The sequence below is a fragment of the Paenibacillus qinlingensis genome (genome assembly GCF_013204845.1).
Lineage (GTDB): Bacteria > Bacillota > Bacilli > Paenibacillales > NBRC-103111 > Paenibacillus_E > Paenibacillus_E qinlingensis.
In genome coordinates, this window is sequence record NZ_JABMKY010000008.1 from 230,687 (window position 1) to 317,501 (window position 86,815).

The 86,815-nt window shown below is 45.8% G+C and carries 79 protein-coding genes, 12 tRNA genes, 2 rRNA genes and 3 riboswitches (1 of these 96 only partly in view); of the genes, 22 read left to right on the forward strand and 71 right to left on the reverse strand.

Annotated features, from left to right (window positions below; genetic code table 11):
* The 6 genes from HQN88_RS17220 to hxlA all read right to left on the reverse strand — a co-directional run.
* Positions 1-709 carry the start of a spore germination protein gene (locus HQN88_RS17220; protein ID WP_246320288.1) on the reverse strand. 743 nt of this gene lie to the left of the window's left edge, so only the first 709 of its 1,452 coding nucleotides appear in the window; its start codon is at positions 707-709; the stop codon falls past the left edge of the window.
* Between the two features lie 142 nt (positions 710-851).
* Positions 852-1,613 (reverse strand): SDR family oxidoreductase, encoded by a 762-nt coding sequence (locus tag HQN88_RS17225; RefSeq protein ID WP_173114507.1) that lies wholly within the window; start codon positions 1,611-1,613, stop codon positions 852-854.
* 148 nt (positions 1,614-1,761) lie between these two features.
* Entirely contained in the window at positions 1,762-2,394 is a 633-nt protein-coding gene (locus HQN88_RS17230; RefSeq protein ID WP_173114510.1) for a succinate dehydrogenase cytochrome b558 subunit, read from the reverse strand.
* A gap of 159 nt (positions 2,395-2,553) precedes the next feature.
* On the reverse strand, positions 2,554-2,925 hold the full coding sequence (locus HQN88_RS17235; RefSeq protein WP_173114513.1) for a winged helix-turn-helix transcriptional regulator: 372 nt from the start codon (positions 2,923-2,925) through the stop codon (positions 2,554-2,556).
* Positions 2,926-2,993: 68 nt separating this feature from the next.
* Complete coding sequence (hxlB, locus tag HQN88_RS17240) at positions 2,994-3,554, reverse strand: 6-phospho-3-hexuloisomerase (RefSeq protein WP_173114516.1); 561 nt, start codon at positions 3,552-3,554, stop codon at positions 2,994-2,996.
* Positions 3,555-3,558: 4 nt separating this feature from the next.
* Entirely contained in the window at positions 3,559-4,194 is a 636-nt protein-coding gene (gene hxlA / locus HQN88_RS17245) for a 3-hexulose-6-phosphate synthase (RefSeq protein WP_173114519.1), read from the reverse strand.
* A gap of 260 nt (positions 4,195-4,454) precedes the next feature.
* Here hxlA and HQN88_RS17250 point away from each other — a divergent pair, with 260 nt between their 5' ends.
* Positions 4,455-6,029, forward strand: a complete 1,575-nt coding sequence (locus HQN88_RS17250) for a sensor domain-containing diguanylate cyclase (protein WP_173114522.1) — start codon at positions 4,455-4,457, stop codon at positions 6,027-6,029.
* 42 nt (positions 6,030-6,071) lie between these two features.
* Here the strand turns inward: HQN88_RS17250 and HQN88_RS17255 are convergent, their stop codons facing one another.
* Genes HQN88_RS17255 through HQN88_RS17265 form a run of 3 tightly spaced genes read right to left on the reverse strand, consistent with a single transcriptional unit; the run spans position 6,072 to position 7,323 of the window.
* On the reverse strand, positions 6,072-6,386 hold the full coding sequence (locus HQN88_RS17255; RefSeq protein ID WP_173114525.1) for a DMT family transporter: 315 nt from the start codon (positions 6,384-6,386) through the stop codon (positions 6,072-6,074).
* On the reverse strand, positions 6,386-6,721 hold the full coding sequence (locus HQN88_RS17260) for a DMT family transporter (protein WP_173114529.1): 336 nt from the start codon (positions 6,719-6,721) through the stop codon (positions 6,386-6,388). Before HQN88_RS17260 ends, HQN88_RS17255 begins: the two co-directional genes overlap by 1 nt.
* 23 nt (positions 6,722-6,744) lie before the next feature.
* Complete coding sequence (locus HQN88_RS17265; RefSeq protein WP_173114532.1) at positions 6,745-7,323, reverse strand: TetR/AcrR family transcriptional regulator; 579 nt, start codon at positions 7,321-7,323, stop codon at positions 6,745-6,747.
* Positions 7,324-7,499: 176 nt separating this feature from the next.
* Between HQN88_RS17265 and spoVB the strand changes: the two genes are divergently transcribed.
* The gene (gene spoVB / locus HQN88_RS17270) at positions 7,500-9,050 is read left to right on the forward strand and encodes a stage V sporulation protein B (protein ID WP_173114535.1); all 1,551 of its coding nucleotides are present in this window, start codon (positions 7,500-7,502) and stop codon (positions 9,048-9,050) included.
* Here the strand turns inward: spoVB and HQN88_RS17275 are convergent.
* On the reverse strand, positions 9,036-9,518 hold the full coding sequence (locus HQN88_RS17275; protein ID WP_173114538.1) for a DUF2798 domain-containing protein: 483 nt from the start codon (positions 9,516-9,518) through the stop codon (positions 9,036-9,038). The two genes, spoVB and HQN88_RS17275, sit on opposite strands and share 15 nt — an antisense overlap.
* Positions 9,519-9,740: 222 nt before the next feature.
* On the reverse strand, positions 9,741-10,412 hold the full coding sequence (locus tag HQN88_RS17280) for an HAD family hydrolase (protein WP_173114737.1): 672 nt from the start codon (positions 10,410-10,412) through the stop codon (positions 9,741-9,743).
* A 218-nt stretch (positions 10,413-10,630) separates the two neighbouring features.
* Between HQN88_RS17280 and HQN88_RS17285 the strand changes: the two genes are divergently transcribed.
* Complete coding sequence (locus HQN88_RS17285; protein WP_173114541.1) at positions 10,631-10,900, forward strand: hypothetical protein; 270 nt, start codon at positions 10,631-10,633, stop codon at positions 10,898-10,900.
* A gap of 83 nt (positions 10,901-10,983) precedes the next feature.
* Here the strand turns inward: HQN88_RS17285 and HQN88_RS17290 are convergent, their stop codons facing one another.
* Together HQN88_RS17290 and HQN88_RS17295 are read right to left on the reverse strand one after the other, a co-directional pair.
* Positions 10,984-11,400 (reverse strand): hypothetical protein, encoded by a 417-nt coding sequence (locus HQN88_RS17290; protein ID WP_173114544.1) that lies wholly within the window; start codon positions 11,398-11,400, stop codon positions 10,984-10,986.
* Between the two features lie 131 nt (positions 11,401-11,531).
* On the reverse strand, positions 11,532-13,085 hold the full coding sequence (locus tag HQN88_RS17295) for a malate:quinone oxidoreductase (RefSeq protein ID WP_274319535.1): 1,554 nt from the start codon (positions 13,083-13,085) through the stop codon (positions 11,532-11,534).
* Between the two features lie 581 nt (positions 13,086-13,666).
* Between HQN88_RS17295 and HQN88_RS17300 the strand changes: the two genes are divergently transcribed.
* Together HQN88_RS17300 and HQN88_RS17305 are read left to right on the forward strand one after the other, a co-directional pair.
* A complete protein-coding gene (locus tag HQN88_RS17300; protein WP_173114550.1) occupies positions 13,667-14,326 on the forward strand; it encodes a phosphatase PAP2 family protein in 660 nt (219 codons plus the stop codon).
* A gap of 4 nt (positions 14,327-14,330) precedes the next feature.
* Complete coding sequence (locus HQN88_RS17305; protein WP_173114553.1) at positions 14,331-15,185, forward strand: RCC1 domain-containing protein; 855 nt, start codon at positions 14,331-14,333, stop codon at positions 15,183-15,185.
* Positions 15,186-15,188: 3 nt separating this feature from the next.
* On the opposite strand, the gene HQN88_RS17310 is transcribed toward HQN88_RS17305, so the two are convergent.
* Entirely contained in the window at positions 15,189-15,938 is a 750-nt protein-coding gene (locus tag HQN88_RS17310; RefSeq protein WP_173114556.1) for an ABC transporter permease, read from the reverse strand.
* Positions 15,935-16,678, reverse strand: coding sequence for an ABC transporter ATP-binding protein (locus HQN88_RS17315; protein ID WP_173114558.1), 744 nt, complete (start codon positions 16,676-16,678; stop codon positions 15,935-15,937). The genes HQN88_RS17310 and HQN88_RS17315 overlap by 4 nt, the downstream gene beginning before the upstream one ends.
* A 163-nt stretch (positions 16,679-16,841) precedes the next feature.
* Here HQN88_RS17315 and HQN88_RS17320 point away from each other — a divergent pair, with 163 nt between their 5' ends.
* Genes HQN88_RS17320 through HQN88_RS17330 form a run of 3 tightly spaced genes read left to right on the forward strand, consistent with a single transcriptional unit; the run spans position 16,842 to position 20,374 of the window.
* Positions 16,842-18,185, forward strand: a complete 1,344-nt coding sequence (locus HQN88_RS17320) for a spore germination protein (protein ID WP_173114560.1) — start codon at positions 16,842-16,844, stop codon at positions 18,183-18,185.
* Between the two features lie 3 nt (positions 18,186-18,188).
* Complete coding sequence (locus tag HQN88_RS17325) at positions 18,189-19,298, forward strand: hypothetical protein (RefSeq protein ID WP_173114562.1); 1,110 nt, start codon at positions 18,189-18,191, stop codon at positions 19,296-19,298.
* On the forward strand, positions 19,295-20,374 hold the full coding sequence (locus HQN88_RS17330; RefSeq protein WP_173114564.1) for a Ger(x)C family spore germination protein: 1,080 nt from the start codon (positions 19,295-19,297) through the stop codon (positions 20,372-20,374). The genes HQN88_RS17325 and HQN88_RS17330 overlap by 4 nt, the downstream gene beginning before the upstream one ends.
* Before the next feature lie 397 nt (positions 20,375-20,771).
* Here HQN88_RS17330 and HQN88_RS17335 read toward each other — a convergent pair whose 3' ends face one another.
* The 10 genes from HQN88_RS17335 to HQN88_RS38420 form a co-directional block, all read right to left on the reverse strand.
* Complete coding sequence (locus HQN88_RS17335; RefSeq protein ID WP_173114566.1) at positions 20,772-21,479, reverse strand: FadR/GntR family transcriptional regulator; 708 nt, start codon at positions 21,477-21,479, stop codon at positions 20,772-20,774.
* A gap of 13 nt (positions 21,480-21,492) precedes the next feature.
* Positions 21,493-22,233: a LutC/YkgG family protein gene (locus HQN88_RS17340; protein WP_173114568.1), complete on the reverse strand. Its 741-nt coding sequence runs from the start codon at positions 22,231-22,233 to the stop codon at positions 21,493-21,495.
* On the reverse strand, positions 22,226-23,740 hold the full coding sequence (locus tag HQN88_RS17345) for a LutB/LldF family L-lactate oxidation iron-sulfur protein (protein ID WP_173114571.1): 1,515 nt from the start codon (positions 23,738-23,740) through the stop codon (positions 22,226-22,228). Before HQN88_RS17345 ends, HQN88_RS17340 begins: the two co-directional genes overlap by 8 nt.
* A complete protein-coding gene (locus HQN88_RS17350) occupies positions 23,737-24,465 on the reverse strand; it encodes a (Fe-S)-binding protein (RefSeq protein ID WP_173114574.1) in 729 nt (242 codons plus the stop codon). Before HQN88_RS17350 ends, HQN88_RS17345 begins: the two co-directional genes overlap by 4 nt.
* 108 nt (positions 24,466-24,573) lie before the next feature.
* Complete coding sequence (locus HQN88_RS17355; RefSeq protein ID WP_173114577.1) at positions 24,574-24,756, reverse strand: DUF4177 domain-containing protein; 183 nt, start codon at positions 24,754-24,756, stop codon at positions 24,574-24,576.
* Between the two features lie 26 nt (positions 24,757-24,782).
* Positions 24,783-25,607, reverse strand: a complete 825-nt coding sequence (locus tag HQN88_RS17360; RefSeq protein WP_173114580.1) for a GGDEF domain-containing protein — start codon at positions 25,605-25,607, stop codon at positions 24,783-24,785.
* 113 nt (positions 25,608-25,720) lie between these two features.
* Positions 25,721-26,350: a response regulator transcription factor gene (locus HQN88_RS17365; RefSeq protein ID WP_173114583.1), complete on the reverse strand. Its 630-nt coding sequence runs from the start codon at positions 26,348-26,350 to the stop codon at positions 25,721-25,723.
* Positions 26,351-26,353: 3 nt separating this feature from the next.
* A complete protein-coding gene (locus HQN88_RS17370) occupies positions 26,354-27,583 on the reverse strand; it encodes a sensor histidine kinase (RefSeq protein ID WP_173114586.1) in 1,230 nt (409 codons plus the stop codon).
* 214 nt (positions 27,584-27,797) lie between these two features.
* Complete coding sequence (locus tag HQN88_RS17375; RefSeq protein WP_173114589.1) at positions 27,798-32,444, reverse strand: RCC1 domain-containing protein; 4,647 nt, start codon at positions 32,442-32,444, stop codon at positions 27,798-27,800.
* Positions 32,445-32,983: 539 nt separating this feature from the next.
* Entirely contained in the window at positions 32,984-33,151 is a 168-nt protein-coding gene (locus tag HQN88_RS38420; RefSeq protein ID WP_337995198.1) for an ATP-binding protein, read from the reverse strand.
* Positions 33,152-33,552: 401 nt separating this feature from the next.
* On the opposite strand from HQN88_RS38420, the gene HQN88_RS17380 reads away from it, so the two are divergent.
* Positions 33,553-34,452 (forward strand): AraC family transcriptional regulator, encoded by a 900-nt coding sequence (locus HQN88_RS17380; protein WP_173114592.1) that lies wholly within the window; start codon positions 33,553-33,555, stop codon positions 34,450-34,452.
* Here the strand turns inward: HQN88_RS17380 and HQN88_RS17385 are convergent.
* The 7 genes from HQN88_RS17385 to HQN88_RS17415 form a co-directional block, all read right to left on the reverse strand.
* Positions 34,436-35,518, reverse strand: a complete 1,083-nt coding sequence (locus HQN88_RS17385) for a Gfo/Idh/MocA family protein (protein WP_173114738.1) — start codon at positions 35,516-35,518, stop codon at positions 34,436-34,438. The genes HQN88_RS17380 and HQN88_RS17385 overlap by 17 nt on opposite strands.
* 17 nt (positions 35,519-35,535) lie before the next feature.
* Positions 35,536-36,690: a Gfo/Idh/MocA family protein gene (locus HQN88_RS17390; protein WP_173114594.1), complete on the reverse strand. Its 1,155-nt coding sequence runs from the start codon at positions 36,688-36,690 to the stop codon at positions 35,536-35,538.
* Positions 36,691-36,936: 246 nt separating this feature from the next.
* Positions 36,937-37,425, reverse strand: coding sequence for an NUDIX domain-containing protein (locus tag HQN88_RS17395; RefSeq protein WP_173114597.1), 489 nt, complete (start codon positions 37,423-37,425; stop codon positions 36,937-36,939).
* Entirely contained in the window at positions 37,415-38,563 is a 1,149-nt protein-coding gene (gene pabB / locus HQN88_RS17400; RefSeq protein WP_173114599.1) for an aminodeoxychorismate synthase component I, read from the reverse strand. Before pabB ends, HQN88_RS17395 begins: the two co-directional genes overlap by 11 nt.
* Positions 38,564-38,678: 115 nt before the next feature.
* On the reverse strand, positions 38,679-39,926 hold the full coding sequence (gene glyA / locus HQN88_RS17405; protein WP_173114601.1) for a serine hydroxymethyltransferase: 1,248 nt from the start codon (positions 39,924-39,926) through the stop codon (positions 38,679-38,681).
* Between the two features lie 59 nt (positions 39,927-39,985).
* The gene (gene metE / locus HQN88_RS17410) at positions 39,986-42,274 is read right to left on the reverse strand and encodes a 5-methyltetrahydropteroyltriglutamate--homocysteine S-methyltransferase (protein ID WP_173114603.1); all 2,289 of its coding nucleotides are present in this window, start codon (positions 42,272-42,274) and stop codon (positions 39,986-39,988) included.
* 101 nt (positions 42,275-42,375) lie between these two features.
* Positions 42,376-43,287: a LysR family transcriptional regulator gene (locus HQN88_RS17415; RefSeq protein ID WP_173114606.1), complete on the reverse strand. Its 912-nt coding sequence runs from the start codon at positions 43,285-43,287 to the stop codon at positions 42,376-42,378.
* A gap of 150 nt (positions 43,288-43,437) precedes the next feature.
* Positions 43,438-43,634, forward strand: a riboswitch (cobalamin riboswitch).
* Between the two features lie 131 nt (positions 43,635-43,765).
* On the opposite strand from HQN88_RS17415, the gene HQN88_RS17420 reads away from it, so the two are divergent.
* From HQN88_RS17420 to HQN88_RS37345, 4 genes are read left to right on the forward strand one after another with little or no spacing between them, the layout of a single operon-like run.
* Positions 43,766-45,409, forward strand: a complete 1,644-nt coding sequence (locus HQN88_RS17420) for an S-layer homology domain-containing protein (RefSeq protein WP_173114608.1) — start codon at positions 43,766-43,768, stop codon at positions 45,407-45,409.
* The gene (locus HQN88_RS17425; protein ID WP_173114610.1) at positions 45,409-46,338 is read left to right on the forward strand and encodes a DUF4430 domain-containing protein; all 930 of its coding nucleotides are present in this window, start codon (positions 45,409-45,411) and stop codon (positions 46,336-46,338) included. The genes HQN88_RS17420 and HQN88_RS17425 overlap by 1 nt, the downstream gene beginning before the upstream one ends.
* The gene (locus tag HQN88_RS17430) at positions 46,335-47,225 is read left to right on the forward strand and encodes an energy-coupling factor transporter transmembrane component T (protein WP_173114613.1); all 891 of its coding nucleotides are present in this window, start codon (positions 46,335-46,337) and stop codon (positions 47,223-47,225) included. Before HQN88_RS17425 ends, HQN88_RS17430 begins: the two co-directional genes overlap by 4 nt.
* On the forward strand, positions 47,198-49,678 hold the full coding sequence (locus HQN88_RS37345) for an ATP-binding cassette domain-containing protein (protein WP_173114616.1): 2,481 nt from the start codon (positions 47,198-47,200) through the stop codon (positions 49,676-49,678). Before HQN88_RS17430 ends, HQN88_RS37345 begins: the two co-directional genes overlap by 28 nt.
* Positions 49,679-49,759: 81 nt before the next feature.
* Here HQN88_RS37345 and HQN88_RS17440 read toward each other — a convergent pair whose 3' ends face one another.
* From HQN88_RS17440 to HQN88_RS17465, 6 genes are all read right to left on the reverse strand, one after another.
* Complete coding sequence (locus tag HQN88_RS17440; RefSeq protein WP_173114619.1) at positions 49,760-53,299, reverse strand: S-layer homology domain-containing protein; 3,540 nt, start codon at positions 53,297-53,299, stop codon at positions 49,760-49,762.
* A 173-nt stretch (positions 53,300-53,472) separates the two neighbouring features.
* Positions 53,473-53,671: riboswitch (cobalamin riboswitch) on the reverse strand.
* A gap of 126 nt (positions 53,672-53,797) precedes the next feature.
* Positions 53,798-54,088 (reverse strand): hypothetical protein, encoded by a 291-nt coding sequence (locus HQN88_RS17445; protein ID WP_246320290.1) that lies wholly within the window; start codon positions 54,086-54,088, stop codon positions 53,798-53,800.
* A gap of 276 nt (positions 54,089-54,364) precedes the next feature.
* A complete protein-coding gene (locus tag HQN88_RS17450; protein WP_068663456.1) occupies positions 54,365-54,988 on the reverse strand; it encodes an MBL fold metallo-hydrolase in 624 nt (207 codons plus the stop codon).
* Between the two features lie 20 nt (positions 54,989-55,008).
* On the reverse strand, positions 55,009-55,575 hold the full coding sequence (locus HQN88_RS17455; RefSeq protein ID WP_056618420.1) for a thioredoxin family protein: 567 nt from the start codon (positions 55,573-55,575) through the stop codon (positions 55,009-55,011).
* A gap of 77 nt (positions 55,576-55,652) precedes the next feature.
* Positions 55,653-56,252, reverse strand: coding sequence for an undecaprenyl phosphate transporter UptA (gene uptA, locus HQN88_RS17460; protein WP_173114622.1), 600 nt, complete (start codon positions 56,250-56,252; stop codon positions 55,653-55,655).
* A gap of 347 nt (positions 56,253-56,599) precedes the next feature.
* The gene (locus HQN88_RS17465; RefSeq protein WP_173114625.1) at positions 56,600-57,511 is read right to left on the reverse strand and encodes a LysR family transcriptional regulator; all 912 of its coding nucleotides are present in this window, start codon (positions 57,509-57,511) and stop codon (positions 56,600-56,602) included.
* A gap of 113 nt (positions 57,512-57,624) precedes the next feature.
* Here HQN88_RS17465 and HQN88_RS17470 point away from each other — a divergent pair, with 113 nt between their 5' ends.
* The 6 genes from HQN88_RS17470 to HQN88_RS17495 all read left to right on the forward strand — a co-directional run bounded on the left by HQN88_RS17470 (position 57,625) and on the right by HQN88_RS17495 (position 63,563).
* A complete protein-coding gene (locus HQN88_RS17470) occupies positions 57,625-58,110 on the forward strand; it encodes an HPP family protein (protein ID WP_173114628.1) in 486 nt (161 codons plus the stop codon).
* Between the two features lie 107 nt (positions 58,111-58,217).
* Complete coding sequence (locus HQN88_RS17475; protein WP_173114631.1) at positions 58,218-58,664, forward strand: cupredoxin domain-containing protein; 447 nt, start codon at positions 58,218-58,220, stop codon at positions 58,662-58,664.
* A 171-nt stretch (positions 58,665-58,835) separates the two neighbouring features.
* Positions 58,836-59,516 (forward strand): response regulator transcription factor, encoded by a 681-nt coding sequence (locus HQN88_RS17480; RefSeq protein WP_173114634.1) that lies wholly within the window; start codon positions 58,836-58,838, stop codon positions 59,514-59,516.
* Positions 59,513-60,892, forward strand: a complete 1,380-nt coding sequence (locus HQN88_RS17485) for a sensor histidine kinase (protein ID WP_173114637.1) — start codon at positions 59,513-59,515, stop codon at positions 60,890-60,892. The genes HQN88_RS17480 and HQN88_RS17485 overlap by 4 nt, the downstream gene beginning before the upstream one ends.
* A gap of 74 nt (positions 60,893-60,966) precedes the next feature.
* A complete protein-coding gene (locus HQN88_RS17490; protein ID WP_173114640.1) occupies positions 60,967-63,174 on the forward strand; it encodes an MMPL family transporter in 2,208 nt (735 codons plus the stop codon).
* A 71-nt stretch (positions 63,175-63,245) separates the two neighbouring features.
* Positions 63,246-63,563 carry a hypothetical protein gene (locus tag HQN88_RS17495; RefSeq protein ID WP_056618386.1) on the forward strand — a complete coding sequence of 106 codons (318 nt, stop codon included), beginning with the start codon at positions 63,246-63,248 and terminating at the stop codon, positions 63,561-63,563.
* Positions 63,564-64,167: 604 nt separating this feature from the next.
* Here the strand turns inward: HQN88_RS17495 and melA are convergent.
* A complete protein-coding gene (gene melA, locus HQN88_RS17500; protein WP_173114643.1) occupies positions 64,168-65,466 on the reverse strand; it encodes an alpha-glucosidase/alpha-galactosidase in 1,299 nt (432 codons plus the stop codon).
* 146 nt (positions 65,467-65,612) lie between these two features.
* Here melA and HQN88_RS17505 point away from each other — a divergent pair, with 146 nt between their 5' ends.
* Positions 65,613-66,473 (forward strand): AraC family transcriptional regulator, encoded by an 861-nt coding sequence (locus tag HQN88_RS17505; protein WP_173114646.1) that lies wholly within the window; start codon positions 65,613-65,615, stop codon positions 66,471-66,473.
* Positions 66,474-66,732: 259 nt separating this feature from the next.
* On the opposite strand, the gene HQN88_RS17510 is transcribed toward HQN88_RS17505, so the two are convergent.
* From HQN88_RS17510 to HQN88_RS17520, 3 genes are all read right to left on the reverse strand, one after another.
* Positions 66,733-67,026: a Dabb family protein gene (locus tag HQN88_RS17510; protein ID WP_173114649.1), complete on the reverse strand. Its 294-nt coding sequence runs from the start codon at positions 67,024-67,026 to the stop codon at positions 66,733-66,735.
* 129 nt (positions 67,027-67,155) lie between these two features.
* A complete protein-coding gene (locus HQN88_RS17515; RefSeq protein ID WP_173114652.1) occupies positions 67,156-67,839 on the reverse strand; it encodes an NAD(P)H-binding protein in 684 nt (227 codons plus the stop codon).
* 20 nt (positions 67,840-67,859) lie between these two features.
* Complete coding sequence (locus tag HQN88_RS17520) at positions 67,860-69,482, reverse strand: sensor domain-containing diguanylate cyclase (RefSeq protein WP_173114655.1); 1,623 nt, start codon at positions 69,480-69,482, stop codon at positions 67,860-67,862.
* A 188-nt stretch (positions 69,483-69,670) separates the two neighbouring features.
* On the opposite strand from HQN88_RS17520, the gene HQN88_RS17525 reads away from it, so the two are divergent.
* Positions 69,671-71,821 (forward strand): DNA topoisomerase III, encoded by a 2,151-nt coding sequence (locus HQN88_RS17525; protein WP_173114658.1) that lies wholly within the window; start codon positions 69,671-69,673, stop codon positions 71,819-71,821.
* 107 nt (positions 71,822-71,928) lie between these two features.
* Here the strand turns inward: HQN88_RS17525 and HQN88_RS17530 are convergent, their stop codons facing one another.
* From HQN88_RS17530 to HQN88_RS17545, 4 genes are all read right to left on the reverse strand, one after another.
* Entirely contained in the window at positions 71,929-72,264 is a 336-nt protein-coding gene (locus HQN88_RS17530) for a hypothetical protein (protein ID WP_173114661.1), read from the reverse strand.
* Between the two features lie 93 nt (positions 72,265-72,357).
* Positions 72,358-72,834 (reverse strand): signal peptidase II, encoded by a 477-nt coding sequence (gene lspA, locus HQN88_RS17535; RefSeq protein WP_173114665.1) that lies wholly within the window; start codon positions 72,832-72,834, stop codon positions 72,358-72,360.
* A 158-nt stretch (positions 72,835-72,992) separates the two neighbouring features.
* Complete coding sequence (locus tag HQN88_RS17540; RefSeq protein ID WP_173114668.1) at positions 72,993-73,628, reverse strand: HAD-IA family hydrolase; 636 nt, start codon at positions 73,626-73,628, stop codon at positions 72,993-72,995.
* The gene (locus HQN88_RS17545; RefSeq protein WP_173114671.1) at positions 73,622-73,918 is read right to left on the reverse strand and encodes a hypothetical protein; all 297 of its coding nucleotides are present in this window, start codon (positions 73,916-73,918) and stop codon (positions 73,622-73,624) included. Before HQN88_RS17545 ends, HQN88_RS17540 begins: the two co-directional genes overlap by 7 nt.
* 164 nt (positions 73,919-74,082) lie before the next feature.
* Here HQN88_RS17545 and HQN88_RS17550 point away from each other — a divergent pair, with 164 nt between their 5' ends.
* Positions 74,083-74,685 (forward strand): CcdC protein domain-containing protein, encoded by a 603-nt coding sequence (locus HQN88_RS17550; protein WP_173114674.1) that lies wholly within the window; start codon positions 74,083-74,085, stop codon positions 74,683-74,685.
* 419 nt (positions 74,686-75,104) lie between these two features.
* Here the strand turns inward: HQN88_RS17550 and HQN88_RS37700 are convergent, their stop codons facing one another.
* From HQN88_RS37700 to HQN88_RS17675, 25 genes are all read right to left on the reverse strand, one after another.
* Entirely contained in the window at positions 75,105-77,147 is a 2,043-nt protein-coding gene (locus HQN88_RS37700) for an ABC transporter ATP-binding protein (RefSeq protein WP_246320291.1), read from the reverse strand.
* Positions 77,148-77,225: 78 nt separating this feature from the next.
* Positions 77,226-77,759, reverse strand: a complete 534-nt coding sequence (gene yyaC / locus HQN88_RS17560; RefSeq protein ID WP_246320292.1) for a spore protease YyaC — start codon at positions 77,757-77,759, stop codon at positions 77,226-77,228.
* 225 nt (positions 77,760-77,984) lie between these two features.
* Positions 77,985-78,644 (reverse strand): hypothetical protein, encoded by a 660-nt coding sequence (locus tag HQN88_RS17565; protein WP_173114677.1) that lies wholly within the window; start codon positions 78,642-78,644, stop codon positions 77,985-77,987.
* 181 nt (positions 78,645-78,825) lie between these two features.
* Positions 78,826-79,722: a C40 family peptidase gene (locus tag HQN88_RS17570; RefSeq protein ID WP_246320293.1), complete on the reverse strand. Its 897-nt coding sequence runs from the start codon at positions 79,720-79,722 to the stop codon at positions 78,826-78,828.
* Positions 79,723-79,725: 3 nt separating this feature from the next.
* A riboswitch (cyclic di-AMP (ydaO/yuaA leader) is annotated at positions 79,726-79,887 on the reverse strand.
* A 97-nt stretch (positions 79,888-79,984) separates the two neighbouring features.
* Complete coding sequence (locus HQN88_RS17575) at positions 79,985-80,500, reverse strand: GNAT family N-acetyltransferase (protein WP_337995199.1); 516 nt, start codon at positions 80,498-80,500, stop codon at positions 79,985-79,987.
* A 184-nt stretch (positions 80,501-80,684) separates the two neighbouring features.
* A complete protein-coding gene (locus tag HQN88_RS17580) occupies positions 80,685-81,632 on the reverse strand; it encodes an acetylxylan esterase (protein ID WP_173114680.1) in 948 nt (315 codons plus the stop codon).
* A 495-nt stretch (positions 81,633-82,127) separates the two neighbouring features.
* Positions 82,128-82,198, reverse strand: a tRNA-Gly gene (locus HQN88_RS17585).
* Positions 82,199-82,216: 18 nt separating this feature from the next.
* Positions 82,217-82,293, reverse strand: a tRNA-Pro gene (locus HQN88_RS17590).
* A 20-nt stretch (positions 82,294-82,313) separates the two neighbouring features.
* A tRNA-Arg gene (locus HQN88_RS17595) sits at positions 82,314-82,390 on the reverse strand.
* A 6-nt stretch (positions 82,391-82,396) separates the two neighbouring features.
* A tRNA-Gly gene (locus tag HQN88_RS17600) sits at positions 82,397-82,471 on the reverse strand.
* Positions 82,472-82,573: 102 nt separating this feature from the next.
* Positions 82,574-83,272: an AIM24 family protein gene (locus HQN88_RS17605; RefSeq protein ID WP_173114684.1), complete on the reverse strand. Its 699-nt coding sequence runs from the start codon at positions 83,270-83,272 to the stop codon at positions 82,574-82,576.
* 28 nt (positions 83,273-83,300) lie between these two features.
* Positions 83,301-83,756, reverse strand: coding sequence for an SH3 domain-containing protein (locus HQN88_RS17610; RefSeq protein ID WP_173114687.1), 456 nt, complete (start codon positions 83,754-83,756; stop codon positions 83,301-83,303).
* A gap of 57 nt (positions 83,757-83,813) precedes the next feature.
* Entirely contained in the window at positions 83,814-84,440 is a 627-nt protein-coding gene (locus HQN88_RS17615) for a GyrI-like domain-containing protein (RefSeq protein WP_173114690.1), read from the reverse strand.
* 132 nt (positions 84,441-84,572) lie between these two features.
* Positions 84,573-85,082 carry a ferritin gene (locus tag HQN88_RS17620; protein ID WP_056620645.1) on the reverse strand — a complete coding sequence of 170 codons (510 nt, stop codon included), beginning with the start codon at positions 85,080-85,082 and terminating at the stop codon, positions 84,573-84,575.
* A gap of 113 nt (positions 85,083-85,195) precedes the next feature.
* Positions 85,196-85,447, reverse strand: coding sequence for a DUF1450 domain-containing protein (locus tag HQN88_RS17625; RefSeq protein WP_173114693.1), 252 nt, complete (start codon positions 85,445-85,447; stop codon positions 85,196-85,198).
* 154 nt (positions 85,448-85,601) lie between these two features.
* A tRNA-Leu gene (locus HQN88_RS17630) sits at positions 85,602-85,681 on the reverse strand.
* 58 nt (positions 85,682-85,739) lie between these two features.
* Positions 85,740-85,815: transfer RNA gene (locus HQN88_RS17635), tRNA-Lys, on the reverse strand.
* Positions 85,816-85,835: 20 nt separating this feature from the next.
* Positions 85,836-85,912: transfer RNA gene (locus HQN88_RS17640), tRNA-Asp, on the reverse strand.
* Between the two features lie 31 nt (positions 85,913-85,943).
* A tRNA-Met gene (locus HQN88_RS17645) sits at positions 85,944-86,020 on the reverse strand.
* A 73-nt stretch (positions 86,021-86,093) separates the two neighbouring features.
* Positions 86,094-86,169: transfer RNA gene (locus tag HQN88_RS17650), tRNA-Val, on the reverse strand.
* A gap of 26 nt (positions 86,170-86,195) precedes the next feature.
* Positions 86,196-86,270, reverse strand: a tRNA-Glu gene (locus HQN88_RS17655).
* Between the two features lie 34 nt (positions 86,271-86,304).
* Positions 86,305-86,396 (reverse strand) — tRNA-Ser (locus tag HQN88_RS17660).
* 29 nt (positions 86,397-86,425) lie between these two features.
* Positions 86,426-86,501 (reverse strand) — tRNA-Asn (locus HQN88_RS17665).
* 5 nt (positions 86,502-86,506) lie between these two features.
* Positions 86,507-86,623, reverse strand: a 5S ribosomal RNA gene (gene rrf, locus HQN88_RS17670).
* A 70-nt stretch (positions 86,624-86,693) separates the two neighbouring features.
* Positions 86,694-86,815 (reverse strand): 23S ribosomal RNA (locus tag HQN88_RS17675); the annotation flags it as partial.

Genomic DNA, 86,815 nt, shown 5'->3' on the forward strand with positions numbered 1-86,815 from the left:
CCTTCAAAACGCATATTTGACCCGATGATACGGCCCAAGCAACATAATCAGGTCTTTCGGTCCCGATCGTCTGTGGAAAGATCGAGTTGGAATTATCTTCGATCATTTGTTGAAGCAAAGTAGTATCCGTAATTTGATCGAATTGTACATCCTCTATGCGCTGGATGCATGTATGCAAATATTGTTCGTTCGTTAATCCCTCTATGTAAACAATCGCAACTCTCGACTTGGAAATGCTCCCTGTAGTAAGCTCCTTAATACGTAACTCAGGATAGGGAACTCGCTTGCGAATCAGGTTAAGATTGACGTCCAATGATTCAACAAAGGATTCTTTCGGTCCCTCAACCGTGAATTCGGTTTCAGGTATCGATACGTTACGCCCCTTTAATGCAGCGGCATTGACCAACATACATGAATGGCTTTGCAGGCCATATTGAATAGCAACGTATCCCCGATAAATTTTATCTTGAATGAGGTCCCATTCGGTGGATATTTCTTTTTCCGGTACAGGGATCAATGGGTACAAATCCTCGAAGGATATGTCCGAATTACTGCTCAGACAACCGAGGATATGCCACTGAAGGACTTCTGGCTCTGTAAGAGATTTAAAATATCCGATGAACAAAGAATTAGCGTTCATTTTATGTTCGTAGCATACGAAATCGGCTGAATCACTAAGCTCCTTCCATAATGGAGGGACTGTATTCAATTCTAATCACCTTTTCTAATCATAATTTCTAATTCATTGTGTCACTTCAAGGGAATAATTATACAGAATCCAAGCATGTAAAAAAGGAGCCCCGTCGTGCTCGGTGCTCCTTCACTTCTCACATAGTTATTGTTTTAGTTGTTTACACATTGACTGTAGTACGGTTAAGCCAATCCTTTAAGTGCGTCGTGGTAATGCGCGCGTTGTTATCGTTTGGAACGAGGGATTGGTCATTCACCTCTACTGAGCCGTAGTAGGGCGCTTTGGCGTCTGTGACAACCTGGCGAGTGTCTTTCGTTGCGCTAAAAAATTGTCGGACCAGCTCGTCCATACGAATCTGATCGGGTCCAGCCACATCCACAATGCCATTCACTGGCGCCGCAAGTGTGAAATCAGCTAGCGCAGCTGCAACATCATCCGAAACGATAGGCTGCATGAGGGCGGAAGGCAACCGAACGGTATCCCCGACAGTAGCCACATCGGCTATGCCGCCAATGAATTCAAAGAACTGCGTCGCACGGACGATTGTATAAGGAACCTTGGAACGCTGGATTAGCTCTTCTTGAGCCATTTTCGCGCGGAAATAACCACTTTGTAGAAGGCGTTCAGTACCTACAACCGACAACGCAACATGATGACTTACGCCAGCTGTTGCTTCAGCAGCAAGAAGGTTCGTATTGGATGTAACGAAGAAATCCAAAACTGCCTGGTCTTCCCACGAAGGCGCATTTGACACGTCGACGACAACCTGTGCACCGCTAAGCGCTTCTGCCAGGCCCTCACCGGTAATCGTGTTGACACCTAAAGATGGTGATGCTGCCACTACCTCGTGACCAAGCTGACGAAGGTTGTTCACAAGTTTTTTCCCAATAAGTCCACTACCACCGATAACTACAATTTTCATGAGATTTCCTCCTAGTTTTTATATCGTTACTACATTGTGTCATAACGGTTAACTACCTTTGTTGTGTAACACTATAAAGACAAATGGCGATCTGAATCTGTGACATCATTTGATTTATATTTTCCCTCGCTCATATCCGATATCCATTTTATTTAAATTCCTCACCAGTAAAAGCAAGGAGCGAAAGAAAGAACAGCAAGGAAATAAGCACAAATACACCTATACATATATTTGAAGAAATTTTTTGTGAGCGCGGTGAGATCGTAATGCCCCAGCTTATCAGGAACGCCCAGAGGCCATTGCTGAAATGGAATACTGCCGACAATACGCCGATGATGTAAATGATAAAGAGCACGGGATTCGCGGCAATTTGATGCATCGTCGAACCAAGTTCCTCATGCGTAATATTCCCCAAGTAAATTTGAAAACGAGTATTAAAAAAATGCCAAAATACGAAGATAAATGTGATAACCCCAGTAATCCGTTGCAGAGTAAATGCCCAGTTGCGGACGTAGGTGTATTGTCCTGAGTTCAGATTGGACTGATAGGCCATGTATAACCCATAAATGCCATGAAACAAAATCGGTAGGTATATTCCAAAAATCTCAAGCAACGGCTTTAATGGCAGGCTATTAATGAAATGCACGTAGCTAGCGAAGCCTTCTGGTCCTCGTTCAAACGCTTGAAAGTTGATCGATGCATGCACTAGTATAAAACCCCCGAGAGGAATTACCCCTAGTAGCGAATGCAGTTTGCGCCAGTAATAGGAATCTCCTTTCATTTTCCACCTCTCTAAGTTGACTTATTTCCCTTTGACTTAACCTCTTTTTTTGGGGACACTACTAAGACAATTAGCAACTTCAATATGTGACATTCTCCTCCCTCCAATCTAAATTTTTTTACAAAAGAAAAAAAGAGAAGTCATGTAACTGACCTCTCTTTACTTTCTAACTGAATCGCCTTTTTGAATGACGTTCTCTCTATAGCCTTTGCCCCAATCATACATCATCTGCAGTAAAGGCATCAGACTTTGTCCATACCCTGTCAGGGAATATTCCACTTTAGGCGGATTCTCCGCGAATACTTCACGGCAAATAAGTAGATCCTCTTCCAGCTCGCGAAGTTGATTCGTTAACATTTTCTGTGTAATGCCAGGGATGAGCCGCTTTAATTCTCCGAAGCGCTTCGTTCCTTCTAGTCCCAGATGCCACATAATAATTAACTTCCACTTTCCTCCGATAACAGCCAGTGTTAGTTCTTTCTCGCAATTAATATCCTGCAAATTAATTCGTTCTTTGACTTCAAGTGCCACTCTGTTGCGGCCTCCTCTCTACATACCCATTATACAGTAGTTAGGAAGAAGCCTTCTACCTCATAACATCATTCTAGATTTGCATGATTAACATACATGCTGCTCGTATCCATCTCTAGCTTCTGCATGAGGCTTAAGACGACAACATCGTAAAACAAAAGCAGCGTTTGCTCATACAAACTCCCCATAGGCTGTAAGGAGACTGCTGCATCAAATTGATCTTTGCGAGCTCCTGTCAGCTTAACCGTATGATTCGCAATTCGACCAATGGTCGATTGCGCAGACAGCGTAATCAAGACGACCTCTACATGAAACGCAGCGGACTTTTGGGCAAAAGCGACAAGTAGGGGGGTCTCCCCAGAACCTGACCCAATAACGAGCAGATCGCCGGCCTTAATCGCGGGTGTAACAGTCTCTCCAACAACATAGACAGGAATACCCAACTGCATAAGGCGCATGGCAAAAGCACGCCCCATGAGTCCCGATCTTCCCGCTCCCGCTACAAAAACCCTGTTCGCTTTTATAATCCGCTCGGCAAGCTCAGCAACATCACCTTCATTAATTTGCTGAAATGCTTGATAAAGCTCGGCTGCTACTTGTGATGAACCTGCCGTTTTATAAGGAATCATGGTCTCACCCTGCCGCTTGAACCAGCCGCTTCATCTCCGCAGCAGCTGCTTGTCGATTCTCTTGTCCCGTAATACCTCCCCCGACAATGACCAAATCAGGTCTTGCTTCCAATACCTCGGGCAGCGTGTTCAGCTTAATTCCTCCGGCGATAGCCGTTTTAGCATGTTTAACCACTCTCTTAATTGTCGCTAAGTCTTCTAAGGAGTTTTTCCCAGCCGCTTGGTGATCGTAACCGGAATGAACGCAAATATAATCTACACCTAGTGCGTCAATTTCTTGTGCTCGTTTTGCGATATCAGGTACATTGATCATGTCGACCATAATCTTAGTTCCCTGCTTTCTAGCTTCAGCGACGGCACCGCTGATGGTCGTATCATCGGAGACGCCCAACACCGTAATGATGTCCGCTCCTGCTTCTGATGCCTTCATAACTTCATAACCGCCCGCATCCATAATTTTTAAATCTGCCAGTACTTTTACATGCGGATACGCGGCTTTCAATTCTTTGACAGCACGTAAACCTTCATTAATGATAACCGGTGTGCCAATTTCCACGACATCCACATAGGCTGCCACTTCATTTACAATCTCTTTCGCTCCTTGAATATCCACTAAATCTAAAGCCAGTTGTAGTTCCATCGTGAATCTCTCCTTCTATTTGCAATTCTGTTGAATGCCATAGACCCATTGTAGGGCCATGCCGCTCATCAGAAAAGTAGGCACTTCTATGTGCGTAGTTACTTGAAAGTAACTGGTTTCTGAAGAAATTCACGCTTCTGGTGTATGTTTTTTTTCATGTACTCTTAAAAGCCCAGTTAATATATGTGTCGAATATGGTAAAATAATCTGGAACTCATTCTAGACCTGTTCAGTAATCACAGGAGCATAAGGGGATAATTTTGATTAATTTTCTACTACCACTATGTCTTTTCTTACTCCCCGTCGCTTATTTAAGCGTTATTTCTTTTCTTATATACAGTAGAAATCCTAAAAAAATTGAGAATAAATTCGCTGCTTTTATTCTAATTACCATTGCAGGCATATTCTTTACGGAGTATGCAAAAACACAACTGTCCCTTGCATACACCATCCCGATTGCCAAATATATCGAGTATCCGTTGACATTCTTAAGCGCTGGTGTAAGTTTCTTATTCTACTTAAGAATTACGCATTACCACAAAAAAATGTCCACGGCTATGCAATACAGTATTGCTGGTCTTACGTTTACCTTGTATATGCTTACCCTCTTACTAGGTCGAGGCTACCGGTTATTTCATGGTGTTGACATGCACGGAATGTGGAAGGATGAAATAGCTGCGCCCTCGTTCTATTTTTTTGTCCTACTGCTCTTCTTACTCTCTTTTTCAGTTCTAGGTATCGCCATTCAAGCACTGCGGCAATCCCAGAATAACTTACAACGAAAAAAATACAGTCTTCTGCTTCAATGCAGCGTTGTCTACTTAAGTACCTATCTCTTTTTAACAATTCTAGTACCAGTTACTCAACCCTACCTATATATTTCAACATCCGTGTATATATTTCCAACGTTATCTTTTTCAATCTACATACATATTCTCATGCGTAAATACGATTTTCTCCCCTCATTACGAAGGAAATATGAAATTCTTTTTGAGATGTCACCAGTTATGATTGTGCTATTGGATGAAAATGCCGTCATTACAGAAGCGAATCCTGCTGCCTATGACTTGCTCAATTGGCCTGCCCATTCTACGTTGATTGGAGAGCCTTACATACAATTCATTCCTACCGCCAATCAGGATAAATTCCTTTCCAACTACAGAAATAATTTCGGGTATGAACGTATTAAAGATTTTGAATATACCATTATCAGTAAAGCCCTAACATCTAAAACAGTCATTGTGGATACCGACATCCTTCACATTGAAGGCAACAAACAAATTCTTGCCATTGTTCGTGACGTTTCTCAGAGGAAAAAAGAAGAACAGTATATGTCTCATTTGGCCCGTCATGATATGTTGACAGGACTCCCGAATCGTTTGTCCTTCGAAACCAAACTAGGCCAATTAACAGATGGTGACACCTTATTCGAAGGTACTTTTGGCCTTATGCTGATCGATTTAGACAAGTTTAAGCCTGTTAACGACGAGTTCGGGCATCATGTTGGGGATCAGCTTCTACATCAAGTTGGGCAAAGATTAACTTGTATAATGGAGCACCAAGATATGGTGGCACGGCTAGGCGGGGATGAGTTTGTTGCCATTATTAGAGGGAATAAGGAGCGCATTACGAGCGTTTCGAAGGCTATTCTTCAGCAAATCACAACGGAATTTCTTCTTGATGGGATTACAGCTCAGATCGGTGCCAGCATCGGAATTAGTATGTATCCAGCGCAAGGTGACCAAGCTACAGCATTAGTTCGTCAGGCAGACTCTGCCATGTATGTGGCGAAGAAAGCTGGCGGGAATCGGTTTATTTTTTTCACAGAATCATAATTAGGAAAAAGACCAAGCCCCCTCCTCGGAGTGCCTGGTCTTTTACGCTATTAATTTCAATCCTACTGCAGCACTTAATACCATCGCGATGAACACAATCCGCTTCCAATTCTTAGATTCCCCATAGAACAACATGCCTACGATTGCTCCTCCAACCGTCCCAATGCCTGTCCAGACCGCGTAAGAGGTGCCCATAGGCAAACTTTTCATGGCTTGACTTAGAAATGCAAAACTCATAATGATACCTACAATGAAAATAGCAAAGGCACGAATATTCTTCGCTTTATTGATTTGATTCATACCGACGACACCTACAACTTCGAACATCCCAGCAAATACGAGAAAAAACCAACCCATTAGGCTGCAGCTCCTTTCTCACCGTTTGTCACAAATTTCAATCCAAAGACACCGGATAATAGAAGTAGAATTAGGAATACTTTAAGAAGCTGGAATGGCTCTCCGAAAAATAGCATTTCCACAATGACTGTCCCAGCTGTCCCCATCCCTGTAAAGACGGCATATACGGTTCCCACTGGTAGTTTGGTAGACGCACTAATTACGAGATGAAATGAAATATATATGGCAACGGCCGTAGCGATCCACGTCCATGTCGAATCCGAATGTTTTAATCCTGTCACCCATACCACTTCAAAAATGACACCAACGAAAATATAAATCCAATAACGATTCATGTGTACAAACCTCCTGTTGCTATTTACTTTTTAATACCACGCCAAAAGACGAACCAAGAAGATTCAATCCTTTTCATCGACCGAGCAGAACCTCCAAATAGCAATTCTACAAACATACCATCTAATAACGCTGAGAAGGCAACCGTCGCCGTATTGCTGCTAACTTCTGGGCTAATCGTTCCATTGTGTAAAGCTTGATCAAATAGCGGTATTATCATGGTTTCAATCTTATCTAGATACCCGTAACCTTGCTTAACGATCTCATCATAGAGATGGGAAGGCGGGAAAAAGGCCACGCGCAAGAAAAACTTCGTGTTATCATCCTGTTCATAACGATCTTGATATTGGATAAGAAAGCCATACAGAAGCTGATCAATGGAAAGATGTTTATTGGTGTCGAGATACGTATGAACGAAATGCAATTCTTTCGCCAGCACCTCATCAAACAGAGCGAGAAATAGTTCATCTTTCCCTTTGAAATGCGTGTAAATGGATTGCTTTTTGATCCCTACATCCGTAGCAATATCAGCGAGCGATGCACCTTCATAGCCATTTTTAGCAAAATGAGTACGCGCTACTTCTTTGATCCGTGTCGCCGTCATATCATCATTCCTTCCGAACGTTCGTCAGGATAATGATAACACGTTACCTTCCTCAGGGCAACCCGCAATCGTCGTAAATAAATAGGTAAAAGAAGAGATCATCATCGGCTTGTTCGCATGCTTTTCCAATTATTGAATACATATGTAAGTATTCGATAATCAGGAGGACACAAGTCATGTCACAACATGGGCAATCGTTCATGAAAGGTACGTTCGTCTTGTCTGTCGCTGCTTTCATCAACCGTATTCTCGGTTTTATCAGCGGCATGTATATCGCTCGCGTCTTGGGTGCAGAGGGAATCGGCATCTTGATGATGGCTCATCCGCTCGTCCCACTCGTCATTACGATTACGGAGCTTGGATTGCCAGTGGCCATCTCCAAATTGGTTGCAGAGGCAAACGCTCGCGGCGAACGGATGAAAGTGCGGCGCATCCTGCATGTCTCACTCGCTGTTACGGGGTTCTTAAGCGTAGCGCTCACGACCATATCGCTATTCGGTTCGGAATGGATCGCCTCCATTCTACTTAGTGACCAACGCGCGTATTACGCGATGCTGGCCATTACGCCGATTGCGCCGATTGTCGCTGTTTCCGCCGTTTTAAAAGGATATTTCCGGGGCATGCAGCAGATGAAAACTATTGCTGCTTCCGATGTGCTGGAGCATACCGTGCAAATCGCCTGCGTCCTAGCGCTGGTTCACCTCTTGCTCCCTTATGGCGTCGCTTATGCGGCTGCAGGAGCAATGGCCGCCTCTGTCGTCAGTGAAGCGATCTCCCTCCTATTTCTGGTGGCAAGCTACAAGCTTTACGGCGAATCGAAGATGCCTGGCGAGACGTGGGCAAGCCACTTGAAACAAGGGAGAAGCACGCTCGGCGAGCTGCTGCAGATCGGACTGCCGACGACTGGGCACGGTGTCATTCATTCGTTGTACAGCACCTTCCAACCGCTGCTTATTACGACCAGCCTGGCGCTTGCCGGTATCGGCACGGCATTAGCCACGAAGCAATTCGGGATGCTGGCTGGCTATGCGTTTCCGCTGCTGTTCATGCCAAGCTTTATCACGCAGTCCTTGTCCACCGCTCTCATTCCTGCAATTGGTGAGGCCGCAGCAAACAAGAACAGTCTGCTCATACATGAGCGGATGAATCAAGCGATGATCTTGGGACTCCTAATCGGCGCACCGGCAACCGTTATCTTGTACGTGTGGGCGACTCCACTAACAACACTTGTCTATCATGCGCCGGAAGCAGGCGTGCTTCTACAAATACTGGCACCGATGTTTTTCCTGCATTATTTCGACGCGCCACTTCATGCGATTCTACTTGGGCTCGGCCGCGCGAAAGCTACGCTATGGAATTATGTAATAGCTACCTTATTCAAAAGCGTCTCCATCTTCGTGTTCGGCAGTCAGTATGGCATTATTGGCGTTGCGTATGGCATCGGCATCGGCATTGTGATACAAACACTGCTGAACTTTTTTTCCATCTCCAGCTCGATCGGATTTTATTGGAGTATCCGTCCGTATGTCAAAGTTGCGATCTCCATGATAATAATGATGCTTTGCGGAAATTGGAGCTATCACTATTTTGTCAACAATGGCATGCCACAGTTATGGTGCGTCATCACTTCCATCGTCTGCTCCTTGTTGCTCTATTTTGCCACGCTCGTATTTACGGGTACGCTGAATCGGAAAAGTACACGGCACCGCTTTTCAATCCCTTGGTAAAGAAGCAGGTTTAACTACCTTTACAAATACATACCGAACAAGTGGCCCCACAATAATAAGTTGAAGAGGAAAAGCGAAAATAAAATTTTGAAACACTAAAGTAAAGTAACTTCCAAGCAAGGATTCCCCCTGCAAGCTATTAGAGAAATAAGCATTTCCCAATCCGTACAAGGACATACAGAGAACCATGCCACTTACCATAAAAAATGCAAGGAAGAGTATCACAAACAGCTTTTTCGATTTGTTATAGGGTAACGAGAAAGCCATCTTTTTGGCTATAGGACCAACAATAAATAATTCCAATACGATTGCAATCAGATAAATTTGGAAAAGTTGAGCGACAATTCCCCTCCATGTTATGCTACCGATCAAGCCGTGTGTAAATAGATTATACACTGTCATGAATACAACCATGCCAAAGCACATCATCAATCCAAAATAAAATTCTTCTTTCTTCGTTGTTGGCAAGTGCTATCATCCTTTCTTTTTCCTTGTTAGTATAGCGGCAGTAGGACCCTCTTCATAAGTGAACAGTCTGTGAACCTTTTGAGGTACACTGCCTCGCCTTAGTAACATCGAAAAACCCGCAACCCCCTTCAAAGTTAAGGGATTTGCGGGTTTCTTTGTACACTGACGTTAGCAGACAACCAGTAGTGGAGCTCTTTGCAGACAGTACGCATGGTGGCATCCTTACGCCAACAAAGGTATCAATTCTTCTAACGACTTAACAATATAATCGGGGATAACGTTCTGTGGTAACACTTTATTTGACCGATTTATCCAAGCAACCTTAATTCCTGCCCTCTGGGCACCTGCAACATCACTAGTCAGAGAGTCACCAACATGAAGAACCTCTGAGGGATGAAGATTGTATGTCATAAGTGCTTTCTGAAACATCTCTGGTCTTGGCTTATATGATTTTACGTCTTCACTCGTAATCATGTTCTCGAAAGATAAACCATTATGATGAATTGCTGATTGAATGTCATGTCGGTCAATATTGGACAGAATTATTTTTGGAGTTCTGATACGTTCCAAGAATGTTTTTGCATCCTCAAATAATTGTGGGCATTGCCAGTGTTTAAATAAAATTTCACTAAGTTCTCTTGGATTTTCAGATGACTTGTAGAAAGCTATTGTATCCGCTAAGGAACAAATTTCGATCTCACGTTGGGTTTTAAAGTTATCACCGTAAGATGACTGAAAGTTTTGCGAGAAAGCATTCCACCAATAGTTCCCAATGTCTCTTATTGTAGTTTGCAATGATGTCGATGTCATAATCCTGTGGCATATCTCCTCAACAAAAACATCATCCTCGTGCACGAGCGTACCGTAGAAATCAAGAAATACCGCTTTATACATAGACAAAAGCATACCTCCTATTTTACTGCGTTAATAGTTTACCACTTTACCATAATAATGTAATTTAACTGATTTGTACATTACCTAATTGCCGAAAAGAGAGACGAATCTGCTCCTTTAATAATAAATTCGTAATCGGATGATTCAATTATATCTAGATGGTTTACTTATGTTGTATAAAGATAAAATACATATTACAGACTAGGAGAGTGGTACAAATGAAATTACTCAAAACAAAATTGGCCGTGCTTCTTGCAACATCGTGTTTAATGGTTCCGAGCGTCATTAGCGCCGCAACCGAGACTGATGCACCATACTACACTTATCAGAATGGCGTTGTTCACACCCTTGTCCATGGTGTTCTGGTTCCTGGCCGTTATACAAATGTTGATGAAGATACGGTAGCCGTTTATATCCCAGGAGGGGTAGGAATTATTGCAGTGGATAAAGATGCTGTTCTACCTTGGGGTTCCACAATCTTAGAATAGGATCATCATACGTTGCAAAAAAAGCATCGAGCCTTAGCTCGATGCTTTTTTCATTCAAGGGGATTCTGTACTTTGCATAATCGCTACTTACCTTCCCGACCTTTTTCCAGGTAGGCAACAGCACCTTTAATTCTCTCATCCACTTCGTCGCTTTGATTCTTTCCATAGACATAAAATATAAGCACATTATGAATAACGAAAGCTTTGTGTTTGACCAACTCAACAGGCCTATTGTAAAAATCTTCACGACCTTTTATCCGTTCTTTCTCTGAATGAAACATATAAAAATGAATTACGCCATCAGATAATTGGTACACGCCCGGAGTTACCCCGTTTATGCCTTGCTGGAATATATTCTCTTGATTTTCTTCTGTTTGATTGAGTTGCATACCCTCATTTTGAAAGGCTGCTACTACTTGCTCAAGGGTCAATGCGTTGGATGTGCTAGTACATCCTGCCATTACCATAAGGAAAAGAATGATCGGTACTAGAATTCGCATCTTTCACCCCTCTCTTTATGTAAACCCTATAAATACAGTACGCGATCCCGAACGATTTCCTTATGCGGGTGGGTAGAGCTTTGTACAACAAAAAGAGGAGTTCCGCCGCGAAGCCGACTCCCCACTATTTATTAACGTGACACCTCTAACGATTTCTTCCCACTTAGACCGAGAATCCGAGAAGTTGATGTATGAATTTCATCAATAAGCTCTGGATGTTTCAGAAGTGATACACCGTAACTCGGAATCATTTCTTTAATTTTCGGTTCCCATTCCTTGATATGTTCTGGGAAACATTTCGTTACTAGCTCGAGCATAACCGAAACCGCCGTAGAAGCTCCAGGTGAAGCACCAAGCAAAGCCGCTAATGAGCCGTCAGCTGAACTAATCACTTCCGTACCGAACTGAAGCGTTCCTTTGCCAGCAGCCGTGTCTTTAATAACTTGTACACGTTGACCCGCTACAACTAACTCCCAGTCCTCAATTTTGGCACTTGGGATAAACTCCCGCAGCTCTTCCATGCGCTTTTCTTTCGATAGCATCACTTGCTCGATCAGGTACTTGGTCAAAGACATGTTCTTGGCACCTGCCGACAACATCGTCACGAGATTATTCGGTTTAACCGAAGTTACCAAATCGAACATGGAGCCGGTTTTCAGAAACTTAGGTGAGAACCCTGCGAATGGTCCAAATAACAACGACTTTTTATTATCGATAAATCGTGTATCCAAATGTGGAACTGACATTGGCGGTGCGCCAAGCTTCGCTTTTCCATACACTTTGGCATGATGCTGTGCGACAACAGCTGGATTATTACATACCATGAATATGCCGCTTACCGGGAATCCTCCGATATTTCTACCTTCTGGAATACCGGATTTTTGCAACAGATGCAGGCTGCCGCCGCCACCGCCGATAAAGACGAATTTAGCTGTATGGCGCTCAACACTACCACTGTTGATATTGCGAATTTTCAATTCCCACGAGCCGTCGCCAGTACGTCTTAGATTATCAACACTGTGTTTGTATTTAATATCAACGTTTTTCTTCTTTAAGTGATCAAATAGTATACGCGTTAAAGCGCCAAAGTTTACATCCGTACCGGAGTCAATTTTGGTTGCCGCAATCGGTTCATTCGATGGACGATCTTTAATAATCAGGGGAATCCATTCCATTAGCTTTTTAGGGTCATCGGAAAATTCCATCCCTTGGAACAGAGAGTTATTCGACATCGCTTCATACCGTTTCTTCAAAAACGATACATTTTGTTTCCCAAGAACCATACTCATATGAGGCAATGGCATGATAAAGTCTTGTGGATTCCGAATTAACTTGCTGTTTACAAGATAAGACCAGAACTGCATGGAGTGTTGGAATTGTTCATTGATTTGGATTGCTTTACTAATATCTACAGATCCGTCTGGTTTCTCAGAAGTGTAATTAAGCTCGCACAGTGCCGCATGCCCTGTACCTGCATTATTCCATTCGTTAGAGCTTTCTTCTCCAGCATTTTCGAGCTTCTCAAAGACTTTAATTTCCCATTCTGGTACTAATTCCTTCAGCAGTGTCCCTAAGGTTGCACTCATGATTCCTGCACCAATTAAGATGACGTCTGTTTTCGTTTCTCTGTTGCTCATTTTAACCATCCTTATACCCTGAAATTTGCAGAAAAGATATAGACGCACCTGCTTAAGCGCTACAGCAATCCAGGTCGCAGCCTAGACACACACACCTTTTCTGTATCATTAATAAGCCAATCGATAAAATATTTATTTACTATTATATGATAGTTATAAGCACTACGACAAGAAGTGAGACGAAGAAGTCTTGTCGATAAAACGAATAACTACTAAGAAAGACCTGCAGCTTTGAGCTGTAGGTCCATAATGATTAATTGCAACACATATTTACGCAATTGAGTGATAAAGTCTGTTATTTTTCATGCTCCAAGGGTTCTCGAACCAAACTTCGCGCAATTCATTATAAACGAAACCGTGCCCTTCAGCAATACACTTCTCCCCATAACCATAAATTTACATCCTCCGCAATGCCAATCTGCATTTATATCCTGCTCCTCCTACCTGGAATCCATCCATCGTTTTCCGAGGGCAGTCACGGTTCTAGACATACCCAGTGATGAGGTATCTTTGCACCTTGGCAAACAATTGTTTAATATGATTATGTAGGTATTGTAAATAGTAATAACTTGTATTTGCAATGCTGCCCTTATCTTACTTAGATCAATCGAATTGGAGCTAACTTAACGATGCAAGCCAAATTAAAAGTAACTGTTTTCCTGGTACTAAGCATTCTTTTGGTGCTGTGCTTTAGCGTAGTTGCCTCCCTCATCAAAGGGCGATGGATCGCACAGTTCGACAGCAGTGTTATTTCTGCGATTCAAGGGTTGGAAACTCCATGGCTGACTTCCGTCATGCATGTTTTCACATTTATCGGTTCAACACCCGTTGTGATTGTTATTTCCTTATGTTGTCTATTCCTCTTCTTCAAATTCCTGCATCACCGACTTGAATTAGTTCTATTCATCGTCCTTGTTGCGGGTACAGCCATCTTAAATCAGATCTTAAAGCTCGTTTTTCAACGGGAGCGCCCTACTCTTCACAGACTGATTCAAGAAACCGGTTATAGTTTTCCGAGTGGTCATTCCATGGCGGCCTTCGCGCTGTATGCTGCGCTTTCTTTCCTGCTTTGGCGACATGTCCCCACGAAAAGCGGCAGAACGATAGTCATTTTAATCAGTATCCTCATGATACTTATGATTGGCAGTAGTCGGATCTATCTCGGTGTTCATTATCCAAGTGATGTTGTCGGCGCCTATTTGGCTAGCGGTTTCTGGTTCACGTTCTGCGTTTGGATCTTCCAGTGGTATATGGAAAATCGAAAACATCTATCCTCAACGAAGGAGTGAGATTATGAACGTTGTGAAACCTTCGCCTTCCTTAGCGGCGGGTTATCGTCATACTGTCGGGCTTAAATTCGATGGCACGGTAATAGCTGCCGGTGATAATAAATATGGACAATGTGATGTAAGCGACTGGCGTGATATGGTGGCGGTTGCGGCGGGAAATGCTCATACGGGTAATACGCATACAATTGGGCTTACATCGGATGGCACGGTGGCAGCAGTAGGTTGGAATAAGTATAACCAATGCGATGTGAGCGACTGGCGCGATATCGTGGCAATTGCGGCGGGTTGGCGTCGTACCGTCGGTCTAAAATCCGATGGCACAGTGATGGCTGTGGGACGAAATAACGAAGGCCAATGCGAGGTAGGTGGCTGGCATGATATGGTGGCGGTGGCAGCGGGGGATTGGCATACCGTCGGTCTTACATCGGACGGCACGGTGATGGCTGTGGGTAATAATCAGTATGGCCAACGCCAAGTAAGCGGCTGGCGCGACATCGTGGCGACAGCCGCGGGTTACCTTCATACCGTCGGGCTTAAATCCGATGGCACGGTGGTAGCGGCCGGTCGAAATCATGAAGACCAATGCCAGGTAAGCGATTGGCGCGATATGGTGGCGATAGCTGCGGGTAGTCATCATACCATCGGACTTAAATCGGACGGTACAGTTGCAGCCGTCGGTTGGAATAAGCATGGCGAATGCCATACAAGTGACTGGCGCGATATGGTGGCAGTTGCGGCGGGTTGCACGCACACCGTTGGGCTTAAATCCGACGGCACCGTGCTTGCTGTGGGTGATCATACATATGGCCAATGTGAGGTAAGCGGCTGGCACGGTATCCAACTGCCCAGCTATTACTAATTTCTAAAAAGTCTTTAGCTGTAAATCCTCTGTAAACACTAATTTATAGCTAAGTATGCTCAGCAGTATGCTGGTAATTGCCGCGGAACCCGTGAAGGAAAATACGATTAAAATTTGGTACCGCACGGCTTCAACTGGTGCGGCGCCTGCTACGATCATCCCTGTCATCATGCCTGGAAGCTGGACTAACCCCACTGTCTTCATACCATCAATCGTTGGGATCATACTGAACTTGACCGCTCGTTTGCGAACTTCTTGCAGGGCTTGTCCTGCAGTAGCACCTAGAGAGAGCAGCGCTTCAATCTCACCTTTCGATGAAAGGACTTCTCTCTTGAGTTGGCTGACGAACAAACCTGAAATGATCATGGCGTTCCCGATCGTCATCCCGCTCAGCGGTATAATGTACTGCGGAGTAGATTCAATAAGATGTAGTCCGAGAAGTAATCCCATCATACCGATTTCCACCGCTGCAATGGCGAGAGCGATTCGCCATAGGATCCCCGGCATTCCGTCTCCTCGCTTAGATGCATTCCACGAAGCCACTGAAATCATAAGAACAATGATGATCACTAAATACATCGCATGATCGGTTTGGAAAATATACTGGAGTACATAACCGATAAATAATAATTGCAACGATGATCGAATTGTGCCAATCGCAATCTCTTTCTCTAATCCAAGTTTCTGCCAAAATGATATCATCATCGTTGCCATAACGAATAGCAAAGTAAAGCTAAGTGACAGCATCGTCATGATTGAACCTCTTCTTTCTTAAAACCAATGAATGTCCTCGCCGCTTCTGTAGACGGTTCTCTGAAGAATTCCTTCGTTGGCGCATCTTCCAAAATCGTGTTGCCTGACATAAACCATACCCGCTCACTCATTCGTACGGCTTGTTCAAGCTCATGCGTGACCCAAATCATCGTTGTTCCTTCACGTGCATGCCATTCCTGAAGCAATTGCTCAACAGCCCTTGTATTCATCGTATCTAAGGATGATGTAACTTCGTCGAGCAGTAACACAGCTGGGCGCAGCAGCATGGACCGGATCAAGGCAACTCGCTGCATTTCCCCGCCAGACAATTCGCGGGCATTTTTGCTGAGGTCCAGCCCAGTAAGCCCTGAAGTATGTACAAGTTCTTCTGCAAGCTTGCGATCAAATGAATAGCCATGAAGCCGGCTTGCCGTGCTTAAATTTTCCTCTACACTGCCAGGTAGCATGACAGCCTGCTGAGCCACATAGCAGATATGTTTCCTCCATTGTCGCGGGCCCAGTTCGCTTGAAGAGGCTCCTTCAAACATCATTTTTCCCTCATCAGGCGTAGTTAGCAAGGCTAGTGTTCGCAGCAACGTGCTTTTACCTTGGCCAGAAGCGCCGATTAATGAGATTCGCTCAGCCTGCTGAATATGTACATCAATACCAGAGAATAGGTAAGGAGACCTCGAATTCTCTGGATCATGAGAGACCTTCGCTAATCGATTAACTTCAAACATAATTGATTTCCTTTCAAAGCTTTAGAGATATCTATTTATTGTAGCACTCACTTCCAATGGGTCAATAGACTTCATCGTGATTACATATCACTTTCTGATTATTCTCCTCCCTTTCAGGGCAAGCTAAGCCGAATGGTAATGAAAGGGAATTGGGGGGATTGGCATGATCGAACGTATCCGTGCTGAATTGAATAATCCAACTGACCTATTCTATGACACCCTAGACAATGGCTATATGCAAATGGAAGTGATTTACTTTCCCTCTCTTTGTGACCTTACTTTACTTAAAAATGGATTGACCGTTCCTTACTCATACTGCTTTAATCCAGAAGAATTCGATCGCATGCTTAACGCGAACCCTGCCTTCGGCAAAGCAGATCACGCAGAGCACTGGACGTCAATGCTACTCAAAGGCACCGTCTTGTTTCAAATTGAAGAGCAGGTCTACCGGTACGATGTACAGCGGAAGTTTCAAGACAAGCCTGATACCGTTCAGGTTGAAGTTGCCCTACAGGGACCGCAGAGTGCGCTTACTGAAGATTTGGATTTAAATATTAGCCTTGTTCGGATGCGTTATAATGCGCCCTCTCTTTGCGTAGAAACCCATACGATCGGACAAATTTCGAACACTCGAGTTACCGTTCTTTATGACAAAGATCTGGTCAATGAAGAGGTTCTTGGACTATTGAATGAGCGGATTTCCACCATACAAATAAAAATTCTTCAAGCTTCCGGCCAACTCATGCAGTCGCTCTCGGGACGGAGACATCGTTTTTTCCCCATCATTCTCCAAACAGAAAGGCCAGACCGTATCGCAGCCATGCTCGAACGAGGGAAAATTGCTCTTCTTCAAGATGGAAGCCGCTTTGGACTCGTTCTTCCTGTACGGCTCTTTGATTTCCTACATGCCATGGATGATGACTATGAATCCTATTGGATGAGCAAGTGCCTCGTCCTGCTTCGCTATTTCGCCATGCTTTTAACGATTACCCTACCTGCTCTTTATATTGCGATTGTCTCTTACAATCCTGAAGTGCTTCGTGTCCAATTGACCCTTTCGATAGCAGGAAGCCGTGTCGTCGTCCCCTATCCGTCCTTTGTCGAAGTCTTCATCATGTTATTCATGATCGAAGCCTTGAACGAGGCTAGCCTCAGGTTACCGCGATATGTAGGCTCGACAGCCACAACGGTTGGTGGGCTCATTCTGGGTCAAGCTATCCAACAAGCCGGGTTAGTAAGCTCCATTATGATTATTGTGACCTCCGTTGTGGCGATCTCCAATTTCGTAATTCCAAATAACGGCTTCGGCTACTCGGTCCGCTTCGTTAAATACATCTTTGTGATAGCTGCCATTTTCTTCGGGTTGCTTGGTGTCGTCGTCCTTGGCTTCATCTTAATCTCCTATTGGTGTAGTCTTCGAAGCTTTGGTCAACCCTATTTGGCCTTCTACATCCCCAAACTTGAGGCGAAAGCACACCACTACAACCTCAGAAAGGGGTCAAAGTAAATCATGTCGCGATATACCTACTATCATGTGCTCTATGTAGGCCTGATTAATATCATGATGTTTGTCCCCTCTCTGCTGATTCGAGATCGGTTCAATGGCGCCGTTTCTGGCATGCTGGTCGCAATGGTTATTGGCTCCATCCTCTCGCTTGGCACTATGGCTTGCTTCGAACGGTTTCCAGGACTTGGCTTCCCAGAAATATGTGATCGGTATACACCACGTTGGTTTAGTCAAATCAATATCTTATTTGCCGCACTGTGCCTTTGGTTACCAGCTGGAATTATCGTGATCTATGCTTATTCAGAAACGGTTCGTATGTTCTTTTACCCCGACATTAACCCCTTTCTGAACCTGCTTCTTATGACAACCGCGGCCGTATGGGCATGCAGCCGATCTACACGTACTGTCCAATTCATTCATGAAATTATGGTCATACTTAGTTCACCATTGCTCATTTTGTTTATCATGAAAGCCATTTTCAATAAAAACATTAACTGGGATGCGATTCGTTATGTAGCTGGTTACGTCAATAAACCTCCTTCTTTCATGACGGTTGCTGCGGCCACCTTTCTGTTCTCTGGCTATCTCAGCCTCCTTATTTTTAATCGACTGTATACTGTGGGTTTTAAATTCCATTTTCGCTGGATCGTGCCGCTGTTTGGCATATTATTCTTGCTGGTTACTTTTTTTGTGCCTATCGGTTTTCATGGTACGGTTGGGGTTGAAAATTATGTGTACCTATGGAGTATGACCGCTGATTCCATGGTGACGGAATACGGGTTTATTAACCGTGTCTTGTTCGTCTTCCTGCTCCTCTTCACAGGGTTATCGCTACTGTTCGTCATGAATACCTGGCATACAACCATCATGTTGCTTCGCTACTCCATCAATGGCGCAATTGAAGTTGAAGAAGACCCTGTTCCTTGGCTGAACGTCTGGCTTGGCGTGGGCATTGGCTTACTTGCACTCCTGTTCATGCGTATTGTCAATCTGGAGCGAAATCAATACTTTTCTGAAAGCTGGCTAGTCCTTCGATTTTTCATTGAAATCTATTTCCTTTTCTTGATGCTTTATTTCGTATGGAAGCAAAAAAAGGAACAGGTACGCCTATGAAAACATTTCTCAGATGTATTTCCCTTGTACTTATCTGTACATGTCTTGGCGGTTGCAGCTTTAAAGATATCGACAAGCGTTTCTTTGTCGTCGCCATGGGTGTTGATTGGACAGGCAAGGAGGATAAACCTTATCTCGTCACTTTGCGGCTTGCCATTCCTGCTTCTAAAGTTGGTGAGGGGCTGGCAGAGAGCCAGATCGAATATCAAGAAGCCAAGAGCATTGCGGAGGCCGTTAGAAATCTTAAAGCTCATGTCGATAAAGAGCTTGATTTTGGCCATTGCCGGATGTTCCTTTTTGGCGCTAGCTTAACAAAGGAATCCCTCGAAGAACCCTTGAATTGGCTTACGCGAAGACGTGACATTCAACTGATTTCTTATACAGCTGTTGCTGAACCTAGTGCACGCAAGCTTCTTGAAGCGAACCCAACAACTGAGAGACTTGCTGGAAACTCTTTTTTTCTCACCTTCGGTAAAGAGGGAACGGTTTCTCCTTATACAGTGACCGAGCTATTGTTTGACTGCTTCCGCCGTTTCAAGGAAAAGGGGCTAGATCCTTATTTTCCAATCATTAGCTTCGATGGTGATTCTTACGTCGTTGAGCACCTTGCTCTGCTTAATAAAAAGAATCAATGTATCGTTCTCGACCCGCATGAGACTCAAGTCTATAATTTGAGTGCGAATGAGTTCAGCAAGGCCGGAATTACGATCACCTATGATGGAGAGCCATTGAGCTTCTATGTAGCACGTGTCTCGAAGCAAATTTCGATAACCAAAGAGGCTGTACCCGTCGTCAAACTGAAACTCAACCTGACTGGTATGATTGAACAAGGCGTCTTGGGTTTGGACACTCACAAAGTACAACCGCAGCTTGAACAGCATGTCAACCAAACTGTAGAGGGTCTCCTCTACAAAATCCGAGATGCCAAGGTTGATCCCTATGGCTTCGGTCTTCATTATTTGGCTCAGTATTTTGGCAAAGAGAAGGATTGGGTCTATTGGCAGTCCGTTTATCCAAAGGTTAAATTCGAGGTCGAGACACATGTGAAAATTGAGGGGACGGGATTGGTGCATTAAAAAGAGTGGTTGGCGGCATTGGAGCCTCGCCTGGAATTAGTCGGTTTCATCGACTAATTCCACCTACAGGGCCTCTGATTCTCCCGAGTTAGTCGGTTTCATCGACTAACTCCTCCTGCAGGGCCTCTGGTTCTCCCGAGTTAGTCGGTTTCATCGACTAACTCCACCTGCAGGGCCTCTGATTCTTCCGAGTTAGTCGGTTTCATGGACTAACTCCTCCTGCAGGGCCTCTGCTTCTTCCGGGTTAGTCGGTTTCATCGACTAACTCGACCTACAGGGCCTCTGGTTCTCCCGAGTTAGTCGGTTTCATCGACTAATTCCACCTGCATGCCCACTCATATATGAAAAAAGAGGGCTTCCCATCACCTCATCGAGTTGTGGGAAGCCCTCTAGTTATTCATATATATTTGATTAAAATACTCTCCACATGCTCCAAATGCTCACGCATCGCCTCGGACGCCAGCACCGGATCTCCGCTGACGATTGCCTCATAGATGACTCTATGCTCCTTCAGAAGCTGGACCGCTACTTCCTGATTCGCATACAATTCCGCGCGTCGGATATCGCGAATCATCATTTCCATCGCGTTGCGGATGGAGTCAAAGGTTTGCTCCATTATGCTATTATGCGTCGCTTGAACGAGCAACTGATGAAATCCGAGGTCCGTTCTTTCCCCCTCTGAATCATTACCTACGGAGCTCCCCATGTCTTGCATGATGCGCTCCAGCTGCGCTAAATCCTCAACCGTTCGTTTCCGTGCAGCAATGGATGCGATCGAAATCTCCAGTGATTGCCGCACTTCCATGAGCTCCAGAAGCGTCGTGCGATTCATCCGCAGCGATGTCCACTCGGGCAAAGAAACCTCCGCCGGCGCCTGCCGGATAACACGGCAAGCACCGCCTTGCCGAATCTCAATGAGGCCCATCGCCTTCAAGGCGCTGAGGGCTTCCCGCATCGTGGAACGGCCGACGCCGAAGCGCTCGGAGAGCTCTTTGGTAGAAGGAAGCTTATCGCCCATCTTCAACTGACCCTGAATAATCATCTCTTTGATTTGCTGAGCGATCTCATCATAGTGATTCTGTTTCTGCAGCTTCGTAACTTCCATAGGAATACCTCTTCTATCCGATAAGTAGCACGTGCACAATCCCTGGACCGTGAACTCCGATTGTCAAATCGTTCTCAATATCCGCCGAACGGCTCGGACCTGAGATGAAGTGAATGCCGGCAGGTAGATCTTTCCTTGCTATCTGATCGAGTGGGGCGAGAATCTCGCCTAGTCTCGTTTTCAAACGCTCAATCGGCAACAGGACGATTAATGCTGTTGGGAGCAAGCTCACCGAGCGGCCCTTTTCTTTCGATGATAACACAGTTAGAGAGCCAGTGTAAGCCGCTGCATGATCCGCAAGGACAATTCCCATATCAGCGTTCGCTGCACTGGCCTTCCAGTTGGTGTCCTCATCGGTATTCCAGATCGAGAGGTCGACGTCTGGCAGAGCTTCGTCTAGTTCCAGCGCATATAATTCCGCTTGATCCTGATGGATAATTCGTTTGACACTTAACGTGCCCACGAGTTCTTGGATAGTTGCCTTCGCCGCTTCCATCGAAGGTACTCGGACGACGTGCCCGCCTGCGGCATGGAAGTTGGCCGTGAAGTTCTCAATGCGTTCTTCCGGGGACCAGTCGAACGCTTTCCAGCTATCCGAAGCGCCCTGGTAAGGATGCGCAGGCTTCTCCGTTACCCGGGCACGCCCCAACTTCTGGGCGATGCCTTGGATGAAACGCTCCTGCTCAGCCAGCGAGTGCTGGTCTAGCTTCGTTAATTTCTCCTGCCACTCTGGTGTTATGTCGCGTTTAGCCATGATGATGTCCTCCCTTTTTGCCTCGTGCAGCCAGTGCTTCCGCTAATCTTGCTTGAATAGCAGGATCGGCCTCTGTAAGCCCATGGCGAATTTCTTGCTCGAGTGTTTTCCAGCCATCTCGGAAGGATGCCTTCGGCAGACTTGGCGTCACGCGGTAGGAGTTCCACCCTTTGAGCGGTCCGACCTTGAGGCGAATGCCACCGTCGCGCACAACGAGCTTTTGGCCAATGCGGCCCAGCTTGAGCACGGCGTTCATACGCTTCGAATTCCCCATCAGCGCAGCAAAGCCCTTCATCCCCGCAGCCTCGATCTTATCCCCGTGGCCACTTTCGACCTTGCGGCGGCGCAGCGACACGAGCATGTCGTGCAGCGGAATCTTTACCGGGCATGCTTCATAGCAGGCACCGCAAAGACTTGAAGCATTGGCGATGTCATCCCATTCCGCCACGTTTTTCTTGAGCGCGGGCGTAAGCACCGCGCCGATTGGCCCACTATACGTGCCCCCGTAGGCATGACCGCCGATGTGGCGGTACACCGGGCACGCGTTCAAACAAGCACCGCAGCGGATGCAGTTAAGCAGCTCTTGGAACTCGGGATCGCCAAGTTGCTGCGAGCGCCCGTTATCGACGATGATGATATGCATCTCTTCCGGCCCATCCGCATCTGCGTCTCTTCTTGGACCTGTGATGCCGGACATGTATACGGTTAGCTTTTGCCCAGTTGCTGAACGTGGGAGCAAGGTCGCCATGACCTCAAGATCCGCCCACGTCGGGATAATACGCTCCATCCCCATGAGCGTGATTTGCGTCTTGGGCACCGTCGTGACCATGCGGGCGTTGCCTTCATTTTCGAACAAAACCATCGATCCGCTCTCCGCAATGGCAAAATTGCAGCCCGTCATTCCAATATCCGCTTCTAGGAATTTCTCTCTTAATTTCTTGCGAACATAGCCAGCCAGAATCGTCGTGTCGGGAGCCAACGTCTCCCCAGCATCTTTTGAAAGCAGGTCGGCAATTTGATATCTATTTTTATGAATCGCTGGAATGATAATATGGGACGGTGTTTCATCCGCCAACTGAATGATGTACTCACCTAGATCTGTCTCAATCGCTTCAACACCAATGGAGGCAAGCGCCTTGTTCAAATGCAGTTCCTCGGTCACCATCGACTTGGATTTGACGACCGTTTTGGCTTGTTTGGCAGCTGCGATTTCCAGGGAAATTTGAACAGCCTCGACATCCGTATCAGCAAAATGCACATGAACCCCATTCGCTCTCGCATTGTTCGCAAACGTCGTTAAGTAATAGTCCAAATGCGCGATCGTATGCAAGCGAATCTGTCTGCCGCGTTCGCGCCAATCGTCCCAATTGCCGTGATCAGCTGCTGCTTTCAATTTACCGCCGCGAAGGCGCTCCGTCGTAAACTTGACCGCTTTGCGCAGAAACTCGTCGTTCAATGCGAGGTCTGCCCGCTCCTTAACTGTTGACTTACTCGTCGTGTGACTCATGCTCGCTTCACCCCTTCATATAGCAGCTCAGCCAGATGCATCACCCTCACCGGCTCATTCCGATAGCGCAAATTGCCCGCAATATTCATCAAACAAGCCAAATCCAGACCGACCAGCACCTCAGCCTCGGTTTCCTTCACATGATCGACCTTCTCCTGCACCATCGCACCAGAGATATCGGCCATCTTCACTGCAAAAGTACCACCGAATCCACAGCAATCTTCTGCAAAAGGAAGCGGCACGAGCTCCAAATCTTTGACGCCTTGGAGTAGTGCAAGCGGCTCTGACTTCACGCCGAGCAGTCTGCTTCCGTGGCAGGACGGATGATACGTTACTTTATGTGGAAACACAGCGCCCAAGTCTTCGATGTTTAGCACATTGACAAGGAACTGTGTAAATTCATACGTTTTGTTCTGAAGCTGTGTAGCTTTCTCCAACCACTCCGGTTCATCCTTAAATAAATTCGGATAGTGATGAATCATATACGTGCATGAGCCCGATGGCGAAATCACAAAATCACTATCTTCAAATGCGGTAAGAATCGTCTTCGCAGTTGCGCGCGCCTCATCCCAGTAGCCGCTGTTGTAGGCAGGCTGACCGCAGCACGTTTGCACCGTCGGCAATTCTAATAGCACACCATAATGCCCGAGCAGACGTGCAATTGCCTCGCCAACCTTCGGATATAGTGCATCACTTAGACACGTAATAAATAAGGAAACCTTCATAAGGAGAAGCCCCACTTTCTTTCGTTAACTTATCAGGTTGTCAGACAAGTTGAGTGTATCATAAACCCCCTTGTCTTGAGAAGGGGGTTATTGCGGATAAGTGGCGCATTATTCAAGTTTCCGCTCAAAAATAATTTCATAAGCCATCGGTTTCCCATGACCGTTATAATTAGTTGGCAGCACCTGCACTAATCGCCATCCCTCTTGGGCGTGTTCATCAATGGTTTCGCGATGCTTCGCCGAACTGAAAAATCCACCGAGTGTCGTTTCGACATACTTGTATTCATACATGGTAATTCCTCCTCCCTGAGAAAGCCTCATACAGCGATTACAAGATTTCTGCCTTGTGATTTAGCAAGATATAAAGCTTTATCTGCCCGTTCTAGGAGATGCTCTAAAGGTTCGCTCTGTGAGTTGACAATTCCCATACTTACTGTGATATGAAATGAAGCAAAGTCGACATGAATTTCGCTCTCTTGAATTTGGACACGAATGTCGTTAGCCAATTCTACCCCCTCTTTAAGGGTCATATTAGGGAAAATAATAGCAAACTCTTCTCCGCCCAATCGAATGAGCACATCTGATGGCTTCAGATAGTTTTTAACGGTTCGAGTGACCTTTTGCAAAACAATATCACCCGTACTATGTCCATATGTATCATTTATCTTTTTAAAATAATCGATATCAAGTAGTGCCATGCAAAAAAAGAAATCCTCATCCTTGTGCGACTTTACCAATAATTCTTTGTGAAATGTCTCAAGATATCTACGGTTATATGTCTGTGTCAGATTATCTGTTACAGAAAGCATGCTTAGTTTACTTAAAGCTTCATTCAATCGAATATTATAATAGGTAAAAATAATGATGATTATCCATGCCACAATGGAAGTGGAAACTAGTCGTTGTAAAAAATCAATCGGAATGGCTCCATCAAATGCATAGTGTTGCGTTATGATTCGAATGACTGGCATGATCAGACTGCATGTATGACAGATTAACCATTGAGGGAATAACACCACGATGCCAAACATAGGCGGGAGAAATAGCATCCACAAACCAGAAAATGGGTACAAATAATTAATCATAAAAGCAATGAAGAAGGTCATAACTGTAAAAACATATATCCATTTACGTGTGAACATGCTCTCTCCTTGGGGGATACATGATGAATTAACGGCTATTATTTTATCATTTTGTTAATAAGTAAACTACTCCACTTTACAACTGAGTAGCCATATTCATCTATACAGGTACATCATCCCAATATCTTTAGTTCCGTAGCACGCTGTATCGCTTGTATCCGGCTATTAACATCTAGCTTTCTATACATATTCTTCATGTGTGACTTGACCGTTTCCGCCGTGATGTTCATCTGAGTGCCTATTTCCTTATTTGTCAGTCCTTCGGTCACTAATCGAAGAATTCTCATCTCTCGGTCCGTAAGCATCACATGTGGGTGTGGTGACACCTTCACCATTTTGGGTGTAGTAAAGCTCTCTATACTTGGCGTTGTGGATGAAACTTTTTGTCCCTTTCTAATTTTACCCCAAGTTTTGGATAACCTTTCCGCGGAAACGGGTTTCATCAAATAATCCAATGCATCCTTTTCAAAAGCTTGAACGGCGTAATGGTCGTATCCCGTTACGAAGACCACATGAATAGATGCGTGGAGATCAAATACTAGGTTTGCAAATCGCATACCATTGATACCCGGCATATTAATATCGAGAAAAATGATATCAATAGGGTTCATTTTTATAAACTCATACGCTTCCAACGGATTCATAAACACATGACAATCGTCTACTTCACCGCTCTCCATGAGTAACCCTTTCATACGTTTTAACGATAATTCTTCATCGTCCACGATAATAGCACGAAGCATGTTTTAACCTCCAATCGGCTTCAAAGGTTGTACGGGGATATCGAAGAAAACTTTGGTGCCTATACCTTCGGTGCTTTCAATGCGAATACGTTGCCCATAAAGAAGCTCAAGGCGCTGACTTAAGTTCCGTAACCCAATGCCAGCACCTTGTTTATCTACCTCCACATGCCATATTTGCTCCTGCGTGCTTGTCGACATACCACTCCCATTGTCTGTTACCGCAAAACGAACAACGTCATCCGCTTCTTTTTTAATCGATATCTTCACAGTTCCCCCTTGCAAGGTAGTCATTAAACCGTGCTTTATTGCATTTTCTACCAATGGTTGAAGACTAAGAGGCGGAATACACACATCTACTTGAGCATCCACGTCATATTCCACATCTAATCTAGTGCCAAAACGCGCCTTCTCAATATTTAAATAAGCTTTAATTAATTCCAGTTCACTTTCAATGGTTGTGAAGGTATCCATATGTTTAAAGTTAAAACTATTTTTTAGATATTGTGCAAGATCTAGCGTTAATGATTCCGCTTTCTGGGGCTCGTCGGTGCATAATGCGGCAATAGAATTCAAGGAGTTGTACAAGAAATGGGGGTTGATTTGGGAACGTAAAAAGGAGATTTCTGCGTCTTTTGCGGCTGTTTGCAGCTGCTGATTCTTTGAGAGTATTTCCTTAATCGTTTCGTTTAAAGAAGTGAATATCCAGACAGCCAATGTGGCGATACAGACATAGATAAGATTGATCAGGAGAATTTTAATGGATACACCTCTAATGATAGACCCCAAAGCTAAGCCTACAAGACAATAGGTGATGGAAAGAAGCAGCGCTAGCTGTATTCTTCTTTTTTTCTTACCAAGGAGGAAGGACTTCTGAGAGAAGAGAATAACTGGCATGCTAACAACAAGGGTTAAAATGGTCGTAAATAGGCCCAAATCCGTTCCTAAGTATAGTCGATATAAGATGATCGTAACGGATAAGAAAACCCCTGTCCGCCAACCCGCATACAGCGTCCCTAACAATAATGGAACAATTCGGATATCTAATCGAATATTATCCGTAATGTAAGCAGGAAAAGACATACATAGAACAATAGCAACCGCCAATAGCACAGCTTGAATCACTTTAATGTGCTGCCTATTACGCTCAGACTTCGCCGCAAAGAACGTTTGGAAAGTAAATACTAACGTTGCAATAAACGCGAATTGTAGTAGAAAGTCTTTAACTATGTTCATACTCGTTGGATCACCTTCTACCTCTAAGAGATACGTATTTTCTTCCGCCATTCGACAATGTTTTATTTAATTCGACATTTTATTCAAAATGCCTTCTCGTTTCGATTTGAGAACATAAGCGTCTCCTAATCGGCAAGAGGCTGCCATTCTAGTAAACGTTCTACTAGAATGGCAACCTCCCTTAATCTCATGCATAAAACTAGTATTACCTTTACTACACTGCATTCACGATCTCAATATCTGCTGATGGTGCCGATATGTTTCCTGCTGCATCGACTGCGTACACTACATAGGTGCCTGCAGACCCATTAAACATGTAAATATAGCCAGTTGCATTCGCTGCAGAAACAGCTCCTACCTTGTTTCCGGCGGCTGTTTTAATACTGTTCAGATCCGTTATGGTTTCTGACTTTAATACCATATACAGTTCAGCAATCTCATTGCTTGATGCCCTGACCTGTACAAAATTAGATAGAGCGATGCTAGTAGGTCCAACGATTGAAACGTTCGGAGCTGTTCGATCGATATTAAAGCGTATATATTGGTTTACATTTAAACTAGGGTTACTGAGCGATGTAGTGGTTATCTTCAACGTATAGCTGCCTTCTGCCGTTAAAGAAGTCCCCTTCGTATAGGCGATTTCACCCTGCCCGTTCGTATTTAATGTTGCTGTGCTGGATGTGTTCGGCGCATCTACCCAAATTGGGTTTAAAGATCCTGCATCTTTATAAAAGGCACCTTCCGTAACACCAGATACCGCTACTGCTAATGGTGTCATTGGATCATTAAATAGATTGAAGTTAGAAACCTTGCCTGGTGTATTACGACCGGAGACTTCCCCACTTCCGAGACGGCCATCCGAAGATGATCCCCATGTCCAAAGATCACCATTAGACTGTAACGCAACACCTGTGCTTCCTTCTCCACCAGTTATCGCGATCACATTGTTTAAGCTAGTTGTCATTAAGGTAGGTGTATTTCGGTTACCACCATCCGCATTTACACCTAAAGATGAATTTTCATTGTAACCCCAAGCATACATTCTGCCTTGGCCATCTATGGCAAAAGAATAGTAATTCCCAGCACCAATTTGCGTAATGTTAGATAAGTCTGTCACCTCATAAGGCACTAATTGGTTGTTTTGATCGGTTCCATTCCCAATTTGCCCCATCGTATTGAACCCCCACGTATAAACAGCGCCCGTTACACTTAACGCCACGGTATGTTGGTTCCCATTTTTGATATCAATGATCAAAGGTAGTCCTTCAACTTGAACTGGCACAGGTTTATCTACCCTAGTCCCATCACCAAGTTGTCCATTATCGTTAGTTCCCCAAGCCCAGACAGTTCCATCCGCTTTTAAGGCAATTCCTACGTCAGACCATTCACCTCGAACAGCAATTACATGATCTAAGCCCGGAACTTGAGCGGGAGTTCCATATGCAGGAAATTTCCACACAGTACCATCGCTTTTCAAAGCAAAAATATTGGTTCCTTCTGCAGAAATAGAAACGACATGGTCAATGCCAGCAATTATTTTAGGACTAGTTAAATCATAGTAGCCCCATTTCCAAATATGGCCGTCAGCTGTTACGACCGCCGTGTATCCTTCACCCGCTTGTACGCCAATGATGTTAGCAGGCAGGTTTGGCACTGCAAATATTTGTGTTCGAGGTTTCGTCGTACCGTCTCCAATTTGCCCACCATAGTTACCACCCCACGTATAGACTTGACCATTTGTCGCTAGCGTGGCGATATGTGCTTGGCTTTCCGAAATCCGATTTGTTGGCAAAATTGCAATCGGTTGGACGAGATAACTCGCTCCCGCCGAATAGACGCCCGAACTTCCAGATTGATTTGCGGATTTTACTTTTATCGTGTGCGTGCCCACTGTTAATGAATCAATTGCAAGCGTGAGCGTTGTTTGTGTAGCCTGACCGGAACCAATCTCAGTCGTGCCATCTGTATCGTAGACCGTGATTTGATTACCAACCACTACATTTGCAATCGTGATCATCGGCATATAGTTAGATAGACTGCCATCTAACGTAAACGTAGGAATGGGAACAATAATAGCACTTTGATAACTACTAGTTGCTATCGCTAGTGCTGAAATAGCGTTATCTACCTCTTCCTGTGTTGCACTAGATGCTGCGTGAACGGCTGATGCTCCAGCGATAGCAAGATTATAGGCATCGTACGCTTCTTGCGAAACGTTCCCTACTTGACTGCCAATTGAATGAGTACCCAGCAATGTGGTTGCCTCACCGATAGCTGAAGTTAAATCACTTTTATCAGCCGGCGGCACTTCATTCGCATCATTGACTTCATCAATCATCGACTCAATCTCTTCGGCTGTATCTAGATCACCTGTCGCCGCAGCGAGAATAGCATCACGATAAAAAGCTAAATTAATAGCAATAGCCGTATTTCTTCCAGTTGCCGTATTTAAAACATCAATCAAATTAATATCTTCCCCATGGTAAGCTTCAATTGTTGCAATAGCCTCTGCTTGTGCCACTGCATTATCAGCCAATCTCCGCACTTGAACAGAGTAAATATCATAATAAGACCGATCTGCATAATTCACATAAACTTGTACTTCATTTGATCCTACTTCTAACTGCTTCGTATCATTTTCATAATTTAAATGGATAGACGCACCAGGATTCATTGGTGTAGCAGTTATTGTTGTACTCGTTACGTTAAACGGTACAGTTGCCTTATAACCCGTAATATCTGGTGAAAATGCCACGCTAAAAGTTACATCACTTAAGTGTAGCGCAAGTAATCGCCCATCTTTCTCTGTTGTATCCTTTAGAACAGTTATATTGAAATCTTTCGTCTGCGGTGTTCCGCTAGATTTGGTGATCGTTGCAGTCAAATGAACGACACTGTTACCATCCGTATAAGCAGGACGTGTGACAACGCCAGTATTGGAAAGAACATCCGTGTTACTTGAACTCCAGGCAATCGTAGTACCATTTGCCCCCGATGTAGCTAAGGTTAGGTCTGTTATTACCATAGTTAACGCTGTGTTTGCATTGCGGATTGTATCTGCGTTAAGCAGCGTCACAGCTGAGGAAATGGCGTCATCTGCCGCTTGCTCTTGCTTTGTTACCGTGATTTCAAACAGTTTCGTTTGCGCCGTTCCGCCGGATTTGGTGATGTTCGCGGTCAAATGAACTAAGGCATCTACATCTGTAAAAGCAGGACGTGTAACAACGCCAGTATTGGAAAGAGCATCCGTGTTATCTGAACTCCAGGCAATCGTTGTGCCATTTGCTCCCGTTGTAGCTAAGGTTAGGTCTGTTATTACCGCAGTTAACACTGTGTTTGAATTTCGAATTGTATCTGCTGTAAGCAAAGTCTTAGCTGCCGAAATCGCCTCATCAGCAGTTAAACCTGGCGTTGGCGTTGGCGTTGGTGCTGGTGTTGATGTCGGTGCCGGTGTTGACGTTGGTGCTGGTGTTGATGTCGGTGCTGGTGTTGACGTCGGTGCCGGTGTTGACGTTGGTGCCGGTGTTGACGTTGGTGCCGGTGTTGACGTTGGTGCAGGCGTTGATGTATCGGTTTTGGTTGGAGGTGTCTCGAACGTAGAACCACCTATATTCATCGTTGCTACAACAATCGTACCTTTACCTAGCATCTTAATAACAGCATCTAGGACAAGGTCATTGATTTTCGCACCACTGTTAAGGTTAAGTACCATCCCTGTTGATGTCGATTTTGCATTCATTTTCTCAATCGAACCCTCGGGCATATCAATTTGTAGTTGCTGTGAGCTCACATTTACCGTATTAAAGGAACCAGCCAAAGTCACCTTGGAGCCAGCTGAAAGTGATGAGCTAATGTTGACATTGCCAAACCCACCGCCTGTTGAGTTGGTCTCTTTAAGAATAGCTGGGGAATTGACACTTACTAAAGCAATTGTTGTTGTTCCTTCGGAGACGATACGAACTGTACCTGTACCAGACTTCTTATCAATGATAATGTCTACAAGTACTGAGTTATCAAAGTGAATACTATTCTCGCCACCGCCTTGAACAGTAACTTTACCTGTAACCTTAACATTCTCAAGGAACGCATCGCCATTGCCAATACCTTCTGCCAATAGTAAATCACCATGAATGACCATATTCCGAAGTGTGACACCGGCTACATTCACGATTACATTTTTATTAATCGTTTCTACACCCGTTTCCGGACCGTACGTACCTGCTGATTGATAGGACACCGTTTGTGTTGCTTGAGCACGATCTAATGTAACAACCGCCTCTGCGCGAGTAATAGGTGCCTCTGGTTTAAAGCTATGATCCGCTTCATACCCCGTCATGATTTGTGAAGCGACAACCTTATCAATGGCGTCCTTGCTCCAGCTTGCGATCTGACTATTATCTAAAAAGGTAGCTGCAGAAGCGGTTACATCTAACTTTAATAATCGGCTTACAATTACCGCCACTTCTTGACGACTAATTGGTTTATTAATACCAACTGTTCCATCTGCATAACCACTGATATAGCCAGCTTTAACAGCTTTGGCTACTTCGGCATGCGCCCAATGATCTGATGGCACATCGCGGAATGCGATATCCGTTGTTTCTATAAGTCCAAATGAGCGATTGATTAATGTAATAAATTCGGCTCTAGTAATTTGGTTATCTGGCTTAAAGTTACCGTCATCATACCCTTTAATGAACCCTTTATCGATCCATGCAGAAATAGGACTTGCTGCCCAGTGCCCCTGAATATCTGATGATTTCCCCGTTGTAGTCGCCCCAAATGCAACACCAACTGACGAAAATAATAGGCATGCCATAACGAGTATGGACAGCACTTTTTTGACTAATATATTCCTCATCATTTTCCCCCTATACTTTGAATAGCTACTTACTATATGAGCAGCTACATTTCAACGACATAATTCGTATCGGAATAACTATATTCCTAATTTTTCGACAAAAAAATCCCCCATTCGGGGGAGAAATATGTATAAATTACGTCCGATTAGGACAAACAAAAACCCATAATTAAACCTAGGGGAACTGAGCTAAATTTCATTAAACCCACTCCTAATGCTATTCCCTTAATACAGGTAATGGAATTGTGAAAGTAGTCCCCCTGACAACCTTGCTAGCCAGCTGAATCATTCCTTCATGACTTTCAATGATTTGAAAGCAAACCATTAGACTGATACCATTTCTTGCAAGAACGATGCACCCACTATGATTCATCGTGTCAATTGCGTTTTTTCGCTTGTTGAAGCAACTCAATCAGCATCCCAGCTCAAGCTGCGGAGCAATGTTTCGAGCACCAGAGAAACGCCTAACCCCAAAGCCCAGAATATTTAAGTTCTGGAGCGCAACAAAAACAGCCGATCCACAAATCGGCTGTCCAACGCTAACCCCTCCGCTGCAGCACTGGGAAACGAAGCATCATCTTCGTTCCCTGCCCCAGCACGCTAGCCGGGGTAATCTCACCGCCGTGCCTCTCCACGATCCACTTCGCGATCGCGAGGTCGAGGCCCGTACGTCCCGCACGACAAAATAAGCCCATGACGGATGTCATGGACTTATTACGCGATATCTGAATACCACAATTCCCTCAGCCACCAGAGCTCAAAAGGGAACGTCAGTGCGCTATTTAGTCTCGAAAGCATGGTTTAACGCATGAAGAGGAACATCAGTGCACTATTTCTGCTTTTTGCGGGGGATTTCCTCCCCAAGTAGCAGAATAGCGGACCCTGGTTCCCTTCGCGATCCCAAACACCCTAAAATCACGAAATAGTGTATCCTGGTTCCCCTCCCTCACATTGTGCACATAAAAAAGCTCCCAAACCCAGCTACACTCATGGATTTGAGAGCTTTCTAATCATTGTTCGCCTTGCCGATTCAATCCTCATTCCTGTATACTTTGGCTGTAACGAACACCTGCAATTCATCCTACTTGTTGGAGAGGAAGTGACCCTGATGTCCTATGTTCAAAGTATCGGTTTGAACGTTATCCCGCTTTATTTTACCTATCGGCGACAAACCATTGGAACCGAACAGTATCAGGGTACATTCCACGCTCATCAAGGCATTGAAATCCTGATCATTCACGAAGGTCATGGCACGCTTATTGTTGATCAGAAGAGCTATGAAGTGACTTCAGGTATGCTATGTGTCTTTCAACCATATCAGTTGCACCATATTCAGATGGATCCAGAGAAGCCATTCGTGCGTTCTATCGTTCATTTTGAGCCGTTCCTATATGAGGACTACTTCAAGCATTGGCCGAAATTATTGGCTTTTTTCAAGCATATTCATACAAGCAAGCTGCATGCGCCCTGCATGTACGGGCTCAGTGAGAGCGAGCTGTTTCATTCGCTTTTCCAAAGCTTAGAGAGAAAGCTGCCTTCTATAGACAAACAAGATGAGCTCGAGGAGTACTCTCTCTTCCTCGTAGCTTTCTTCCGCAGCTTCATGCCACTGTGGGAGCAGCGCGATGGCCAGAGCCATGCCGGTTCAACACGCAAATCTCATCAAGCCGAGCGCATCCTTAGTTGGCTGGAGGAGCATTATACCGAGCCGCTGCGATTGGAGACGATGTCAGCAGACCTGCACCTGTCTCCCTACCACTTGTCCCATTTGTTCACCGAATGCACCGGTATCAGCATTTCCGACTATGTGACCGCTCGGCGGTTGCAGCAAGCCGTGAAGCTGCTGACGTCAACCGATCAGGCTGTCTCTCGTATTGGCGAGGCGATTGGTGTAACGAATTGCTCTTATTTTTGCAAAATGTTCAAAAGCCACATCGGCCTGACACCGCACCAATATCGCAAGCAACTCCAGAAGCGTCACGATGCATCGCTTACTCGGCAGTCGTAATAATCATCGCATCGCGCTGTGCAATAAGGCACAATTCTGCTGCTTTGAACGTATGCTCCTGCGTCATCGCCACTTCTGTGCGGTTTAAGCAATCCAGGATCAGCTGGCCGAAGTATGGGAAACCGACTTGACCACTAACAGCGAAATGCTGCTCCCCATCCTTGTTCACAAGGTACACATGATTACTCGTCTGCTCTCTGGCAATATCGACATATTTGCGAAGCTCAATATACCCCTCGCTCCCTAGAATCGTCATGCGGCCATCGCCCCATGTACTTAATCCATCTGGCGTCATCCAGTCGACCCGGAAATAACCGGTTGCTCCATTGTCCCCGACCAAAGTCGCATCGCCGAAATCCTCGAAATTCGGATACTGCGGATAATTGTAATTCGCTACTTTACTGTGTACAACCTTGGCATCTTTTGCCCCTGTAAAATATAGGAACTGCTCAATCTGATGGCTTCCGATATCGCACAGAATCCCGCCGAATTTCTCCTTCTCAAAAAACCAATCCGGTCGACTCGACAAACTAATGCGATGCGGCCCTAGTCCAATGACTTGATGGACACGACCGATTGCACCCTGCTCAATTAATTGCCCCGCGTAGATGGCACTTTCGACATGCAGACGCTCGCTGTAATAGACCGCATATTTCTGCCCTGTTTCAGCTACCTTCGCCTTCGCCGCTTCCAGCTGCTCTAATGTCGTAAACGGTGCTTTATCGGTGAAATAATCCTTACCGCTATCCATGACGCGCAGCCCTAGAGGACCGCGATCACTTGGAATCGCCGCAGCCGCAACAAGCTTTACTTCGGCATCTCCAAGAATCTCCTCCAACGAACTTGCCACGCGAACACCTGGGTATGTGCTCAGGAATTTATCTACTTTGGCTGGATCTGGGTCATATACCCATTTCAATTCTCCGCCCGCTTCCCGCAGCCCATTACACATCCCATAAATATGCCCATGATCCAGCGCCGCAGCTGCGAAAACAAATTCTCCCGGCTGACAAACCGTATTAAAACTGCCTTGAGGTGCGTAATTCATGCCATCGCTTTTCTGCATTTTCATCAAGTCTCCTCTTATTTAAATGAACTACCTGTTGTAATCGTTTGTGGTGCAAAATTTTCAATCGACGTATTCTTCTCATAAAAATGGGTCGCATTGGCTTGCACGCCGCTTCTCGTATAGAAGGCATCTTCCGCTCCTAGCGGGAATTTCACAAGCTCACCCGTGCTCGCTGATTTGTAAATACCCGTAATGAGCTCCAACGTTTGACGCCCGCTAATCCCATCAATCAGCACAGGTGTGCCGGTTTCAATCGCCGTTAACACATTGTCGATCTGACCGACATGCCCCTCATAGATCACCTCTGGCAACCCATCATACAAAGCTTGCAGCTCCTCCTCCAGCTCCGTATTCGGCTCTGGAAAACCATTCGACGTCGAGTTCGACGCCTTCACTTTCCATGGCGCAGACACACGTGCCTTCGCTCCTTGGAAAATCAACTGCTGCTCCTCGCCATGATGCACGACCGAGCTCGTGATCTGTCCTAACGATCCGTTCGCGAAGCGCAGCATCCCGATCGAGAGGTCTTCGACCTCCGCGTTATCATGCGACACATTGCTCATGAACGCTTGCACTTCCGTCGGGCTGCCCATCATCCAGAGCAGGGCGTCGATATGATGCACGGCATGATTCAGCGTTGGGCCGCCGCCTTCCTTCTCCCACGTGCCGCGCCACCACAGGTCATAGTAACAATGGCCGCGCCACCAGAAAGAATCCACCTGCGTGTGGACGATGTTGCCCATGAGGCCGCTTTCCAGCACCGATTTCATTTTCATCATCGGCGTTTTGAAGCGATTCTGAGCCACGACAGATAGTATCTTTCCTGTCCGTTGCGCAGCCTCATTCATCAGATCGCATTCCTCAAGCGAGGAAGCCATTGGCTTCTCCACCATCACATGCGAACCTGCTTCTAGAAACTCTACCGTCAATGAAGCGTGCGTATACGGTGGCGTACAGATGGACACGAGATCAATATCCGCTTCCAGCAACTCTTTATAATCCTTCACAGCCCTCGCATTTTTCAGCTCAAACTGATCAATGCGTTCCTGCGCTTTATCCTCATAAATATCGCTAATCGCGACAATCGTGCAACGCTCTGGAAATTGTAAATACGCTTCAATATGCGCCTTCGAAATCGCACCAGCACCAATGATTGCTACCTTCAGCATCCACTTCATCTCCTTGCTTTTTGTTGTTCCAAGCATACCAAGAATACGGTTACAAAAGTGACACTATCTTGTGAAAAAATACCGTTACTTTGCGGTTTACATCTCCAATTACCTTACAACGATTCCTTCAACTTTTAAACAAGGCTGCTCTTGAACGCCAAATCAATAACATGTAAAGGAGCAGTCCTCTGGACTGCTCCTTATTTGTCACATACCCGTAATTAGGAAGTCTAATCAGGTAAATGATTAGCAATGGGCAAAGCTATGCTCCTTAATCCATTCGGAAACAATCAAATAGACATTGTCTTTCAGTAAGGGACTAAATGTCGGATCATTCATAATCTCAAGCTGATTCGGAATTGTATCTACCAGCATGACACCATTCGTTTCAAATCCACCCGGCAACTCCCTAAGAATACTAACATTTGAAATATATACATTTTTCACAAACGCAAGACTGTCATTTTCAAAAATTAAATACTGTCCAATCCTTTCAATGGAAGCGAGTTCTCCCCCTGTCTCTTCATACATCTCCCTCATAACCGTTTGTATAACAGTCTCGCCTACCTCCCTAGTTCCTCCTGGTAATTCCCAACCGCGAGAATGATGTCTAGCAAGAACCAATTTACCTTGATAGAAGGCAAAAATCAGGACACAGTTGGCTTCTTCAATCAGACATTCTTTTGATAATACGATATGTTGATTTGGCAAAGCACCAGAGAACTCATAAGTCATTATGATCACCAACCCGCTTCTTATCAATCCGTTCATTCCGTTCATTCCGATAAGTCAACACACTAGATTTCGTTCTCATCTCTTCATACTCATCCTCAGCGGTAGAATCGGCGATAATCCCTCCTCCTACTCCATACTCGGCCAATTGCGTATACGTATCCACAAGAACTGTACGGATAGCTACGTTAAATGTAATGCCTTCACCAGGCACAGCAAGCCCAATAGCCCCACAATAAATGTGACGTGGCTCCTTTTCTAAAGATGATATAATTTCCATGGTGGACATTTTAGGGGCTCCGGTTATTGACCCACAGGGGAACATGGCTTGGAAAACATCGAATAGATTGACCCCGGGCTTTGTATTCGCTTCTACGGTAGAGGTCATTTGGAACAGGGTAGGATATTCCTCGATTTCAAATAGCTTTGGAACTTTAACGGTACCTGTCTTGGCGATCCGGCCTAAATCATTCCGAAGTAGATCCACAATCATTACGTTCTCAGTCCGGTTTTTTTCAGATTCGAACAAGGCTTCTTTGCTCTCCGATTTGGGTAAAGTACCTTTCATCGGCTTTGTACGAATAACATCCCCATCCCAGTGAAAGAACAGTTCGGGTGAAACAGACAGGATTCGATATCTCCCCAGATTTAAATAGGCAGAATAATTAGCTTGCTGGACTTCCCTCAAATCTTCGTAATAGCCAAAATCATCTCCGCTAAAATGTGCCTGCAGGCGCGTTGAATAATTGACCTGGTACGTCTCACCTCGAGCAATCGCTTCATGAATCCGTTCAATGTTGTCGTCATACTCTACACGGCCAGTGCCTGAACGCCAGTCAGATACAGAATAGTCCCCCTTCTCACTTATAACATCTTCTTCCACTGGTTTATCGTAGACACCGAACCACAATAAGGGAAATTCCGGGTTAGGCTTACAAACACTGAGTCGATTCTCGAAAGCAGGTGCACACTCATACGAGACATACCCAACCACATAGAACTGCTCAGCGATAGCCTCTTGTACGTTCTCGAATATTCCTTTAATGTCTTCCAATTTATGAGTCTGCCAAACTTGAAGAGGTTTCTCAAATTTCAATCTTTTCTGATTAAAATCAACGATAAGGTTGGGTGTTTGTTCCATAAGATACACTCCGCTTTCTGGGTTGTTGAGGAATCACGCCCCGAAATAAAAAAAGTATTTGATCCAAAGATCAAATACTGTGCCCATACGATAGGGCAATATTGTACGTGCAAATTTAATAGCTTAAGCCTGGATAAAGCGGGAATTGCGCAGTTAGATCTTTTACCATGCCTCGCACTTGTTCATGCACAGCTGTGTCCGATGGATTTTTCAATGTTAAAGCGACGATTCTAGCAATGGTTTTCATAGCTGCCTGATCCATACCTCTGGCGGTAACAGACGGTGTACCGATACGAACTCCGCTTGTAATCATCGGCTTAGCAGGGTCAAAAGGAATCGCATTTTTATTTACCGTTACACCTACTTCATCCAACAAGTGTTCGGCTTCCTTACCGCTGATATTCAGGCTGCGAAGGTCGATGAGCATCAGATGGTTATCCGTACCTCCGGACACAAGATCAACACCTTCAGCCAGAAGCGCTTCTGATAATGTTTTGGCGTTCGTTACAACATGTTGAGCATACGTTTTAAAAGCAGGTTCGAGCGCTTCGCCGAAAGCTACAGCTTTCGCAGCAATGATATGCATCAATGGTCCGCCCTGCGTACCAGGGAACACCGCTTTGTCAATCGCTGCCGCCCAAGGCTTGCGGCAAAGGATCATACCGCCGCGGGGGCCGCGAAGCGTTTTATGTGTAGTCGTCGTAACAAAATGCGCGTGTGGCACTGGGCTCGGATGTAAGCCTGCTGCAACAAGTCCGGCGATATGCGCCATGTCCACGAAGAACAACGCGCCCACATCATTCGCGATAGATGCCAAAGCTTCAAAATCGATCGTGCGCGGATATGCGCTGGCACCAGCCACGATCATACGTGGCTTATGCTTGAATGCTAACTTACGCACCTCGTTGTAATCAATATGCGAATCGCTTTCACTAACTCCATAAGGAACAAAGTTATATAATATGCCGGAAGCATTAACAGGGCTGCCATGCGTCAAGTGACCACCGTGCGCTAGGTTCATACCAAGAACTGTATCCCCTGGTTGAAGAGCAGCTAGATATACAGCCATGTTAGCCTGTGCGCCGGAATGTGGCTGCACATTAACGTGCTCAGCGCCAAATAGTTCTTTGGCACGATCACGCGCGATGTCTTCAACGATATCGACATGCTCGCAACCACCGTAATAACGTTTACCTGGGTAGCCTTCGGCATATTTATTCGTCAAAACCGTTCCCATCGCTTGCAACACAGCTTCACTTACGAAGTTTTCAGAAGCGATCAACTCGATTTTGTCGCGTTGACGGCCAAGCTCCAGATTCATCGCTTCAACAATTTTAGGATCTTGTTTACGTAATTGCTCCACTTTAGCTAACTCCTTAGAATCGATTTGTTGGTCATTGGTTCCAATACGTCTCAAACGATCTAGATGAGAGCAGCATGCTTGTCACGTGCGATTTTCGTTGCATCCACCATGTTGCGCAAGGAAGCAACCGTCTCTTCGAGTCCGCGCGTTTTCAGACCGCAATCCGGATTAATCCAGAATAGCTTAGGATCCAACACACGCAGGGCGCGTTCGATCATGCCCGTCATTTCCTCTACACTTGGCACGCGTGGACTGTGAATATCGTATACTCCCAAACCAATGCCTAGCTTGTAGGTATTCAACTCGAAGCTATGAATTAATTCACCGTGGCTGCGTGATGTTTCGATTGAAATAACGTCGGCGTCCATGGCCTCGATCGAATCAATCATGTCATGAAATTCGCAATAGCACATATGCGTATGAATTTGTGTTGTGTCTTGTACGGTGCATGTGGCGATGCGGAAAGCTTTAACTGCCCATGCCAAGTAACCGGCATGTTCCTCTTCTTTCAGCGGCAGTCCTTCACGAACAGCAGGCTCGTCAACTTGAATCATGCCAATGCCAGCACTCTCAAGTGCCTCTACTTCTTGTCTAAGCGCATAGGCAAGTTGGTAGGCGATATCCTCGCGTGGGATGTCGTCGCGGACAAATGACCAGTTCATAATCGTAATAGGTCCGGTCAGCATGCCTTTTACTGGGCGGCTAGTGCGTGACTGTGCATATTTGGTTTCTTCGACCGTCATTTCACCCGTGAAAGCTACATCCCCGAATATCACCGGCGGTTTCACGCAACGGGAACCGTACGATTGCACCCAACCGTTTTGCGTAAATGCAAAGCCTGCAAGTTTTTCACCAAAAAACTCGACCATATCCGTACGCTCAAATTCCCCGTGCACAAGCACGTCCAATTCGATTTCCTCTTGAAGCTTAATCCAGATATCGATTTGCTGACGGATAAATGCAGCATATTGCTCATTGTTCCACTCGCCTTTACGCCATAATTGGCGCGCCTTACGAACTTCTGCAGACTGTGGGAAACTCCCAATCGTCGTTGTAGGGAACAGTGGCAATTGCCATTTCGCTTGTTGTGCAACATGACGCTGGGCAAACGGACGGGAACGTTCAGGCTGCTGAACACGAAGGTCTACAACCTTCTGCCCAATATCGTCGCGACTGCGCGCCTCCGACTCTTGAAGTGCTTGCAGTGCACGATCACATGCTTCCAATTCCTCGGCAATCTCTGCACGGCCTGATAATACGGCTTTCGCAAGAAGAACAAGTTCAGTCAATTTTTCATCCGCGTAAGCAAGAGCCTCTTTTAATACCGGCTCCAGCTTCGTCTCCCGTTCTGTCGATACAGGAACGTGGAGCAAACTGCTCGACGATTGTACGATGAGTCGTTCCGCCGGTACAAGTGCAGTAATCTCTTCCAGCAATGCCAGCTTCTCACGAAGGGAGGCTTTCCAAATTCCGCGTCCATCGATGACACCTGCACCTAATACTTTGTCTGCCGGGAATCCGAAGGTTTTTAATGCTTCCAGGTTTCCTTGAAGGCCATGAACGAAGTCTAGACCAATTGCTTGTACTGGCAACGAAATAATGTCAGCGTAGCGATCAACCGACTCAAAATACGTTTGCAACACAATGTTCAAGCCAGGTACAGCTTCAGTAAACGTTTCATAGATGGTTTTCAGTCTAGCAACATCGGCATCGCTCAACTTCGTGACGAGAATTGGCTCATCAATTTGTACCCATTGAACGCCTTCTTCAGCAAGCTCTTTAAGAATTTGTACATATAACGGAAGCAATGTATGCAACCAAGTGTCGAACTCCGATGCGCTATAGCCTTTGGATAGCTTTAAGAACGTTAAAGGACCAACGATGACGGGCTTTCCTTCAATGCCTAGCTTTTCTTTAGCTTCTCGGTAAGCTATTAAAGGCTTGTTCTCCGTAATAACCGGGGATGCTCCAGACAGTTCAGGCACGATATAGTGATAGTTAGTGTTAAACCACTTCGTCATTTCACTTGCTGTAGCATTCTTCGTTCCTCGGGCAACTCCGTAATAAACGGACAAGGGCACTGCGCCCCCCTCAAAAGCAAAACGTTCAGGAATAATGCCAAACATAGCAGCTGTATCAAGGATATGATCATAATAGCTGAAATCGTTAACCGGAATAAGATCAATGCCTTTTTCCTTCTGCTTGCGCAAGTGATTTAAACGAATCTCTTGCAGTTGTAACTCAAACTCTGACTCTTCAAGCTTGCCTGCCCAGAAGGCTTCAAGCGCTTTCTTCCATTCCCTGTCAGCACCAATACGCGGATATCCCAAACTACTACTTCTTACCATCTGACAAAACCCCTCTGCAATTTGTTATACAAAAGATACCATGCAGAAGAAGTTATAGCGTAACTGGAATAATGTATATCTAGATATAGTTAAAAGCTATATTAGAATGCCATAGGGGCAATAGCTTGTTGGAGTGCTTCAACATAAGCTGTTCCAAGCTTGGATAGCGATATATGGCTATGTGAAATCCAACCCACATTAATGGTTTCATCACAATCCAGCGGTACAGGAATAATCTCATTGCCGTTCAAATCTGAGCTTAAGACTCCAGTCGATATGGTATAACCGTTCAAACCAATCAATAAATTAAAAAGCGTCGCCCGGTCATTCACGCGGATGCTCTTCTGATGCGACATCGTACTGAGGATTTCTTCGGCAAAATGAAAGGAATTGTACTCCCCTTGATCAAAAGACAAATATGGATAGTTTTGAAGTTGGTCAATCGTCACGATGGATTGCTTGGCGAGGGGGTTTTTAATGCTGATAAATATATGCGGTTTGGCGATAAATAAACTGTTGAACTGCAGATTCGCGCTTTTAAGCAGTTTATTTATAACCTTACTGTTAAACTCATTTAAGTATAAGATGCCAATCTCGCTGCGCAAATTTTTGACATCTTCTATAATTTCATACGTTTTGGTTTCACGTAATGCTAGCTCATATTCATCCTGACCATATTCCGAAACCAGACTTACGAACGCATTTACTGCAAAAGCATAATGCTGAGTCGACACAGAAAAATGCTGCGAAGAAGGCTTAGCATTGAGGTATCGACTTTCTAATAACTCTGCTTGCTCGACGACTTGGCGCGCATAACTTAGGAATTCAACACCTTCCTTCGAAAGTGATATCCCTTTATTGGATCTATCAAAGATGGAGATTTGGATTTCTTCTTCCAGATCTCGAATCGCATTTGAAAGGCTTGGTTGGGAAATAAACAGCCTTTTGGCAGCCTCATTAATTGATCCACGGTTCGCGACCTCGATCACATATTTTAATTGTTGTAACGTCATGGCTTTGTCCCTCCCACTGTAATCCGAATCAGTAGCTGTTTTAATTTTGAATATTGTAACACATATTGTGTGAATTGCCTTAGCTCGGAGGTCATTTGCTAGTAAACTTCCATAGACAAACAATTCAACTATATATATGATTAAACTAATTAAATAATTGAAAGTTAAGGTGCATGCTTACGATAAGTAGGTAATGCTTAATTGGGAAGTCTGGTGAAATTCCAGCACGGTCCCGCCACTGTAAATGACGAGCGACTCTATGATTTGCCACTGGTGAAGCTATACCGGGAAGGTTAGAGAAGCGTTGACGCATGAGTCAGGAGACCAGCCTTAATGTGTATTCACAAACTCTACGGACGATAGAGGGGGTGCTTTTTTCGTTGTCTACGACCCATATTGACATCACAGCCCTTGATTTTTCAATTCAAGGGCTTTTTTGTATGCTCACCATCCCTATCATTTTACTAGGAGGATAACAATGAAACTACATTATAGGATTTTCACCCTATTCTTGGCTCTATTCCTATTTGCAAGCAGTCTCAGCATCGTTCCTGTATCAGCCAACTCGAATGCAGTTGTAGACAATGCTGTACAGGATACAGCGCAGTATTTACTTAAAACTGTACAGAAACCAGAAGTTGGTTCTATCGGCGGTGAATGGGCCATACTTGGCCTTGCTCGCTCCTCCTATAACGTGCAGCAAAGCTATTACGACGATTATTATAGAGGCGTAGAGACCTATGTGAAAGCGTTGAATGGCAATCTTCATGATAAAAAGTATACGGAATACTCCCGCTTGGTTATAGCCTTAACGGCAATTGGAGCGGATCCCAGTAACGTCAGTGGCTATAATCTGCTCACGCCGCTCGGCGACTTCGATAAAACGATATGGCAAGGGATCAATGGGCCGATATTCGCGCTAATTGCGCTGGACAGCGGTAATTACCCTATACCTGTCAATCCAACAGCCAAAACGCAGGCTACCCGAGACATGTACATAGATGAAATCTTATCGAATCAGCTTCAGGATGGTGGATTTGCACTATCGGGCGTGTCGGCAGATCCTGATATTACGGGTATGGCCTTGCAGGCCCTATCCAAGTATCAGAGCCATCCAAAAGTGAAAGTAGCAATAGACAATGCCATTAAACTTCTATCTCGCATACAGGATAATGAGGGCGGCTATGCTAGCTTAGGTGTAAGTACTTCAGAGAGCACCGTGCAAGTACTGATGGCGCTTTGTGAGCTTGGAATTGACCTGCACGACAATCGTTTTGTTAAAAATGGCAACACAATTGTTGATGATTTACTATCCTTTTATTCAAAAGGACAGGGATTCCAGCATACCACTGATGGCAGCGGAGTATCCGGCATGTCAACAGAGCAGGCATTCTATGGACTTGTGAATGTGCAACGAATCTTATCGGGTCAGAGCAGCTTATACCGAATGAACGATGTAAAATTATCTACTTCCCTTACCCAAGTAAGCAGTAACGGTTTAGCTAACAAGAGCAAGGATATCAAAGTGATGCCAATCATCGCTGCGAATCCATCTTTCTCCGATATTACCAACCATGCGAACAAAGCAGCTATTGCCTCTCTAGCATCAAGAGGAATTATTAATGGTTTGACGGACAATGAATTTGCACCCGATCAAACAATGACTCGTGCCGAATTTGCGACCATTGTAACCAAGAGTCTCGGCCTTCCTATACAAGAGCGAGCCACATTCAACGATGTCACAGCTTCTGACTGGTATGCGGACTATGTTGGTACCGCGTATTATTATGGCATCGTAAGCGGAACGTCAGAGACTACTTTTACACCAAACAATACGATTACAAGGCAGGAAGCTGCCGTCATGATCACCAATGCGGCAAAGCTCTCTGGCATGGATACAGCTTTGAGCCCAGCTGAAACGAGAGATATGTTGGCTCAATTTGGGGATTACACACAAACATCCGAGTGGTCGAGGAATGCGCTAGCCTTTAGCTATCGAGAACATCTATTATCGCAGGATATGCTGAATATTGAGCCTTCTACATCTGTCACTCGAGCTGAAATAGCGGAGATGCTTTACCGTTTACTCACTGCAGCGAAACTTATTAAAGAGGCGAACTAATGCGATTAACCAAAAATAAAATCATTGCCGCGGCGATCATTATGACCGTTTTGATCATAGCCTTCTTCAGTAGTGGGATGCCGCGGCAGCAAGCCGATCAGACGTCTACCATCGCTCTAGAAACAAGCAATCCAGCAGTAGCATCACCCGCAGTGACTGAACCGAGCTCTGAACGATCGCCAGCTCCCACAGCATCACCCGATGCATCTTCAAGTACCGAGACACCGGTGGCAAGTCCGACTGAGGCGTTTCCGTCTGCACCTGCATCTGTATCCCCATCCCCAGCTCCAACTGCCTCGACTCAGGCGGTGGAGCCCCCTGCTAAGTCGGGTAAAGATGGGGACGGTAGCCAACCAGATCTACCCAAGGCAACCGAACCAAGCGCAAGCCCAGCTATGGGAATAGACCCTAAGACGGGTAAAGACCAATACCTTACCGAACCTGTTCCGGAAGGAAAGCCACTTCCCATTGAGCCGCAGAATGCGAAAATTTCTGACAAGCAAATGACAGTCACGCTTTCCGTAAGCTGTCTAACGATTCTCAATAATATGAAATTACTTGATCCCGAAAAGGTTGAGCTTGTGCCGAAAGACGGTATTATTTTCAAAGCCCAACAAGTTACTTTTTATGAAGGTGAATCGGTATTTAATGTGCTCCAAAGAGAAATGAAGAAAAACAAAATTCATATGGAATTTGTGAATACACCGATGTACAATTCCGCTTACATTGAAGGCATTCATAATTTATACGAATTTGATTGTGGAGAGCTTTCTGGATGGATGTATAAGGTAAATGGCTGGTTTCCTAATTATGGAAGCAGTCGCTATCAACTTAAACAAGGCGATGTCATTGAGTGGGTTTACTCTTGCGATTTAGGACGTGACGTAGGTGATACCTATAATTCAGCAGGCGGTGGTAAAAAGCAATGAAAGATTCTTTTTCCAGCTTCCACCCGATCGTTAATTTTCTGTATTTCACATTAGTTATCTTGTTCTCTATGGTTTTCATGCATCCGATATGTCTTGCTATTTCCATTACCTTTGCTTTCTCATACTCCATCTACCTCAACAGAAGCAAAGCCATCAAATTTAATTTTCTATATATGCTTCCTTTACTTGTAATGACAGCATTCATCAATCCTGCCTTTAACCATGAAGGAGTCACGATTATAACCTATTTACATAATGGTAATCCCCTTACTCTGGAATCCATTACATATGGTATTGCAGCAGCAGCCATGTTCGTAACAGTCATTTGTTGGTTCTCCTGCTATAACGCCATTATGACTTCTGATAAATTCATTTATTTATTCGGGAGAATCATTCCTGCAATGTCGTTAATTTTTTCAATGGTGCTACGATTTGTACCCAAATTCAAAGCACAACTTACCATCGTTTCCCATGCACAACGATGTATCGGCAGAGATGTGTCCAATGGCAGTGTGATCAGTAGAATCATGCATGGGATACGGATATTGTCTATCATGGTGACCTGGATGCTTGAAAATGCCATTGAAACGGCTGATTCGATGAAAAGCCGTGGGTATGGTTTGCAAGGAAGAACCGCGTTTTCAATATTTACATGGGATAGCCGCGATAAAGCTGCACTTATAGCTATTGTTTTAACCGGGGGTTATCTCATTATTGGAGCATGTACAAAAGCACTCTATTTCCGATATTTCCCATCCATGCGGAGTGTAGAACTCTCCGTGTTCAGTACGAGTGTTTTTGTTTCCTATGCCATTCTTTGTGCAATACCGCTATCCATTAACGTTTGGGAGGACTACAAGTGGAAATCTTTACAATCAAACATTTGACGTTCTCCTATCCTGGTTCTATGGAGAACGCGTTAACTAATGTATCGTTAGGCGTAAATCAAGGCGAGTTTATAACCATCTGCGGAAAATCGGGATGCGGAAAATCAACACTTTTGCGACATTTGAAAACAGATCTTACACCTCACGGATCACGGAGCGGTCAGATTTTATTTGATGGGACACCTCTAGAAGAGCTAGAAAGACGTATACAGGTCGCTCAAATCGGCTATGTCCTGCAATCTCCTGACAATCAAATTGTGACAGACAAGGTCTGGCATGAGCTTGCCTTTGGACTTGAAAGTCTTGGTTACAGTACGCTAGAAATTCGTCGACGTGTTGCTGAAATGGCAAGCTTTTTCGGCATACAAGAATGGTTTCATAAACAAGTGAGCGAACTGTCCGGCGGCCAGAAACAGCTTTTGAATCTTGCTTCGATTATGGTCATGCAACCTAAGGTATTAATTTTGGATGAACCCACAAGCCAGCTTGATCCTATCGCTGCATCCGAATTTCTAGCTGCTATTGGTAAAATCAACCGAGAACTTGGCGTCACTATTCTTATCTCCGAGCATCGGCTCGAGGAAGTTATGCCATTATCTGATCGCGTTATCGTGATGGATCAAGGGGAAATCCTCCATTCGGGTACACCGAAGGAAGTCGGTGAGCAACTTCGAGCTATACAGCACGACATGTTTTATGCGATGCCAACACCCACACGTGTATATGCAAGAATTAATAATCAGCTTTCTTGCCCCATTACGGTTCGTGAGGGAAGAGAATTCTTACATGTACTTGCACAACAGCAAGAATTCACGAAAGACCTACTTCCTACTGATGATCCAGTGCGAATTGATAATCCGGCGATTGAGTTGAACGAAGTATGGTTTAAGTATGACAAGAATTCCCCTGATGTTGTGAAAGGCCTTAGCTTTCGTGCCTATCCAGGTGAAATCTACGCGATTGTAGGTGGGAATGGAACAGGCAAAACAACCACCCTCTCCCTTATATCTGGACTTCGCAAACACTATCGTGGAACTGTTCATATGAACGGGAAACCAATTAACAAGTATTCAGACAGTGAGAAGTTCAATGGGCTTCTAGGCGTTCTCCCTCAGAATCCCCAAGCACTTTTTGTACAAAAAACAGTGAGGGCTGATCTCCTTGAGATGCTATCTGACAGCAAGCTGGGCAAGGATGCTGTGCAACAATCCATTGATGAGGTTTCTGAGTTGTGCATGTTAGAGGAACTTCTCGAACGCCACCCTTATGATCTGTCTGGAGGGGAGCAACAACGAGCGGCTCTTGCTAAAATATTGCTTCTTCAGCCATCCATTCTTCTTCTGGACGAGCCGACCAAAGGTTTAGATGCACATTACAAATTGATGTTTGCCGAGATTTTGAACAATTTAAAGCTACAAGGTACAACCATTGTTATGGTCAGTCATGATATCGAATTTTGCGCTAGCTTTGCCGACAGATGTGCTTTGTTCTTTGACGGAGCAATCGTATCCGAGGGCAATCCTCGGGAATTCTTTGCTGGGAATAGCTTTTATACGACGTCTGCTAGCCGAATGGCCAGAGATTTGATTCCAATGGCCGTAACGACCAATGACATCATAAAGGCCTTTAATGGCAGGGAAGAACCCATTCATTTCGAACCAAAGCCAAAATTAAGATTACCTCGTTCCATGGATAAACAGATTGCTCATACAAGCCTATCAGATCCTAAAGAGCAAACACCTGTCGAACACAGAAGCCTATCCAAGCGTACATGGACCGCCATGATGATGATACTTTTATTAATACCATTAACCATTTGGTTTGGCATTTACTATCTGGACGATAGAAAATATTACTTTATTAGCATGCTAGTTATTTTGGAAACGATGCTCCCTTTCACGTTGATTTTTGAAGGACGCAAGCCGCAGGCAAGAGAGCTTGTCGTCATTGCGGTCCTATGTGCGATAGGAGTCTTTGGCAGAATGGCCTTTTTCATGGTTCCTCAATTCAAACCCGTCGTAGCCATTGTGATTATTTCTGGCATCGCCTTTGGCGCTGAAACCGGCTTTCTAGTTGGTGCTGTCACAGGTTTTGTATCCAACTACTTTTTTGGACAAGGACCATGGACACCATGGCAGATGTTCGCCTTTGGGATCATAGGATTTCTGGCTGGAGCACTGTTTAAAAAAGGGATTTTACGAAGAAATCGCATTGCGCTTTGTATGTTTGGAGGCGTAGCAACGTTTATCATTTATGGGTTCATAATGAACTTTTCTTCCGTCATGATGACGCAGGCTAAACCTACAATTAGCGTACTGGTACTTGCATGCATCCGAGGTGTACCCTTTGATTTGATTCATGCGGCTGCAACTGTAATATTCTTGTATGTCCTTGCAAGACCGATGCTTAATAAATTAGATAGGATTAAAGAGAAATACGGGTTGGTATCTTAAAAATAGAAAAACAGCACCTCATTGGTTAATTGCTAACCTTCGGGGTGCTGTTTTTTATATAAGGATTAAGCAAAAGTTGAATTACTTCTTATTGTGGTAAGCTCTCATCGCAACAACCGTTGCCATTTCGCGCGTTACTTCATCACTCGGGTGGAACTGGTTGTCCCAACCTGACATCAAGCCACGTGCCATAATTGTTTGCACACTCGCTTTAGCCCACTCGGATACTTGATCCAAATCGTCGATCGCTAGTGTCTGTTCAGTTGCTTGAAGCTTAAGGGCATTAACCATAATGACTGCCATTTGCTCCCGCGTTAGCTTCTCATTTGGACTGAACTCGTCTGCACTCGTACCCGAGATCAACCCTGCCTTATACGCCGCGTTCACGTAAGGATAGAACCAGTCCGCTTGAGCAACGTCGTTAAAGTTAATGGCTTTAACAGCCTTCACATCTAGTCCAAGAACACCGACTAGCATCTTCATGAACTCCGCTCTGGTTACCGTTGCTTGAGGACTAAATTTCCCGTTGCTGCCCTCAACAAATGCTTTCTCCGTCGCTTCACGGATGGCGTCAAGAGCCCAAGTGGAGATCGATGTAACATCGCTGTACAGCTTATTTAAATCAACTGCCACAGCCGTCACTTGACTAGTCGTATAGGACACAAAGCTCGTAAAATGATTCGTTTTAATAATCAAATTGTTATCTTGTACAAAAGCGTAAGTAATCTTCTCTTTACCCTTCGTTGCCTCGATGCCTTCAGCCTCTGTTCCATAGATCTCGATTGGCGTAAACACATTGCCTTCGATGAATCCGACTTGTTGGCCTTTAGCGCCTTTCAACACGATGGTTACAGGCCGATCGAACAGAACGGATCCATTTGAGTTCCCCATGGCAAAAGCTTGACCAAGCTTGAGCTGTTTCGCAATCTCTTCACTCAAGCCGTTTTTCACTAACTCCTGAAGCGTTGAGTCCTTCGGATCTAAAGTAGTGAGTAGTTCGACATTTACATTCCCTGATTTTAGAACGGTTCCCTTATCGATGGAGAATGAAATGTCACCTTTCACAGCAGAAATCATAGGAATACTGTCTTTGACCTCTTCTAGATTAAGAATAACTTTTGATGTGATTTCAGGAATATTAATAGTAATTAATTCTTTGTCGTTCATATTTTTCGTGATGTTTACTGGATGATCTGCTTTACTATCAGATGGGATTTCAATGATTGACTTTTTATCGCCAGGAGAATTTCCACCTAGATAAGGTCCACTAGATTCATCTAGGTAATTTTCTGTATAGCGAAGAATTATACTTGCATTTTTAGTCAGAATGTAATCAGCAATACCCACATCAGGATCAATACCATCTACAGAATATAACCATCCACTATTAACTCCGCCATCAAACTCAGCTAATCCGCCAACACTTGAGATATAATTTCCTGAACTATTTACAAAAGGAATGCTAGCTTCGTTTAATACTTTTTCTATTACATAAGCTACCGTTTTACCTTCTTCAATATTTATTGTAGTTTTCGGTAAGGTTACATTTTTCCCAGCAACTCTACTGTAACCATTTAATTGCAATGATACAGAGATAGTCTGTGGAATAGGTTTCGTTTGTAAGTTTTGATACGCTGAATTAAGTTTCGATAGCGCAGTATCCGCATGATATTGAATAGCATAACTATTCGCTGCCACACCTTTAGCAAGCGTTAAGTTAACTCGAAGAGCTTGCCAGCTCACATCTGTATAATTACCTTGTTGAATGGCATCGATTTCTACTATTTTTGCATTCAATGCTATCTTATTTGCAATAGTAGTAATATCTTCTTCGTAATCATCTATATATACTAACGTAATGATATCTGAGCTCTTTAACACGTAGTCAGCAATACCTACATCAGCAAATTGACCATTGACTAGGTACATCCAGCCGCTTTTCGGCCCACCATCTCCAGTTGCCAAACCACCGATACTCGTAATGTAATTGCCACTTGCATTTATAACGTTCAAATGACTTGTTAATTTATTAATCGCATAGGCAGCGGTTTTACCTTCATCAACTTGCGTATCCGTCTTGGCTAAGGTAACTGATTTGCCTCCAATGGCGCTATACCCGCTGATGATAACGGAAACTGTTAGTTGTTGCGGTGTTTCTGGAGGAGCATTGATTTGTAAGCCTTGAACTGCTGCTAATAAGTCAGATAAGGCGACATCTACTTGATCTTGTAAGACAGTTGGACTCGCAGAGATCAATTTGGCGGCGGCCAAACTGTTTTGCAACGCTTGCCAGCTTGCGTCCGTATAGTTTCCTTTTTGCATGTTATCAACATTCGTGATGGCCGCATTTAGAGATGATTTATTAACTTCTTCGAGTCCTTTTCGGATGCTCAAATAGTATATTTTCGGCGTATTAAGCCCATCTTGCGCAATAACTCTAACGATTTTGGGCGTTGTCTCACTCAATGAGATTTCTTTATCAATTAGAGTACCTGTCGTACCACTTTTATTATTAATAAATATATTTGAAGCTGTTCCATTAGCCGTTAATTTAATCTTATCTGCGTTAATGAGAATATCGTTATACTCATACACACCTGCTGTTACGGTAATTTGCTTCGTTACTGATGAATCTACGTTTGTCCCTGATAAAACGATGCTTGAAAGATCTGCTGTTTCGCTAACTGATTGATTAGCTGTGACTCTTTGCAAGGATGTAATTTCAGCACTTACTTCTCCGAAAGGACCGCCATCCATTTGGACGGCAGTATATACTTTTACAAAACTTATGCTACTCAAATTCACAGGCTTTCCTATGCTGTCCACTGCCCAGCTTATATCAATAGGATCACCATTGGTAGCACCCGTTGTTAAATAAGGGTTTACAGGTACATCAGATGCGCTATTATTGAGATGAGTATCGGGATATCCAAAGGCATTCTGTTTTACGTTAATTTTTACACCAGAATAGATATGAGATTGATTATTAAAACCTAATGGGGCAGAGGGATAATTGGAAGGTATTGGATAATACGCATGCTTATGACTACCATTCGTTTTAACGAGTCCACTTCCACCTTTATTGTCTGTCCAAGGTATATTTACGCCATTAGCACTCGTGAAATCTAGATCTGGATTTGTATACGTAGCTTGATAATCCCATAACGTACTGTCCTCATAGTGCTCTGATCCAGCAATGTTAAACCAAGTCCCTGGATTTCCCGTCCCATCGTCCTGAGCAACGGCAACAGCTGCAGGCTCTTGAAAACCATTAAGAGCATTCCCGAACACTGTAAAATCAACCCCATATGGGTTCAGTGAACTATTTTGGATAGGTTCATCAAATTTAAATACGATGCTTCCACCGAATGCTCCCAAAGAAAGACCAGTAGAGCTAGGCGAATTCGTCCATTTGGCGTTTATATTGCCAGTGCCCCCCCAGCCGGCTTCATTCGTGAATTGGCCTGGTGCTGGGAGCCATTCTAGGATTGAACTAGGACCAGTACTTGCAGCTGCTACTACTTGTTTACTGGTTCCAAATAAGAAACCAAGTGAAGAAAATAGAAGCATAAAAGACATAATAAGTGCAATAACCCGTTTTGATACATAACGATAACTCATTTTCCCATTCCTCTTTCCCTTATTAAATTGCATAAAGGGGTACAAAAAAAGCCACCCTCAACTACTAGGGTGACTTCAACTTTAATCAGGAAATACATACTTCACACAACATAAATAAGCTTTATGTGAGCAGCATACTCTTAGTAACTAATCCCCACCCCCAAGGAATTAGAAACATCCAATAAATAAAGGCAGGTCTCCTGGCTTATGCGTCATCGCTTCTCTTCGCCTTCCCAATCTCGTAAACAAGACAGTGGCATATGAAAGAGTTACTCGGCAAGTACAGTGGTGGGACCGCGTCGGCTTCTACCGAACTTCCCTTTTAAGCAAGCATCTATATAGTATGCTTACACCCTTATTTAGAACATATGAAATTATCAAAGCAAACTTATGTTACCCCCTTTTGATTGTTTTGTCTACTGAAAACAAAAAAGGCACCCCACCAAGACCTCTGGGCCCGGCGGGATTACCTTTCTTTTTACCTATACGGTACGTGGATTAATATTTACAAATGCTGCGCGTAATAATAACTAGCAAAATGAAAAGTACGAGAATACTAGCGGCTGAATTGTTTTTCGGAGGACAAGCAACAGCTTGCGTGTGAACCGGTTTCGGGAATACAAATTCAGTTTGTTGGTAGGACGCATGCAGGTGGATATTATTGTGCATCGGTTGCTGCATGATTGGCGCTGGCGCTGGAAGCGGAGTAGGCGTCGGCATTGGCATTGGCATCGGGGTTGGCATTGGCATTGGTTGCATTGGGTAATTCGGAACTTTTACATATTCCATGAGAAGAGCACCTCCTTGGTATTTTCCCTATCGGGACTTGCACAAGCATACGGTTTAACTTAAAGGTTATTGTTTAAGTTGGGTGAATAGCTTACAACATCAGTCTATGGGGGAGCACCTACGTTGCACACGGTAAATACCCAGTTTCTAAATAAATTGGGTGGGTGTCATGGGCGAACGAGCATATTCAGTAGATAGTCGAATATTTCGACTTACTCCTCTTCCCCATCCATACACAAAAAGAACCGCCCCCATAAGGGAGCGGTTCTAATCGTCTTACACGTATGGATTATTCTCACGTTCGAAGCCAATCGTCGTCTTGGCGCCATGCCCCGAATAGACGATAACCTCGTCGTCCAGCAGGAACAGCTTATCCTGGATGGAATCCAGCAGGGTATTGTTGTCGCCGCCGAGCAGGTCGGTACGACCAACTGATAGTTTAAACAACACATCACCACTGAACAGGTGATTGTCATACAGGAAGCTCACGCTTCCTGGTGAGTGACCAGGGGTATGGAATACCTTGAGCTTAATGCCAAGGAACTCCAGTACCTGCCCCTCATCCAAAGCAAATTCAGCTGGATCTGTCACAATTGGAGCACCGAGATCAGGCCAGCGAGCGGAGCCGTTCTTCTTCGGATTCGTCAGCCAATCGGCTTCCAGGTCATGAATGTACACTGGGCAGCCCTTGAGCTTACGAATCTCGTCAACCCCACCGATGTGATCAAAATGCGCATGTGTCAGCAGGATCGCCACGATGTCCATGTCGGCAATTTTCTTAATCAGCGACTTGGGATTCATACCGGGATCGATAATAATACCTTGATTCGTCTCTGGATTCGACAGTAAGTAGGCGTTTGTCTGAACTGGACCCAGGACGAAAGATTGAATGTTGATCATCGTGATGCCACCTTCACTTTTTAGAACGACTCGATTAATGAACGAAGTTCCTTCACAATAACAGCATGATATCCGTTACCTTCGCCATATTGACGGCCCATTTCGGCTCTGGCTACTTGAATTTTTTCGTTATAATCTGCCGCATCGCGGTCTGGATTTTCTTTCTTGAACTGCGTCATAACTGCTTGCACGTTCTTCGGACGAGGTCCCCAGTGTCCAAGCGAGAAACCGCCAGTATCTGTGAATACGACGATTGGAATCCCACGTCCGCCGCCTGTCAGGAACTGATCAATCACATCATAGTTTTGTTCAATGATAAGAACTTCCGTTGGAATGCCGCTATCTTCCAAAGCCTTGAAAACCACAGGCACGTTGCGAACAACATCGCCACACCAGTCAGCAGCAATAATCAAGCAGCGAAGATCATCGCGATTATTCAACGATTCAAAATATTCTTTGTCCTCTTCATTATCCCAGGCAAAACCATCGTAATACGCCAAAAATTGCTCTTTATTTTTCTCCATACTCTCGATAAACTGTTTCGGCTTCAGGCCTGTACCTAACTTGCTAGCAAGATTTGCACCCATTGATTTCATCCTCCCAGAATCATCCTATTTCTCACTCATTGTAACAAAAGCAAACGAATCCGCCAAATCATACCTTGCTAAGCTTTCGTTTTTCTTTTGAGATAAAATTGATAGCCCGCATACAGAATCGTCAGCACGACTGCAGCGATAATTAATGGTTTAATATAAGGCCCTGCATATTCGCCAATCGTCTCCCAGTTGTCCTTCAATTTCATGCCCAAATAAATATACAAAAACGAGTAAGGAACTAAAGCTAACGCCGTGTACAGGGAGAATTTGCCCAAAGGCATCTTCGCCATACCGCCTGGTAGTGAGATCGCGTGACGCACAATCGGAATAAATCTCGCTGTAAAAATCATCCCTGTGCCGTACCGATTAAACCAGTTCTCCGCCACATCGATATGATGCTTCCTGATTAGCAAGTATTTACCATATCTCTCCAGAAAAGGCCTGCCACCATAACGCCCGATCCAATATAGCACGATTTGGGCCAAAGTTCCCCCGACGACCGCGCAAACCATGCCACCTACGAAGTTAATTTGACCTTTGGAAACGAGATACCCTGCGTAGGCTAAAAGCAATTCGTTTGGAATGACCTCCAGCATGAGTCCAAGGAAAATCCCCCAGTACCCCAAGCCTTCCAAATATACCAAAACACTTTGAATCAACTCATGCATACGTAACCCTCTCTTCGCTTCGCTTTCCATTACATTTGCTACATACTTCAAACTTAACTGGAAAAAGTACATCTAATTTCCCCAATAGGATCAAAATAAAGAGAATAACTGGATTTTATCCATCTAAAATCGCCCATTCTTCTCAAAATCACCTATAATCCACAAAATAGCTGGGTATTTTCCATGTATTCTAATCTTTCAGCGGAAACCCTCATAATTAGCTGCAGTTTTTCCTGTTAAATGTGCGATACTCCCCTAAGGTATGAGGTCGAACCTATCTTGTACATCTGCCTTATTCGAAACCCTGAATTTTCTAATCTCATCCACATTCTATCATAGACAGGCCGCTATCCTCTACTTGTATGCAACTCATCGTTAAAATACGCCAATATGTGCGATTTACAAGCTTCCACAGGTGCGCTGAGCTCTTTGCCAGCACGGTGAATCAGTCCGTGTTCCAGTGGGATCGCCGTCTCCGACTCAACTCGAAGCAGCTGACCCGCTTCAAGCTCTTTCTGAACGGCGGTGACAGGCAGCAAAGAAAGTCCCATGCCGCACATCATCGTTTGTTTGAGCATTTCCGTGCTGTCGAAGGCCATTTCGGTAAACGTGGCGAGCCCTTTGTCCGCTAGTACCTGAGAGGCCAAGGATTGATAAATGCAGCGGCTTCCGAAGCCGATGACCTGTGTCTGCGCAATTGCTTCCCAGCCCTCCAGCCCGATGCGCTTCACGAGTGACGGAGCCCCGACCCACACTAATTCATCCGCGAGCAGCGGGATAAAAGTGAGATTGCGCACCTTGGGATCGCGCGGCACAATGCCTAAATCCACGCGATACGCGGATACCTCCTGCATAATATCGCGTTGAAAGCCCGTTTCCAGCTGCAGCTGGATCTGCGGAAACCGCTCGAACAGCGTAGGCAACATCATCGGCAGATGCGGCACGCAGAACGATTCCAGCGCACGCAGGCGCACCACGCCTTTGGGCTCCTGCAAGCCCGTCAGTTTCTCCTGCAGAGATTCTCCCAACTGCAAGAAGCGATACGCAAATGGCGCTACCTCACGGCCTGCCGCTGTCAATTCAACCCCGCGCGGCAACCGTGTAAAGAGAGCTTGTCCTAAGGTTTGCTCCAGCTGCAGAATATGCATCGTGACCGTGGACTGCACATAACCAAGCTTAAGCGCTGCTTTGCTGAAGCTCTTTTCCTCCATCACCGTAACGAAGGTTTTCATACTTCGACCATCCAGTTGCTCCAACATAGGAGAAACACCACCCATCGAATTATCGAATATCACTCATTTGAATCATTCGTTATTCAAATACATGAACTCATGATACCATCAAGGATATTACGATGAAAAGAGGCCCCCTCATGATAACTCGTCTTCGATCACAACTCTCTCCCCTGTTCATCAAGCTCATTCCCGGCATCGGCGGCTTCCTCGCCATCCTGCTGTGCAGCTTGCTCGGCGACCTCGCAAGCGTCTCGCTGCTGATGGCGCCCTTCGGCGCTTCCTGCGTCATCGCCTTCGCGCTCCCGCAGAGCCCGCTCGCCCAGCCCCGCAGCCTCATCGGCGGCCACGTGCTGAGCACGCTCGTCGGGCTCTGCGCCCTCACCGCGTTCGGCGTGCACGCGTGGAGCCTCGCCCTCGCGGTCGGCGCGGCCATCACGCTCATGCAGCTGACGCGCACGCTGCATCCGCCGGCAGGCGCCGACCCGCTGCTCGTGATGCTCACGGGCGCGGGCTGGAGCTTCCTGCTCACGCCGGTGCTGCTCGGCGCAGCACTGATCGTCCTCGTTGCCTACGGGTATCACCGGGCAACTCGAGTCCACCACTACCCCACACAGTGGTGGTAAGCCATCACGCTTCACTCCTAACTCGTCATTACTCGCAAATCCAATTCATGCGCTGACAAGCCCCCGCATAAGATGTACAAGACCCTTGTACAGGAGGCGGACCCTATATGTCCCGAGTATGGATTATCAAACGCAAACATGTTGTTCAGCTTGCAGCCGCACTTCTTCTCCTTCTCATTGGATGGCTGTATGTCAATCGAGATACTATCCTGCCAACCTTAGCTGAGCCTACGTCTGAACGTACGATCCACATGGTTGTGGGGGAATTCAAATCCACTACCGCTGATGGCAAAACCATCGAAGCCTATCGATGGGACCCCGGCTCCGTCGACGTGAGGAAAGGCGAACGCATTAAGCTCAGCATCCTTGGCGTCAATGGCGAGAGCCACCCCTTTCTCATAGAGGGACTCAATATCTCCGGTGAAATCAAAAAAGGCAAAGAAACCATCGTACATTTTACCGCGAATCAAGCTGGCACCTATCGCCTTATCTGCATGACACATACAGACATGGCACATAGCGGACCAATGATTGGCTATATTGAGGTGCATTAGTTTCTTGACCGAATTTTCTTTACCAAACCCAAATCGAAACCTTAATGTCTTCTTCTGTCATTGCGAATCGTCATCTTCAGGCGGGTCGCTACCAAAAGTGGCATTAAGGTTTTTTTTCGTTTACACTGAGGCCAAGCTCAATTGATTCCCAATGAAGAAGGTGCTTCCCCTGTGAAAACCCATGTACTCGTCGTCGATGACGATGCCCATATCCGCGAACTAATGCGCTTCCTCTTTTCCAAAGAAGGCTATGCTGTCTTTGAAGCAAGTGACGGTGAACAAGCTTCGAGACTGCTGGAAACGGAACAGATCCATCTCGCTGTTGTTGATGTCATGATGCCGCTTCGTGACGGTTTGGAGCTATGCGCTGAAATCCGTGAACACTACGATATTCCTGTTCTTCTTGTGACAGCCAAAGGAGAGATTGAAGATAAAGAGCGAGGCTATGCCTCAGGCACCGATGATTACGTCGTAAAGCCATTCGAGCCCAAGGAACTACTCTTCCGTGCGCGAGCTTTATTGCGGCGATACCAGCTAGTTTCCTCGGAGATGATTACACTTGGCCACACGGTCATTAATCGCAGGAGCTATGAAGTCACGATCGCAGGTGAAACACTCCTGCTACCTCTCAAAGAATTTCAACTGCTCGCCCAATTGGCGAGTCATCCAGGGCGCATTTTCACGCGTGAGCAACTGATTCACATGCTGTGGGGCACGGATTATCAGGGGGACAGCCGAACCATTGATGTTCATATCAAGCGACTGCGGGAGCGTTTTTATGAGAAAACAAGTGACTTTATGATTACGACGGTGAGAGGACTTGGTTACAAACTTGAGGTGACGGAAGGGTGAAAACATTATATTTTCGCATCGTTGTTACGTTTATTCTCATCGCCATGGTCAGCTCCGTGCTCGCACTCTTTCTGTCAAATTGGTATTATCTAACGAAATTAAGGGATCAGAACGAGGAACAAATTTGGAAAATCACGACGGAAATTCGCGCACTATACGAGGAAATGCCGGGTGTAGAACCCGCAACCTATTTCACCCATATTGCCAATATGGGGTTCCAGCTCTATGTCGTTAACGAGCAGATGTCGGGGACCTTCTATGGAACGCCGTATAAACATACGCAGTTTGATCCAGAGCAAATTCAACGTGTTTTGGCGGGAGAAACGTACCGCGGGATGCTGCAGGAGCGTCATCTTCTGATGGTGATTGGCTATTTTGAAAATAGCCTGCGCAACAGTATCGGTGTTCCTGTTCAAGTGCAGGGGAAAACGTACGCCTTATTTGTTCGGCCTAATCTGGAACAGCAGATTGGCGGTGTGCGCGTCCTGATGGCTTTCCTGCTGGGACTTACCTTCCTATTCAGCATCGTTCTCATCATCATTTTCTCCCAATTCATCGTGAGGCCTGTCAAAAAATTGCGAGAAGCTACGAAACGGATTGTTGGCGGCAGCTACGAAATGAAGATGGACGTTTCCCGTCAGGATGAAATCGGGGAGCTTGCGCGAGATTTCACCTTCATGGCGCAATCGCTCAAACAGGTAGAAGCTATGCGGCAGGAATTCGTGGGCAATGTCTCACATGAAATCCAGTCTCCGTTAACTTCGATCCAGGGCTTCGCCCAATCCATACTGGATCAGACGACCTCCGAGGAGGAGAAGGAGCGCTATCTTCATATCATTTTAGACGAAAGCAAAAGATTGTCCTCTCTCAGTAAACAGCTCTTAACATTAGCCTCCTTAGATAAGGAGAGTCATGTAATTAAGCGCACCGTGTACCGGTTGGATGAACAAATCCGTCAAATTCTCATTCATACCGAGTGGCAATGGTCGGAGAAAGATTTATCGATTGAACTAGATCTTCCCGAAATAGAGGTCTCGGCCGACCACCAATTGATGCATCAAGTTTGGCTTAACCTCATTACGAATGGCATCAAATACGCGCGACAACAGGATTCGTTAACAATTGCGATTCAGCCTTCAGAGACTGCGATCACTGTCGTGGTAAGCGATACTGGGACTGGCTTGTCTGAGGCGGAGCTGCCTCATATTTTTACCCGCTTCTACAAAGCCGACAGGTCCCGAAACCGTACCAGTGCTGGCACGGGCCTTGGTTTATCGATTGTTCAGAAAATCATCCAGCTGCATGGTGGCAGCGTTCATGTGCAAAGTGAGCTCGGCAAAGGGACGTCTTTCACAGTTGGGCTACCGCGAATGTAATCTCTCATTCATCGTCCGTTCATATTCCTCTCCTACTATTTGAAGTAGATTTAGGAGAGGGGAATGAACCTGCTATGAAACATGCATTAACACGTCTTGCCCAGTTCGTTAGCAGTGCCAAAGGCGTCAAAATCGTACTCATTAGCTGGCTAGCTGCCATTATTTTATTAAGCGCTTTTGCGCCATCTTCCAAAGAGGTTGCTCAAAGCGGTGGTGAAGGCAGCTTAAGTAGCCATACATTGTCAGAAGAAGCAGAACAGCTGCAACAAAAGGCCTATCCATCGCAAGACGGCTTAACCGCCATCCTCGTCTTCCATTCCAAGCAACCCATCACGGATGCTGAACGTGGCGCCATATCCAGCATCAGTGCGTGGCTAGCTTCTGATCAGAAGCCAACATACCTCACGCGTTCTATACCTTTCCATGACATGCCCGAGGCGCAGCAAGAGCTCTTATTTTCAGCAGATCGAACAACGCTCTTGTTAACGCTCTCCCTCCAGAAAGATCTTGCTTCTGGTCCTGTCTACGATACACTCGAACAGATTCGTCATGCGTCGGAGCAGATCGGCTTGGGGACGATGAAGCTTGACATCACAGGTCCTGCGGGCATCTCATCTGATACTATTATGCTCTTCAAAAAGGCTGATTTTGTGCTAATGCTTGCCACACTTGGGATCATTCTCATCATTTTAATCATCATATACCGATCACCGCTGTTGGCTTTGTTACCTTTGGTTATCGCAGGCATGGTGTATGCAGTTGTCGATAGAGTCTTAGGCTTGGCAGGCAAAATGGGCTTGATATTCGTCGAGAAGCAATCCCTCTCCATCATGATGATCTTACTTTTCGCTGTGCTGACCGATTACTGCTTATTTATTATTGCTCGCTATCGTTCCGCCCTGCGGACAACGGATTCTAAGTACGATGCGATGTCACAAGCTTTCTCCAACGTGGCAGAACCGATTTTCTTCAGCGGCGGCACCGTGCTCATTGCCATGCTCACGTTATTCGCTGCTGTATTCAAGCCCTATCATAACTTTGCGCCTGTCTTCTCCATCGCGATGGTGGTCATTTTGCTCGGTGGACTGACGTTAATTCCTGCTATGTTTGCTTTGATTGGACGAAAAGCTTTTTGGCCGTTTATTCCACGTACTGATAACGCCGGATTTGTGAACGAAGAGCCTCGCGGCTTCTGGGCGTGGGTTAGTACGCGCGTTACCACCAAACCACGGATAACCGCTCTTGTGCTCATTATCGTTCTGGTGGCACCTGCGCTATCTACACTAAGCATGCGCTACTCGTTTAATCTCATGAAATCCTTCCCTAGCGATATTTCTTCCAGACAAGGCTTTGACATTCTGGAAACACAATTCCCACAGGGGGAATTAGCGCCAGTCACACTTATTTTGGAATCGAAGAAAGAAATCGTACGGGATGATGCGTTTAATAGCAAAATGAATGCACTAAGCGAGCATATCCGGGGGCACGAGGGAATCATCTCCCTTACACCGGCGCTCGATGCTGCTCAGTTAACTCCTGAGAATGCCGATTTACCTAAGCAAACTGTGAAACTTCAATTGATTCTGAAGATGAATCCTTATGATCAAGAGGCGCTTGAGGTGATTTCCAGCTTACGTAAGGATAGTACTGCCATGCTTGAGCAGAGTGGCTTTGAGCCTGGCCAGTTCACCCTGCATTACGCAGGCCAAACTGCGGAGCAGCTTGATGTCCGAACGATGAATAAGCGTGATACGTTAGTTATTTTCTCACTCATTACGTTATTCATTACCGTTATGCTAATCTGGCAAGCCCGTTCCATTCGATTGGCGCTTACCATGATGGCCACCATGCTGCTGTCCTACGCGGCTACTATGGGAATTGTATGGAGTGTGTTTCATTTCGGATTTGGATATGATGCATTCAGTTACCGTCTGCCTGTGTACACCTTTATCTTTCTCATCTCGTTAGGCGTGGACTATAACATCATTTTGGTTTCTAGGGTGCAAGAGGAAGCTCGGCGTCATCCTTGGAGAGTTGCCGTACAGCGTGGTGCCGCGTTAACAGGTGGAGTCATCTCTTCAGCTGGCATCGTGCTGGCGGCTACCTTCTGTGTCTTAATGACCCAACCTTTGCAGGAACTGCTGCTGTTTGGGTTTGCGATGGCGGCAGGTATCCTCATCGATACCTTTCTCGTTCGAGGTATGCTGCTTCCGGCATTGATGAGCACGATGGGGCCGCGTGAAACTAACTCGAAGCATGCTCCACGAACTTGGGCGCAATAGGTTCTTGTCCCTAGTCGCTCTCCGCCCTCTCTGTGCATACACATAACAGAGAGAGGAGCGTCGATCCCTGTATGGTGTATCAGAAACAAAGTGAACGACATAAACAGCAACTCCCCAACGCTCGTGCCATTCGGAGAGCATGTAACAAGGAGCTATATCGGACCATTAAGCGGTTAAAAATATGGCTCACACCCGAGCAAATCAAGTCTGCCGAGACCATTTACGTGAAAAAAGTCATGTTGAATCTACCCTTTATCGTCGAGAATGGCAGCAACCGTCGTTTGCTTGCCGACTGGTTCGGGGAACATGTTGCGCCCGAGGTCGCTCCTATATGGAACGTGGAGCTGGAAACCTTGAATGAGGCATTTCGCGACGCATTTGGCGGATAGCACGAACTAGTTGAGTGTGATAAGAGCGGATCATCCGCTCTTATTTGCGTTGCTGGCCCATTTCACTCACTTCCTACTAACCACGCACCAATCCACTTCTCTCTCTACTCCTCCTACCTCTATCACTCGACATTTCGACTTTCCCCTCTTAACTCAAGCTACTTTGGCTACTTGTACACACCTATCTCACTCCTCTCCCCTTCACCTACCTCCATCACTCGCTAATCCCACTTTTCTCCCAATTCTACTCCTCTCGCCACTCCCTCTCGGTCCCTCTGTAACACGCCCAGATTCCCCCCAATCAACAATTAGATGGAAAAAGTACAGCTATATCAGTTAATTTCCCCCCATTTTATAAATTAAATGGAAAATATGTAGTTAATTTTACTCATATTCATCACTTCAGCCGATATTTCAAAAATTAACTACCTGTTTTCCATCTATTTGCGATTTTCACCCGTAAAATGTGAATTTAGCTGTAGATTTTCCAGTTAATGCAGCTCAGCGCCCACCACGTGCTCATCAATCCCGTCGAGGTCATCCAGCTCCCCCCTCCACGACAAAAAAATAGGCCGCAGGGACCATCGTCCCTACGACCTCATTCTTATTTATACTCTGGCAACCACTTGCCATGAGCCTCAATCAACTCATCGCACATTGCGATGATATCGTCCATCGACAGCTCAGCTGATGTATGTGGATCCAGCATAGCTGCGTGATAAATATGCTCACGCTTACCTGTAATCGCCGCTTCAATCGTCAACAACTGCGTGTTGATATTTGTACGGTTTAGCGCCGCCAACTGCGGAGGCAGATCACCAACGTAAGTAGGTGTTACACCGTTACGGTCAACCAAACATGGCACTTCAACAACAGCTTCGCGTGGTAAGTTCGTGATCAAGCCGGTATTCATGACGTTACCGCCGATTTTGAACGGAACATCCGTCTCAATCGCTTCGAAAATGTACGAAGCATACTCATGTGAACGTACATGCGTCAAATTCGCATCGTTCACGAGATCCTCGCGCATTTGCTTCCAGCGGCTGATTTGATCAATACAACGACGCGGATACTCATCCAGCGGAATGTTGAAACGATCCACGAGTTCCGGGTAATTACGTTTGATGAAGTACGGGTGGTACTCAGCATTATGCTCGGAAGATTCCGTAATATAATGGCCAAATTTCAGCATCATTTCGTAGCGAACCATGTCTTTGTGTTTCTCTTTTTGCTTCTCAGCAGCGCGTTTCTTAATCTCCGGATAGAGGTCAACGCCATCCTTCGACACTTCGAGCAACCACGCCATATGATTAATGCCCGCGATTTTGGCTTTCACACCTGTTTGATCAATCTCCAAATGCTTAAACAGTTCCGGCACACAAGTTTGCACGCTATGGCACAAACCAACCGTACGCACACCGCCATACGTGTTCATTACATTAGTCAAAACAGCCATCGGATTTGTGTAGTTAAGGAACAGGGCATCCGGACATACCTCACGTACATCCGCAGCGAAATCCAACATAACCGGGATTGTTCTCAAGTTTCTGAAAATACCGCCAATCCCAACCGTATCTGCAATCGTTTGACGCAAACCGTACTTTTTCGGAATTTCAAAATCCGTAATCGTACATGGATCATAGCCACCTACTTGGATTGCATTTACCACAAATTTGGCACCGCTCAACGCTTCTTTACGGTCTGTATACGCTTTAATAATGGACGTACTTCCACTCGTTTTTTTAATATTATTCAGCATATTAGCAGAATCTTGCAGCCGCTGATGATCAATATCAAAGAGAGCGATTTCATAGCCTTGTAGCGCGGGGGTAAGCAAACAATCACCTAGTACATTTTTTGCAAAAACTGTGCTTCCTGCACCTAAAAAAGTAATTTTGGACATGTGAGATTCTCCTCCAATAGACAATCTATTATTATATCCTTACTATAGCGCAAGCTCGCTTTGAAAAATATGGATTGAAACAACTCCAATATGGACATTTGTAGTTTTTTAGTTTACGCTCAGAGTAAAAACAAAGCGAGGCTCATATGAATCAAGATCATTCTTACTTCAACATAAGCATTAATTCTTTGCACAGTAATCCAGACCTATCTGTCCTTTTCAGTGGCGAAGGCAAGCCGTACCCCCAGCACAGAATGGGTCCTGCCGTTCACGATTATTACTTGATCCATACCGTTCTTTCGGGGAAAGGTACCTTCGAAATGGGGCAGCGAACCTATGCTTGCTCCACCGGCGACACGTTTATCATTTATCCAGGTGAGTTATTCTCATATACGGCAGATATTACTACGCCTTGGCACTATGTATGGGTAGCTTTCACAGGTCGAGCCGTAGAATCGCTGCTTTCACAAATCGGTGTCTCCCCACAGCAAGCCGTCATATCGGGGAATGAACCGCGTACCATTCGTCATTTTTACCGCCATCTGCGCGCATGCTTCAGCCAGACCTCTTTCCCGCAGTTAGAGGAACTGGAAGCCGAGGGCTGGCTGCGCCTCCTTCTTCGTGAGCTTGGACGCGTGAACACACACCATATTTCTATCAAGCCAGTGGCTGAAACGGATATCCAACGCCAGATCGGACAAGCGATCCGCTATTTGGAACTGCAGTATACACAAGCGGTCTCTATCGAGCATCTCGCTCGCAGCTTAGGGTATCACCGAACCTATTTGTGCAAAATGTTCAAACAATCCACCGGATTATCCCCGATGCAATATTTATACAACATCCGCATGGAACGGGCCAAGCAGCTGCTGATGACAACCGCCATGACCATTGATCAAGTCGCCTCCTCCGTCGGCTTCAATGATGCACTCTATTTCTCGAAGCAGTTCCACAAGTGGAGCGGTTCAGCGCCATCTGTATATCGGAAGGAGCTCCGGAGTGTATAACTCTAAGGTGGCACGCCCCCAATCATGTTCACCAACGAAATAAATGGAAAAAATCCAGCTATTTCTTCCTAATTTCATCGAAATAGGAAGATAACTGGATTTTCTCCATTTATTTTTGGGTCTTTCCACGGAAACGCCAATAATCGCTTAGATTAGATGTACCTTTTCCATTTGTTTCACTTTTTCGGACAAATCGAGCGAGTCAACTTAACTCAACTACTGGCAGCACATGCCAGGCCGAATTTGCCGCAAGCAAATCCTAAATCTCGATATCCACAATCAAGCTGTCTACACGGCCAACTTCACGAATATACGCGGCTACCGCTTGATGCTCTGGGTTCGGACCGTAAGCTGCCAATGCAGCTTTATCTTCAAAACGTACGGAAAGTACAACTTGGAAGCCTTGGTTTTTCTCGGAGAAGTTAATACCCGCTTGGATATCAACGATACCAGTCAGATGAGCGCGCAGCGCTTTAAAACGGTCAACAACCTCTTGCAGTTGCTCTTGTGTCGTCGTTTCTGCAAATTTAACAAGGACGATATGATCAATCATGATGTGAACCTTCTTTCTATACTCATTTAGGACATAAATTATGAACGACACTAATCTTAACAAAAACACAAACCGAGTACCACTCCCATTTTCCAGGAGCTGAGGCAGGCACACGGCTATCCTAGCCGATTATCTACCCGCAATCGAGGCAATGCGATCGGAGCTCAACACCTGAACGCCCGTTTTCCCCGATTTCGCGGCTCTTATTAAGCCGGTAGCAATCGTATGTGCATGGATGGGACGATACTTGCGAAGGCGCCCCGTCATCAGCGGAGCAATCGCCCGTGATACGATACCTCCCAATTTCTCCCCTAATCGGAATTCCCCACGGTTACCGAGAATGAGAGAGGGCCGGAGCAAGTGAAGCGAACGAAGACGCATCCCCCTCAGCTTGTCTTCCACTTCTCCCTTTACCTGATTGTAAAAAAAGGAGGATGTGCGGTCTGCTCCCATCGCTGTTACAATAGCAAAGCTATCTGCTTGTCCCTTGCTCGCCACTTCAGCTAACAGGAGGGGATAGTCTCGATCTACTCTGCGGAATTGTTGTTTCGAACCAGCTTTTTTAATCGTTGTCCCTAAGGTACAGTAGACATGCGCATGCGCAAATTCGGAGGACTTCAGACTCTCACTAAGCTTAGCAAAATCAATTACTCGCTGCTCCAGTTTCCCCTGTCCATTCGGCAACTCTAGATCCATTTTCTTACGAACTAGCGCAATAATCTTATCATAGTCCGGATCGTTCACTAGCTGTTTGATCAGTTCCTTGCCGACTAAGCCCGATCCTCCCGCAACAATCGCCGTTCTCCCTTTCATAGCACACCTCCGCGTCATAGTTATACATGATCATCTTCATCATACAACCTTTTGGTATCAACTTCGACACGATTTCTTCCGCCTGACTTTGCGCGATACAGCGCATGGTCTGCCCTAGAAACCATATCTTCCAGGACCATCGTTCCGTATTCCAAAGTCGGTGAGTATTCTGCGACTCCAATACTTGTGGTTATTTTGACTGTTAAGGAATCTTTGATAAATGGTTCATGTATTAAAATATTGCGTAATTCCTCAGCTAAGGCAGCACTCTCTTGCGCATCCATCCTTAGTAGTAATAGAATGAACTCTTCGCCGCCATACCTGGCCACAATCGCATCACTTCCCGCATATCTTTTTAGGATACTTGCGACATGATGAAGAACACCATCACCAACCAAGTGGCCATACGTGTCATTAATTTTTTTAAAATGATCGATATCCATCATCAAGACGGAGCACGTCTGTCCCGAGTATATACACGACTGCAACTGCTTGTTGCCTTCTAACATCATATAGCGTCGATTATGAACATCTGTCAATTGATCCATCCATGCCGAATGCTCCAACAACGAAATGTTAGATTTCAAACGATCGGACATGAGATTAAATGTAGCCACCAATTGTCGCAGCTCCACCGGAGCTGTTCTAATTTTATCCACATTGATCTGGTAATCATAATTCCCCTTCTGAATCACCTTCGTGGCCCGCAGCAAGTAGCGAATCGGCCTCTCGATCTTGGAGGCAATCATCACGGCAGCCGCGACACTGAGCAGCAGAGCAATCAATGAAATGAAAATAATCGTTATACTTAATGCATTTAACTTACGAAAAATCTCCCTCTGCGTAATTTCCCCAACAACAAGCCAGCTTTTCCCCTGAGACCAACTGTATTGGCCATACACGCTTTCCCCTCGAAAGCCCATATACGCACTTTGGTCCGTGCTATTCGTCACTGCCCGCTGATACATTTCCGAGGTAACACGTTGTATAACGGTTCCATTCTCCGTACGATTTGAGGCTGTTACAATATTCCCTTGTGCATCCAGCACGTAGACCTCACCTGTATCTCCGAAGCTAAGCTGCGCCATTAGTTTATTCAACATTTCAAGGGTAATAACGCCAAGCACTATGCCCTTGAATTCACCATGATCGCCAAGTACCGGAGAAGAGAAAGTAATCACAGGTGCTCCGTTTTCTTTGGACATCACAACGCCCGAAACGAAACTCTTTTTTTCTTTTCCACGTTGGTAGTACAGACGGTCTCCTACATAAATCGAAGTATTATCTGTGCGAATGTTGCCATCAGGCTCAACGAAGGTAATCGAATAAAATTCCGAATTCACCTTGGCATAATCTTGAAACTCCCGTTTTAAATCACCAATTCGATGAAACTTGGCATTATCTGAAAGTGCGAAACGTTTAATCGCGTCCAACTTTTCCTGATTCCAGCGTTCAATATATAAGCTCTGTAGCGCAATCACTTGTTTGAGTTGAACTCTAGCCTCGTCTAACCGATTGCTCTTCTCTATAAAGTAAAAAGGAACGATGATTGAAAAAGCCAGAACCAAAATAATTGCGCTTATCCAGAGTTGAAGTCTTGTTTTAATGGTATGGTCGGAGAAAAGAGAAAACAGATGCCCCATTGAGGTTTCCCCCCTTTTTATTCTATATATCTCCATTATACCTTATTTTAGGTTGAAAATTGACAAATTCCGCTGATTTCCGGCATGAAAGTTCATAAAACTACGAATTTTTCGAAATATTGTCTGTTTGAAAAGTAAGACCCTTTCGCTTATGCTAATTGGTATGTAGAAAAGAGGTAAATGCCCCCATGAAAATTCTCGTACTGACTGAAAAACCAAGTGTAGCCAAAGAAATTGCCCGTGTACTAGGTTGTAATCAGAAGCAAAAACATCACTTTGAAGGTGCCAAATATGTCGTTACCTGGGCACTTGGCCATCTCGTCACGCTCGCTGAGCCCGATGATTACGATCCCAAGTTCAAGACATGGAACCTAGAAGATCTACCCATTATTCCTGGCAAAATGAAGCTCAAAGTCATGAAAGAAACTTCGCAGCAGTTTCGTGCTATTGAGCATCTCAGCCGCCGTGGTGACCTGTCGGAGCTGGTCATCGCAACCGATGCGGGGCGCGAAGGCGAACTCGTCGCGCGCTGGATTATGGAGCTGATCCGCTGGAAGAAGCCGTTCAAACGGCTTTGGATCTCGTCGCAGACGGATCAGGCGATTCGCGAAGGCTTCGCGCAGCTGAAGCCTGGCACCGACTACAATCGGCTGTATCAAGCAGCCGTCTGTCGTTCCGAGGCCGATTGGCTCATCGGCCTTAATGTAACCCGCGCGCTGACCAGCAAGTTCGGCGCGTCGTTATCCGCTGGGCGCGTGCAGACGCCCACGCTGGCCATGATGATCAACCGTGAGGCGGAAATCCGTGATTTCCGGTCTGTCGACTATTGGTTGATCGAAGCCGAGCTCGGGTCCTTCCGCGCCCAGTGGCGGGACCCGAAGACCGGCGACTCGCGTATATTTGACCGCGAGCGCGCCGATAGCTTGAAAGCCAAACTGCAAGGCCAGAGCGGCCGCATCGTGCAGGTGAATAAGACCGAGAAGCAGATTCCGCATCCGCTGGCATATGATTTGACGGAGCTGCAGCGCGACGCGAACCGCAAGTTCGGTTTCTCGGCTAAACAGACGTCGAATGTCCTGCAACGACTCTATGAGCAATACAAATTGGTCACTTACCCGCGAACAGATTCGCGCTATTTGACCTCTGACATGGTACCGACCTTGCTCGGTCGTTTGAAAGGAGCCGCTATTGGTCCTTATGCGGCGCTTGCCGCACCTTTTATCCGCAAGCCTCTGACGATAACGAAACGAATCGTCGACGACTCCAAAGTCAGTGATCACCATGCCATTATTCCGACAGGTGAAGCCATCTCACTTGCAACGCTAAGTGCAGATGAACGTCGACTCTATGATCTGATTCTTCGCCGTTTCTTAGCTTTATTCAGCGGTCCTTGCCGCTACGATGAAACGAAGTTAACGATTGAAATCGCTGGAGAGAAGCTCTATGCTTCAGGCAAAGTCGTAAAGCAAGCCGGCTGGAAAGAAGTCTACGGCGCCACCGATTTCACCGATCCCGATCGGGAAGACAATGAATCCGAGGAAGAGACAGGACAACTGCTGCCACAAGCAGCTGAGAAAGACGCAGTTACGGCTCGCAACGTTCGACAAGTTAGCCGCCAAACGAAGCCGCCTTCTCGCCATAATGAGGCCTCCCTGCTATCGCAGATGGAGAAATTCGGTCTTGGCACACCCGCAACTCGTGCAGATATCATCGAGAAGCTTGTGTCCTCCGACACCATTGAGCGCCAAGGTTCCTTGCTCATCCCTACCGGCAAAGGTACACAACTCATCGAGCTTGCTTCCGAGGAGCTTCGTTCACCCGAGCTTACAGCACGTTGGGAGCAGGAACTTGAACGCATATCCAAAGGCAAAGGAAGTATGGAAGCTTTCCTCAGTGGCATTCGCAAGAAAGCTGCCGAGCTAGTCGATGAAGTCAAACGGAGCTCTGCAGCGTATAAACCGCATAATCTAACCGGCAGTAAATGCCCCGATTGCGGCGAATTCCTTCAGGAAGTCAAGGGCAAGCGAGGACGTTATCTCGTTTGTTCCAGTCGTGAGTGTTCGTATAAACGTGAAGCCGATGGACAATTAACGAACCATAGATGCCCACAGTGCCATAAGAAGATGGAAATACACACGGGTAAAGCAGGCAAATATTTTCAATGCCGCCCCTGCAATGTCGTTGAGAAAATCGACGGAGATTCTAAGGGTGGAGGCGGTCGCAAGGCTACAGCCAAGGTCAACCGCCAGCTAATCGAGCAATTCTCCGATTCTGCCGGCGTGGGGAATTCACTCGCAGACAAGCTGCTTGCTGCCCTTCAGCAGAAGAAAGAAGACTAATATCACGAATAAAGCCCAAGCGACTCCCTTCATCGCTTGGGCTTTTACACTATGAGAACAACTTTTATACCGGCATCTGCCTATTTGTTACTATTCATGACGACTCTTTATGTTCTGGTTAATATCCTGCCCTTAACCGCTAATTCGAGATCTTCTAACGTTGTGATCCCCAAGCTAACCAGCGCATCTCCTGCTTCCATGTGAACGTTAGCTAAGATATGCATACTTGTATGAGGCACTAGTGATTTCCGAAACTCATGAAAAAGCACCGCATTATACGCTTTGAGAACCGTCATAAACTCAACAGTAGGCGGGATAAATCCGCGAATTTCAGACGATCGCCAGAAAAACTCCCTCACATGCATAATGTCGGATCCCGTTCGGTTCAGCTTTCGAATCATCGCAAAAAACTCATCAACAAGTACTTGTCGATCCGCTTTCATGTGACCATCCCTCCAATGACGTATTCCTACTTGAAGGATACCATAAATAGTCCTTTAGTTCTATAATGACATCTCATGTAAGGGCTTAAATACCTATGAAATTTGCGGATTCTTCCCATTTCCTTTCCATTTGCCTCTCTGCGATAGAAGCATGTCCACCACATACAGCACAACACCCATATTAATCGCTATATCCGCTAGATTCATAATTCCATTGCCAGAGTTAATAACAATGAAATCGGTGACCTTCCCGAATAGAAGCCGTTCAATTCCGTTCCCAATTGCCCCACCAACAAGGAGTGCTGCTGCACTTTGTTTCAATATTCCCGGAAAACCTCCCTTTTTACGGTACCACCAAATCCCTGCAACAATGAGAACAGCTAAAACACCGAGTATAGGAGCCCATCCCTGCAGCGAACTTCCTGCTGCCCCGCTATTTTGATAATACGTGAATGAAATAAAATCTTTATAAAAGGGCATGGATTCACCAACCGTCATCACCGAGCGAATCCAATACTTAGACAGCTGATCGATCGCCGTAATCACAACAATAATTGAATAAAATAGCATGCTACCACTCCCATCGACTCTCAAACTACAACTTCACTCTTATTTTACTTGAAATGGAGGACTACCTGTTAATTCTGCGAGTCTCGATTATCTTGCATGGTAAAAAGCCCCCTCAGTCCTCCCTGTGGCGGCTCATGACTATCTCTGCTGCAAGTCCCTCAACTTAGGCTTATTAGTGTTCGGTATAGCTCACTAGGCGTGTTTGCCATATGGTCCGGATGTCCACTCAGGAGTAGCTGAGGTGAATCATATCCCCATGTTACGGCTACGATGGGCACACCTAACTTCTTACAGGATTCAATATCCCGTAACTCATCACCAACATAAATCATCCGTGTAGGCGTGGTTCCCCATTGCTTCATCACTTTGCGAATCGAGTGGTGTTTCCCGAAAATATGCTTCGCTGAAATGATCTCTTTAAACGCACCTTCCAGCTTATTTTTCCTTAAAAAAAGCCGGATATTTGCTTCTGAATTGGAAGAAAGAATCGAGCTCTTAACCCCTTGTGCGGAGAGCTTCGCAATGACCTCCTTCATACCAGGTACGATTTGCAGTGATCGAATGTTCTCGTGATAGAGCTGTCGCCCTGCTACCATCAGCTTAGGAATTTGTAGCACGGGTACCCCTAACCGATCTACGCGTTCAGAAATGGACATGGAGCGTAACGGGCCCAAGTCCTGTTCACGAATAGGGCGGAAACGGTGTTGGATGGCCATTTCATTATAAAGTTTAACCAGGAGTGCCCTGGAATCGACAAGTGTCCCGTCAAAATCAAATAGGATGTGTTTTACCATCTGGGTGTATATACAAATAAGGCCGGACCCTCGGGCGGCACTTGGCGAATTTGATTATGTTTAAACTCTTGGGCTGGATCAAGTACCACATGCGGATTACTTACAGTTCGCAAATCCTCCCACGTACAAGAAACACCGTGGTCGTAGCCCGCTGCTCCACCTGAGAACATTTTACAACCTTTGCAAAATTGCTCCTTTTGCTGCGCATCCAATTTCACGACTTTATTACGAAGACAACAGTAAATTTCATTAACTGTGTTACATACATTAACATGAGTGATCATAGCCATTTACCGTCAACTCCTTGCGGCACTTTGAGTGTGTAATAGTAAGTTTATCGAGCTACTATTAAGTGTATGACACAATTTTGTAAACGGAATAACATTTCTCACGATGGGCCGTCCAAATTTGCTACAATTAGGAAATACAATAACAGGTTTGGAGGTTCTTCCCCATGCAGGACGCTTTGCATTATGTAATTCCGATTCTTATCTTTGGCTTTTTTATTTATCGACGGGTGAAGCGCACTATTGGCTTTCAAAAGCTTTCCCGTGGCAGACTCACCTTCCGTCTGTCCTTATTCAGCCTATTAGGGGTCATTATTTTCCTCCTGGGCTTCGTCCATCCCATCCACTTCATCGGCTATTTGATCGGGCTTGCCGGTGGCACCTTGCTCGGGCGAACTGCGATTCGCCATACCCGCTTCGAGCATCGAAGTGATGGCTGGTACTATCGCACACATCTCTGGATTGAGATCACCGTCCTTGTTCTCTTCTTAGGTCGCATCGCGTATCGCTACGCCAGTGTCGCTATTTCCACCGGGTCAACAACAACCTTCAGCCCTGCTGACTTCTCACAATTTACCAAAGATCCCGTCACCGCTGGTGTTTTCTTCATCATTGTGTCGTACTACGTTCTGTTTTTCGGCTACTTACTGCGCGAAGGAACCAAACTGGATCCGGCAGGATTGGTGGATAGCGACGATGACGTGATCGCGAGCCACGGAACTCCCAACACAGGGGTTTCTAGTCCGCAGGCGAACGTTCGGGTGGAGTAGCGGATCTGGCCAAAAATAGACCCTTTCTGTGGCTACTACTATCCCCATTCCTCCTACTCCTACTTTACTCCTGCGCTAATTCCTACCCATACGCACAGGCACTTAACAAGATAGGGATATTCTCCAAGGTCAATTGACCAGGGGAATATCCCTATTTTATCGCTAGCAGGTGAGCGATCTGCGAATGCCGCCCATTCGGTTGGCGATACCACTTTTAACGCCCTTCTGGGGCGTTATTTGCTACGCCGAGGGCATCTCGCCCTGCAATAAGACCCTTTTCTGGCCTTATTGCCTGCGTTTCCGCCCATTCGGTTGGCGATACCCACTTTTAACGCCCTTCTGGGGCGTTATTTGCTACGCCGAGGACGTCTCGCCCTGCAATAAGACCCTTTGCGAGCCTTATTGCCTGCGTTTCCAGGCTACACTACGCCGCCCTTCGCTGCCTCCTCGGCAGCTTTCGCGAACTGCGTGCTGTACAGCCGCGCGTACAGCCCTTCCATCGCCAGCAGCTCGCTGTGCGTGCCACGCTCCACGACGCTGCCCGCTTCGATCACCAGAATGTGATCGGCGGCCAGCACCGTGGAGAGCCGGTGCGCGATCACGAGCGTCGTGCGCCCTTGCATCAGCTCCTCGAGCGCCGCCTGCACATAGGACTCGGATTCCGAGTCCAAGTGCGACGTCGCCTCATCGAGGATGAGGATGCGCGGACGCTTCAGGATCGCGCGAGCAATCGCGATCCGCTGGCGCTCGCCACCGGAGAGCCGGTGGCCGCGCTCTCCAACCATCGTGTCGTACCCTTCGGGGAGCGACACGATGAAATCGTGGATGTAGGCCTGCCGACAAGCGGCCTCCATTTCCTCACGCGTAGCGTCCTCCCGCGCAAAGCGCAGGTTGTCGCCAATCGTCGCGTGGAACAGAAAGGACTCCTGCGTCACATACGCGATCTGCGCCCGCAGTGACGATAACTCCACGTCGCGGACGTTCACACCGTCGACCTCAATAACGCCGGCTGTCGGGTCGTACAGCCGCGCGATCATCCCAATCAGCGTCGACTTCCCGGCGCCGCTTGGTCCGACAAGCGCAACCATCTCACCTGGCTGCGCCTCGAAGGTGATGTCGCGCAGTGCATACTGCACCTTCCTCCCGTTCTCCCCAGTTTCCACCAGCTTCTCCTCTGCTTCGCCCTGCTCCGTCTGCCTTTTATGCAGCCTCGCTTCCTCGGGTTCCACGAGCTTCTCCCTTGCCCCGCCTCGTTCCACCAGCTTCCCTCTCTCAGCCCCATCGCCTCGACCTGCCAGCTTCCCTCTCTGCTCTACTCCGTCCTGCTCCTGCGTCTTCCCTCTCTCCTTCTGCCCAACTCTAGCCGACTCCCCAACCTTATATGCAAAAGAAACCTGCTTATACCTCACATGCCCCGCCACAGCCCCTAACTGGCGCGCACCCTCAGCATCCATGACATCAGGCACCATGTCCTGATACTCAAATATCCGTTGAAATACCCCCAGCGCTGTCGCTACCTCGACATGTAGATTCAGCAATGTCCCTACTGGCATATACAACCGTCCCAAATACGCCGTAAACGCGACGATGGAGCCTAAAGTCATATCGCCTTGAATGACAGAGTAGCCGCCATAAATATAAATAATAGCCGTGCCTAACGGTCCTAACGTGCTCGTTGCCATTCCGAACCAACGGCCGACAAGATTGAGCCGCAGCTCGAGATCCATCACCTTTTGATTCATCTTTGTGAATTCTTGCTCTTGTTGCTTTTCTCTACCAAAAATCCGCGTCAACAACGCACCTGAAATACCGAAATTTTCATTCAGCTGTGAGGTGATGTCGGAGCGCACCTTTTGCGTTTCAATCCGTAATTCTTTCCGCAGCTTGGATACCTTTTTCACAGGCAATACGAAGAGTGGCAGGATAAGTACCGAAATAATCGCCAACTTCCAATCTAGCGCAAACAAGATACCAATTGTCGTGAAAACAATGACGATCTGCGTGATTGAAGAAACAACAATGGACGTAACCACACTCTGTACCGACTGCACATCACCTGTAATCCGCTGAACAATTTCGCCAGAACGCGCGTCCGTAAAGAACGACATCGATTGCCGCTGCAAATTGTGAAATAACGACTGCCCCAAATCCCGTATAACCCCTTGGGTTACTTTGGTATTGAGATGGTTTTGCCATACACCGATCATTCCGCTCAAAACAGGCAGCACGATTAACAGCAGCGCCATCACAGACAATAGCTGAACACGTCCCTGTGGAATAGCGGTATCAATAATTTCCTTCATAACTAGAGGCGGGATCAAGCCCATCACTGCCGCAAGCAGCGCCAAGCCGATAATGACCAAGAGCTGGCCCCAATACCTTTTGAACAATAACAAAATCCTTCGTATCGATACATCCTTCAACTTGGCCTTTGGACGATTCCGGTCGGAAAGCCGCCCCATTCCTCCTGGCCCACCTGATCCACCTGGTCCGATCACTCACTAATCACTCCGATCTTTCTCCTCTTTGCTGCCCCTCAGCTACAAAGGAATTGCATAAACAATGGCACGGGTTACTTCTTCCGCCATTCGCATCACATGATATAACGACGTCGTTTGCAGGACATTATACTGTCTTGGTCCATCCACGTTCACGATCGCCGCAATCGTGTAATGACCAATAGGAGGTAAGACTTTGCCTACTGATTTCCCTGGAGCCAGTGGCTGGTTCGACAATTGGTATAAACCCACACTCAATTTCCGACCTAAACAAGCATCTATCGCAATAACGACCACATCCGGTGGAATTTCCTGCAAGCGTATGGCCAAATTAGTGGCATCACACGGTTCTGCCAGCGTGCCAATGACGTGTGGATAGCCTAGCTCTGCAAGCTTACTTCCCACAATCGGACCTAGTGAATCGCCCGTAGAGCGATCAGTCCCTATACAGACAAAAGCAAGCCTACTAGGCTCCAGCCCCTTGCTCATGGCAATCGATTGTAGAATTTGTCCTAACTGTTCTCCATCTACTTTTTTCCAAAACTGCTCTTGCAGCTCCATCGTTTCTTTCTCCATCTTTGCCTCCCATTCAGGCATGTACACCTAACGTTTCACCTGATGCATGATAGTTCCATTCTTTCATATGGAGGTAGGCTGTGTCCACTTGCATAGCACCGTATTCGCGCACACCAAATAAGCGTTACTCGACGACCGAGCAAAGCCTATTCATGCCGCTTATAGAGGTTGTTCAAAAATTCCACTTTTGATCACGAAGTCGTCCTTGAAGCGTATGTAACCTTCCTAATGTACGCGATTCATTCGAACAATGCGATAATAGAGCTGACCGCTGATCTCTTGCTCCACTTCCAAATAACCTTCTGAGTGAACATAATCACCTAACATAAACGTGGAAGCATCTGCCGAATCGGCATGTGTTAGAAAGAGCAACGCTACCTTATCATCCCCAACCACGAATCCAACCTGTTCCTTCACCTGAAATTTCTCAAGAATTTTACCATGATGTGATCTCACGATATGATGAAACCGCCAAGCGCCTTCTTCTTGTATGATAAAATATAGCACACGATTGCGATGCGCATTGCTAAACTCCCGCGTCACACCGATCATACACACATTTTCACCAACACGTAAATATTCATCAATGACATAGGATTTCAGTCGTAACCGACTCACATTCTTACTCTGAATATAAGTTTCCATCTCATCTATGGAACGCTGATCCCTCGGATCTTGTTTAGTTGCGTAAAATACTTCTTTAATAAACGTATCTGTTTGGAACTGCCTAGCCCCTTTGAAATGGTTATACGTATGAAAAAACTGCTTAATCACAACCCGAATGTCTTCCGGTATGGTAGGACCTGTTTCCACGCTATACATGCGATCTGTTCGACCCGACAATTTAATTTTATGAAACCAGCTTTTCCAGACACTGACTTGCATGCCGTACGTGTCACCTACTTTCTTCCAACCATTGTTCCATTATAGGCTATAATTCTCAAAAATTCGATAAAAATCGCACAAATCCGCAAAAAAAAGAGCATCTGCCGCTTTGCTTTCCATAAAGAAAAACATCGCGAACAGATGCTCTCATACCGCTGCTTATACTTGATTCCGTAACTACCTATAACACGCGTTTGGCACCTACATATCTTGAGCCCCAATAGGAGCTAGCGAGGCTATCAACCGTTACACCAACGGATGTTGTCGAGGAAATAAATTGATTATTTCCAATGTAAATACCCACATGATTGACGATACCAGAAGCAAAGAAGACGAGGTCTCCCGATTTCAAATCCGTCACTCTTGACCCCGCCTGATCGTACATTTGCACGGAGGTGCGTGGCAGCTCGATGCCTTTGGCCTCGTATACATAACGAACGAATCCAGAGCAATCAAAGCCCTTAGGTGTAGTTCCTCCCCATCGGTACGGTGTTCCTTTAAACGTCGTTGCAGCTTGAATAATTTGAGCTGCGATGGATGACTGAACAACCTTGGCCACTGGGGCTGCTAAAACTGCTGGCGGCGGTGCAATCCATGCTGGCTTGTGAGTCTTACCGTCCTCTTGCACGATGGCGATTTTATTCGCATCGTTCCACGCGATCTCAGATCCAAACGTCTGTGTAACAAAGCGTAGAGGGACATAAGTACTCCCCTTAACCAAAGTTGGGCTGCTCTCTAACTCAACTAACTTACTGTTGACGATCGCTTTCTCATCGTCCGTTGTGAGTTGAATTGCCTGTTCCTTGTTCTTAAGCGTGACGACGACTTCATCGCCTTGCTTCGCCCATCCCACTTGATACCCTAATTTCTCCGACAACACACGAAGTGGCACTTGAAGTGTACCTTCCGTATCAATAAAAGGCTGATTTTCCGGGAACTGCACCAATTCATCATTGACTTGAACCTTCACCGAAGAGGTGTCTGGGGCAGCCGCTTGCGTGGAGGGAGCGGTGAACAGGGTAATGGCTGCGCCTAGTAGAGCGCATGAACAAATAAAGCTTTTGGTAAAAAATTTCAAAACGTTGTGCCTCCTTGAAGCCTCCGAGGTTAGTTGACGGGTTCGGGAAGAGGTTTTCCCTAGTACGCCCATTAGCCATAGGCTAACTGAGCATTCATTCACCCCAAGTAAAGAAGTCCCCCGTACCAGAGCTTTCGATGCTCTGAGATTCGGCATTTTTTGTCTATGTTAGACTAGCATAGTTCGTTTTACCCTGACAACTTTTGCGAGATGGTAAGTGTTTCCTTTCCTATGTAAATGCACATAAAAACAGCCACTCTTCTCAGAGCAGCTGTCGATACACCTCGGTAAACAGGATTTCTTTACAAGGAGCAAACTCATCTTCCGTCATTGGACTAGGATAACTCATGATGTGGAGCGGCAATTTCGGTTGCCCTTTTCTGAGGGGAGGCTGGGCATAAGGAAATAGATTCAAATGGAATCCGCAGCGTTTATAGAATTCAATTCTCCGCGTAGCATCTGACGTAGTCGGAGGCTCGACTTCAAGAACGATAGGCGTATTCCCACTACTCATATACGTCGTCAGCATCTTTTTGCCAATCCCGCCGCCTCTTATGGCAGCGCCCACAGCAATATGTTCCACAAATCGAAACGTGCTAAAGTTCCAACTGGCCAAGAATCCAAGCATCTGCCCCTGAGCATCTCTCTCGATATCGATTCTGTAATTAGGATGAGATAGCAGCGCCTGCTGACCCTCATACGTCCTTATTTCTGTTTCTGGAAACGCGGCTTCCATCAATTCGAATACCTCTTCAAATGACTCCTCTTTTACCATCATCCGTCAGCACCTTCCTTCTAGTTAGTAATAGGTTATCCAACTGAGCAGCTTCTTACTTCTTATGTAGCTAGATGAACGAGAACGACTTCATCAGTTCACATGGACAAAAACCCCACCTTACGGATCAAGAAGATCTCAGCGAAGGCAGGGTATAGCAAGCTTGATGTGACACTTGTTTCAGTCCTTACCATTTGGAGAAAAAAGCATGTGCCATTGCATGGGAACCAGGAGGTGTCGCATGCCCCATGAAGGGATACACTTCAATCGATTTATGTGGGGATTCAATTCGGTTATACGCAGCGAATATCGCTTCTGGTAAGCAACACGTATCCTTCAATCCTACCGTAACGTGAACAGGCTGCTGAAGACGATCACCTAGGTTCATAATATCAAAATAAGAAACCGTTCTCAGTACATCAGGCAGATATTCTGGGAACCGGGTAACCAAATCTGCTGCCTCACTAAGCGAACTAACCGAATTCAACAGGCCTAGATCCATGTGACATAGATTCGGCACGTGGGCAATCGTTGCCCGAATGCGCTTCTCAAGCGCAGTTACGAGTAGGGCAAGCCCTCCGCCTTGGCTTCCACCGTATACGAATACACGCTCACTGTCGATTTCTGGCTGCTCTAACGCACATTGCACAGCACGTAAGGAATCGATCGCAACTGCTCGGTAATAGCTTGTCTCCGCATCGAGAATCCCTTGCGTAATCCATCCCCTCGTCATACCGGTCTCCTGTGGCAGTAGGTTACCGCTATCGCCGCCTTGCCCGCGTACATCAACCGCAAGTACGGCATACCCCATAAGCAGCCAGGCTGCATGATCCTCGGGTCTTCCTTTGGAGCCCGTATAGCCTGGGAATGTAACAATACAAGGTACCTTCTTAGACTTGCTCTCTGCATTAGGCAGTAACAACCATGCATGGATTGGTGTTTCCGCTGCACCCTGCAAGATAATCTTATTCACTTCCGCTTGTACAAAAGCTGATGCCACCGTCTCTCTTGTATAGGATGCTCCTTGCGTAGCTTCCGCATATGCGCGCTCCCAGAAAGCAGCCAGATCAGCCGTCGCTGTTAACTCCGAATGATACTTGTGTAATCCTTCAATACGATTTTCAATAGCGTTCATTTCGGTAAGTCCCCTTTGCATGTTTTTCCCATTTTAACCTAGATATACGACTATGACTATTGGAAAATTTGAAAGGGATAGAAGTAGTAGCCTCAATTCTTTTGCGTCCCCAGGCTGGGTAGATTTGAGCGATTAAATGGATTTCCTACATCTATATCTGAGTAAAACTAACCTTTGGGGAGTTTAACTGGATTTCCTACATCTAATTTCACTCAAAATGTCCCGTTAGGCGAAATTGGCCTGAAATAACGGGAGGAAATCCAGTTAGTTTGCGAAATGCCATGATCTCGCTTGAATTAGCTGCAGAAAATCCAGCTATTCGATTAGCCAGGATTCCCCGTGGCTAGCGCCGATTTTTGTACCTTCACTAGCGCCAAGGAGCAACGCCTTAACGCCATAACCCACGTTGGTAACAATTAATAAGGGTAAGCTTCGCTTACTCGAAAAATTATTATATACGAAAAAGACCACCCGAAGGTGGTCCATTTCATTGTAAGCGGGCGGCGGGAATCGAACCCGCGCGATCAGCTTGGAAGGCTGAAGTTCTACCATTAAACTACGCCCGCATATAAAAAATTCTAAAATGGTCGGGACGACACGATTTGAACATGCGACCCCCTGCTCCCAAAGCAGGTGCTCTACCAAGCTGAGCTACGTCCCGTAGTAAGTATAAAGTGTAAATGGCGCGCCCTGAGAGATTCGAACTCCCGACCTTTTGATTCGTAGTCAAATACTCTATCCAGCTGAGCTAAGGGCGCAAATATTGGAGCGGAAGACGGGGATCGAACCCGCGACCCTCGCCTTGGCAAGGCGATGCTCTACCGCTGAGCCACTTCCGCACGGTGTCATTTCTCTTTCGCTCAGCAAGTGTTTCTCTGAGGCGACAAGGAATAATATATCAGGTATTCAAAACAAATGCAACTATTTTTTATATTTTTTTATTATTTTATGAAAACGCCGCCAAATGGCAGAACTTCCCGAGCTATGCGGCGCAGCAAGCTATCCGATTTCATGTGCTCGTCCAACTTAGGATCCGGCTTACAAGGCTGCATCAGTACATGACCATGCCCTGTAATCTCCCAGTGATAATTCATGTGCTGACTTGCTAATGTATTGCCATATACACAAAGACGTAGATTTGCCTGCCGTGGATACGCTACGAGACAGCTAACATCTATAAACAAAGGCTGCTTCGGATCTAAAGCCATCTGGTGCAAAGGACCGGCTGTTAATAAACCTAGCGTACCGGGGCCATGAAATTGCATTTTGACAAGATCCTGCGTGATCAACGTATTCTTGACGCTCTGCAGGTGCGTTGTAAAGGTCACACCCTCCGTATAAAAGAGAACATGACGAAATTCAAACAATAGATCATCTTCCGCTTCTAAAGGCACTACCGCCAAACTATACGCTTCTGGCAGTCCCATAAGTAGTTGGCCTGGACCTCTAACGCGCGATTGAATCAATCGCTTCTTCCTGTACATGCCTGGAAGTTTCATCAAAGCATCCTCGCGCAGCTCTGGCATCCCTTGAAACGCTACAATTTGGTTGGGATGAAGCACATGAACAGCTTCGCCATACTCAAGCTGCAGCGTAGCCATCCTAGCTTGCAAGCTCGCATTTTCAAAGATGACCTCCATGACACAACCAACCTCCTCCACTGGTCTGCTAACGCAGCCCACGTTTCTGTCTACGCCAAACGAAGAAACGAAACACACGTCCAAGCAAGAAATAGCCTACAACCAATGCGGCTGCCGTAAACGCCATGTACGTTATTTTGCGATTTCGGTTATCCTTATCCAGTGCAACTTGTTCCATCGCCTTTAACCGTTCTTGCAACTGCTCGTTGTCCTTCTTAAGTGCCTCGTTCTGACTGAGGAGACGATCCTCGATTTCTTGAGACTGCTTAACGGCTTCCGACAACTTGTCCTTCTGCTCTTCTAATTGCTGCTTCGTAGCTTCATAATCCTTCTGGATTTGTTCTACATTGCTTGGCAATTGGTAGATTTCTTTTACCCGATCCAACCAAGAGGCGTGAGCAGCAGGCGTTGGGTACATGAACCCGATGATGATGATAAGAACACCAATAGCTCGTCCAAACCTAGATATACTACGCATTTGCACCCGCTATCCCTCCCCCTGGTTGGCTGCTCGACATTATGTTCTATTTTACAGCAAAATTCACCCCACCACCACTTCTATCGCTTGAACGGGATATCGCAATATCGTTTTCATTTTCGCAGGATCAATCTTCCTCGGGTCTGATAAGTATATCTCGTGATGAAGTCCACGGTAGCTGAGCTGCTCCTGTGCAATGAAATGCTCCATTTGTGCCAGTGTTTCCGGTTCTGTCGCATACGGCCCCACATGCAGCATCTGGACACAGAGTCCTTCATGCAAAGTTTCATATCCAACATCCGCAATAATCTTAAGCTCCTTCTTCTTCGCTAGTGCCGCACTACGTGCCTCTTCCACGAGGTCCTCCGTTACAAATACCGGCATCCGAATCAACAGCTTCCAATGCCACTCCTCTCTCGGCACGTCTAACGCAGTTCTAGGATCGCCATCCACCCACCACTGCCCTTCTAACTTCGGTACAGTAAAATCTTGCTCTGCCTTCTTACAAAAGCCCTTAACGCCATAAGCGACCGTATACAGCGCTTCTGTTACGTTAGCAAAGGTCGTACCATTGGGGTCCCCTTTCCCTACAATTGTGACGTAAGAAATAGGTTCAAATTCAACAACTTGAGGCTTCGTTGAGGCTGAGTAATAATTTTTATAAGTCTTGGCTAGATCTAATTTCTCCATGATGTACTTCCTTTCTTTTTTCTACTACTATACATAATTAACCCTGACAACCGTATGGCAACAAACAGAAAAAACTTACCTTCCGCAAATTTGCGAAACAAGTAAGTTTTTTCTCATGAATAGGTTATGTAATTATTCCGCAGCTGGCGGTGTGAAAGAACGTTGTGCAAATTCCGCATCCAACATATAGAACGCATTGCTATCTTTATCGATACGTTTCAACTTGTTGATGATGCTATCGAACATCGCTTCTTCTTCAACCTGCTCGTCAATGAACCATTTCAAGAACTGCATAGTCGCATGCTCTCTATCATTCAATGCCAAATCGGATAGATGATAAATCCGTTTCGTTACTTCTTGCTCATGCAGGTAAGCATGTTCAAATGCATCCAAAATCGATTCGTACTGATTCACAGGCGTGTTCATACCAGCAAAGCTGACTTTTTTCCCACGGTCATTAATAAATTTAAAAATCTTCATGGCATGGAACTTCTCTTCTTCTGCTTGTACCTTAAAAAAGTTTGAAAATCCATCCAAGCTTTCCGCAGCGCAATAACCAGCAATAGCTAAGTAGACGTGCGCGGAATAAAACTCATAATTCATCTGCTCATTGAGCGCTTCTGTTAGTGTATCGTTTAGCATCTGTGCACACACCTTTCTGTATGGTTATCTCTTGCGTATTCCCCATACATACAAGATTAACAGAATTGTGCATAGAAATACAAACGGAAGTAACAATTTCAGCAAATTTAGGTTCAAGCTGTCACACTTTTGGCCTTAGATGCCGAGATTATTTCCTTAAGTTGAGCATACAAATGGTCTGGTGACTCCGCACAAAGCAGCTTCTTCTTCCCGATCATCGCAATACATTCTTTCTTGCAATGTCTACAATTGCCGAGGCAATCTTTCTTCTTCTGCTTCAAGTCCGGGAATTCATTCTTAATGGACTTATATATTTGTTTGGATCCGAATTTCTCATTTCTGCAGCAGTATTTAATCGTTTTCAATTGCGATCTCCCCCCGCCATTAACGTAAATCACTACTACTTGATATTAGTGATAATAATAATCAATGTCAACCATATTTTAGATATGCATGTACGCAAAAAAAGAACTCTCTTCGATCCCGGCTAAGGAATGAAGAAAGCTCTTTTTGTTTGGATGCGCGTAGAGGGACTTGAACCCCCACGGTCGCCCGCTAGATCCTAAGTCTAGTGCGTCTGCCAATTCCGCCATACGCGCATGCTGGTAATCAATCTGAGAGACTTTAGTCTACGCCTAAAGATCCCTATGAATGAAATGGTGAGTCATGTAGGATTCGAACCTACGACACCCTGATTAAAAGTCAGGTGCTCTACCAACTGAGCTAATGACTCATATTGTATTTCATAAAAAATGGCGGAGCTGACGGGATTCGAACCCGCGGTCTCCTGCGTGACAGGCAGGCATGTTGGGCCACTACACCACAGCTCCACACTATGTAATTCTCCTCTAGATAAGAGGTTGGTTGCGGGGGCAGGATTTGAACCTGCGGCCTTCGGGTTATGAGCCCGACGAGCTACCGGGCTGCTCCACCCCGCGACGTTACTAGCATGATATTTTATTATTCCCAGACAAAATTGAAGACATTCTAATTTTTTCTGAGTAGATAAAATGGTGGAGGCTGACGGGATCGAACCGCCGACCCTCTGCTTGTAAGGCAGATGCTCTCCCAGCTGAGCTAAGCCTCCATGGGATAAATCTTACTAGCAATTGATGGTGACCCGTAGGGGACTCGAACCCCTGTTACCTCCGTGAAAGGGAGGTGTCTTAACCACTTGACCAACGGGCCTCGAAAACAGGCTTTTCTAGTTTAAAAGCTCTTATGGCGGAGAGAGAGGGATTCGAACCCTCGAGACGCTTGTGACGCCTACACGATTTCCAATCGTGCTCCTTCGGCCAGCTCGGACACCTCTCCATAAAAAAGGCCTGGATTTTAAAAATAAATGGCTCCCCGAACAGGACTCGAACCTGTGACAACTCGATTAACAGTCGAGTGCTCTACCAACTGAGCTATCAGGGAACAATGCTTGGCAACGTTCTACTCTCCCAGAACCCTGCGGTTCAAGTACCATCGACGCTGGAAGGCTTAACGGTCGTGTTCGAGATGGGAACGCGTGGATCCCTTCCGCCATCATCACCAAACAGTCAAAGCGTTTGTTTGCGCCTTGAAAACTAGATACGAAACTTCAACGTAAGTCTTACTCTTAGGAATTTGGTTAAGCCCTCGACCGATTAGTATTCGTCAGCTGCATACGTTGCCGCACTTCCACCTCGAACCTATCAACCTCGTCGTCTACAAGGGGTCTTACATACTGGGAAATCTCATCTTGAGGG

Coding starts and splice junctions, on each gene's coding strand:
- HQN88_RS17225 (WP_173114507.1), bottom strand. CDS start 1,613: ATGAAAATTGTAGTTATCGGTGGTAGTGGACTTATTGGGAAAAAACTT.
- HQN88_RS17230 (WP_173114510.1), bottom strand. CDS start 2,394: ATGAAAGGAGATTCCTATTACTGGCGCAAACTGCATTCGCTACTAGGG.
- hxlB (WP_173114516.1), bottom strand. CDS start 3,554: ATGATTCCTTATAAAACGGCAGGTTCATCACAAGTAGCAGCCGAGCTT.
- hxlA (WP_173114519.1), bottom strand. CDS start 4,194: ATGGAACTACAACTGGCTTTAGATTTAGTGGATATTCAAGGAGCGAAA.
- HQN88_RS17255 (WP_173114525.1), bottom strand. CDS start 6,386: ATGGGTTGGTTTTTTCTCGTATTTGCTGGGATGTTCGAAGTTGTAGGT.
- HQN88_RS17260 (WP_173114529.1), bottom strand. CDS start 6,721: ATGAATCGTTATTGGATTTATATTTTCGTTGGTGTCATTTTTGAAGTG.
- HQN88_RS17265 (WP_173114532.1), bottom strand. CDS start 7,323: ATGACGGCGACACGGATCAAAGAAGTAGCGCGTACTCATTTTGCTAAA.
- spoVB (WP_173114535.1), top strand. CDS start 7,500: ATGTCACAACATGGGCAATCGTTCATGAAAGGTACGTTCGTCTTGTCT.
- HQN88_RS17280 (WP_173114737.1), bottom strand. CDS start 10,412: ATGTATAAAGCGGTATTTCTTGATTTCTACGGTACGCTCGTGCACGAG.
- HQN88_RS17285 (WP_173114541.1), top strand. CDS start 10,631: ATGAAATTACTCAAAACAAAATTGGCCGTGCTTCTTGCAACATCGTGT.
- HQN88_RS17290 (WP_173114544.1), bottom strand. CDS start 11,400: ATGCGAATTCTAGTACCGATCATTCTTTTCCTTATGGTAATGGCAGGA.
- HQN88_RS17300 (WP_173114550.1), top strand. CDS start 13,667: ATGCAAGCCAAATTAAAAGTAACTGTTTTCCTGGTACTAAGCATTCTT.
- HQN88_RS17305 (WP_173114553.1), top strand. CDS start 14,331: ATGAACGTTGTGAAACCTTCGCCTTCCTTAGCGGCGGGTTATCGTCAT.
- HQN88_RS17310 (WP_173114556.1), bottom strand. CDS start 15,938: ATGACGATGCTGTCACTTAGCTTTACTTTGCTATTCGTTATGGCAACG.
- HQN88_RS17315 (WP_173114558.1), bottom strand. CDS start 16,678: ATGTTTGAAGTTAATCGATTAGCGAAGGTCTCTCATGATCCAGAGAAT.
- HQN88_RS17320 (WP_173114560.1), top strand. CDS start 16,842: ATGATCGAACGTATCCGTGCTGAATTGAATAATCCAACTGACCTATTC.
- HQN88_RS17325 (WP_173114562.1), top strand. CDS start 18,189: ATGTCGCGATATACCTACTATCATGTGCTCTATGTAGGCCTGATTAAT.
- HQN88_RS17330 (WP_173114564.1), top strand. CDS start 19,295: ATGAAAACATTTCTCAGATGTATTTCCCTTGTACTTATCTGTACATGT.
- HQN88_RS17335 (WP_173114566.1), bottom strand. CDS start 21,479: ATGGAAGTTACGAAGCTGCAGAAACAGAATCACTATGATGAGATCGCT.
- HQN88_RS17340 (WP_173114568.1), bottom strand. CDS start 22,233: ATGGCTAAACGCGACATAACACCAGAGTGGCAGGAGAAATTAACGAAG.
- HQN88_RS17345 (WP_173114571.1), bottom strand. CDS start 23,740: ATGAGTCACACGACGAGTAAGTCAACAGTTAAGGAGCGGGCAGACCTC.
- HQN88_RS17350 (WP_173114574.1), bottom strand. CDS start 24,465: ATGAAGGTTTCCTTATTTATTACGTGTCTAAGTGATGCACTATATCCG.
- HQN88_RS17355 (WP_173114577.1), bottom strand. CDS start 24,756: ATGTATGAATACAAGTATGTCGAAACGACACTCGGTGGATTTTTCAGT.
- HQN88_RS17360 (WP_173114580.1), bottom strand. CDS start 25,607: ATGTTCACACGTAAATGGATATATGTTTTTACAGTTATGACCTTCTTC.
- HQN88_RS17365 (WP_173114583.1), bottom strand. CDS start 26,350: ATGCTTCGTGCTATTATCGTGGACGATGAAGAATTATCGTTAAAACGT.
- HQN88_RS17370 (WP_173114586.1), bottom strand. CDS start 27,583: ATGAACATAGTTAAAGACTTTCTACTACAATTCGCGTTTATTGCAACG.
- HQN88_RS17375 (WP_173114589.1), bottom strand. CDS start 32,444: ATGAGGAATATATTAGTCAAAAAAGTGCTGTCCATACTCGTTATGGCA.
- HQN88_RS38420 (WP_337995198.1), bottom strand. CDS start 33,151: ATGACATCCGTCATGGGCTTATTTTGTCGTGCGGGACGTACGGGCCTC.
- HQN88_RS17380 (WP_173114592.1), top strand. CDS start 33,553: ATGTCCTATGTTCAAAGTATCGGTTTGAACGTTATCCCGCTTTATTTT.
- HQN88_RS17385 (WP_173114738.1), bottom strand. CDS start 35,518: ATGCAGAAAAGCGATGGCATGAATTACGCACCTCAAGGCAGTTTTAAT.
- HQN88_RS17390 (WP_173114594.1), bottom strand. CDS start 36,690: ATGCTGAAGGTAGCAATCATTGGTGCTGGTGCGATTTCGAAGGCGCAT.
- HQN88_RS17395 (WP_173114597.1), bottom strand. CDS start 37,425: ATGACTTATGAGTTCTCTGGTGCTTTGCCAAATCAACATATCGTATTA.
- pabB (WP_173114599.1), bottom strand. CDS start 38,563: ATGGAACAAACACCCAACCTTATCGTTGATTTTAATCAGAAAAGATTG.
- metE (WP_173114603.1), bottom strand. CDS start 42,274: ATGGTAAGAAGTAGTAGTTTGGGATATCCGCGTATTGGTGCTGACAGG.
- HQN88_RS17415 (WP_173114606.1), bottom strand. CDS start 43,287: ATGACGTTACAACAATTAAAATATGTGATCGAGGTCGCGAACCGTGGA.
- HQN88_RS17420 (WP_173114608.1), top strand. CDS start 43,766: ATGAAACTACATTATAGGATTTTCACCCTATTCTTGGCTCTATTCCTA.
- HQN88_RS17425 (WP_173114610.1), top strand. CDS start 45,409: ATGCGATTAACCAAAAATAAAATCATTGCCGCGGCGATCATTATGACC.
- HQN88_RS17430 (WP_173114613.1), top strand. CDS start 46,335: ATGAAAGATTCTTTTTCCAGCTTCCACCCGATCGTTAATTTTCTGTAT.
- HQN88_RS17440 (WP_173114619.1), bottom strand. CDS start 53,299: ATGAGTTATCGTTATGTATCAAAACGGGTTATTGCACTTATTATGTCT.
- HQN88_RS17445 (WP_246320290.1), bottom strand. CDS start 54,088: ATGGAATATGTAAAAGTTCCGAATTACCCAATGCAACCAATGCCAATG.
- HQN88_RS17450 (WP_068663456.1), bottom strand. CDS start 54,988: ATGATCAACATTCAATCTTTCGTCCTGGGTCCAGTTCAGACAAACGCC.
- HQN88_RS17455 (WP_056618420.1), bottom strand. CDS start 55,575: ATGGGTGCAAATCTTGCTAGCAAGTTAGGTACAGGCCTGAAGCCGAAA.
- uptA (WP_173114622.1), bottom strand. CDS start 56,252: ATGCATGAGTTGATTCAAAGTGTTTTGGTATATTTGGAAGGCTTGGGG.
- HQN88_RS17465 (WP_173114625.1), bottom strand. CDS start 57,511: ATGTTGGAGCAACTGGATGGTCGAAGTATGAAAACCTTCGTTACGGTG.
- HQN88_RS17470 (WP_173114628.1), top strand. CDS start 57,625: ATGATAACTCGTCTTCGATCACAACTCTCTCCCCTGTTCATCAAGCTC.
- HQN88_RS17475 (WP_173114631.1), top strand. CDS start 58,218: ATGTCCCGAGTATGGATTATCAAACGCAAACATGTTGTTCAGCTTGCA.
- HQN88_RS17490 (WP_173114640.1), top strand. CDS start 60,967: ATGAAACATGCATTAACACGTCTTGCCCAGTTCGTTAGCAGTGCCAAA.
- HQN88_RS17495 (WP_056618386.1), top strand. CDS start 63,246: ATGGTGTATCAGAAACAAAGTGAACGACATAAACAGCAACTCCCCAAC.
- melA (WP_173114643.1), bottom strand. CDS start 65,466: ATGTCCAAAATTACTTTTTTAGGTGCAGGAAGCACAGTTTTTGCAAAA.
- HQN88_RS17505 (WP_173114646.1), top strand. CDS start 65,613: ATGAATCAAGATCATTCTTACTTCAACATAAGCATTAATTCTTTGCAC.
- HQN88_RS17510 (WP_173114649.1), bottom strand. CDS start 67,026: ATGATTGATCATATCGTCCTTGTTAAATTTGCAGAAACGACGACACAA.
- HQN88_RS17515 (WP_173114652.1), bottom strand. CDS start 67,839: ATGAAAGGGAGAACGGCGATTGTTGCGGGAGGATCGGGCTTAGTCGGC.
- HQN88_RS17520 (WP_173114655.1), bottom strand. CDS start 69,482: ATGGGGCATCTGTTTTCTCTTTTCTCCGACCATACCATTAAAACAAGA.
- HQN88_RS17525 (WP_173114658.1), top strand. CDS start 69,671: ATGAAAATTCTCGTACTGACTGAAAAACCAAGTGTAGCCAAAGAAATT.
- HQN88_RS17530 (WP_173114661.1), bottom strand. CDS start 72,264: ATGAAAGCGGATCGACAAGTACTTGTTGATGAGTTTTTTGCGATGATT.
- lspA (WP_173114665.1), bottom strand. CDS start 72,834: ATGCTATTTTATTCAATTATTGTTGTGATTACGGCGATCGATCAGCTG.
- HQN88_RS17540 (WP_173114668.1), bottom strand. CDS start 73,628: ATGGTAAAACACATCCTATTTGATTTTGACGGGACACTTGTCGATTCC.
- HQN88_RS17545 (WP_173114671.1), bottom strand. CDS start 73,918: ATGGCTATGATCACTCATGTTAATGTATGTAACACAGTTAATGAAATT.
- HQN88_RS17550 (WP_173114674.1), top strand. CDS start 74,083: ATGCAGGACGCTTTGCATTATGTAATTCCGATTCTTATCTTTGGCTTT.
- HQN88_RS37700 (WP_246320291.1), bottom strand. CDS start 77,147: ATGGGGCGGCTTTCCGACCGGAATCGTCCAAAGGCCAAGTTGAAGGAT.
- yyaC (WP_246320292.1), bottom strand. CDS start 77,759: ATGGAGAAAGAAACGATGGAGCTGCAAGAGCAGTTTTGGAAAAAAGTA.
- HQN88_RS17565 (WP_173114677.1), bottom strand. CDS start 78,644: ATGCAAGTCAGTGTCTGGAAAAGCTGGTTTCATAAAATTAAATTGTCG.
- HQN88_RS17575 (WP_337995199.1), bottom strand. CDS start 80,500: ATGATGGTAAAAGAGGAGTCATTTGAAGAGGTATTCGAATTGATGGAA.
- HQN88_RS17580 (WP_173114680.1), bottom strand. CDS start 81,632: ATGAACGCTATTGAAAATCGTATTGAAGGATTACACAAGTATCATTCG.
- HQN88_RS17605 (WP_173114684.1), bottom strand. CDS start 83,272: ATGGAGGTCATCTTTGAAAATGCGAGCTTGCAAGCTAGGATGGCTACG.
- HQN88_RS17615 (WP_173114690.1), bottom strand. CDS start 84,440: ATGGAGAAATTAGATCTAGCCAAGACTTATAAAAATTATTACTCAGCC.
- HQN88_RS17620 (WP_056620645.1), bottom strand. CDS start 85,082: ATGCTAAACGATACACTAACAGAAGCGCTCAATGAGCAGATGAATTAT.